Origin of the sequence: Psychrobacter immobilis, from assembly GCF_003148585.1 — a bacterium.
GTDB classification, from domain to species: Bacteria; Pseudomonadota; Gammaproteobacteria; order Pseudomonadales; family Moraxellaceae; genus Psychrobacter; species Psychrobacter immobilis.
The window spans coordinates 1-115,343 of the sequence record NZ_QGGM01000004.1 but is presented as its reverse complement, the minus strand read 5'-3'; the positions used below and the strand labels follow the sequence as shown (position 1 = coordinate 115,343).

Sequence of the window (115,343 nt, the reverse complement as noted above, 5' to 3'; positions counted from 1 at the left end):
ATGGCCCTATATGCTCGATAAACCATGGCTGAATGTGATCACCGAAGAAAGGTGCAAAGACAAACAAACCCCACATACCGTAAATGATAGAAGGGATACCAGCCAATAGCTCAATGGCGATACCAAGTGGTTTTTTGAGGAAGGTTGGGCACATCTCGGTCAAAAATATGGCAATGCCAAAACTGATTGGTACTGCAATGAGAATAGCTATAAATGACGTTACTAGCGTGCCATAAATAGGGGCAAGAGCACCGTATTCATTGGCGACCGTATCCCAATTATTACTGGTATAAAATCCAAGACCAAATGTTTGAATGCTCGGCCACGCTCCGATGATCAAGGAGACTAAAATGCCGCCCAACGATAAGAGTACCAGTATGGCAAAAGCCTTAGTAGCATTCACAAACAATAAGTCATAGCGCTTTTGTTTAGCCAGTTGGGACCTTAAATCATTCATAAGTGTCTCAGCATTAAATAGAATCAAGTCAAAATAGTAGAAGCATTCATTCGGTTTTATCACAACAAACTTGTCATCAAATTTGCTGTGATAAAACCTCTCAAATCACTACCGGAGAATAGTTATTCGAGAGGATAATTAGAAAATTATTGACTCATGATTAGCATGGATAGGTTACTGAGCAGGCTTATAAACAGGCTGTCCATCACTGCCTTTTACCTCATTCCATTTTTCCTTGAATAAGGCAACGGCCGTATCAGAGAATGGTACGTAATCGAGTGCCATGGCATCATCGTCGCCTTGGGTATAAGCCCAATCAAAGAAGTTCAACACGCCAGCCACTTGCTGAGGATTCTCTGGTTGCTTATGTACCAAGATAAAAGTCGCAGCAGCGATCGGCCATGCTTGCTCAGTCTCAGAGTTGGTGATGACTTTATAAAAGCCTGCTTGCTGTGACCAGTCGATATCACCTGCCGCAGCAAATGTCTCAGCAGATGGCTGAACGACGTTGCCAGCAGCGTTTTTCAATGCAGTATGTGACATGTTGTTTTGCTTAGCGTAAGCATATTCCACATAACCGATAGAGTTTTTCATACGGTTTACGTAGCTTGAAACCCCCTCGTTACCTTTACCACCTGCACCAGTCGCAGACGTTGGCCATTTGACTGTTTTATCAACACCAACTGTGTCTTTCCAGTCTGACGAGACTTTGGCTAGATAATCCGTAAAGTTAAACGTTGTCCCTGAACCGTCTGAGCGGAATACCGTCGTAATAGCGGCATCAGGCAAAGTCAAATCTGGGTTCATGGCTTTGATGGCAGGGTCATTCCAATTACTGATTTTACCCAAATAGATGTCTGCCAACATTGCACCGTCTAATTTCAACGCGCCTGGCTCAATACCATCGATGTTGACGATTGGCACGACGCCACCGATAACCGTCGGAAACTGAATCAAGCCTGCTGCGTCTAGCTCTTCAGGCGTCATCGGCGCGTCAGACGCCCCAAAATCGACTGTTTTTGATTCGATTTGTTTGATACCACCAGAAGAGCCAATCGACTGGTAATTGACTTGACCACCGGTAGCAGCGTTGTAGTCGTAAGACCATTTAGCATAGATAGGCTGCGGAAACGATGCCCCTGCACCCGTGATATTCATAGCGATATTCTCAGCAGATTTAAAACCTGTTGTAGAAGCAGATGTTGTCTGAGTGGTTGCTTCAGTGGTGGTGACAGCGCTACTGCTATCCGCAGCTGGCTCTGTCGTTTCAGTCGATTTATTACATGCCGTAAGCACTAATGTACAACTAACGGCCACTGCTAATAACGAATAACGCATGTAGGACTCCTAAAGTTTAACAACGATACAAAAAAGCATTGTTTGTGACATGCGTGCTATCTTGCCAAATCTTTATGACAGTTTAATGACAACCTCCAGAATCTTCCATTCGCTTTACATAATATTTAGATAAGCTATCTACAGCTCAGTAATATCAAGTGATTTCAATCACTGGTACTCTAGAGTCGTTCTCATAAAAACATCGAACCTCAAACTCAAAGCCTGATATTTTCATCTAAATATCATTAGCCCTCATTGCAGAACTTTGTTAGTATTGAGGTGATTTACAACACTGACAGACTCGGGGTGCGGTGTATTATCGGCTTACTTTTAAGCTTGCTTTATTAAAGTAGTCGCCTTTATACATTCGCTGAGAGATCACCCGCCGAACCTGATGCGGTTAGTACCGACGCAGGGAAGTCTTAAGCACTTTGTTATTTATGGCAAAGGACGCGTAGAAATGCCTTTTTTATCCTCATTACTCCCTTAATGTGCGTGATGTACTGTTAAGTAGTGAAGACTGATATAAAGCTGCGTCCAACGTTTGATGAGCATCATCCGTGACTATATTGTTTGGTCGTAGGCTGATGCTCATAAGCTGAATTTGTCTGGATTACAAATGCTACCCCCGCAGCTACTGGCGGTGTTGCTTTTGTTCAAAAACCAACACGCTAGGACAGCATATGACAAATTTATTAGCCACTTCTCCTTCTCAAAAACCTTCTAAGACAGACGCGTTAAAGACCCCTGCTCACCGCAGTGCCAGTGATGCTCGTTTCGAAGAAGACGCTCGCGATTTACACCGCATACTCCCCGCCTCCCGTAAAGTCTATATCGAAGGCTCTAGATCCGATATTCAAGTACCCATGCGTGAAATCACCCTTGACCCCACTCCTATACAAGGCGTTTCTGAGAACGAATGGGAACAGAACCCACCATTCTATGTGTATGACACATCAGGCGTTTATACCGATCCCAACGTCGAGATTGATTTGACCAAAGGCTTACCAAAGCTGCGTGAAGGTTGGATTTCTGAGCGCGGTGATACCGAGCAATTAAGTGGACTGTCTAGTTCATACGGAGTGGCACGCGCCCGCGATATCAGTACTGCCAATCTACGATTTGCTCATATCGACAAACCTCGCCGCGCCAAAGATGTCGATGGCAAAGCTGGCAACGTCACGCAGATGTACTATGCACGCCGCGGCATCATCACCCCTGAGATGGAATACATCGCCATTCGCGAAACGCAAAAGCAGCATGAGTTGACCGATATGCGTCAACATGACGGTGAAAGCTTTGGTGCCAATACGCCGACCGTTATTACCCCTGAGTTTGTGCGGAGTGAAGTGGCTGCAGGTCGCGCAATTATCCCAAACAACATCAACCACCCAGAATCTGAACCGATGATTATTGGGCGTAATTTCCTAGTGAAAATTAATGCCAATATCGGTAATTCAGCACTAGGTTCTTCTATCGATGAAGAGGTGTCTAAAATGACGTGGGCAACACGTTGGGGTGCAGACAACATTATGGATTTATCCACTGGTAACCATATTCATGAAACGCGTGAATGGCTGATTCGTAACTCGCCAGTGCCGATTGGTACCGTCCCTATTTATCAAGCACTCGAAAAAGTCAATGGCGTGGCAGAAGATTTAACGTGGGAGATATTCCGCGATACGCTCATTGAGCAAGCAGAGCAAGGTGTTGATTACTTCACCATTCACGCAGGTGTGCTATTAGAGTACGTGCCACTGACTGCAGGACGCCTAACGGGCATCGTCTCGCGTGGCGGATCTATCATGGCGCAGTGGTGCATGTTTCATAATAAAGAGAGTTTTTTATACACTCATTTTGAAGATATATGTGAAATCATGAAGCAGTATGATGTGGCGTTTAGTCTAGGCGATGGCTTGCGTCCAGGCTGTTTGCAAGATGCTAATGATGAAGCACAATTTGGTGAACTGCGTACCCTTGGCGAGTTGACCCAAGTGGCGTGGAAGCATGATGTACAGGTGATGATAGAAGGTCCGGGACACGTGGCAATGAACCGTATTAAAGAGAATATGGACTTGCAATTAGAAGTTTGTGCCGACGCACCTTTTTATACCTTAGGGCCACTAACCACTGATATTGCACCTGGTTATGACCATATTACCAGTGCGATTGGTGCGGCAATGATCGGCTGGTTTGGCACCGCAATGCTGTGCTATGTGACGCCAAAAGAGCATTTAGGTCTGCCTAATAAAAAAGATGTTAAAGACGGTATCATCACCTATAAAATCGCAGCCCACGCGGCTGATTTGGCTAAAGGTCATCCCGGTGCGCAGGCACGTGATAATGCGTTATCTAAAGCCCGATTTGAATTCCGCTGGGACGACCAGTTCAATCTGGCGCTCGACCCAGATACCGCCCGTGAGTTCCATGATGAAACCTTACCAAAAGACGCGCATAAGACGGCACACTTTTGCTCGATGTGTGGCCCTAAGTTTTGCTCAATGAAAATCACTCAGAACGTGCGAGATTATGCGACAGGACTAGATAAAGATGCCGCTAATAAAAAAGTTATTTCATAAATAGAGGACCTAACGGATATTAATTATTTAATTGAAGTGATCAACATAACAGCGAAGGACATCAGTTATATAGAGAGATGCAGGCAACCTATAGTCAGAGCACTTTTAAACCGCTACGGTGTTACCCGCCCTAGATGTACTCAGTGTACTATCTGCGGTCTGTCGCCTTGTAGCGATTCTAAAATTCCTTGACTATATATAGCAGCACATCAAAAAAGCTCAAACCTGATAATCAGGTTCGAGCTTTTTTTAAAACAACTCTTAACATCTTTAAAAACTAAATACTCAATTCAGTGGATATTTTTTCTCGATTTTTCGGATTTCATCAATACCTTCAGATTCTAGCTTGGAAACAATGTAAAACTCTTTGTCACTGCCAAAATTATCTAGGGCATTATTGAGTCCTTTTATGTACTCATAAAACTCTGCGTAAGAATAAACTTCCTCATTATAGCGAATATCAGGTTTATCTATATAGAGGTATGCAGAACCTTCGCACTGTGTTACTTCACCTTTGATATTTGTCTCAGCCTCATAGGAGCTTGATGTCAATATTTTGTTGCTGTTGTAACTCATACATACTTTCTGTCCGCCTCTATTCATTGTTTCAAACTTATAACTATCCAGTTTTTGATTTAAGTTGGACTTCAGTTCTGAAAAATCTGTCTCATTTGCTGAAGCATCCAAATTACCCAAAACAACATCTACTTCTGTCAGAGAACTCAGCATAACTTTGTCGTTAGTGCCTCCCATCGCACTGAGTAAACCAATATGGTGAATACCTTTGCGAGATAGCTCATCAATAATTTGCTGTACTGAGCTCGTAGTGCCAAGTACGTCATCACTATAAGCCACGCCAATCCATGCCATTGTCTTCCCCCACGCTATTTCTTGAGTGAGATAGGGTTCAATAGTTACACCCAGAGCTTTTAGAGCTTTACTTTTATCCTCAGATAAGTTGGCTGCCAGCACTGCTGTATCTTCTTTACACAAAGGATTGTTGTTCAAATGATTGATAAAGTTTAATAAATCCTCAGACTGCATTGATAGCTCTTGCTCACCAAGCGTTAACGCTCGAGAACACGTATAGCGAAGAAACTCAGCTTCACGTTTACCTTTATAGAGCTTATAACTAGTACTACTGGTGTCTACAAGATTTCCAGATAGCATGTTGAAAATATCAGGTAGACTTGGGTTTTTATCTTGTAGCAAATCTTCAAAAGAGGCCATGGTAGCAAGATTGCCTTTGTTGACCGTCACATAGCTATCGCTTTCAGGATAAAAAACCCTAGTGGTTTCAATACTGTCAGCGTTATATAAATTTCCAAGATGTGTACCAGAAATTGGCAAAACCTTATACATTTTCCCAGTTTCGTTATCGAATCTAGCAGGTGCGCGAATGTACTGATCGACGTCTTCGTCCTCTTCAGCTGCCATTTCATTAGAAAAAGTGACATCTGGTACTTGTGGTTCAATCTTATCTGGTTTAGTCGTTGGTATGACTGGCGTCTCTGGCGTACTACCACTATTTTTATTACCGCCATCACTACCACCACCGCAGCCATAAAGTGCCAACATAGAAGCCAAAGCCAAACTTAGATAGCGTTTATTCATCAATACATATCCATTTAGGTTAACGGTCAATCAATATAAAAGTGAACTTAATTTCGCTAATAATAAATTGAAATTGATACTAAATCAATACAAATAAACAGAAAAATCCCAACAGATATTTTGTCTGTTGGGATTCCGGTGAGCACTAAATTATAGCTTTTAAACTCTATTTGCTAAAATATAGTTGTTAAACTTTAGACGCCTCATAGATTTCTTCGATAGATGTGTTGATAGTATTAGCAAACTCATCATCACTTTGCTGCTTACTCAGCCCTTCAGTAAAGGCCCGTGAAAAACTAGCAATCATACTCGGGTTTTGCTTGAGCTTAGCACAAGCATCGCCACGGCTGTAGCCGCCCGATAACGCCACAACTTTTAGCACTTTTGGATGATCGATTAGCTCTTGGTAAAAACCCGCTTCTTCTGGCAAGGTCAGTTTTAGCATCACTTGCTGGTCATCAGTCAAACGATCCAGATTGTGCAAAATGCTGGTCTTTAATATGATTTCACATTCATGTTTTTTGCTACTGTTGATATCGACTTCAGGCTCTACGATTGGCATCAGACCTTTTGAGAGTATCTGTTTTGCCACATCGAATTGCTGTTGCACGACCAGCTCAATGCCATCGACATTCGGCTCATAAATTACTGAGCGCATTTTGGTACCAAATACTGGATAGTTTTTGGCTTTATCGAGTAGCAAATCTAAATTTGGCATCGGACGCATCACTTGGACGCCATTCATTTGCTCAGCCAAACCCTTATCCACTTTTAAAAACGGTACGATATTTTTATCTTCCCATAGATAATTGGCCGTCGGTTTGCCATTGACCTCACGTTCCATAGTATCTTCGAACAAAATCGCCCCAAGTACACGCTCATGATCAAAAGCCTCGCAAGTCATGATACGCGCTCGCATCTCATGCACTTGGTCGAACATGGCTTCATCGTTGTCATAATCATCGCCTGTGACACCATAATTCTCTAACGCTTTTGGCGTGCTGCCGCCACTCTGGTCGAGGGCAGCGATAAATCCCGAACTATTTTTAATACGTTGTAGCTGTTTGTTATATTGGTTTTGATATTCCATTGAGAGTGCGTCCTATTGTTATTGGTTGAGTTCAAGTGTCACAAAGTAAATCGCTTTTTATTGGCTTATATCAGCCTTACTGTTTGTAGACAACCTTATCATAGGACGCTCTTTGTGCCTATATCTGATAAGTTAACGCTTTTATAAAATAATAAATATAGTCATAAATGCAGACGAAATCCTATGCCAAAAATAGCACTGCCACACAGCAAATGGCTAATAATAAACCCAATACATTAATACGGTTAAGCGACTCTTTAAACACACCGACCCCTATCAAGGTTGCCACTGCAATGACACCGACATTCATACCGGTAAAGACGATGCTAGGCGACTCGGACAATAATTGATGCGCACGTACATAAGCATAAATATTGCCCATATTGAGCGCACCTAATAACAATCCTGCTGCGAGCGCATTCCCCTGCCAGCGCACCCGCGTAATCAGCAAATAAATAAACAGCAATAATCCTGCTAAACCAAAACTGACAAATAATGTCAGAGGGAAAGCAGTGCCCTGCTTGGCAACTTGCTTAAACAAGATATCAATAATGCCATAGCCTGCCCATACGCCAAACAGCCATAGCGGTGTATGCTTCGCTTGTCTGCTAATCTGACCCTGCTGCGGACGATAAATCAACGCTCCGAGTGCTAGAAAGCCTAATAACAGTCCAAATATTCGCGTGCCGGTCAGTACTTCACCAAACAATAAAAAAGCCGCGACGATAGGAATAATCAACGATAGCCGCTGAGCCGCATCGGTTGCTACTATTCCTACAGATTCAATCGCCCTTCCAAGGATAATAAATACCGCAGGTAGCAATATGCCAAGCGCGATAATAATGCCCCATGCACTGCCAAGCGTACCGAGTACACTGACGTCTGGCGTCAATAAAAACCACGTCAGCAGAAAAGCCACCGGATAGCCTGCGACGATGGTCTGGCGTATGTCTATATTCTTCTGTCGTAACACTTTTAGCAATACTGAAACGGCGACACTACAAAGCACCGCTATCGTCAAATATATCATGAGCTCTTACCTTGTTAAACTGCCATTTTACGGGGGTATTATTCGCTCATCATTCATATACTGAAGACAAAGCGCGAACTGCCAATTGGGATAAATCCATAGAATGTAACAAAGTATTTCTTGCACAGCAATCTATTTATTGGCTTTTATTCGACTGCTGACAAGTAGCTCTTTAGCAGTCAATTTACAATTAGCATGCAGGTCTGATTGGGAAGTTTGCTAAAATAGCACTCAATCCTAATAACAAAAGTAAAGATTCAAAATAACGAGTAATGTCGTTGATTTTGGCGTACTGCTATTGATGTTTTATGACTGCCTATGAATGCTCTATTTCGATTTTTTGAAACTCGCCTCCCTGCCTTTCCTGAAACCCCTATGCCGCTACCTTCACCCCGTGATGGCATGCTAAAGTTCTTGTGGGCGTGTACCAACGGTTTACGTGGCTGGCTATTGATATTTATGATTTTGTCTGCGGGCATTGGCATCTATGAAGCGATGCTATTTGCTTGGATTGGGAATATTGTTGACTGGCTAGGCGTCTATACACCGCAGAATCTGTGGTTAGAAAAAGGCGATATGCTACTGCTCATGCTAGCCGTCATGATCATGAGTCCGCTATGGATTGCATTGTCATCATTCATCCATTTTCAGACCTTGCAAGGCGTCTTTCCCATGCAAATGCGCTGGCGCTTTCACCAGCGGATGCTTGGGCAATCGATGCAGTTTTATCAAGATGAATTCTCTGGACGTGTCTCAGCCAAAGTAATGCAAACCGCACTGGCCGTACGTGATACAGTCATGACCGTCACCGACATGTTTATGTATGTCACCGTTTATTTTATTACGTCAGGTGTCATTTTATTTAATCTGGACAGCCTATTATTAATCCCGTTCATTGTTTGGTTGGTCTTGGTTGCGCTGACCATTTGGTACTATATACCTAAGCTCAAACAAACTGCCATTGTGCAAGCAGATGCCCGTGCTTTGATGACTGGCCGCATTACCGATGCTTATGCCAATATCATGACCGTCAAGCTGTTTAGCCATTCACGCCGTGAGCTGAGTTATGCCAAAAATGCCATGGGGCAATTTTTAGGTACCGTCCATGCACAGATGCGCTGGGTCAGTTATTTAGAAGTATCAACCCATCTAATCAGTGTGATTTTGGTTAGTGGCACTGCGGCTATTGGCTTATATTTATGGCAACAAGGCGCGGTCGGTGTCGGTGCGATTGCTGCCGCGACAGCCATGGCACTACGTTTAAACGGTTTGACTCGTTGGATCATGTGGCAGACTGCCAGTCTGTTTGAAAGTATCGGAACCGTACAAGATGGCATGCGTACCTTATCAGCACCGCAAAAAATCGTTGATAAGCCCAATGCACCCGCTTTGAAAGTCACCGAAGGTCGTATCGTTTTCGATCATGTTGATTTCAGTTATGAGAATGATAGCGACGCTGTTGAAGGCGATAGCTTAGATACAGTGAAAACATCAGCAACGCCTACTACGAAGACTAAACTGCTCGATAACTTTTATTTGGACATTAAACCTGGCGAAAAAATAGGCTTGGTTGGACGCTCAGGTGCCGGTAAATCTACCTTGGTTAATTTATTGTTACGCTTCTTTGATGTTGATAGCGGTAAAATCCTAATCGATGGACAAGCAATTGATGAAGTCACCCAAGAGTCTTTGCGCCAGCAGATAGGTATGGTGACGCAAGATACGTCTTTGCTACATCGCACAGTACGTGAAAATATCGCTTACGGTCGTCCTGATGCAACCGATGAAGAAATTATTACGGCTGCCAAGCAAGCACAAGCATGGGACTTTATCAAAGACTTATATGATGATAAAGGCAATACAGGACTTGATACCCAAGTCGGTGAGCGCGGCGTCAAGCTCTCTGGCGGTCAACGTCAGCGTATCGCCATCTCACGTGTTATGCTAAAAAATGCGCCCATCTTACTATTGGACGAAGCGACCAGCGCCCTTGACTCTGAGATTGAATTTGCCATTACCGAAAGCCTGAATGACATTATGACAGGTAAAACGGTTATTGCGATTGCCCATCGTCTCTCTACCATTGCCGCACTTGATCGATTGGTGGTCATGGATAAAGGTCAAATTATCGAACAAGGCAGCCATAATGAATTATTAAATCTACACGGTGTTTATGCTCGCTTGTGGCACCGTCAAAGTGGCGGATTTTTAGGTGAAGACAGCTAAGTACAACCCTTAATTTTCATTAAAAATCAGACACAAGGAGGTGTGTACATTATGAAAGCATTTGCAAAAAATATTAATATTAGTGGAAAACAAGCGCGCTACTATAACCTTAGCCAGCTTACGCCATCGATACAGTCAAGTACTGCCTCTCGCGTGCCAGCACACTTTTATGGTGGCAATAGTTTTACCGTTGGTACTTATAGTCCCTTATTAAATGCGCTGGCAACTGACTTCAAAATCAGCTCGCTTGCACTTCGTGGCTATTGGTATGACAAGCCGCAGCGCCGTCGTCTTACACGCGAGCAGGATGCTGAGATACTTATTGAATTTTTAGAAAAAACGCAAGACAAACCCATCGTTGGTATTGGTCATTCGCAAGGAGCCACTGCCACTGCCATCGCTGCAGCCCAGCGCCCAGATCTGTTTTCACAGCTATATTTAATAGAGCCTGTGACGTTTACCAAACCACAAGCCCGACTCTATAATCTATTGCCGCGTAAGCTTCTGCTTAGTCGCGAACCGTTTAAAAGCACTCTCACCAAACAATCTACTTGGGCAAGCATCGATGATTATTATGAGAACTTACGCGCTCAACGTGCTTATAGGCGAATGAGTGATGCGCATTTGCGGGTATTTGCAGAGCAAAGTTTATCCAAAGATACCAATGGCAGTTACACGCTGATATTTGCGCCTGAGCAGGAGCTCGCCAACTATTTCGGCGCGCCGCATATTGATACCGCCCTCAAGCAATTAAGCTGTCCTTATACACTTATCACTGGTAAGCCGACGTTGTTTATCAACCATAAAGTGCGACAACAATGGCAAAAATTCGTCCCTGATGACAGCATCATATCTTTGTTAGATTATGGTCATCTACTGCCGATGGAAGCACCTGAATTATGTGCTCAAGTTATCAATGAGCATTATCATAGTCATGAATAAGCTGAGCCATCTAAGTCATGACTGACCTCTTTGCCTCTACACCGACTGATAACCTATTGCCTTATGATGGTCAGGTCAATGACTTAGGAATAGTTATTCTTGAGGCTAACGCTCTGTATGAGAATTTACTAAATGAGCTACCTTGGCAGTCTGACATCGTGACGTTGTTTGGTAAAACACATGTTACCACTCGCCAAATCGTCTGGATGGGTGACAACGATGTCAGTTATTATTACTCTGGACAGACGCGTCGAGCCATTCCATGGACAAAGCAGATGTTGCACGTAAAACGACATATTGAGCAGCAGTTATCAAGTATTGGTATCAACGTTGATTTTAATTCTTGCTTACTTAACCACTATCCCTCTGGTGCTGATGGCATGGGTTATCATGCCGATGATGAAAAAGAGCTGGGCGCGCAGCCGATTATTGCTTCTTTATCGCTCGGTGCTAGGCGAAAATTTGTTTTTAAGCATAAAACTATTAGACAAAAGAACAAGCCCGTCAAAGTTGAGCTATATCTTGAGTCCGGTCAGCTTATCGTTATGCATGGCGATACGCAGGATTTTTGGATGCATACCATTACAAAAACTAAAACTGTCACATCAGGGCGAATCAGCCTCACGTTTCGAAAAGTGCTACCGCATTAAATTAATGTAACTTAATATAGGGTGTGTCTTCAATTGGATAAGCTATAAATAATAGCTACAATAACGCATCTATTGAAAGATGCGAGACATACCAATTATGGCGAGAAAAGCATTAACAGATAGGCTTTGGGAGCAATTGCAAGCGACTATGATAGAGCACGGTTGCTATCAGACTCAAAATAGTCGAGAGGTCATGGAAGCCATACTTTGGAAACTACGCACAGGAGCGCCTTGGCGTGATATTCCTAAAGAGTTATGTTCATGGCAAACCGCTTATAGTCGCTTTAATCGTTGGTCTAAAACGGGTTTAAGGGAGAGTTTTTTTTAGCTTACGCAAAGAAATTGATACGGAATGGATATTCACAGACGGAAGCTATGTACGGTGTCACCAGCATGCAAGTGGAGCTAGGTATGGTGAAGATAGAGCAATTGGACGAAGCTGTGGCGGCGCAACTACAAAGATACATTTATCCTGTGATGCCGATGGATATCCGCTCAATTTTGAAATCACTGGGGGTGAAGTTCACGACAGTCAAGTTGCAGGGGCATTAATTGAAATGATAGGTCAAGCTGATTTTTTTATTGCCGATAAAGCATATGATTCACAAGCTATTAGAGATAAAGCCTGCATGCATGGCATGACTCCTATCATTCCTAAAAGAAGTAATGCTAAACAACCTAACCCAAAGTTTGATAGCTATTTGTACAAATTACGCCATCTTGTCGAGAATATGTTTGCAAGGCTTAAGCACTTCCGTAGCATCGCTACTAGATATGAAAAGTTAGCTCGTAATTTTAAGTCAATGCTCTACCTGGCATGCACTATCGTTCATTGTAAAATGAATTGCAGACACGCCCTAAGCTAGAGCGCGTCCTCGTTTTGAAAATGGTGATAAAAATGAGCTAAACGGTAGCCAAACAAGGAAAATAGCACCGTTAATATCGGAATATTAACAGTGCTATTTGATGCAGTCTAGAAAGATTTAACCATTTTTAGCCCACTTAGTCGCATGCCTTCAGATTGAAGACATGTCCTAGCTCACTTTTAAAACGATCTTGCCAAAAGCAGCACCTTTTTGTAGCTCATGATGAGCCGCGACCACTTCAGACAATGGATAGGTTTGCTGAATACGTAGCGTTAGCTTACCATCTGCAACGAGCTGTAAAACTCGCACCATATCTTCACCACTACGCTGCGCCTTATAACCTGCTACCTTTAACTGTTTCTGGCTACCCGCTTCTTTGAGTTTATCCACCCAAATGGTTGGTAATACATTCACGCGTCCGCCTGATTTGAGAACGCTAAGCGCGCGCACGCCTGCCTCATTACCGACCAAATCCAGTAGCACATCTGCCTTTAATTCAGGGAATTCACCATCTTTGGTATAATCAATCCAACCTGTAAGCTGATTGGTATCTATTATTTCATCAAGCTTGGCATATTTTTCTGGTGAGCAAATAACAGTCACCTTGATATTGTTTTTAGCCACTTTATCCATGAGCAGCTGAATCAACAAGTGACCCACGCCGCCTGCTGGCGCGTTTATCACCACATGCTCACCATTTTGAATATCTGCAAACTCTACAAACTGTATCGCCGTCTGTCCAATACAAGGCAGCGCACCTGCTTGCTGTAACGTGACAGAATCCGGTACTTTTGCCAGCATGTCAGCATCGACTGCTACATACTCTGCATAACAGCCACCATGAAAAGTCAGGGCAGCGACCTGTGTACCGATAGTAAACTGCTCACTACGACTATCGACCACAGTGCCTGACATATCAAAGCCCAAAATTGCAGGCTCATTTTTATCAAACTTGTTTTTTTGAATGGCATCAGCGCCCCAGCCTTTGCCTTGACGCGTTTTGTAATCGACAGGATTGATACCCACGTAAGCAACTTTGACCAATACCTGATTGTCTGTTAACACAGGAATGGCCACATCCTCTTGATAGCTCATCACTTCAGGTTCGCCAAACTCACGTATGAGTACGGCATGTTGGGTCGTTGGTAGCGGGTTATGAGAAAGAGTAGACATCGTTATATATCCTTATAGGTATCTATTGCTTTATTTTTGCATTCAATTTTATTTTTAGTGAATAACTTAAGCTTATCTAATAATCATTTATAAATGTGCCAATTCCGCACTGAGCGGCAGATGATCAGACAGTGTCGACCATGGTTTGCCCGTATGCACCCATGCATTTTTCACTCTTAGATTACGCACATAAATACGATCTAAGCTCAGCACAGGAAGCTTGGCTGGGAAAGTTGGCAGCAGTTTGCCATGACAATGCTTGAAAGCTTCGGTCATACCCAAGCTAGTAGCCAGCTTATCACAAGACATTTTTTTCCAATCATTAAAATCTCCTGCCAAAATCAGTGGTTGATCAGGTGCAATCTCATTGCGGACATAGTTGGCAATGGCTTCATATTGCTTGATGCGATCACGCTCAAACAAATTTAGGTGCGCACACAATACGACGACTGGTACATCCCATCCTACTGGTTGTACTTCGCAGTGCAAAACGCCGCGCTGCTCAAGCTTATTGACAGTAATATTGACATTATGCTTGGGATCAAGCGGAAAGCGGCTTAATACTGCATTACCGTGATGACCATTGTCATATTCTGAGTTTTTACCATAGCTATTTTGCAGCTGTAAATACTCACCAAACCATTCATGTTGCGATTGATCAGGATATTCGTTGTACTGCATATTGCGCTTAAGATTCTGACCTTGCACTTCTTGGAGACACAGTACATCGGAGCCAATAATATCGAGCGCTTGGGCGATACCTTGTATTTTAACTTGGCGATTCATCGGCGACATGCCTTTATGAATGTTATAGCTGGTTAGCACAAAAGAGGTTGTGGTAGTCATAAAATTAGTCATCATACTTAAAATAAATGGAACATTGATTATCTCGCCACACTGATTGCAAGTGACGCCTAAATACTGATTTTTGAGGAGCTGATAGCGCTGATTGCTGTAGTAATTTTTCATCAATCTTGTAGTCACCACCGTAATAACCAGTAGCATCAACTGGCTGGTCTGTCTTGGCGTTACAAATTGCAGAGTTACCACGTACAGCAAATTTTTGCTGCCCTTCGTACATGATTACTTTCATCTCATCATAACTTACGTCACCACGACAACCGAGATAATAAGGCACACTCACTTCGACAACACCGTTATTATTAATATCAGTCACTACGGCGGTGTTTTTAGCGAATTCTGCGATTACATCTAACCCATCGCAGGGTACATAATCATATATTTGCCATACTCGTAAAGCCTCTTGTTCATCTATAACATATAAATGCGTGAAGACCTCTCCTGCTGGCTCGTCAGGGCTATTGGTTGAGTTGAAACGCTGTAATTGAACCAAATACTGTTCTCCTACTGTGCCAATCCAAGAACGAATAGCAACAATATCTTTGGTCTTTAGCCTCATTTTATTTTTTTTAGAGTCTATTTGATAATAGTTTTGAATAGAAGGCGGCAATTGACCCCATGATAGATGGCTCACAGATATATTATTCATATCTGTCTCTGCCATACTGAGACTGGAGCTAAAGGCTATCATTGCTGTGACGCTAAATAGCATGAGAGTATTTGGTATGTTATTTAGCATCATTTAACAACCTAAAGCAATCAAGTATAAGTTTTAGATAAAGGCTTAATATATCATCAATGTAAAAAGAGCATTGATTCTTATCGAACCAATGCTCCCATATTATACCTATCTTCTATCAATGGCGAATTCGCAAAGGATTGTCATCAATAGGCACTATCTAGCTAGCAATTAATAGCCACTATCTATCAACTAATAGCGTGTCACCAAAGCAATTGGCTGATCTTCGCCCATAATATCTTGTGGCATAAATACTGCTTCGCCACCATTATGAATGACATGCTCAATGATTTCGCCAATGGCATCATCAGTAACGCCTTCTGAAGCCGCATCATCTGCAAGACTCAAAGTCTGTGCCTTTTCATCAATTTTGGCCGATTTTATATAACCACGACGGACATAAAGCGTCTCGCCTGCACCTTGGAAGGCACTGCGGTAGACTTCTTGTAGATCTGTTTGCAACATATTGGCACCGCGTGCTTTATCAATCTCACCCATGGCAGCTTGATGCAGTGATGTACGATAGCCTTCCACCGCCTCTTGCACACTATTGATAATATGCTGAGCACTACCATCTTCTAGATTGGTCGCATTTGACACTGTGGCAATGATGTTGTCTGGACGATCACAAACTTCTTTATAGTAGCCGATATTTTTAGCATCGCCAACGACGACCAAAGGCATTTTGTGCTCACCCCACAGCTCTTGTACGCTTTTATCCACCTGATTAAAAAACTCTTTTAGATAGCTGCTTTCATTATTAGATGAGCGATCTGAGCCACTGTCGCCTGTCGTATACAAACCATTGTTTTCAATAGGAAATGGAATATTATCCATATTTTTTTGCAGGTCATCGTCCTTATCGAACTCTCTCACCACGCGATCATTAGACGCTTCAATCAAGCGGGCATTATCACGAGTGAGCACCAAGGTGTAATAATGCACCGCGCTTGCCATATCACGAACCAAATCTCGAGTCGCAAAACGATGTGAAATCACCACACGCTCCGTGGTGTCAATCGGCATACGGATGACTTGCACATCCTCGGTACTAGCAAAAATAGCTAAGGTATCAAGATTTAAGTTGTGATTGAGCCCTTTGGTTTTATCATGAATCTTATCGAGTATGGTCGTCGCTGTGCGCTTATCGTATTCGTTGGTTAAACGTTCTTCAGCCACTTTTAATTGGTTCTTCAGGGCAATGGGATCTTGATCATTAGCAGGATGCTCGCGATGAGTCTTAACAAAGATACTAACCGCAGGATTGGCTTTGGTTTCACGTAAACTTTTGAGAGTCGCTTTCATTTATTGCTCCTTGTTTTATTATCATTTACTTTTAACATTGTGATTTTTGCTATGAGTCAACTGATTAATAGTTTTTGCTATCAGTAGTACTTAATCTTTTTATTCCGTTGCCTTGATGCTAGCAGTCAAGCCTCACTCGCTGTAGGGTTAATTTGCAAGCAAATGATAGCGCTTTGTAAGTAGAACACTCTGTATTGTTCTAAAAGCCTGACTGATCGACTTTAAACCTGTTTAATATTCACTATCTACTCGCTTCACTTTTTATATAGTCAATAATTAGGTTGTATTTTCGTCAAACGAACCCATCTTTTATATAGCTTATCGATAAGACAGCAAAAAAAGAAAAATAACACAACGCTAATGATGTTCTAGATGTCACGGCAAGCCAATCTCTTATATAAAGCGACGTTTACTCAATAATAATTCATTCACTACGATCAGATATCGGATACTTTTATGAAAACCCTTCCTGCAGATTTACGCCTTGTCGATTTTGACAACGTTTCGCCAAGTACCTTACAAAGCCATGTCATCAGTTCCATCGATGCAGCCAATACATTTTTAGATGAGATGAGCGCAGATACTGACAGCCATAACAGCGCTGCTAATATCAGTGCTGAGCAAGCGCTAGCCGATGTGATGACTTTTGATCATATTAATCTGGCATTGGATCGCAGTTGGGGCATCTTATCGCACCTGAATAGTGTCATGAGCAATGACGACATTCGTCATGTCCATCATGAACTGTTACCCACACTATCGGCTTATGGCACACGTGTGGGACAGCATCAGCCGCTATTTAATCGTTATCAAACTATCGTCAATGACACAGCATTTTTTGCTGCGCTTGAGCCTGCACGAGCGCGGGCTATTGAGCTTGCGCTACGCAGTTTTGAGCTGTCAGGTGTCGCATTACCAAAAGATGAACAAGAAAAGTTTGCAGCTATTCAAAGTCAGCTATCTACCTTATCAGCGACCTTTTCAGATAACGTATTGGATGCCACCCAAGCTTATGCCTTACCGCTGCAGCAAGAGCAATTGGCAGGTCTAACCGAAAGTGGTTTGGCATTATTGGCAGATGTAGGTGAGCAATATAAAGCCAATCAGCTTGCCAGCGGTGCACTCACGCAAGATGATATTGAAGCGCTACCAACACCTTATTATGTGGCAAGTTTAAACATTCCTGTCTATCTCTCTATCATGACGCATGCGGATGATCGCAGTTTGCGTGAGACTATGTACCGTGCTTATGTCACCCGTGCTTCTGAGTTTGATGCGCATACCAATGCCAAAGGTGAGTCGCTAAACAACGCCGATATCATGAGTCAAATTCTGCAATTACGTGAGCAAAAAGCCAAGCTATTAGGTTTTGACAATTATGCAGAAGTCTCACTATCGACTAAAATGGCAGATAACGTGGCAGAAGTAGAAACCTTTTTACGGAGTTTGGCCACGCAAGCAACTCCAGCGGCTAAGCAAGACTTAGCTCAGTTGCAAAAGTATGCGCAGGATTATGATATTGAGGAGTTACAGGCGTGGGACAGTGCGTATGTCGCCGAAAAAGTCAAACAAAGCGAGTTCAGCTTATCGCAAGAAGAAATCCGCCCGTACTTTCCCTTACCAAAAGTAATTAGCGGATTATTTGCCATCGTTGAGCGTCTGTACGGTATCAAAGTCCAAGAGCAAAGTGAATCCGTATCACGCTGGCACGACGATGTCAGCTTTTATCAGTTGTTTGATGCTGATGATAACTTGCTTGGTGGCTTTTACTTTGACTTATTTGCACGCAGTGGTAAACGCGGCGGCGCTTGGATGAGTGGTTTTCAGTCACGTTATACTTACAGTGAAAAAAATCATCAGCAGCTGCCCGTTTGCTTTATGGTCGGCAACTTTACCCCTGCCCTCGATGGCAAACCAAGCTTATTGACGCATGATGAAGTATTGACTCTATTCCATGAGTTTGGTCACGGCCTACATCACCTGTTAACCCAAGTGACGGTCGGTGATGTCGCTGGTGTCAATGGCGTTGAGTGGGACGCAGTCGAGTTACCTAGCCAATTTATGGAAAACTGGGCATGGGATGCCGAAGGTATAGCGCTGATTAGCAGTCATGTCGAAACAGGTGCGCCATTACCAACAGACAAACTTGCAGCGTTATTGGCGGTGAAGAATTTCCAAAGCGGCATGCAAACCCTGCGTCAAATCGAATTTGCACTGTTTGACTTATTGATTCATGCGCATACGCCAGCGCTAGATTATGACGGTATATTAGCCACGCTAAATACCGTTCGAAACGACATTGCTATCATGCAGACACCTGACTACAACCGTTTTGCCAACGGCTTTAGTCATATCTTTGCAGGCGGCTATGCGGCAGGTTATTACTCGTATAAATGGGCAGAGTTGCTATCGGCAGATGCCTTTAGCAAGTTTGAAGAAGAAGGTATTTTTAACCCTGTCACTGGTAAAGCCTTCCGTGAGACAATTTTATCCGTTGGTGGTAGTTTCCCTGCCAAGACCAACTTTGAAAACTTCCGTGGTCGTAGCGCCAGCATTGATGCGTTATTACGTCATAGCGGTTTTGATAACGCTAAAAATGACGATGCTGCCAACATTGAAAGCAATGCCCAAACGACGCACGAGGTTATCTAAATGCGCTATCAATCAACGCGACCAAAGCGGCAGTTTTTATCTGGTGTTCGCTGCCCTAAGTGTCAAGCGATGGATGCGGTGGTACAAATAAACGTCATCACCCCAGAACCTGATGAGTATATTGAATGCACATTATGTGGACATAGCGAACATCGCCCTGACCCTGATGCCATCAGTGCCAAAAACCATGCTGAAGACCAAATTGCACGTGATGCTATGGCTACTGGTACCAGCGGCACAGTAAAATTCAAGCCTTAAATATTAAACGTCAAGTCTTAATAGCTACCAGCCTATCTAGCAATAGATAGGCTTTTTATTTTGAGTTTGCTATAGTATGGCTACTTATATTTCTAACATAAATCGACTATAGTATGAAAAGCCAAAAAATGCGTCGTCTGTCAACCAGGTCACTGAAAAAAAAGCCCAGTAAGTCACGCCAGAAATGGTTGTCAATTATTATATTAGCGGCATTACTGATTGGCTACTTGGTCTGGAAAAACAATTCGATAGACACTAATACTGCGCCTATCGAAAGTACACCACCGACGACTGAACCAGATAGCGCTACTCAATTAGATGCTACGCCTTTAGGTAATAATGACAATAGTTCAAACAATAGTGACTTAACGTTAAATACTGATGAGACAAACACAGTCAATCAAATACCTAATGCTGATGCGATCTTAAATGCGGCTTTGCCAGAAACAGATAGTCTTGCTAAAGAAGAAATAGATCGCTTAGCAGATGAAAAACAGCGCTTCGCTGAACAAAAAAAACTCGCTGCTGAACAGCTGGTCATGAATAAGCAATTGACGACAATGAAGGCTGAGCAAATCGCCCTACTTGAACAACAAATAGCGCAATTAGAAGCCGAGACAAACGGCGACAAACAGTAGCTCATTATTTATACTTTTATCAAGGGGCTGACAATGGCGACTTTGCAACTTACCCACGCCCCTATCTTAAATAGTAGCGCGCAGCTGCTTATTCTACCAGTCAATACTGCAGGGATTCTTTTAGATCCTGTTCTCACAAAAGCTAAGATTTTATTTGCTGATAATTATCAACGTTACTATCGTGCATGCCGTGATGGCAGTTTACGTGTAGGTAGTTGCTTACTGCAGAAACGCATGCTTGAGCAAGCTGGTTTAAGTATCAGCAGTAATGGTAATCAGCCCAGTTATATCGCTAATCTTGTGGTATCAAATCATCCTTACCACCCCACACGGTCACAATGGTTAATTGCCGCGTTGAATGATTTATCTGAGCAGCTTATCCCGCTTATACGTTATCAAGGTATTCGTAGAATTGCCCTACTGGCACGTCCCCTTATTCATAACCACTTACGAAATGAGACAGCCAACGTTTCTAACGCAGCCAATTTAGCAAACACAGGCTCACTTGCGTTAGACTGGCACGCTGATATCTTACCGTTACTCTTACAGCACCTACAAGACTTGCCTAAAGTTCGAATCGATATTCATCTTCCTAAAGACTTTAATATAGACTAACCACTTTGATATAGACCAGTTACTTTAATAAGATACTCTACTGCAAATAAGATTTTACACCCATAAAAAAACCGCCTTAAGCACTCATGACGAGAGACTTAAAGCGGTTTTTATATGTTGACTACATTAGATATCGATTAGCTTTGCTCGATACCTTTCATAGTCAATTTAATACGACCACGGTTATCGACGTCTTGGACGAAGACTTTAACGATCTGACCTTCTTTTAGATAGTCAGAAACATTCTCAACGCGCTCTTCAGCAATTTGTGAGATGTGTACCAAGCCATCAGTGTTTGGCAAGACATTAATAAACGCGCCAAAATCAACGATACGAGCAACCGTACCTTCATAAGTTTTGCCCACTTCAACTTCTGCCGTCAACGCTTCGATTCTACCGATAGCTGCTTTAGTTGCCGCTTTGTTCTCACCAAAGATACGAATCGTGCCACCATCATCGATATCGATAACGGCGCCAGTCTCTTCAGTTAGCTGACGGATCATCGCGCCACCTTTACCGATGACATCACGGATTTTATCAGGATTGATTTCGATAACCGCATAGTTAGGTGCATGAGCATTGATTTCAGTACGGCTCTCAGGCAATACTTTATTCATCGCGTCTAGGATGTGGATACGACCCGCATGGGCTTGCTTAAGCGCTTGCTCCATGATATCAGGGGTAATACCTTCGATTTTGATGTCCATCTGCAGCGCAGTAATACCGTTTTTAGAACCGGCTACTTTAAAGTCCATATCGCCTAGATGATCTTCATCACCTAAGATGTCAGACAATACGGCAAAGCGCTCGCCTTCTTTTACTAGACCCATCGCGATACCAGCAACCGGTGCTTTGATTGGTACGCCAGCATCCATCAATGCCAAGCTTGCACCGCAAACAGACGCCATAGAAGATGAACCGTTTGACTCGGTAATCTCTGATACCACACGGATGACATACGGGAAGCGTTCGCTATCTGGTAGCATCGCTTGTACACCGCGACGTGCTAAACGGCCATGACCGATTTCACGACGTTTTGGAATACCTTCACGACCTGTTTCACCAACTGAGAAATGCGGGAAGTTGTAATGCAGCATGAAATGGTCACGAATCGTGCCACCTAGTGAGTCAATCATGTTGACATCACGGCTGTTACCAAGCGTGGTCGTAACCAATGCTTGCGTTTCACCGCGTGTGAACAATGCTGAACCATGCGTGTATGGCAATACACCAACTTGTACGTCAAGGGCACGAACAGTCTCAAGATCACGACCATCAATACGCGGCTTGCCTGACAAGATGTTGTCACGAACCGTACGATATTTAAGATCGTTATAAATTTCTTTAAGCTCAGATACTGTATCAGCGTAAGTTTCTGACTCAGCATCACCAGCAAGTGCATCGATAATTGATTGCTTGATTTCATCAAGCTTAGTATAACGAGCTTGCTTATCAGTAATCGTATAAGCGTCAGCAACTTGCTCACCAAACTGCTCTTTCATGCTGCTAGTAAGCGCTTGATCACGCTCAGGGGCAGTATACTGCTGCTTAGCAGTACCAATTTCTTCTGCCATTGAAGCAATGTTATCAATAACGATTTGCTGTTGCTGATGACCATATAGTACCGCGCCTAGCATCTGATCTTCTGACAGCTCTGCTGCTTCAGATTCAACCATTAGTACCGCAGACTTCGTACCAGCCACAACCAAGTCAAGATCGCTCTCTTTAAGCTGCTCAATCGTTGGGTTCAGGATGTACTCGCCGTTGATAAAGCCAACACGAGCAGCTGCGACTGGACCATTGAATGGCGCATCAGAGATGGCCAATGCTGCTGAGGCACCGATTAAGGCTGCGATATCTGCAGACTGAGTCTTATCTGATGAAACAACCGTTGCCGTAATTTGAATTTCGTTAACATAACCTTCAGGGAATAGCGGACGAATCGGGCGGTCAATCAAGCGTGAGGTTAGGGTTTCGAACTCGCTTGCACGACCTTCACGTTTGCCATAGGCACCTGGGATTTTGCCCGCTGCATACATTTTTTCTTGATAGTTGACCGTTAGCGGAAAGAAGTTTTGACCTTCTTTAGCCTCTGACTTTACCACTGCTGCGACAAGTACCGTAACGCCGCCCATATGTACTAAGATAGAGTTTGCTTGACGAGCAATACGACCTGTCTCGATCACAACCTGTTGGTTGCCATACTGAAATTCACGCTTAATGGTGTTAAACATTGTCATATAATCTTCCTAATGTTGACTGACGAAAGTAATATCAGCATTATAAAAAGCTGATATTTTTCATTAAAATTCTGTGTATGTGACTACTAGTGTATATGACTAATAATTGACAGTCTTTCTCTCAGAAATCATCTCAACCAGTGCCAATAACATTACCTAGTTATTCCATATGCCTATCGGTGCTAGACATCGTACTATTGTGTATATTTGGTCATTCAATTTTGGCTTTACTATAAATACTATCAAAAAGACCTTAAGTCAAAAGACTTCGGTGCTAAAAACCCTATAGGCTATTTTTCTGCGCTTTTGAGAGTCAGGTATTAGCGCAGCTAGCTATTCTATAAGCTAAGAAACGGGTATTTTATAAATAGTCACCATATATGTAGTAGATATACTATCAAACTCACAAGGCATTATTTTACAGTGATTTATAGCCATTGACCAATGAATTGCGGAACACAGCAATTATCGATAGAAAACACTTAGCTCTAGGCTCTAGTATTACTATTTTTACGAAAACTTCTATTACCTACTTTGAATTGGTCTTTGTAACCAATGCTATCCAAAGTCAATCTTGAAAATGAATAAGCATAAAAAAACGGCGTGAAACTATTCCACACCGTTTTTAGAAAAATCTATTTTATCGATAGCAACAAGCAAGTTCCAAGCGAATCAGAAAAAATTCTAAAATAGCACCATATGATGGCTTCTTTTATCTTAGCATCCACTCGTACTATTGTCGTTAGATTAACGACGTAGACCTAACTGGCTGATAAGCGTGGTGTAACGACCAAGATCTTTACCTTTTAGGTAATCAAGCAATTTACGACGCGTGTTAACCATACGGATAAGACCGCGACGGCTATGATGGTCAGCTTTATGTGCTTTAAAATGGTTCTGCAAATCGTTGATACGAGCACTCAATAGAGCTACTTGAACTTCTGGAGAACCAGTGTCATTTTCGCCACGTTGGTATTGAGCAATGATTTGTTCGCGATCGGTATTAGTTAGCATAAATATCTCCGGCAATGCTAAAAGCTTTAAGACATTCTCGAATTTGAGTAAAATCTAAAGCAGTAGAATAGTAAATAAAATAGCCTGCACGTCATTCAGGACAACCCTGCATTACTAGAGTTGACCTAGTGTACGACAAGCTAATGAGTCATAACGACCATTTAGAATAAGCTGCGATGAGAGACCACTTAATATAACTATCCGTTTTGGACAGCCTATGAAGCACGATGTCTTATCTCAACCTAATGTAAATGTGACGGTGATTATAACAAAAAACTGCTGAACTAGCAGCAGTTTTTCATAATACTTGTAAAGTCAGATTTATTTTTTATAGTTAAATCATCCGTCAATAGGCAATAGAATTTGCTTATTTCTTGACGTCATCTTCCGTCGCGTTACCGCCTAGTTCATCATCTTCAAGCGGTGCAGCTGTGGTAACTTCTGCTAAACTATCAGGAGTAGCATGCTCGCTAGGATTGATGTCTTCTGCAAGCCTTTCAATCTCTTTTTCTTGCTCATCCATGTTATTCAATGAATTACTCATATTAGCTCCTGAATTATTATTTTTTGAAGTAGCTGCTTTATACTTTTTACATTGAGATGCAAATGTCATCAGTGATATTGAGATGATAAGCAAATATATCAGTGTCACCTTATTATGGATGACACTTTACGTACTCTACTTGTCTTCTTTAGCATTTCCTAGGTTTTCCGCAATACGATCTGCTGCGGCTTCACTATCTTCAGTATGATTGTTCTCAGTTTGGTTTTTAAGCGCTGCAGTTGCTGACTCAGAACGTTGTTGCTCAAGCTTGGTATCGTTTGGATTAGAATTTGACATAATGTTTTCCTCAGTTACGGTTGTGAACGTTTAAGAAATATAAATAATTAATTATTCAGTAAATGGGTAGAAAAATTAAGATAATGCCTTATCAATAGCATCAACGAAATTGCTGATATCATCTGGATTACGTGAGGTAATCAAATTACCGTCTACCTGTACTGTTTGATCTACAAATTTTGCACCAGCGTTTTCTAAATCTATCTGCAGCGTATGATAAGCAGTGAGCGTTTTACCTTTGGCAATACCTGTATTGATAAGTGCCCAAGGAGCATGGCAAATGACAGCTAATGGCTTGCCTGCATCATTGATAGCATTGATAATACTATGAGCCTCTTCATTGCCACGAATCGTATCCGCATTGACAGTACCACCTGGTAATACCAACGCATCATAATCAGAAATGTTTGCGTCTTTTGCAAAAATATCAGCAATAAAGGTGTCGCCTTTGTCTACATCTTGCTGCATGGCTTGCACTTCTTTTTCTTTATTTGTGGTTATAAGAAGTGTCTTGTAACCTTTACCTTTGAGTTGATTATTAACCTCTTCGTATTCTGCTTGCTCGAAGTTATTGTGTAGTAAAAAAGCGATGGTTTTCATGATATTCCTTTTTTCGTTATGAGTGATTTTCTTTTAGTTGTTTTATTATTCATACTTTATTTTTATGAGTCGTTATTATTATTGGCTATATAGTCTTCCTCTGACCCATCTTGTTCCTATTAAATATTCTCTTTCGAACCTAGTTTTTATTTTTGATATATGACTTTTTATCTTATTATTTTTTATGTTCTTATTGTTAGAGTCTTAGTTCGATTTATTTTTCTATCCAGACTTCCTATCCGGTAGATCTAAAGTACAAAAAAAACAGGTTCCACCATAGGTGAAACCTGCAATAAAATGTGAGGATATGTGATTAGTGTAAACTATTAGTAAGCTAAATCGTGTTTAAACGAGGGTTATATAAGAACCGTAACATTAACGCTGGATTAATTTTTTAGGCTGCAATCTACCGTTGAGACTTACGGCACCCAATCCAAGAAAATGCCCTTGCTGATTTATCAAACGAATATCAGCTGGAATCTCATGGATCAAGGGTTGTTGGTCATCGTCACTACTAACCATATCACTATCTAGTTGAATATCGTTGTTTTCTGACACAGACGACTGATGGCTAATACTAGTTGAAATATAGTCGCGCAGACTGTCTGTCAGCTGCTCAAATACATTCAAACGTTGACCCATGTGTATACGCTCACACTGCTCAACCGTCAACACCATCTCAGCTTCAATATTAATGCAAGCATCTACCGGCATCAATTGCTCTTGCCTGTTATCGAACACTAATGCTTCTAAGTCTGGCAAAGTAATCGCATCATTGATTTTAAAATCACCAACCTGCGTACGGCGTAATGCAGTCAAATGCCCTAATGTACCCATCGCTTTGGCGATGTCTTCACCGAGTACACGCACATAAGTACCTTTAGTACAGGTCACTGTCAATTGAATTTTCTCATGATCAAGCGCTTTTAAATCAATGGCCTTGATTACAATATCTCTAGGCGCTCGTTCTACCTCGATTCCCGCACGAGCATACTCATAGAGTTTTTTGCCATCTTTTTTTAGTGCAGAATACATCGGTGGTATCTGCTGCTGAGCACCTAAAAACTGCTGGGCGACTTTGTCTAAAAGGACATGATCAAATTTTGGAATGGGTGCTTGTGCAACGATTTGACCATCGGCATCACCCGTATCAGTTTGACCACCAAGTAGAATAGTTGCTTGATAAGATTTATCTGCATCTAGCTGATAATGACTAAATTTCGTCGCTTCACCCATACAAATCGGCAATAGACCGGTTGCCATTGGATCAAGTGTCCCTGTGTGCCCCGCTTTTTTACTGTCATGATTTGGCGACTTAAAAAGATACTTCACCTTTGACACCACTTGCTGTGAAGTCATACCTTTAGGTTTATCAACTAAAATAACACCCGAGACTTTAATCTTGTTAGAGTGATTACTAGACTTTTTATCCGCTTGCGTAGATGCGATAGACATAACGACTTTTACCCTTCTACTCTTCGTTTTCTTGCTCGTCAGACTCATTTTCTTCAGTCTTAATCACTGCTTTACTGATTAAATCCATCATGTAATTACCACGAGCAGTCACTTCGTCATAATGAAAACGCAAGCGTGGTGTGGTACGTGTTTTTAGGCTGTGGCTTAATTCGGTGCGCAAAAAGCCCGCCGCTTTATTAAGTACTTTGATACTCTCTTCATGATTGGTCTTATTCATGGAATCGTTAAGCTCAGGCTCCATGATGGTGACATAGACATCAGCATATCCTAAATCAGGACTAACTTTGACACTAGAAATAGTGACAAAACCAGTTAAACGAGGGTCATTGACTGCATCACGGATGAGAACAGCAAGCTCACGCTGAATTTGGTCGGCTAAGCGTTGTAGACGTTGGTTCATATTTTTACCTTACTTTAATATGGCTTATTTTCGCTGATTGATATATTGGCTTATTAACAAATTTTAGGACTAATAGTTGGTAAAAAAGGCCTAGCAGGATGTACCTGTTAGGCCTAAGTACAGCTAGATATTAAGAAGATACTAATCTGCTCAGCTGATTAAGCATATTGCATGATTAGATATCCTGCTATCGAACTGTAACGTTAGATAGTACGTGCAAACTCTTGGATTTCAAAGACTTCGATCTTATCGCCAGCTTCGACATCATAGCCACGAACAGCCATACCGCATTCCATGCCAGTACGTACTTCATTAACGTCTTCTTTATAGCGACGCAATGATTGCAATTGACCGGTAAAGATAACTTGGTCATCACGCAATACGCGGATCGGTTTGTTGCGATAAATTGTACCTTCAACCACCATACAACCAGCAGCAGCACCGAACTTACTAGAACGGAATACTTCACGAACGTCTGCAACACCAAGGATTTTCTCACGATGTTCTGGCGCAAGCATACCACTCATAGCTGCTTTCACATCATCAATCAAACCATAGATAACGCTGTAATAACGGATATCCATGTTGGCGGCATCCGCTTTGCGACGTGCGGTCGCATCAGCACGAACATTGAAACCTAACAATACCGCTTCGCTAGATTCTGCAAGTGTCACATCAGATTCAGAGATAGGACCGACGCCTGAGCTGATTACTCTGACTTTAACTTCATCAGTTGATAGCTCATTCAATGCAGAAAGCAGTGCTTCAAGCGAACCACGAACATCGGTTTTCAATACGATATTCAAGAATGACACATCGCCTTGTTCCATCTGATCAAACATGCTTTCTAAACGCATGGCATTCTGACGTTCAAGTTGACGCTCACGCTCACGGTTACTTCTAAACTCTGCCACTTCGCGAGCTTTTTTCTCGTCGGTTAAGACTAAGAACTCGCTGCCAGCTGCTGGCGTTTCAGGTAGGCCTAAAATTTCTACAGGGATAGAAGGACCTGCTGATTGAATACGCTTACCATGTTCATCAGTCATCGCACGAACTTTACCATAATGCTCGCCAGCCAAGACCAAGTCACCTTGCTTCAATGTGCCTTTTTTGACTAAGACACTAACAACCGGACCGCGCCCTTTTTCAAGTCTTGATTCAATGACCACACCTTGAGCAGCGCCATCTAACGGTGCTTCTAGCTCCATTAGTTCAGCTTGTAGGCTAATAAGTTCTAACAGCTCATCAATACCATCGCCGGTTTTGGCTGAGATGCGAGCCATTGGGGTATCGCCGCCCCACTCTTCTGAAACGACTTCTTTAGCAGTCAATTCATTAAGGACGCGATCTGGATCAGCGCTTGGCTTATCCATTTTATTGATTGCAACGATAATTGGCGTACCAGCAGCACGAGCATGATCAATAGCTTCTGCTGTTTGCGGCATCATACCATCATCAGCGGCAACAACTAACACAACAATATCAGTCGCCTGTGCACCGCGTGAACGCATAGCACTAAAGGCCGCGTGACCTGGAGTATCAAGGAAGGTAATCACACCACGATCGGTCTTAACGTGATAAGCACCGATATGCTGAGTAATACCACCTGCTTCACCAGTTGCCACTTTTGTTTCACGAATTTTATCAAGTAATGATGTCTTACCGTGATCGACGTGACCCATGATCGTGACTACTGGCGGACGAGTTTGAACGTTACTGCTACGCTCATCAACGGCGTCTTGTAGATCGTCTTCAACCTTAGTATCACTAACTAGTACTGGATTGTGACCCATCTCTTCAACGAGCAAACTTGCTGTCGCTTGATCAATCGTATCTGACTCACGAGCCATCTCACCCATTTTCATAAGCAATTTGGTGACTTCGCGCGCTTTAACTGCCATACGTTGAGCAAGATCTGCGACTGTAATTTGTTCACTAATCTCAACATCGTAAACAATTTTTTCAACAGGTTTTTCGAACTTATGCTGTGATGCTTGCGTTGAACGCAAACCGTTTTTACGGTTTTTGATTTCACGCTCATCTTGATTCTTACGACGACCACGGCCACGAGCACTAGTACTACTGGTGCCACGCTTGATTTCACGACGTTCTTTTTCAAACGATTCTTCTAAGGCATCACCAACCAAACCTTCAGCTAGTGGCTCGTCTTTACGAACTTCAGAAGCAGGCTGATCTGTATATTTTCCAGCCATTTTACGCATTTGTTCAAGCGTACGTTTCTGTGCTTCTTCAGCTTGAGCGCGGCGTGTTTCTGTTTCGATTTCACGTAAACGAGCTTCTTCTTTCTCACGCATTTCGCGCGCTTTACGCTCAACTGCCGTTTCAACTTTCGGTTTCGTCGCTGCAACTTTTTTCTTCGGTTGGTCTTTAGGTTTTACTTCGACAGTGGTTTTGCCACCTTTTTTCACAACCACTGAGGTTGAGATATCGTCGTTTTTATCATCTGACTTTTTGCTAGAGCCTAAGCTTGCACGCATTGCAGCCAAGGTTGCAGCTTGACGTTCTTCAGATTTTTTCTTGGTAGCAGCACGCTCTTCAGCATCTTTAGCAGCACGTTCTTGCGACTCAATCATCGCTTGCTCACGCGCAGCCAACTCTTCAGCCATTTTTTCTGGATCAGGCTTTTCAAATACTTTCTTTTTACGCACTTCCACATTGACGCTCTTAGATTTACCTGAAGAGCCGGTCACGCGCGCAGTACTAGTTGTCTTAGATTTAAGACTAATACGACGCTTTTCTTGCTGACCATGACTTTGCTTTAAATACGTCACCAACTTCTCTTGCTCAAGCTCAGTGACTAGGTCACCTTCTGCACGAGCAGGCAGTCCAGCATCTACCAATTGCTGTTGTACAGCACTTGCGGTTTTGCCTACCATATCTGCCAGTTCTTTGACGGTCTTATCTGCCATTTATTATCACCTACTGTCTATTATTTGCTATATGTTCAATTCAGTTGTTGGCTACAAATGATTGGGGTAAGGCTGGTATTGGTACTGCGTTCATACCAGCACTTTATTATCGATAGCATATCACTAAAAGACAGCGATATGCAGTTACCGCTTATTCATTGAACCAAGATTCCCGAGCTTTCATGATGAGTTTTCCTGCGGTTTCAGAGTCTAAACCTTCGATATCTTCGAGATCGAAGACTGCTTGTTCTGCCAAATCATCAACGGTAATAATGTCTTTTTGTGCCATTTTATAAGCCCAATTGACTGTCATACCTTCAAGCTCTTGTAGCTCTTGACTTGGCTCTTTCATGTTCTGTTGTTTGACCAGCTCATCAGCGATGACGACTTCTTTTGCACGCTCTTGAATCATCTCAATTGCTTCATCGTCTAGACCTTCAATATCATAAAAGGTTTCAACTGGTACGTAAGCCACTTCTTCAATACTGGTAAAACCAATATCGACAAGTGCTTGCGCTAAGTCTTTATCTACTTCTAAACGTTCATAGAATAATTCGATAAAGGCTTTCGATTCGTTTTGTTGACGCTGCTGATATTCTTCTTCTAGCATCATATTAAGCTTATAGCCCGTTAGCTCAGACGCCAAACGTACGTTTTGACCTTGTGAACCGATCGCACGCGCCAACTGATCATTGGTGCTAAAGATAATATCAGCCGTTTGCGTATCTTCATCCAAGATGATGCTACTGACGTCAGCTGGCTCTAAAGCACTGATAATGAACTGTGCTGGATCATCTGACCATACCACCACATCAATGCGTTCGCCATCAAGCTCCTGCTGTACGGCTTGGATACGTGTACCACGCATACCAATACAAGCACCAACTGGATCGATACGATGATCGTTGGTTTTCACAGCTATTTTAGCACGAGTACCCGGCAAGCGCGCGACGTTGCGGATTTCAATAATTTGTTCGGCAATTTCAGGCACTTCTTTTTGCATCAATGCTGAAAGCATTTCAGGATGAGTACGAGACAGTAGCAACTGAGCGCCGCGGTTTTCACGGTTTACATGATACAAAATGGCATTGATACGTGATTTTGCACGTAATTGCTCACGCGGCAGCATCTGATCACGTGACAAATAGCCTTCGGCATTGTCACCTAGATCAATGATATAGCCATCACGAGTCTGCTTCTTGACTTCGCCATACATCATCTCGCCAACACGTGGCTCAAAAGCATCTGCTACTAAATTACGCTCAGCTTCACGAATCTTTTGGATGATGACTTGTTTGGCTTGAGTCGCAGCAATACGACCAAACTCAATCGATTCAATCTGTTCTTCTTTGACATCACCGATTGACCATTCTTCTGGATCAAGATCGCTGATGGCTAGCTGACAAGCCGGCATTTCATGGTCTTCATCTGCAACCACTGTCCAGTAACGATAAGTATCATAATCGCCGGTTGTACGGTCGATAGCAACCCGTACTGCCACTTCTGGCTGTTCGGTGTATACTTTTTTCTTGGTAGATACCACCAAAGCATCTTCTATCGCTTCAAAGATATCTTCAGGATTTAAGCCCTTTTCATTACTGACAGTTTCTACTACCGTTAAGATTTCACGACTCATGCTATACCTGTCCTATCATTTTTAATTGACTTAAATTTTATAATTTATGTATTGCTATTATATTTTCACCGTAAGCTATATAAGCTGTTTGGATATTAAAATGCTGATGGATGATTTGTTACTTCAAGTTTTCAAATCAAACCAAGCTGTACAAAAGCTTAGGCATCTTCATAAATCAAATTGGCTTTATCAATATTACTCAGCGCAATCTCAAACTGCTGACCATCGCTTGATGTCAGATTTAAGACATTTGCATCGATACTATCTAAAGTACCTGTCGCTTTGCGACGTTTTTGATCACCTTCACCAATCGCTTGTATTAAACGCAAGCTGACGGTTTGACCAACATAGGCATGCATCTGCTCATCGGAAAAGAATGCACGGTCGAAACCTGGTGAAGAGACTTCTAAGATAAACTCACCAGCAATCGGATCATGAACCTCAAGAATACCGCTCACTTGATGGTTCACTGCTGCACAGTTTTCAATGGTTACTTGTTTATTTTGAGCCTGCTCTTCTGGCAATGCCTCAATATAGATGCGTAATAAAGAGCGATTGCCTTGCGGTGCAAACTCGATACCCCATAATGCCACATCGCAAGCCGCGACGGCAGGAGCAATAATATTGGTCAGTTCTGTAACTTTGGTTGAAAGCTTCATAATCTATTTATCTTTTCCTATTCACGTATCTATCGTACTTAGTAAACTGCGTAATTGTCGCTCACTCATGGAATTTATTTATTAGTAAGAGACACAGTCATTATATTATCTTAAATCACAAACATATTATTTTATATGATATGCGCTTATATAGGGATGAGCACAAAAAACATCAAGCTCAGCCAGACAATGCTTTTATTATTCACAAAGCAGTACTACCGATAAAGGAGTGAGGAATAAAGGATAGTGTGCTTAAGAAGCAGCGCGCCGATAGCGGCAGGTGACAACCAATAACGAATAACGAATAATATCGCACTCTATAGAACTAGAGCTTAGCATAAGTAGGATAGATACCGCGATACCACTGACCGTCAGATACAAAAAAACCCACAAACATAATGGTGGGCTAATCGTTACTGACAAATTTAGTGTACAAAACATCAGTATAAAAAGTGGTAGCGGGGGCTGGATTTGAACCAACGACCTTCGGGTTATGAGCCCGACGAGCTACCAGACTGCTCCACCCCGCATCAATCTATGGTGCGTATTATAGCGGGGGTTTATATAAGTGTCAATCTTTATTTTAAATAAATTAAACTAAATTTCTTACCTATATTACTAACGCCGTACTTAATACGTTACAACTTTAAAAACTTGGTGCGATTGGGGGGACTTGAACCCCCACAGCTTGCGCCACCACCCCCTCAAGATGGCGTGTCTACCATTCCACCACAATCGCATTTTTCACTGCTCTACTATTACTATCTAATCTATCATAATAGATGCTTAAGGTAGGCATCGATAGAATCAGACTGCTAAAACAGAAAAGTATTGTAAATCTAACGCCTCAAAATAGCAAGAGCTGCCTCAATTAAAAGGCAATGACTAAAGACAGCTATTAAAGGCAAATGTCTTTAAAATACAGTTATTGAGGATTCTGTGTCAATGGACGCGGCGTTTGTGGTGCTGACACAGGTGCATCTAAACGGAACTGATCTTCAGCCTGTTTGCGCGCGTGAACGGCTAGCGTCATACTGGTGATAAAAAATATCACTGTTAATACTGCTGTCGCACGCGTTAAAAAGTTCGCTGTTCCTGCCGCACCAAAGACCGTACCTGACGAGCCAGCGCCAAAAGAAGCTCCAGCGTCTGCCCCTTTACCATGCTGTATCAAAATCAAGCCGATCATGGCAATCGCCACGATAATATGCAGGGCTAATATAAACGTAAACATGGTGGCCTCTTTTGCCGCGTAATGACGACTGATAACGGAAAATAAATCTTACGGTTAATAGGAATAGCAATTGACGGGTAATGCTGCCAAATCGATTATATAAATAAGGCGCATTGTACACGATTGCAAGGGCACTGTTAAACCTACTTTTGCCAACTGATAAAGACATTTTATAATCGAGACCGCCATGAAATGCACGTTTTATCTCTATTAACTAGTCTTTAGCTCGACTAAAGGCATTGGCAATTGCCAAAAAACTCTCTACCTTTAATGATGCGCCGCCAACCAATGCCCCATCAATCATAGGATCTGCGGCAAAGCTATCGGCATTATCCGCATTGACACTACCACCATATAGCACACTCATTACCTTTAGTGATTCTGCAAAGCCTGTGATGGTTTGCTTAATATGCTGATGCGTTTGACTGACTTCGCTCACGGTTGGGACTTTGCCAGTACCAATCGCCCACACTGGCTCATAAGCAATGATCAGTCGATCAGATAGTGATGACATGATATCTGGTTGGGTAGTAATCACTTCTTTTATGACTGATAACTGAGTGTCAATTACGTCAAGGGTTTGCTTATCATCATATTGAGCCTGAGTTTCACCAATACAAAATACCACGCCCAAACCTTGGGTAAGTGCGTGAGTCACTTTCTGAAATAACGTATCGTGAGACTCGCTATGATACTGGCGACGCTCAGAATGACCTAGTATTGTCCAAGTTGCCCCAGCGTCTGCTATTTGCTGTGCTGAGCATTCACCCGTATAAGCGCCAACACTGGCACTATGCGCACTGACGTCTTGCGCTGCACTCAATATCGAACTACCAGCTAAACGCGCACTGACAGCTGCCAGATGAATACAGCTTGGTGCCACCATCAACTGACAGCGACTATTTGACCGTTCTATGGCGGCTTGCTCTTTAGCATCAATTGTAGTCAACAAATTATTCAACAATAAATCGACGTCGTGACTCGTTGCTGGATTCTGTTTCCAATTACCAATTACCCAAGCTTGCATACTCATCTACCTTGTTTCATCTATTCTTGCCAATTTGGCTAATATGCGCGCCAGTATAACAAATAATTCCCAAGTGCTATAGTATGCTGCCGCCAGCAGAAAAACAGACAGTCAATGCAAATATTTACTAGGGCGTGTCCTCACTCTAAAAAATAATGATAAAAATGAGATAAATTACTGTCAAACAAGGAAAGTAGCGCAAATATTATCGAGATATTGATAAGCTATTTGACGATGTTTGGCAAAATTTAGCTTATTTAGAAAATAGTCTATTGAATTGAAGACACGCCCTAGACATTGTCTCAAGCTATGATTTTTTGGGTCAAGCACTCAATCGTCCATATAAAATCTTTAAACTAAAGTAATGTTTTATAGTATTGTGTCTATATATAACAGACTATTATCAAGAATCTAACAACTAAGCTACTGATGAACTACACTATTAAAACGGTTTCTCTGCTAAATCTCATAAGAGCATCTCTGCATTGACTGTTATTCATGATGGCCTAAAGGCTAACAATGACTTATAGCAGGTATTTGTTAAAAATTATAATAGTAAGTGGCTCTCAGAAGTATATGGATTTCAGACAAATATATAGCATATTGGATATTAAGGAGAAGTCGTAATGTCTATCACCACGAGCAAGTATGGTGGTTTAGCGCACCAGCTAATCAGCGAAGGTATCGTCAGCGAAGCGAATATGAAAATCGCGCAGACCGAATCGCAACAGCAACAAGTAGGACTAGTGCCCTACCTAGTCGACAATAAATTAGCAGATGCTTATCATCTTGCGCAGATGTTGTCACAAGCGTTTGGCGATCCTCTTTTCGATCTTGATGCTTTACATGTTGATGTCATTCCAAAAGACTTAGTAGATGAAAAAATCATTCGTAAATTTAATGCGTTGCCATTATTCAAACGAGGACAGCGTTTATTCGTCGCATTAAGTGATCCAACTCGTGTGGATGCAATTGACGCTATTGCTTTTAATTCACGGCTGTCTATTGAAACTATTGTCGTCGAAGAAGACAAGTTAAAAAAGCGTATTGAGAGTCTTTACGCTGATGCCATGCAAAATTTTGATAGCTTCTCTGATAGCGATTTAAATGTTGGCTTTGATGAAGGTGAAGAAGAGGAAGGCGAGACCAAGCTTAGTGATGGTGTCGAGGAAGCACCCGTTGTAAAATTTGTTAATAAAATGCTGGTTGATGCCATTCGTATGGGTGCCTCTGACTTGCACTTTGAACCCTATGAAAAAACCTATCGCGTTCGCTTTCGTGTCGATGGTGTGATGCAAAAAATGGCCAATCCACCCGTACAACTGGCTGGGAAAATTGCAGCCCGTTTAAAAGTCATGTCGCAGATGGATATTTCAGAGCGCCGTGTGCCACAAGATGGACGTATCAAGCTCAAGATATCTAAAGATAAAGCCATCGACTTTCGAGTAAGCTGTCTGCCTACCCTATTTGGCGAAAAACTTGTACTTCGTATTTTGGATCCTTCTTCAGCGATGTTGGGTATTGAAGCGCTCGGCTATGAACCTGATCAGAAAGATATGTTTTTAGAGGCACTGCATAAACCACAAGGTATGTTGCTTATCACGGGACCAACTGGTTCTGGTAAGACCGTGTCGCTTTATACTGGTATTAATATTTTAAATACTGGCGCGACCAACATATCCACTGCTGAAGATCCAGTGGAGATTAACTTGGAGGGGATCAATCAAGTCAACGTCAATCCAAAAGTGGGTCTAACTTTCGCAAATGCCCTCAAATCTTTTTTACGACAAGATCCTGATATTGTCATGGTCGGTGAGATTCGTGACCTTGAGACTGCTGAAATTGCAATTAAAGCAGCGCAAACAGGGCACATGGTGCTCTCAACCCTACATACCAACTCAGCACCTGAAACACTGACGCGGCTGCGGAACATGGGTGTGGCCTCCTTTAATATCGCGACTTCAGTAAACTTGGTTATCGCCCAGCGCTTAGCACGACGTTTGTGTAAAAACTGCAAAAAACCTATTAACATCCCTAAGCAAAGTCTGCTTGAGCTCGGCTTTACAGACGCTGATTTGGACAATCCAGACAATATCATTCACGAGCCAGTAGGTTGTAATGAATGCCGTGAAGGTTATAAAGGACGAGTCGGTATCTACGAAGTTATGAAAGTCAGCCCTGATATCTCACGCATCATTATGGAAGACGGTAACGCGATAGATATAAAAGACGCTGCACTTAAAAATGGCTTCCGAGACCTGCGTCGCTCTGGGATTTTAAAAGTCTTACAAGGCGTAACCAGTATTCAAGAAATGATGCGCGTCACTTCTGAATAAGAATACTGGCTATGCGTATGTTGCATACGCACAAAAATACAGACACTGCTGATCACTAAAGAGGAACGTTTGAAGTGACTAAACCAACTACTTTTTAATCTTGAATTGTCGAAAAAATAGCTTTTAGTAATGCACTGATAAAAGGGTATTTGGACATTCAAAACTGTCCTTATATGAGTAATGCCATTATTTATATGAGGACTTATATGATGGGTGGTAATCGTACGGACTTTTATAAATCAGCAATAATCTCTACCAGATATACTTAAATATAAAACAGAGTTATACTGGTTTTTTACGTTAAAATAAAGTATGCCTCTTTTATGTAATGAGTCAGGCATCGTTGCACATCTTTGCAAGATCTATATTAGACAATATTTTGAGGGTAGTAACATGGCAAAAGCGAAGACCGACGTGCTGTTAGACTTTGTCTATGATGGGGTGAATCGACGCGGACAAAAAGTGAAGGGAGAGACCACCAGCCGTAGTTTAGAGTTAGCAAAAGCAACTTTACGCAAACAAGGTATCAGCGTTAAAGGTATCAAGAAAAAACCAAAGCCACTTTACACTTTCAAAAAATCCATCAAACCTATCGATATTGCCATTTTTGCCCGTCAATTAGCGACTATGATGAAAGCGGGTGTGCCATTGACTCAATCCTTTGAGATTGTTGCTGACTCACTTGACAATCCAAGTATGAAAGACTTGGTATTACAAATAAAATATGACATTGAAGCGGGTGGGACTTTTGCTTCAGCATTGCGTAAGCATCCCCGTTATTTTGACGACCTGTTTTGTTCACTTGTCGATTCTGGTGAGCAGTCTGGTGCACTGGAAACCATGCTTGAACGTGTTGCTACCTATAAAGAAAAAAGTGAATTACTTAAAGCCAAAATTAAAAAAGCAATGAAGTACCCTATCGCGGTTGTCGTTGTCGCTATTATTGTGACTATGATTTTGCTAATAAAGGTCGTGCCGGTATTTTCAGAATTATTTGGCTCATTTGGTGCAGATTTACCTGCATTTACCCAAATGGTTGTTAATATGTCTGAGTGGATGCAGGTATGGTGGTTCATTCTAGTTGTTATTATTGGTGGTGCCATTATTGGTTTTTCGGAGGCCAAAAAACGGTCTAAAAAATTCCGTGATTTTTTAGACCGTGCAGTATTAAAAGCACCAATATTTGGAAATATCGCTTATCAAGCGGTTATTGCCCGTTTTTCCCGCACACTATCGACTACCTTTGCTGCGGGCGTGCCGCTTATTGACGCTCTTGAATCTACTGCTGGTGCGGCAAATAATGTCGTATTTTATAACGCTATTCAGCAAATCAAAAATGATGTTTCTACTGGTCAACAGCTACAGTTTTCGATACGCTCAACCAACCTTTTCCCAAGTTTAGCCATTCAAATGGTCGGTATCGGTGAAGAATCCGGTAGTTTGGAAGAGATGTTAGATAAAGTTGCTGTCTATTATGAAAATGAAGTAGACAACGCCGTTGATGGATTGACCAGCTTAATGGAACCTTTAATCATGGCGGTGCTCGGTGTATTAGTTGGCGGCTTGGTGATTGCCATGTATTTACCAATATTCCAAATGGGCTCAGTAGTAGGCTAAAAGCTATTTAAAGGACAGCTTGTTCATGCAATTTATAGAGTTATTACAAGACAATATGCCTATCGCTTTAGGCATATTCGGCCTACTAGGTCTTTGCGTTGGCAGTTTTTTAAATGTGGTGATTCACCGTATTCCGCTGATGATGGTTTATAGCTGGCGACAAGAGTGCAGCCAGTTTATGTCAGAACAAGCAGATATGCCTCGCGGACACACTCTGCCCCTAACAAATATCGTAGCGGCTGACCAGCCGATTACTTTGAGTCGACCAGCCTCACGCTGCCCTCATTGCGCCCACAAAATAAAGTGGTACGAAAACATACCGTTAATTAGCTGGTTAATACTACGTGGCCGTTGCTCAGAATGTAAAGCAGCGATTGGACTGCGTTATCCACTGGTTGAGCTAGCAACAGCCCTACTATCAATGTTAGTGATTTATCAGTTTGACGTAACTGCAGCTGGCTTGTCAGCCCTGATTTTGGTATGGACGCTGGTTGCATTAACCGGTATTGATTTTGATACCCAATTACTGCCTGATCGCTTGACCTTTCCATTAGCGGGTTTAGGATTAGCAGTGAATTCACAAGGCTGGTTTGTCTCACCTACCCAGTCAATTTGGGGCTTATTGCTAGGGTTTTTGTCATTGTGGATAGTGGTTAAGATATTTTATCTAATCACTAAAAAGCATGGTATGGGGCAGGGAGATTTCAAATTATTGGCAGTATTAGGTGCTTGGCTTGGGCCCATGATGTTGCCATTGATTATTTTATTGTCTTCTCTATTAGGCTCAATTGTTGGGATTATTTTGATGAAGAAGCAGGGTGAAAGCAAGCCGTTTGCCTTTGGTCCTTATATCGCTATCGCTGGTATTGTTGCTTTATTATATGGCTCAGATATCGTCAACTGGTATCTCGGCATGTATACTTACTAAATTGTCCTAGAAAGTATTTCGGTCACTCCTTTTTAAACAGACACCAAATCTTAAAATAGGCACCAAAATACTTTCTTAGCTTATAACCATCACTGTCATTATATCGAGCAGATAAGTCATTATTATGTCAAAACAATCATTTTCACCTTATTCTCATAAGCCCCAGACCCCGCAAAAGAAAAGCAAAACTTTAGTAGTTGGCTTAACGGGTGGTATCGGTAGTGGTAAGTCCGCTGCGAGTGCTTGGTTCGCTGAGCAAGGCATTGATATTATCGATGCGGATGTGATTGCCCATGAAGTCGTCGCTAAAGGTAGCAACACTCTGCACAAAATCCAGAAAAAATTTGGTGATTGGGTGTTGAATAGTGATGGATCAATGGATCGAGTGGCAGTAAGAACGCACGTCTTTTCACATCCTGAGGCATTGATTGAGTTAGAAGCAATCACTCACCCAGCGATACGCGAAGCAGCAAAAGCACAGTTGGCAACCAGTACTTCGCCTTACGTGATATTGTCAGCGCCTTTACTTATTGAAGCAGCAGAAGCAGGGCTTGCCAATTTATGCCAACGTATCTTAGTAATGGATGCCACCGAAGATACGCAGATTGCGCGTGCCAGTCAGCGCGACGAACAAAGCATACAAAAAATCAAAGCCATCATGGTGAATCAGCTGAGCCGCGAAGAGCGTAATCGTCATGCAGATGATGTGGTGCTCAACGAAAGTGATCTTGCGGCTCTGTATGTGCAATTAGCGCCATTACACCAAGAATATCTTAAGCTTGCCCAGCAGCTAAAGTACGCTGTCGATTGACTTCATATAGCGCCATACCAGTGGCAACACTCACATTTAGACTTTGAAGGTTGCCATGCTCATTTCCTGACATCGGAATATACACCAGCTCATCACAGCTCTCCATAGTCAGGCGACGCATCCCCTCACCTTCTGAACCCATGATAATGGCTGTTTTGCCAGTCAGATCAGCAGCATGAATGGGTTTGGCATCCGCATTAAGCGCTGTACCAAACACAAATACCCCAGCATTTTTGATTTGCGTGAGCGTACGTGCCAGATTGGTAACACTAATAATCGGCATCATCTCTGCTGCACCGACTGATACTTTAGCCACTGTTGGTGTCAGACTTGCCGCATGATGTTTCGGACAAACCACGGCATCCACACCCATCGCCACTGCGGTACGCAAGCAAGCACCAAAGTTATGTGCATCCGTAATTTGATCTAAGACCAATAATAAGCATTGGTCACGCCCAGCAAGGGTAGCAAGCAAGCCTTCATCAGCAAATCCTAAAGGACGCGCATTCAGCACCACACCTTGGTGCTGCGGGCTGCCACACAATTGCGCGAGTTTGTCTTTTTGCGTGGGTTGGATACTGATACCATTGTCACGTGCTTGCGCCATAATCGCTTGTACATGGCTATCAGTCTCACGACCTTGCTGCACAAACAAGCTTAGCCCATCTAAAGGACGATATTCGAGTAAGGCATCAATCGCATGAATGCCATAAAAATAGGTAGGTTTTGCCATAATAGGCCTATTGATTATAAAGTGGGTATCGCGCTATATGATAAAAACTAGGCGATAAAAAGAGATGACAGTAATTGTATCAATAAATGGATATCTGCATATAAATAATATCAGCAGAAAAAGAAAAACCTTACCAATCCGATAAGGTTTTTCTTTTTTTGAGTAAAAGGCTTTTTGCTGTCATCAATCACTTAATAACAGCTTTAGCAAACTTACCCTTCTAAGTGGCAGATATATTGAACAATTTCTTCTGTCCGCAGATTAAAACCACTATTGCCTTCAACCACGAATGATTGACCAGCGCGGTAATAGCTGAATTCTTCATCACCATTAATTTTGACCTCACACTCACCGCCCGTGATTTCGATACGCTCGGAGGTATTGGTGCTAAAATGGTAATGCTCAACCAAATTATCACAAGGCAAGATAACGCCCAATGTTTTATGTCGACCATCTTCGAACATAATAGTGTGGCTTGAACAACGACCATCATAAGATACCGTCGCTTGAGCATTGACTGTTACATTAGTAAATTGCGCCGCTGTCATAGTGGCTTCCTTATCAAATAATCATTACGAAACTAAAAAATAAGTAATTGGTTAGAGTACCGCCAGAGTTGCGTCGTTAACCGACACCTCTGTACTACGTACTGTATCCTTCTATACTAGATATCTGTGCGCTAAAGCTAGCCACAGGTTCTATGAAAATACTTTAGAATAATGACCGAGTGGCATACTCTTCCAACTATACGCCTATCATTTTACAAAATTATGACTCGTTATCGTGTATTACACCGTACTAATCTAATCAGAAGAGTTTATCATTATGTGAGATTATGCTACCACATTATATCTATAAAGTTTGTTAAAGCGACTAGGAAAATGCTGTTTGATGCGAATCTTAAACTTACTTACTCATCTTTTTTTGAGTCAGCACCTTATCACTATAATGGGGCTTTTTTTATACATTTGATCCGCAACCATTCTTAGTCTAACGCCATCATTTTGACAGGCTTAGTCATCTTAATGATTGATATTGTGAATATTATGATGACGACTCATTGCCAGTTTTTGATAGCTTTATGGTAATCTTCCAAGAATAAATTCTATTATACAGTGCCTGAAAGTTTGTATTTAAGCGCGTTTAACATCATACTATTTGCCTATAACATTTATCTCATTAACACGGTTAAATGAATAATTTCACTCCCTTATCTACCCTATTTTATATATGGCTTCTTGAGATGTATATGAAGTCTATTGTCTGTCATGAGAGGCGTTGATGCTAGTATCATTAACTTTACATCAGTTTGCGTTGATCGCTCAGCATGAGCTGAGTGTGGCTGAAGGCTTCAATGTCATCACGGGTGAGACCGGTGCTGGCAAATCGCTATTACTCGATGCACTGTCTTTATGTGTTGGTGAGCGCGCAGACAGTGCAATGGTCAGACACGGGGCGGCGCAAGCCGATATTTATGCGCAGTTTGATGTGGAGCATAACAATGTCATCGCTGAGTGGTTCGCTAAAAATGATCGACCATTAGAAGAACCTGAAGTCCTAATTCGTCGTCAGCTCAGCAATACCGGACGCTCAAAAGCTTGGTTAAATGGCACGCCTGTCAGCTTGGCGGAGCTCAAAAGCTTAGGTGCATTGCTGGTCAATATCCATAGTCAGCACGCTCAGCAAGCGCTCCTCAAGCCGCAGTTTGTGGTGCAATGGCTCGACGAGATGGCACAAATCACGCCATTAGCTATACAAACTGCCAGTAGCTATCAAGCTTACCAGCAGCTCAAACGCCGTGCTGACGATATTGCGAGCCGTGAGGCTCAGCGCCAAGACCGTATTCAACTATTGCAAAGCCAACTTGCTGATATTGCGCCATTATTGGCGGTTGATTATGCAGAAGTTGAAGCAGAGCACGAAGAGCTGTCTAATATAGAAGCACTGATGCAAGAGGCCAGCCATGGCTTACATCTGCTCGACAATGACACGGATGAGCCAGATGTTATGACCTTGCTTGGACAAGCGATTAAGCTTTGTGATAACCAAATGAGTGTCAGTCAAACCTTTGAGCAAGCCTCCGAGCAACTACATTTAGCACAACAACAAATTACTGAGGTAACAGGCTTACTGTCAGATTATGCTGAGCAACAGTTGCCTGATCCTGAGCGTTTGCAGACATTAGACAGTCTTATCAGCTTAGGACATCGTTTATCACGAAAGCACAGCTTGCCAGCCAGTGATTTAATTGAGGAAGCAAAAGGCTGGGAGATACAATTAGAACAATTAGAGAACGAGCCCAGTAGCGATGCGATGGCTGCTCAAATTGAACAGGCTTGGCAAGAATATCTAACATTAGCCACTCAGTTAAACAAAGAACGCACTAAAGCTGCACCAATTGTCAGTAAACAACTGATTAAGCAATTACAACCGCTTGCGCTACCCAATGCCCGCTGCGAGTTTGTCTTTACCAAGAAGATCGAGCCGAGCCACTATAATGCACAAGGTTGCTATGATATTGATTTATTATTTAGCGCCAATGTCGGTATGCCGATGCAGCCGCTACATAAGATTGCCTCAGGCGGTGAGCTGTCACGAATGGCACTGGTGATGCAAGTACTGCAAGCGACCAATGCCGATAATAATGCCGCCAAGCCGATGCTAGTATTTGATGAAGTCGATGTCGGTATCAGTGGCGGCACGGCGCAAGTGGTCGGTGAGCTACTACGCGCGCTTGGGCAGACGCAGCAACTGCTTGCCATTACTCACCAAGCACAAGTCGCAGCGCAAGCGCATCAGCATATTTTGGTACAAAAGCATCATGACGAGCAGACCGAAAGCGCGCTATTAATACTGACTGATAGCGCGCAAGTCGACGAGCTGGCACGCATGTCTGGCGGTGTGATCATCACTGACGTCACTCGCGACCATGCGCGTAGTTTATTAACCGATGTGAAATAAAGGCTTGGTCATTCATCAACCAGTTGTGCAGCGCTGTGTCTCATCACTGCTAAATATTTGCTTTGGTTGATTTTTACCTCAGTATCGCCATATAGTGGTGTGTCATTTCTGTTATTTTACCTTCAATATTAGGGTGCGTTTGTCTCTATGTCTAAAGCCAATTTGACCCATCATTTCTTAATCGCGGCACCAGAACTGTCAGACCCACGGTTTGAGCAGGCGCTGATTTATATCTGTCGTCATGATAAACACGGCGCACTTGGTCTGATGGTCAATCGTCCATTAGAGCAGGCACGCGTGGGCAAACTGCTAGAAGATTTAGACATTGAAGTGACGGATGCGCAAGTGATGGAAGATGTAGCATTAGAGGGTGGCCCGATGTATCCAGAGGTTGGCTTTGTGCTGCATACGGGTCAACCAGAATGGGCATCGTCTTTTGCAATCTCAGAAAACGTCTGTATTACCACCAGTCAAGATATCCTTAAGCGTATCGCCGCAGGTCAAGGCGTTGGTCACTATCAGCTGTGCTTGGGTCATGCCAGCTGGGGTAAAAAACAGCTCGATCAAGAGCTAAATAATGGCGATTGGCTGGTCTGTCCTGCTGATCTAAATTTATTGTTTGATACACCATTCGAAGAACGCTGGCAAATTGCCGCGGATAAGATTGGGGTGAACTTTGATTACCTTAGTAGTGATATTGGTCATGCTTAATAATTGGTTATGATTGTTAAATTATCCATTTAAATTAAAGCCGTTAAGCTAAATGAATCACGCCCAATAGAAATAGGAAGTATGCATAATGATGGTAGAGTCTGATACGAGCATTAAAATCGAAACTGCTGACACTACTGTGGCGGAACCCGCTATTAAGCCTCATCTTATTTTGGCGCTCGATTACGGGGTAAAAAAGATGGGCATGGCGCTGGGTAATACCATTACCGAGACTGCGCGTGCCTTTGATATTTTAGCGATGAATAATGGTCAGCCTGATTGGGACAATCTGCTCGGTATTATCAAAGTCTGGGGCGTGGCAAAAGTGGTGGTTGGGTTGCCACTTAATATGGATGGCAGCAGCTCAATGCTGTCTAAGCGTGCGCATAAATTCGCTCGTCGTCTAGCGCATCGAGTCATGGAACAGCATCTACCAGTGGTTGTGAGCCTTTGTGATGAGCGTCTAACCTCAGTGGCAGCGCGTGAGATCGCGTGGGATAATGGTTGGATTAAGCATGAACGCGACCCAATTGACGACATCTCTGCCTGCATTCTGATGTCGACTTATTTCGCTGATCCCAGTAGCAGTATCGCCATCGACGCTATCAAAGCCGATTAAATCAGCGATAAACCTGCTGTTAAAGCACTCTTAATTAAAACACTGCCAATTCTGACATATCGTCACTCTACACGGATAAATACCTGATTATTATGACCACTGTCTCAGACCACTCCCTGCAAAACAAATCGCAACATGGTTTTGCGCCGCTTGCCATCGCCCGTATCAAAGGCGCACAGCGAGCGAATCAAATAGCGATTTATCTCATTTATGCCGCTATTCTCGCCTTTATGGTCTTTGGCACCATTGCCAGTATCAAAGCCTTTCATGACAATCAACTGCTTTATCAACTTTTCTATAACTTACCTTATGCCTTGGTTGCGCTTACGATTCCTATTACTATTTATGATGCGCTGGTGATTTATCGTTATCGATTAAACCAAGCGTCGATGATTGCCATGAGCATTGGCGTATCGACCATCATATTGATTGGTGGCTTATTATTCGCTGATACCGCCTGGTTAGGCTTATCTTGTTGGCTAGGTGTGGCGTTTTTATTTAAAGTGAGCTTTAAGCGCTTTTTTAATTTTCTAGAAGCAGAAAAAGACACTGAAACCGCTGAAGAAGCGTAAAGCATACTTATAAATGACGCAAAAAACTTTTACCTTATACTATCGATTTAAATGACTATTATGAGCACTTCTACCATACAAACGACGATCAATCATCATTTAGACACTCAAGGGCTGATTTGCCCTGAGCCAGTCATGATGCTGCATCGAACCATCCGTAACGCTGATGCTGGCGAGGTGATTGAAATACTCGCCACCGACCCAGCCACCACTCGTGACATTCCTAATTTTTGTCGTCATTTGGGACATGAGCTTGTGCAGCAAGAAACGCTTGCTGAAAATGTAAACCTAAACGTCGATCCCGATGAAATAATGGTCGCTGGCGATGAGGATGCACCAATCAGCGCCACTCTTTATCGTTATCTGGTTAAGAAAAAAAGCGCTTAAATGCACTCAAGTTACCGCAGCAAAGCATTGGTCACAGAAAGGCATTGATCACAGCACAACATTGACAGCGCAATAAACAATATAAAGGTATCTTTGCATTTTAAGCGAAGTATCTTTCACAAAAGGTAGACTATTACGTGTTACAAACAGAAAAGCAGTATGTACAATGGCAAGAAAACGAAACGCTACATAATGCTCTTTGGTTGTCTGAAAGCAATCATATGCCATCTGCGCGCATTGTATTGGTCGATGATACAACGACCGCTGATGACGCTTATCGCTTGGCGTGCGAAGGCAGCTCACTATTGTGGCGCGGTGATTTTCATAATGCACGCCAGTTGCTACAAGCGCTTGGTCGTCGCATAGATCGTACCAATGAACGCTCCGAGCTGCGTAAAGCAAAAAAAGCGGCTAAATTTACAACAGAATCTGGTTCAAGCAACTCTAAAGAAATTCCCAACCTCTTTCATCAGCAGCGCCAACTACAAGCGCAGCGTTCGCGCATATTGAGCCGTTTGCTATTAGAGCTTGATGCCAGTTATGTCAGCCAACTACGCCGTGCGCCCGATGTCAGTGCAGCCTGCATAGCCGCTTTTGGCCCGTTAGATAAGGCGATGGATGAGTCTTGCGTGCTGTCGTTTCGTGACTTGCAAGGCGCACTTGGCGCAGCAGGATGGCGCGAAAAAGGCGTCCCAATAGACAGCTTAGGGCTATCCATTTTCCCGCATTATGGCGTCTTTGCACCAACCCGTCATGAGTATGTGCAGCTATTGCTCGATGCACCGCTACCAGCGACCTATGATGTCGCCTATGACATCGGTACCGGCACAGGATTGCTGGCTATTATCTTAGCGCAGCGCGGTGTTCCGCAAGTGATAGCAACGGATTTGAATCCACGTGCTTTGGCTTGTGCCAACGAGAACTTTACACGCTTAGAGTTACCTGCCGTACAACTGCAGCAAGCCGATTTGTATCCGACTGATGCACCACTCGCCAATCTGATTGTCTGTAATCCGCCTTGGTTACCTGCTAAGCCAAGCTCGTCTCTTGAGTACGCCGTCTATGATGCCAAAAGTGCGATGCTGCGTGGGGTTTTGCAAGGTGCCAAACAGCACTTAGCTGAGCAAGGAGAGCTTTGGTTAATAATGTCAGACTTAGCTGAGCACCTGCAACTGCGCACCCGTGATGAGTTATTAGGCTTGTTTGCTGATGCTGGATTGGCGGTAAAATATCGTCTGGATACCCAACCTAAACATGGTCGCAGCCAAGATGGTACAGACCCTCTACATGTCGCTCGCAGTGCTGAAGTCACTTCATTATGGTGTCTAACGCTTATCTAACATTCACCCATCGGGTACCAAGTTATGAGCCGTGATCGTGCCGTGCAACAGCGCCAACCTAAAGCGCTGGCAGTAGATGACGAACCCAGTTATATCACTGAGTTTCGTCAAGCCATGCTGGCACGTGGTCTAGCGACGCGTACTCGTAATGCTTATGTCCGCGACCTGCGCTCTTGCGAGCTGACTAATCCTATTGCCCTAACCAAATGGCTGCCTGATGACGTGCTGCACTGCTTATCAACGCTTACTCAAGAAGGCAAAACCCCACGTACCCAAGCACGCATGCTCTCAAGCTTGCGTCAGTTTTATCTGTGGATGATTGCCAGTAATCTGCGTGAAGACAATCCTTGCGAGCGTATCAAAAGCCCAAAGCTTGGTCGTCCATTGCCCAAAGACTTAGCAGAAGCAGATGTCGATAACCTCCTTGCCGCGCCTGATACCAGCACCGCGCTAGGACTGCGTGATAAAGCCATGTTAGAGGTGTTATATGCCTGCGGTCTGCGGGTGAGCGAGTTGATTAATCTGTCATTAGAGCAAGTGAATCTAAACGCTGGCTGGTTACAAATCACGGGCAAAGGGAATAAAACGCGACTGGTGCCATTGGGTGAATATGCAAGCGATGCACTAGAAGATTATCTAACGCATGCTCGTGGTGATTTAATTGCACATTTTAAATCAGGAAATTGCCAAGCGGTTTTTTTGACGGCGCAAGGTGGCTATATGACGCGTCAGAACTTTTGGTATTTGCTTAAGAAATATGCCAAAGTCGCTATTATCGATAAAGAGCTATCACCGCATACCCTGCGTCACGCTTTTGCCACGCATCTACTGAATCATGGCGCGGACTTGCGTAGCGTGCAGTTATTACTAGGGCACAGTGATTTATCAACGACGCAAATCTATACCCATGTGGCGACGGCGAGATTGCAGAAATTGCATGCGGAGCATCATCCGCGAGGTTAGAATTGAGACTAAGAGATAAAATTTATGACCAATAATAACAATCAAAGTTTTGTCAGAAAGATTACTGAACACTTTAAAAACTTGGATTTTGAAACTGCTTACAATATGTTGAAAAATTCAAATTTGCCAGCTATCGCTATTTTAGAATGCCAAGGAAATGCTGAGTTTTATAAGAAGAACTATCAAGACGCTTTTGCACTCTACGGTCAGGCGAATGCAATAGACAGTAGCTATCGCATAGCCAGAGATTGTTATCTGTAGGCTTCGAATTTCTTCGCTCAAGGTGATTTGGTTCAAGCTTTTGAATACTATCAAGAATCAATTGATATAGAGCCTGATTTTGTGGACGCCTATATCGATTTAGGGGCTTTAATGGCGGACATAGGAGAGTTTTCGTCTGCGAGAAAATGTTATGAAGATGCTCTGACTATAGATCCAAATGACACTAATATAAGAAAGAGCTTAGACTCCTTAAAAAACATGTGAAGCTAAAAGAGAGGTTGAGATTATAAAATGACTCACTATCGAGAAGTAATTATCGAGACTTACGAAAATATCAAAAGTGGTTCGTCTAAAAGAATTAGAGCTCGCCCAATCGAAGGACAGGGACTTGATACGAATATGAACGTCGAGTGTTCGTCAAAAATGAGAAAGTCTTACCCTGTAGGTACTAAGTTCTTATTACAGGCAAAAGTAACAGAAAAAGAAGGCGGTAAACCTTTTCTATACGCTCACTATGATGCCGAATACAAAGTAATTAAAGGTGATTAATTACTCCATAGTAGTAAGAATATAAGCATCAGTAGCAAAATCCACGCTCATAAACCAAAACTACTATATGGCTTATTACACACACTAATTTTTTTTCGATTAAAGTATAACTAGCACTATTAATAGTCATCTTGCTAGCATCAAGGTAGATACAAGTAAGAAACGTGATTAGCGTTATAAAACGTCAGTAATCCCTAGCTGCAATCTCTTTTAATTCTCGTTACAATACCCATCATAATGTGTACGCTGTTTTATTCCATCGCGTACCACCTTTTACTTATCTATTATCCGAGAATCTCATGAGCCATAGACCACCTGCTGACCTATTAAAAAACGCCCAACATTGGCGCGAAGACATTAATTTTCGCCAAGACGTACTGGGTAAGCCATTTGATTTTTCGACCACGTGGGGCATTTTTTCACCGCAAAAGCTCGATGACGGTAGCTTGATGCTGCTTGATTACATTGATTTTGAAGCGGACGATGACTCGATCGATTTGGGCTGTGGTTACGGCGTACTCGGTATGACGGCAGCGCGTGAATGTCCGAATGGTCTGCATACGCTTATTGATAAAGATTTTATGGCAGTCGAATATGCGCGCCGTAACTGTGAGAAAAACGGTCTAAAAAATGTCGATGTGCATTTATCAAATGGCTTCAATCACGTGGCAAAAGACAAAGACTTTAGCTTGGTGATGTCAAACTTGCCAGCCAAAGTCGGTAAAGAGCAGCATTATTTATATTTCCTCGATGCCTATGCCCGTATGCGTAAAGGTGGGCGTTTTTACGTGGTCACCATCAATGGCTTGCGTCAGTTTATGAAGCGCTCGTTTACCGAAGTGTTTGGCAACAGCGAAAAGATCAAACAAGGCAAAACCTATACGATTACCATGGCGACGAAAGACTAAGCTTTAAAAGCTTATGTCTTAAAAGCTGCGTAAACAAAAAGCCCGCTAAATCGTCATGATCTAGCGGGCTTTTTTATGGCAAATGATATCTGGCTACATCTGCCGTTTCAGCAAATAGCCACCCAATATCGCACTGGCGATAATCGGTAATATCACCATCAATAATGGCGAAAATCCAGTCGCCAATGAGACAAAGCCAACCAAGTCTTGCACGTAACTAAATAGCAAGCCAAACAATAATGCCACAACGATACGCAAGCCTAAGCTATGCGTGCGTAGTGAGCCAAAAACGAATGAGCAGGCAACTATCACTAGCGATAGAATCGATAACGGTGAGAGCAGTTTTTGCCAAAAAGCCAGCTCATGACTTAACGAGCGCGTACCTTGTTGGCGCATAAATTGACGATGCTCATACAGCTGAGTCAATGACAAATCTTCGGCCTTACGGGTAAGCAAATATACCGATTCAGGGGCAAAGGGCAGGCTTAAAGTATCTGACGGTGAGATGGCTTGGCTACTCTCAAAGCCTTGGTTAATCATTAGCTTGGTCATATTATTCAGCTGCCACTCATAGCGATATTGCTCGCTCGGTTTGCTGCTGGCAGGATTAACAGGCTCACGACCAATATATTTACCACCCTCAGCGTGAATGGCCGTTTGCAAATTGCCATTATTGTCTAAATGCCAGCGTTTAACTTCGCCGATATTACCTTGCACATCAGCATAATCGATATACAAAATATCGCTACCATCTGGCTTGGCACTGCCGTCTTTTGTACTCTCAAAGCGTGGCTGCAACGTCCAATAACCGCGTACCGAGGTAACCAATGAACTGCTGTCTTCATCGTTGATTTCTTTTGCCAATTGATTAGAGTGCGGCAGCACGAACTGATTGATAATCAATGCGAGCAACACAAAAATCAAAGCAGGCTGCAACACCCAACCGACGATACGATAAACGCTGACGCCAGCGGCACGCATCACGACCAGCTCACTTTTATTAGCAAGCAAGCCCAAGCCGACCACTGCACCTAGCAATGCGCCAGTGGGAATAAATTGCTCTAAAAAATAAGGCGAGCGATAAAAAATATACTTAATCGCCTCGCCCATCGTATAGCTATCATCTAACGAATCCAGCTCAGACAAATAAGAGAATACCAGCTGTAATGCCCACAAGCCTATGACAGCTCCGACGATTGCGAGCAAAGCGTTCAGCTTCACGTAACGGCTAAGCACTTTTAGTTTGGCAGGTTTGCGAGCGTGCTTAGCATGAGCGTTTTGCGAGTCATGATTGGATGGTTTAGAGAATAAGGCACTCATTAGGACTGCCCTCCTTGTGAGCCACTGCTCTGATGATCGGCAACCGTTAAAGGCGTGTTCTTCGGTTTGCGAAAGCGTAATCGATGCTGCACACGGCTACCCCAATTCATATAAAGCGCCAATGCCATAAACCCTAAAATGAGCCACGCATATGCCCAGACGCTCACGCTGCCTTTGCTAACAGCATTTTTGAGTGAAATAATACCCAGTGCACAGCTGACAAACAATAAAATAGAAGGAAATAGGCGCAACCAGCGACCTTGGCGCGGACGTACTTGCGCCAGTGGTACAGCGAGCATTGGTGCAATGATCATCAACCACGGCAATGCCAAACGATAGCCAAGCTCACTTTGTGCCACACGCAGCGAGTTGCCACTACTTGCCGTACCACCCGTCGCGGCTTGCCATAATGGTCCAATCGCTTGCGTTTCGATATTATCTTCAGTGATGACTTCTTTTGAGGATTCTGTCAAAGTAATGCGGTAATGATCAAAGCCCACTTGATTGTATTTCAGACTGCCAGCACCGACTTCATAACGACGCCCTTGGAACAAGTCCAATTGGGTCACACCGCTATTACCCGTGTCTACTTGCTCGGCACGCTTAGCCAACGTAATAGTATCTTTGCTGATGTTGGTATTATTAGTAATCGCCGTTGGCATATTTGGCATGTCTGAAATATTTAATTGCTCAGCTGTTTCGGGATCGATGGTATTTTTAACATCGATAGCAGCCTCTTTAGCAGTGTTGTTTTTAGCGGCACTGCCCTTTTTTTCAGGCTCAGATTGAATCAATATCACATCTTGCAATTGCTTTTTATCATCGCTCAAGCTGCCCACATAGAGATGATAATTGCCACTACTAATAAATTCATTGGGACGAATTAAATCAAAAGCACTGGTCAATGCCTGCTGTTGCCAGACACTTTCCGATGAGCGTACGCCCCACGGTTTACCAACGATAGATAAAGCTGCTTCCCCAAAGAACAACGCCAGGATTAAAGGCGTCATCAAACGGGCAAGTTTACCACGCGACACCCCACTGGCATTAATCACCGCCATTTCTTGATCGACATACAGCCGCCCGAATACCAGCATGAGAGCGATAAAAAATGCTAATGGCAGGATAAGCTCTAAAAAGTACGGCAAATTATAACCAATGATGGTAAATAACAAGCTGATATCTAAATTGCCTTCTGCGGCAATCCCAAAGTAACGGATCAAACGACCGCCCAGCATCATCACCACTAAAAACCCCAAAACCAATGCGGTCGTTGAGGCAACTTGTTGAGTCATATAGCGGCGTAATATCACAATGGGCACTCTTTTAAAAAGGTTGATAGTCGCACGATTTATCGCAGCTTTATTGGCAAACACTGACAATTATGGACCGCTCTAAATACAATAGCGGATACCGATAACTGGACAATAGAAATACAAGACCGTGCTGCTCAATCAGATACTTAAACAGCCCTAAAAGCAACGGCAAAAGATATGAAAATATCTGCGAGACGGGTTAGCGACATGCTGTAAAAATTAGCGATAAAGATAACCGCTAATCCTAGCATATTTTGCTCAAAAATGGCTGTGAAATGTGTTTGCAAACATTGCGTCCATCTTGCTATAACGCTGTATGGCTCACCAATAATAGATAAGATATGAGAAGAATAACTAGCATTTAACTCATTAGTTTGTCTTATCTAAGAAGCCTTTTTATTAAGTCTTTGCACGATATTTTTACTTGATGTCATTTGGAAACCTTTGTGTGTCATTCGTATCACTGCCCTCGCACCGTTAGGATTACTTGTTAAACTGAGAAAACTAAAAATTCCTAATTATCTCGCCCAATGGAGAATATTAATGACAAATAAACTTGCTTCTACCCCTTCTACTTTACTTGAAATCGCTGGTGGTCAATTTGATACGCTCGATTGGTCAAATTGCGCCGTGGTTTTTATTGACTATCAAAACGAATATGTCGATGGGGCGATGCCATTGGGGCAAGCTGGTACGAACGCCATTGAAAATGCGCGACTATTGCTAGACAAAGCTCGTAAACAGAACGTTCCTATCTTCCATATTGCGCATCATGGCGCAGATAATGGCAACGTTTTTGATCCTTTGTCATCTAACGTCGAGATTATCGCTGAATTACAACCAAAGGATAGCGAAACCGTCATCGTCAAAAAAAATCCCAATGCGTTCCATGATACCCAGCTTCAAGCACTTATTTCAGCTGCGCAAAAACAGCAAATTATTTTTGCAGGCTTTATGAGTCATATGTGTGTTAGCTCAAGCGTGAGAGCCGCCTTTGATTTAGGCTTTGACAGTTTCGTTTGCCATGATGCTTGTGCCACTCGCGACCTGCCTGACTATAAAAAAGAGAAAATCAGCGCTGATACCATACATGCTACCGCGATGGCAGCACTACAAGATAGATTTGCCGCTTTAGTAGCAACCGATGAGTTAGTTAATAGCTAATAAGCAGTTCGAACCCATGACCTAAACCTTGCTCACTGCGCACTCACCTCGCAATATGCTACACTATTGCGATTGCTTGATTGGCCAAACAATCTGATAATTTAACAGGTATCAGCAATTAGAAAAATCTGCCATTTTCATAGCGCTAACGTCATAACTATAATGTCATAACCCCAATAAGGATAAATATATGAATATTAAATTAACCCAAACACTGCCAAAAACTCATACGCAAAAAATTCTCAAAAAAGAAGCCAAAAGTAAAGACGCGGCCTGCCTTGTCGTCTTAATCGATGATAAGAAAAACATCTTAGCTGAGTCAGTATTGAGCGATTATCAAACCCGTATTGAACAATTGATTGAAGTATCACACTTTAACGGCAAAGCTTGTGAAACCGTAGCTGACTATGCGCTAGCGGGTGATAAGAAAACCACCAAAGAAAATCCAGTACAGCTATTATTGGTCGGTGTGGGTAATGTTGATAAATTGCGTCATAGCGTTCTAGAAAAAATTGCCAAGACCATTTATAAGAGCACGCAAAAGCGTGTTGACTCTATCACTGTGGCGTTAGGTGATAGCTTAGAAGAGAACCAGTTTAGTCAATTTGCGCTGAGCCTACTGGCAGCAAGCTATCGTTTTGACAAGTACAAATCTGAGCAGCAAACGCCTGTTTTAACTAACATCTACTTATTGGCAGAGTCGTCTTTAGAAGATTCATTAGACTTTGCACAAGCGGTCTTTACTGGTCAAAGCTTGACCCGTGATGTTGCCAATGAGCCGGGTAATATCTGTTTCCCAGCGTATATGGCTGAGCAAGCACAAGAATTGGCAGCCACTTATCCTGACCTCTTAAAAGTCACGGTACTTGGCGAAGACGAGATGTCAGCACTGGGTATGAACTGCTTCTTATCGGTCGCGCAAGGCTCTACCAAAGAAGGCAAACTGGTACTCATGGAATATCGTGGCAAGTCTAACTTTAGCGCCAATACTGATGGCAATACTAGCAAAGCCACTACCAACAGCGCAAAAGTAGCTGGCGGTCTAAAAGCATTGGCCGATAAATTACCAACCAAAGCTGCTAGTAAGAAAGCCGCTAAAAAATCTGACCAAAATAGCGAAGACAATGCCAATGCTGCAAATAATGACGCGCCTATCGTGCTTGTTGGTAAGGGTGTCACCTTTGATTCAGGTGGTATCTCAATCAAACCGGGTGCGGCGATGGATGAGATGAAATTTGATATGGGCGGTTCTGCTGCGGTACTTGGTACCCTAAAAGCACTATGTGAAGCGCGTCTACCTATCAATGTTGTCGGTGCACTAGCTTGTGCTGAAAATATGCCATCAGGAGAGGCGACGCGCCCTGGCGATATCATCATAGCTATGAACGGTAAGTCCGTTGAAATCCTGAATACCGATGCTGAAGGTCGTTTAGTATTGTGCGATACCTTATGCTACGTACAGAAGTATTATAAGCCAAAAGCCATCATTGATGTCGCAACCTTGACTGGTGCTTGTGTGGTTGCGTTGGGTCATGTACGCTCGGCAGTCTTTAGTAATGACGAAGATGTGTTGTTTGACTTAGAAAACGCCAGTAACCTATCAGGCGACCTTATCTGGCACATGCCGATGGATGACGAATATCAAGCGCAGATTGACTCACCTATCGCTGATATTCAAAATATCGGTGGTAAAGGTGCTGGTGCTGTGACTGCTGCCTGTTTCTTATCGCGCTTCATCGAAGAAGGTCAAGCATGGGCGCATTTAGACATCGCTGGCACCGCATGGATTTCGGGTCAAGACAAAGCCGCGACTGGTCGTCCTGTGCCATTATTCATGCAATACCTAAAAAATAGCGCAAATATGGCATAATCTATTGATGAATCATCACTCAATGAAAACCACTCTATGAAAGTTAGCTTTTATGTATTAACTGAGAATAAAGCCCAAGATTTCTTGGGCTTTATTTGTCAGCTGACCCAGACGGCGCTCAATAAAAGCAGCCAGTCGTTATTGATTCTTATCGAAAAAGACGATGCATTGCTGTCGACGCTTGATGAAGCCCTTTGGGCACAAGACGATACGAGCTTTATACCGCATCAACGCCTTTTAGATTCTAATCTTGAAAGCGCTGATATTGACGGTGTTCATACTGATATTAATAATCAATTATTAGCACCAGTGTTGCTTGCCAGCTATATGCCAGCCGATTTTAAAGGGATCGTACTCAATACTACGATACGTCCCGTTAATAACTTTATAAATGCTACCAGCAATACATTGCCCACTCGTATTTTAGAGCTTATCAAACCTGATACGGTCAGCACTGAGGCAGGACGCGCTAAATATAAGCATTACCAGCAATTAGGGTATGAGCTTACCCATTTCAAAGTTTAGTCTTCTATTAAAAAATCAAACGCCAGTCATGGCGTTTTTTTATGCTTAAATTTTGACTTTTAAAATTCTTAGAGGCTTATAAGTACGTTATTGCCTACTGCTTCATAAAATCTGTCAGTAGGCGCTTATCACAAAAAATGCTAACATCCTTCGGTCGTTAAGCTAACGATTGTTAAGCTAATATTTATTTCCAAATGGACTAAAGGGGTAAAAATGCATTCATTAATAGCGATGTACCAACGAATCGGATTGGTAACGCTGATTGTTATCGGCTTAGTACTAGGTACTTTGATAGGATGGCTGGCGCCAAGTGTGGGTATTGCCTTAGGTATTTTGGGGACTCTGTTCGTAGGTGCCCTAAAAGCTGTTGCCCCTATACTGGTATTTTTTTTAGTGATGGCTGCTATCTGTCAACATCGTAGCGGGAATAAGGTCTATGTAAAACCGGTGCTGTTTTTATATCTGATAGGCACTTTTATAGCCGCTTTGGTCGCTGTTGGTGCCAGCTTTTTATTCCCAACCGAATTGACGTTAGTGAATGCGACCATCGAGCAAGTACCGCCAGCAAACTTAAAAGAAGTATTGAACAATTTATTACTCAGTCTCGTCGCCAATCCAGTTGCTGCCCTAGCCAATGCTAATTATATCGGTATATTAGCTTGGGCCGTTATTATGGGTATTGCGCTACGACAAGCTGGCGAGACGACTCGCAGCACTGTCAATGACATTGCAGATGCCATCTCAAAAGTAGTCAAATGGGTCATCGCACTAGCACCTTTTGGTATTTTGGGATTAGTCGCCAATACCGTTGCTGATACTGGCTTTACTGCGTTATTGGGCTATGCACGAATTTTGCTAGTATTGATAGGCTGTATGTTGTTTATTGCTTTGGTGACTAACCCTCTCCTCGTATACTTAAAAACGGGTAAAAACCCTTATCCACTGGTATTCACCTGCTTACGCGAATCTGGTATTACTGCGTTTTTTACCCGTAGCTCTGCTGCCAATATTCCTATCAATATGAACCTTGCTAGCAAATTAGGGTTACATGAAAATACTTATTCAGTCACCCTGCCATTAGGCGCCACTATTAATATGGCAGGTGCCGCTATTACTATTAATGTGTTAACCCTTGCAGCCGCGAATACACTCGGTATTGAAGTGACCTTTGGCTCAGCATTACTGCTAAGTATAGTCGCTACAATCAGTGCTGGCGGTACCTCTGGCGTCGCTGGTGGCTCATTACTACTCATTCCTTTGGCGGCCAGTTTATTCAATATTCCTGATGATATTGCGCTACAAGTGGTGGCTATTGGCTTTATTATTAGTGTGCTGCAAGACTCCGCAGAGACCGCATTGAACTCATCAACAGACGTCTTGTTTACTGCCGCTGCTGATCCAAAATATGCACGCTAATGTCACTTGAGCTAACAATAACGAACCAATCACCTTGATTGATAGGTATAAAAATAAAAAAGGGCTTAACTGCCCTTTTTTTGGTTATACTTTACCCATTTTTATTCTGTTTTACGAATCTTAGCTTTATATGAGTATGAGACTAGTAAAGCAAAAAACATAAAATGGCTTGATCTCTTTTATTATTCATTAGATTGTCGGGGTAAGGATGTATTCATTTTTTGCGATGTATAAGCGCATTGGTCTAGTACCACTTATTATTATCGGTTTGATAGCGGGAGTATTGATAGGTTGGTTGGCACCAGATATCGGTATTGCCTTAGGATTGTTGGGTACCTTATTTGTAGGAGCACTAAAAGCCGTTGCACCCATACTGGTATTTGTGTTGGTCATGGCGGCCATTAGCCAACATCGCAGCGGTAATGAAGTCTACGTCAAGCCTGTGCTTATCATGTATATGTTTGGCACTTTTTTAGCCGCACTAACGGCAGTTGGCGCGAGCTTTTTATTTCCGACAGAACTGGTATTGGTCAACGCCACAATTGAGCAAGTCCCACCAGCCAACCTCAAAGAAGTACTGACCAATCTACTGCTAAATCTGGTCGCAAACCCAGTTAATGCCATCGCTGAAGCCAACTATATTGGTATATTAGCGTGGGCAATTATCATCGGTTTCGCCCTGCGTCAAGCCAGTGATACCACACGCACTGTGGTCGGTGATTTTTCTGACGCCATCTCCCAAGTGGTGAAGTGGGTCATTGCCCTAGCACCTTTTGGTATATTGGGTTTGGTTGCCAACACCGTCGCTGAGACAGGCTTTGCGGCTTTGGCAGGTTATGCGCGTATTTTGATGGTACTGGTCGGTTGTATGTTATTTATCGCTTTGATTGCTAATCCTATTATTGTACTGATCAAAACGGGCAAAAACCCTTATCCGCTAGTATTCAAATGCTTGCGTGAGTCAGGGATTACCGCATTCTTTACGCGTAGCTCGGCTGCCAATATTCCCGTCAATATGAACCTTGCCCGCAAACTGGGTCTACACGAAGATACTTATTCGGTAACAATTCCACTGGGTGCGACCATTAATATGGCAGGCGCGGCGATTACAATTAACGTCTTAACGCTTGCAGCCGCGCATACACTCGGTATTGAAGTGACCTTTGCCTCAGCACTGCTACTCAGTTTGGTTGCAACCATTAGTGCTTGCGGTGCCTCTGGTGTCGCTGGTGGTTCATTATTGCTTATACCATTGGCAGCGAGCTTATTTAGTATTCCAAACGATATCGCTATGCAAGTGGTTGCGATTGGCTTTATTATTGGTGTGATACAGGATTCGGCAGAAACGGCGTTGAACTCTTCAACGGATGTACTGTTTACCGCAGCAGCTGATCCAAAATATGCGCGTTAAACGCTAAATATATTATTTGTAAAAAAAGGGTCTCATTTTAGAGACCCTTTTTTTGTGCTGATTTTTTATATACTGAATAAAAGGGATATAAGTTATTTTAAAGGATCGATTTCAATTTCAATCACTGGTGTCTGCATATCTAATTGGCGTTTAAATTGGCGTAATTGTTCGAGCTCATCCAATAACTCAAGTATCAAGCCAATCGCAGGAACACTGGCTTCAAAGTCGCGGCTAAGGCGCGAGGCACGGCGCACTGTCGTCAGCTGATAACCAGTGAACTGCTCACGTTCCGGCACATCATATTCGATGATGTCCTCTTCAATCAATTCGATGACCCATTGGCGCTCTTGGCCACAGGCAGATACCAGCTCATCCAAGCTCATGATAATGTCGGTAAATTCAGGCGAGTGTTTCATAGCTATTATCCTCGTTTGCTCTTTATTTCATCGTTATCGTATGGTCTTCATCTCTATTACAGTGTTTCAATGTGAGTAATTTTTGGTGGCCATTAACGACTAATATTGATATCGGCAAAGGCTTGTTTTAGTTGCTCATAAGCTTGGGTCGCAGCCTCAGTGCTAATATCAGGGTTCACGATGTTTAAGGTTAGATACAAATCACCCGCTTGCTTAGCAGGGATACCTTTACCTTTTAGACGTAAATTGCTACCAGACTTGCTGTTCTTAGGCACAGTCACAGCAAGCGTACCAGCTGGCGTACTGACGTTGATTTTTTCACCCAACGCCGCTTCCCATGGCGCTATATTGACGGTTTGATAAACATCAGCGCCTTCGATACGGATATTGTCTGCATGACGGATTTTTACTTTTAAAAATAAATCGCCGTTTTTACCGCCACCAATACCAGCGGCACCTTGCCCTGCTAGGCGAATTTGCTTGCCATCAGTAATGCCTTTAGGGATTTTAATTTTCAGCGTTTTGTTGTCATACTCGACACTGCCATTCGGTTGACGAATAGGGACATTCAACTTAATGCTGTAGTCGTCGCCATTATAAACGGACGCCAAATCAACCGTAATCTCTGCATGTTGATCTTGACCTTTGCTATCTTGCGAGCCAAAACCACCACGCTGCGATTGTCCACCAGCTGAACCACGTGCACCACGACCAAATGCCGAAAAGATGTCATCGAAGCGGAAGCCACCATCGCCATAAGCTTCGCCTTCACCAAACTGATCTTTGATATCTTCCCAGCGATAGCCGCCTTGCCCGCCACTTGCAGATTGACCACCAAAACCACCACTTTGACCAGCAAAGGGATTGTCTAGCATGGCGTCATATTCGGCACGCTTTTCTTTATCTCTAATGGTTTCGTAAGCATTATTAATCTCAGCAATCTTATTGTCTGCATCTGGATCATCGCTCACATCAGGGTGATATTGACGCACAAGCTTACGGTATCTTTTTTTAATATCTGCAGCTGACGCGTCTTTTTTGACCCCTAAAATGTCATAGTAATTTTTCTCTGCCATGTTTTTGTCCTCAACATAAAAGCATGTTAATGATACTGGTATGCCCATTTTAAACGATATGGTACGGAAATTTATTCAACTGCGACATAACAGGTGGTAACGATAGTCTATCTAATAATGATAGTAATACAAAAATTCAATACCGTTATACAAATATTACCAGTAATAGTGCCGAACAACAGCAGTGTTTAAGTTGTTTGAAGCACTTAATACATTATGATTCGCCTTTGTCACTGCATTGGCATATTTCTCTATGATTCTGACATTATTATTCTTTGATAACCACAGACGTCATATCAATTTAACACTCGCCCTAATGAAAAAATAGAGAGTCAAGCCAAAAATACCATTAACAATGTAAATCATTATTTAAAACAATTACATACAGATCACTGGTATTCACTAGCTAGCGTGCCTAAATGAGCATTTTGACCTTGGTAGTTCTTTTACAGAACCGTAAGAATATGACAAAGTATGTGTTGTAAAATGAATATATTATTTATACTCATAGGGAGTATGAATAACATAGGCAAGTGTATCTGTCTATTTTATAAATTGCTTAAAGGTATTAAATGTCTTATTTAATCAAGTCTTTGGTTATCACATTATCACTATTGCTGAGTACCACCGTTTTTGCTGGAAACACCAGTTATTACGGTAGTCAGTTCCACGGTAAACGCACTGCTAGTGGTAGTATCTTCAACATGAACTCTTTGACCGCTGCGCATCGCACGTTGCCGTTTGGTACGAAGGTACAAGTGACCAACAAGAAGACAAAGCAGAGTGTAATCGTAAAAATTACCGATAGAGGCCCTTTCATTCGGGGTCGTATTTTGGATTTATCGAAAGCCGCTGCTGGTCAAATAAACTGTCAGTTATGTACGACCACAATGGAAATACTGTCTTATGGTGATGGTAAATACCGTAAGGAATAACGTAATAAAAAAGGGAGAGCCAGCGCTCTCCCTTTTTTGTGACTGTCTCAATCAAGTAAAAATAGCTTAAAAAACAATCAAAACCTACTATTTACTATAGCGAACAGCTCTCTACTCAAAACCCGCTTCCATTTCTTCTAATGTCGTCATCAAAAGCAATAGTTTTTCTTCATTGTCACTGTGCTGCTGCTGCAATGCCGTTTGCTCGTTAAGTAATAAAAGCAAATCAGACTTGCGACCTTCTTCGTACAAATCCGTATCAGCCAGTTTTTCTTCAAGAGTCACGAGCTGTCCATCAATTTTAGCCAATGCCTTTTCTATTTCTTCTATCTCACGGCGAATAGGCGCGGTGAGTTTGCGTTGTTCAGCCGCCAATTTGCGCTGCGCATCTTTACTAAGCGCAGGCGTCGTCGCTTTACTTTTTGATGAATTATCAGGTGCTTTATTACTCACTTGACCATTATCTGTTTCACGTGAAACGAATTTCTTACTCTCTTTTTTACTTTTCTTCTTACTGGTACTTTTATCTGATGAGTTCTCTTGCTTACGCTTTTCTGCCAGCCACTTACCGTAGTCGCTGATGTCACCATCGAACTCCTCGATTTGACCATCATGTACCAAAAACAGCTCATCACAGACGTTGGCAATCAACTCACGATCATGCGAAACCAGTACCACTGCCCCCTCAAATCCTTGCAAAGCGATGGTCAGCGCTTGGCGCATTTGTAAGTCCAAATGGTTGGTTGGCTCATCGAGTACCAGAACGTTCGGACGTTGCCAAACGATCAAAGCTAACGTTAAGCGCGCACGCTCGCCACCAGAGAATAGCTCACTCGGCGTATCGATACGCTCACCGCGGAAGTCAAAGCTGCCTAAAAACGAGCGTAACATCGCATCAGAGGTTTTACCGGCTAGACGACGCAACATCTCTATAGGCGTGGCCTTGGCATCCAAGATATCCATTTGATGCTGGTTAAAATAGCCTAATTTTAAGGTATCCGAAACACGATACGTCCCTGTTAATACGCCAAGCTCGCCGACCAGTGCTTTAATCAGTGTCGACTTACCTGCGCCATTCATACCTAGCAAGCCAAGACGCGTATCCGGCGTTACTTGCACATTGGCATTATATAGAAGTGGCGTATCGCTATAGCCAATATCCGCTTTGGTCAGCTCAATCAGTGGTGAGCTCATATTTGCTGGCTCATAAAAGCGGAAAGAGAATGGGTTATCCGCCATCATCGGTGACAGCTCAGCCATGCGCTCAAGCTGCTTGATACGGCTTTGTGCTTGCTTAGCCTTACTGGCTTTGGCACGGAAACGACGAATAAAGTCATCCAAATGTGCCTTAGTCGCTTCTTGTTTTTCAAAGGCTTGCTGCTGCTGCGCCATACGCTCGTGACGGGTGCGAATAAACTGCTGATAATTACCGGTATAAAGGGTGATTTTTTGTTGTTCGACATGTAAGATATGACCGACCGTGGCATCCAAAAAAGCTTGGTCATGCGAGATGACGATAACCAGACCAGTATAGGCATTGATCCAAGTCTCAAGCCACAAAATTGCATCCAAATCCAAATGATTGGTCGGCTCATCGAGTAACATTAAGTCCGCACGGCTCATCAAGGTTTTGGCGAGATTCAAACGCATGCGCCAACCACCCGAAAACCCTTCTACTGGCAATTCATGCTGGCTGGTATTAAAACCAAGACCTGCCATGATTTGTGCCGCTTTAGTCGGTGTGCGATAGCCATCAATTTCATCGAACTGCTGATGCAATACCCCGATCTGCTCATCACTGACGCTACTCAAATCATTCAAAAAAGCATTAATCTCATACCACTGCTCATCACCGCTTAATACATAATCAATCGCAGACTGCGTCGTAGCGCCGACTTCCTGAGCCATGTGTGCCACATGCCAGCTATCAGGAATACTGACTTCACCTCTATCAAGCGTGACCTCGGTATCTCCTCTGCCCATTCGCGTCAACAATAAGGCAAATAAGGTAGATTTGCCGGTGCCGTTGTTGCCCGTCAAGCCAACTTTGTGGCCCGGATGTAGCTGGAAGCTTGCCCCTGCAAACAACTCACGACCATCACGGCGAACACCAACGTCTTTAAATTCGATCATATAATCTCTTCAACTCAACAGTAATATAAAATATAAGGCAATAAAAAACACACATCTGGCATGTTAACTGGCGGCTATTATTTCAAACGCTTGCCCCATAGGCAAACGATTAAATAACTATTTCAAAACCAAGTGTTTATTCGCACAAAAAGTCTTTCTCTTAGCATGAGTTTATGGGGATAATAACCGCTAGTATCAATCAGCCACCTTCAGCCAGTAGCGTCACTCTTGACAAACGAATCAATACCCCCATTATGATATACTGCGATGAGATAAGTGCCCGTTATCAACCAAATCGTTGTAATGACACAGATATCATATTTATAATGCGCCATTAGTCATACCAATAGCAGCGCCATAATAACAGCACCCAATTGAATCAAACGCCGTGCGTATCTTTATTTGCAACTATTTCATTGCAAACCCTAACTGGACGACCGCATTTGATCCTAGCAACTGAGGTAGATATGAACGAATCAGCCAACCAATTTAATCCAAGCGCCAGCCAGCCAGTAGATCCAACTGTTTTAAGCTTAACCGATAGCGCCGCACAAAAGGTGCGACGTCTACGTGAAGAAGAAGGCGACAGCGATCTGATGTTACGTGTCTATGTGACGGGCGGCGGCTGCTCAGGTTTTTCTTACGGCTTTAACTTCGCCAATGAGCTGAATGAAGACGATGCCAATTTTGATAATGACGATGTGACCTTGGTCGTCGATTCACTAAGCTATCAGTATTTACAAGGCTCTACCGTTGACTATACTGAGGGGTTAGAGGGCGCACGCTTTATCGTCACCAATCCAAATGCCACCACCACGTGTGGCTGTGGCTCATCCTTCTCTATTTAAGTTGGCGAGACGCATGACTTTTGATCAAGATACCTTCCTCGTTAGTCAACGCTATCATAAACAGCTTAACGTCGTACTTTTGAAGCATCTATCTCGTAGGTAGATGCTTCTTGTTTTATGCGTTTTTTAGAAAACAGTAACGCGCTGTCCATAAAATTTTTTATTGAAATACCTATTAAAATCAAGATGAATGAGCGCCTGTAAAGCTTATCGTATTTGTAATTGTCCGTGGTTTTCAGGGCAGCTTTGAGCTAAACTGACGGCATTCTTAATCCAATATTTACCTTCATTATGGTCAAACGCCAGTCGTGTTTTGAGCCGCCATAATAAATAACAATAGATGACTATTATGAGTAATTTTGCGAGTAGCTTTGTGAATTTTGACATTCCTAATTGGTTTGATAGCAAGCATTTAACGGGCATGCTTCGCGGTATCGAAAAAGAAGGGCTGCGCGTAAGACCCGATGGCTACTTGGCTCAGACACCTCATCCAGCCAAACTTGGCTCAAAGCTCACCCATCCGTTTATCACAACTGATTATTCAGAAAGCCTACTTGAGCTAATTACTGATCCCAAAACCTCACCAAAAGAGACGCTAAACATGCTGCGTCAGTTGCATGTATTGGTCTATCAAGCCATGCCTGAAGGTGAGCTGATGTGGCCGCTGTCTATGCCTTGTATGCTGTCATCGAATGATGAAGACATCCCACTGGCTGATTATGGCAGCTCTAATACAGGTAAGCTCAAGACGCTATACCGTAGCGGGCTTGGTATCCGCTATGGTCGCCGCATGCAAACGATTGCAGGTTTGCATTATAACTTGTCTTTTGGTGACGGATTATTTGAAGTCTGGCAAGCTGAAATGCCTGCTGCACAAGCGCAAACGCTGACAGAATTTAAAAACGAAAAGTACTTAGGGCTTATCCGTAACTTTAAGCGGCTGACCAGTTTGGTACTGTATTTACTGGGTGCTAGCCCTAGCGTTTGCCCTTGTTTCTTAGCTGGTCGTGAGCATGATTTAGAGCTGCTGAACGACTCAACCTATTATAAGCCTGCTGCCACCAGCCTACGTATGGGCAAGCTTGGTTATACCAATAGTGTGCAAGAACAGCTCGATATTCGTTATAACTATCTGCCAGAGTATGTCGATGGACTGCGCCGTGCGATTCAGACTCCGCACGAAAGCTTTGCCAAGCTTGGCTTAGATGATGCCGATGGCAACCCTATCCAAATCAACAATCATATTTTACAAATAGAAAATGAATACTATAGCCCTATTCGTCCCAAACAAATCGCGATGAGTGGCGAGACACCGACCGAAGCATTAGAGCGCCGCGGTATCGCCTATGTTGAGTTCCGTGCAATCGATCTAGATCCTTATAGCGATGTCGGTATTCGTCTGTCTAGCGCCTGTTTCTTAGAGGTTATGGCGCTGTACTGTCTGCTGAGCGCCTCACCTGATCTATTACCTGAGGAAGAAGAGACCCTAGCCATCAATCTTGAACGCGTGGTAAACGAAGGTCGACGCGAAGGCTTACACATTATAAACAACGGCGAAGAGCAACTGCTTGAGAGCTGGATGCTGGTGCATTTAGAACGTATGCAACCACTTGCCGCGCTACTTGATGCGCATTATGGCGGCAACGATTACCGGGCAGCAGTCGCGTTAATGCAAGGCAAAGCAGGGCACTCTGAATCAACCATTTCAGCACAAGTAAACTCTGATAGTCAGCGTTTAGGCAGCTTATGGCAGCTTGGCTTTACCTTGGCGCAGCAGCATCGTGAGTCTTTATTACAGCAAACGCTTAGCCCAAACACCCAAGCCAAATACGAAGTGTTGGCAGAAAAATCGATATTACAGCAAGCTGAGATTGAAAAAGCCGAAACGGAAGATTTTATGGAATTTTTACAGCAGTATCGCTAAGTTTTGATTGCTGAGCTTTGATTACTGAGTTTTGAGTACTAAATTCTGACCGCCACTTAACGTGTATAGATGACTACTTTATAAGAGTAACTGCCCGATGCTAAAGCTGACCACTTACCGCAATTTGCAAATATTTTTGGTGATAATAGCCGTAATAGGTATGAGTTTTGCGCTGTTTTTTCTACAGCGCTATATGGGATTTTCGCCTTGCCCATTGTGTATTTTTCAGCGTATTGGCCTCATAATCATGGGCAGTTTTGCTTTGATAGCGGCATTATTCAATCCTAAATCTAAGGCCGTTAGACTGGTATTGTGGCTTGGTAGCTTAGCAGGTATCGGTTGGGCGACCGCCGTGGCTGGACGACATGTTTGGCTACAGCATCTACCTGCCGATCAAGTACCTTCTTGTGGCCCAGGGCTGGATTATTGGTTAGATACGCTACCGATTTTGCAAGTATTTAAAGAAGTTTTTGCAGGTTCTGGCGAATGTGCCTCTGTTGAGTGGACATTTATGGGTCTAAGTATTCCTGAACAATCTTTGATTCTATTTATTCTGCTATTGGTGGTACACGTGTTGATATTATGGCGCATTTTACGACCTGTTGCCCCTAGCCGCCTTGCTTGATAGCGAATTAGCCCATACGTTGCTTTTTGCTATATCCTTCGTTTTTGCTATATCCATTTTTCCAAACGAACAGGCGTGTTTATTACTAAACGTCTGTTCTTTAATGAGCCACTATTAAATATCTCCGATAATTTTGGTTCGTCATATCTATCAATGTTAAACCATTATTCTTAGCTCATGGCTAAACCTATCATAACAAAAAGGCCACAGAGATATCTTTAACCTTTGATATCTTGACACAGTTTATTTGCTTTTTGATGGGTAAAATAGCGTTTTAAATATCCATCACTGTTGACTGATTGGCGATAGGCTACCGATAGCTTCTTCTCGCCGCCTAGCCTCAGATGGCACTTGTAGTCTCGTAGTCTTCTACTCTAATTTAAACATTTATCCTTCCTATTATCTTTCCTTTTTGACAACGTATTGAGTTGTCGATAGTGTCGATAATCATTTGGAATGACTATTAAAAAACTGTTTTTTGGTGTGACCATGATATATTTTTTGCCTACTTGTTCTAACACGCTAACTATCCTCAAACGCGGTGGTCGTTGTTTGCTAGCGCTGCCCCTCTGTGTGCTGCTCATCGGCTGTGATAGTACCTCGTCTAGCGGCGATAAAGGTATGACGACTAAGGTCGCCCCTATCGATCATGTAGAAGAGAACAGCGCACAAGCTAGCGCAGAGAACTTGCCAGAGACCAATCTATTAAATGCGGGTAGTGAGCTAGATAAAGTGTCAGAAGGACAATCGCTGATCGCGGCTGCCCAATCGAGTAACGGTACATATCCCCATCAATCGCTGACACGCTCAGAGCCGGGTAATGGCACGTTACAAGCCACGTTAATGGGCGATTATGGTGGCATGGTACCCTGTAAATCTTGTGATAGCACTGATATTACATTGAATTTGTTCGCTGATGGTTCAGTGCTAAAAACCAGTATAGATAACAATCCCGAAATGCCGAATGTACCCCTGTTTGAGCCTGGTGTTTATCGTCAAGACAATGATATGATTACGATTGTCTATGAAGACAAAAACATTGAAGCGTATCATATTCAAGACAATCATCTTGTCTTAATGGATGAACATAAAAAACCTAACAATGACTACACCCTGTCGCGTAAATAATAAAATAGCCGCATAAACATTTAGAGGCTCTAAATTTTAGGTGCTCTGAATATAGTGATGCTCAATGAGCAAAACCATCCTTTTAATAACGCCTACTTGTTGGGCGTTTTTTATTGGTCATCATGCAGTGTTTACTTTACAATAAGGACTTGTTTTCGACGCTGCTATTTGGCGAACCTATACTGTTTTTGTGACAGAATATAGGGTCGAAGCAATATAAAGTAGAGATAAGGCAAGCGGGCGTCAATAGTACGTTTGGTACATGAAGCACGGTTAACGCTGTCACCATTTATGATATTTTAATTATAGCCAAGACTGATGATCATTAGGTTGAGCGTATCCTAGAATACACCACAGTTAATATCGGTAACTTTTGGGATAATGCTCCATTTTTATTCTTTTAATTTAAGCTCGTACGGAACGTCTATGCATATTCATATTCTTGGTATTTGTGGTACTTTTATGGGCTCACTGGCATTGCTAGCGCGCGAGCTTGGGCATACGGTCACGGGCTCAGATGCCAACGTTTATCCGCCGATGTCCACCCAACTGGAAAACGCGGGCGTGACCATTGAGCAAGGCTATCTGGTAAAGCATTTACAACCAGCACCAGATTTAGTCGTCGTCGGTAATGCCATGAAGCGCGGTATGGATGTCATCGAATATATGCTGGATACAGGTCTACGCTATACCTCAGGACCACAGTTTTTATCTGAGCAGGTATTACAATCGCGTCATGTGATAGCCGTTGCCGGTACTCACGGTAAAACCACGACGACGACTATGCTCGCTTGGATATTGCACTATGCGGGTATCGACACTGGGTTTTTAATCGGCGGTGTGCCACTGGTTGATACCACTGATGAGCATTTACAGCACGTCTTCGCTCACAGCAGTTATTTGGGTGCGGACAAAATTGATAATGACGATTCGGTAAATACTGGCTATTTCGTTATCGAAGCGGATGAATACGATTCTGCATTTTTTGATAAGCGCTCAAAGTTCGTTCATTACCGTCCGCGTACGGCTATTTTAAATAACCTAGAATTTGATCATGCGGATATTTTTGCGGATCTTGAGGCTATTCAGACCCAATTCCATCATATGGTGCGCATGATTCCAAGCATGGGCAAAATCATTATGCCTACAGCGACTACCAGCTTAGAGGAGACGTTAGCGAAAGGGGTTTGGACACCCGTTTGGCGGACAGCCGTACTGGATTCAGCAGCAAACGCTACTAATGTAGAAGATGAGAATTTAGACAATAACAGCGAATGGCAGGCTGAGCTTATCAGCGAAGATGGTGGTCAATTTGCGGTTAGTTTTGCGGCTGATATTGCTGATAAAGAAGCCACGGGAGTCGTCGATTGGTCGATGAGCGGCATTCACAATGTCAATAATGCCTTGGTTGCTGTCGCAGCAGCTTATAACATCGGCGTCAGTGTAAAAACTGCGTGCGCGGCGTTATCAGCATTTGCTGGCATTAAACGTCGGATGGAGCTGCTTGGCGATGTCAATGATATCTTAGTCTTTGATGATTTTGCTCATCACCCTACAGCCATTACTACGACTTTAGATGGTGCCAAGAAGAAACTGGTAGACAGACGCATTTGGGCGATTATTGAACCCCGTAGTAACACCATGAAAATGGGCATTCATCAAGACAGCTTGGCTGAGTCTGCTGCTCTCGCCGATCATACCTTATGGTATGAGCCGACAGGACTGGAGTGGGGTTTAAAAGAAGTCATTGCAAATGCCAATAGCGCAAATCCTAACATGGGCAACCAACAGGTGCTCTCTAGTATCGATGCTATCATCGAGCATATCGACACGCATGCAAAAGCGGGTGACGCCATTGTGATTATGTCGAATGGCGGTTTTGAAGGTATTCATCAACGCTTATTAACTGTGCTACGTAATAAAGCCACTTAATAAAGCTACATAACAAATAATCTAGCTGGTTTATTTCTGGTGTTAAATAAGAGCGTTGCTTATTATAAATGAGCAACGTTTTTTTATGATCAGCTTTTTCCGATTACTTGCAATTACTGTAGAGAGGAGCAACACTAGGGAGCGTTGATATCCAAAAATGCTTTAATATATAGACGGCGTTTTCGACTTCACTACCTTTGTAACCTTTCATTTACCTATTCTACCTGCATATTAGCAAATCTACGATTTTCCTCACATAGCTCATACACTGGTAACATTTCGCGCTTACCTTTACGTCTATACAGTGCTTACAATGAGCTTATCAAAATTGATTAACTATTATAAATGATAATAAATTAGGAGAATAATATGAGCTTTATTTGGATGATTATTGTAGGTCTGGTTGCAGGTTTATTGGCACGAGCTATCAAGCCAGGTAGCGACCCGATGGGCTGGATAATGACCATTGTATTGGGTATCGTCGGTGCTTTATTAGGTGGCTTCTTAGCTAGTCTTATCGGTATCAATGCTGATGGCGGCTTTACTGGTTTGATATTCTCAGTAATCGGTGCGATCATCCTGTTATTTATCTATGAGATGATTATGAGCAAACGTGGCGCATAACTTTGCACTTTTGGTCAGATGTTTTGGTTGCCCCAAGTGACTTTAATGAATCAGAAGTGACTTGATCCACTAAACTCAATTTACTAAAAAGCAACTCTACTTATGCAAGTCAGATTACATCTAATCTAGCTTATATAAATCAAAAAGCCTTGCGAATTGCAGGGCTTTTTTATGCCTATAATAAAAGCGACCTCCTTGATTTTTTACAATGATAAAAAGCAATAATTGTGCGAAAGTATTGATAAGCATTACTTTTGTCCCCATTTATCCTATAATATCAACCCTATTTTATCCCTATCATTGAGGTGAGCGTTATGGCTTTACTCCCTATTTTAAATTACCCAGACCCGCGCCTGCGTACTATTGCTACGCCTGTTAAGGAAGTGACTGCTGAAATCAAAACCTTAATCGCTGATATGATTGAGACGATGTATGAGGCACAAGGTATCGGTTTGGCGGCAAGCCAAGTGGATCGTCATATTCAGCTCATCGTTATGGATCTGTCTGAAGATAAAAATAGCCCTAGAGTTTTTATCAATCCAAAGGTGACACCATTGGTAGAAGAGAAACAGCCCTATGAAGAAGGTTGTTTGTCCGTACCTGAAGTCTATGATAGTGTTGAGCGCCCGAACAAAGTGCGTATTGAAGCCTTAGATGAGAATGGTCAAAAAATCGATGAAGAAGTAGAAGGCTTACTCGCGGTATGTATCCAACATGAAATGGATCATTTAAATGGGGTCATATTCGTCGATTATTTATCACGTCTCAAGCAAACTCGTGCTCGCGATAAAGTGCGTAAAATCGTTAAAATACGCGAAAAACAAGGCGAACAAATGGCGGATAAACAGCCGCAGCCCAGCCATTCTTAGTCCATTCATCATCTAAGCTATTTTTACGTCATTTAATCAGCATGGACGCAAGGTTTTATCACCTGTGAGATGCGTGATGACACTAATGTGAGATGACAATGACGTGATTCGAGCATTTACTCTTTAACACCTACTGTCTTTATTAAAGGTTCCCTACCATGACCATGATCAAAATTGACCAATATTTTGACCCTGCCGGCTGGCAGAAATTCACTCAAGCTGCTGAAGGTCGCGAGACGCCATTTTTGGTCGTGGACCTTAGCCGTATCAAAACCAAATATCATGAAATGGTTGGGTTTTTTCCCCATGCTAAAATCCATTATGCAATGAAAGCCAGTCCTGCTGTTGAAGTGATTAACTTGCTTGCTGATCTTGGTTCGAACTTTGATTGTGCCTCCATCTATGAGCTTGATCGCGTATTAGACTGCGGCGTTGAGCCATCGCGTATCTCTTATGGCAATACCATTAAAAAAGCGGAGCATGTCAAATATGCCTTTGAAAAAGGTATTGACTTGTATGCGACCGACTCAGAAGCGGATCTAAAAAATATTGCCAAGCACGCCCCTGGTTCAAAAATCTTTGTGCGTATCTTAGTACAAGGCTCTGAGACCGCTGAATGGCCATTGTCTCGTAAGTTTGGTTGTCATCCCAATATGGCGATTGAGCTGTTGATTCAAGCTCGTGATTTGGGTCTAGTGCCTTATGGAATCTCATTCCACGTTGGTAGTCAGCAAAAAGACGTTGCCGCTTGGGATGATGCACTAGCCAAGGTCAAATACATGTTTGACTGGATGAAAAACGAAGAAGATATTAAGCTACAAATGATCAATTTGGGTGGCGGCTTTCCAGCCAACTATATCAGTGAAGTGAACCCTATAAAAGTCTACGCTGAAGAGATCACTCGTTATTTGACAGACGACTATAGTGAAGAAGATATGCCTGAGATTATCCTTGAGCCAGGTCGTTCATTGGTTGGTGGATCGGGCGTATTGGTCAGTGATGTGGTGCTTATCTCGCGTAAATCGCACACGGATTTAACGCGTTGGGTGTATACCGATGTGGGCTTATTCCAAGGCTTAATCGAGACCTTGGGAGAGGCCATCAAGTATCCGGTTTATACGCCTAAGATGGAAACATCAACCAGCAAAGGCACTGTGGTACTGGCAGGTCCTACTTGTGATTCGACCGATATCATGTATGAAGAAGCGGGCTATCAATTGCCAGAAGAGCTGGAGATTGGTGATAAAATCTTTTGGTTGACCACGGGTGCGTATACTAACTCGTATTCATCTATTGAGTTCAATGGTTTTCCACCGTTAGAAGTGATCTACGTTGACTAATCTGCAATAGATTATTGTCGATAAAAAGGCGCGATAATGCTCATCACAGTATCGCGCCTTTTTTATGCCAAAAATAATATGAGTGAATGCAAGACTACTGCACCATTATCCAAATTGGTGTGTTTTTAGTACTATCAATGGCACGATTGCTACCATCACTTGCGCGTTGATTTTGGCTACTTTGAGAGATTTGTCCGATAGTTACCCATTGACCACGTGGGATAATAATGGTCGTGTCTAATCGTTGACCTTGAATGGCATGATTACTATTTTTCTGAGAAGTTGAATAGGAGCGTGCGAGTTTTTCTTCAACTTGTGACAATGTTACTTCGACTTGACCAGTCGGTAATAATCTTGGCGTAACCGTGATGCCTTGCGTCGTTGGTAGCAATACCTGCTGTTGAATGACAATCTGTACTGAAGGACTTTTATAATTTGTATAACGATTTACATCGTAGGTTTGATTCAGCGCATAAAGCGTCCCTGTACTGATGCTGGCGGCACTACCTGACAAGGTTTGTACTTGGTATAAATTATTTGTTTGCTGTTGGCTATTGCTTTGATGAATAATCCCTGACCCTTGAATACCACGATTGCTAATAATGACCTGCCCTTGCTCAATATTACCTTGGACGCTGCTATTATTGCCAACACGCACAGCGACCGTCAATGCCTGTGGCTGACCGTCAATCTGAGTCAATAACTGCTGTACCGCCTGATAGTTAGCGGCTGTCGTATGCAACACTAACTTGTCTTGATAGGTAGTAACTGTACCGCCGTCACGATTATTATTCAGTTGCTGACGAACAGCAGGTAATAATGTATCACCACCATAGGTATCAATGACGTAGGTTTGAAAAGTAGCTGCTTGTGCTGAGATATTGAGCGTTGAGAACACAATAACGCTTAGTAGAACTACTTTTATTGCTTTAGTAGGAGTGACCATAATGTATTAAGTCCGAATCAAGTGACCAAATAAATACCTGCACGTGCTTATTTCTATTGGCTTTGTTTTTATCTTGAATGTCTTCGTATTCTTTAATGATAGATAAATCTGTCAGGCTCATACCTTCATTCGGTTTAGTAGCAGTTTTATTTTGGCCAGCTCTGACAATAAACTCATTAATCCAATTACGCCATTCTAACTTTAGGTCAAAATTGCTAATCTCAAATGGCGAGCTACCATCAAACGTTTTTTGCATCATATCAACGAACTGTTTAGCAATTTCTCGGCGTGTATCTCCATTGCCATTTTGGCTGATATGGTTACCGACTTCTACTGCCACTACTAAAGGAATAATAAATCGACAGTTCGATTCAGCATAGGTTTTAAACTCATCTAAAACCTCGACTCTATTCTGATTTTTATTCGGAACATTCAATATATTTAATATTATGCTGGTATCTAATATACAAATATCTGCCATCTAATCAGCCCCCTGTAGCTGATTTAGCCAATCCAATGCTTGTTTTTTACGCTGCTCTGATGTGATTGGATGTTTTACAAAGCGCTCGACAATACCTTGAGTAACTAAGTCGCCAAGCGTTCCTTGAGCGACTAAGCCAAGATAATCATCTAAGTCTCCTAACCGCATCAACTTGCTATCACCTTCTTGCGGGTCTCTATAGCAAAATACAACATCTGCGAGGGCTTCATCTGGTAGGGCATCCATTAGCGCAGGATTATGCGTCGATAGTAACAAATTAAGCTTACGTTCTTCGGCATACTGACGCAGTAAGCTTAAAATAATATGCGCTCGTGTGGGATGAATACTATTATCAATCTCTTCAATGACTACTGTTGAACCTTCTGGCACAGAAAGGAGGGCAGCTGCAATGCCCAATACTTTTAACGTACCGTCTGATAGTAAATCCATTGTACGTTCAACAGAAGTACTCCCAAAGCTTTCAACTAGAGCAAACTCAATACGACCGCGATGATCTTTGTAAAATTTAATATCCGTAATATCTTGTTCTGGTAAGCTTTTAACTAATAACAATAACTTAGATTTGTTCTTTGCTTCTTCGCAGATATTATATAAAACTCCAGCGATATTAGAGCCATCTGGTCTTAAAATGTTATCTGCAATACTATCAATACGCATGTTATTTGGTACAAAATCAAAGAAAAAAGACTGTTTTAAAAACTCTCTAATATTATCAAAATCATCCCAAGCTTTATTTTTTCCCTCTTCAAGATGGTCTAAAATAGCGGTATGTTTATCAACCATGAGAAACTCAGAGATATCGCTATCTTTATTTTTATAAATAGTAATTTGATCATTTAGATTAGAACTGAGGAAGTTATTTAATCCATTATTGCGTTTTGCAATCTCATTTACTGCGTCTACTAAATCTATAGAGTAAAACTTAGAAAACTCAGAAAAGTAAGGATATATTAGCGATTTTAGTATAAATACTTTATCTTCTCTTGAGCGTATCACCTCACTTTTGAGTTCGATACTATTTGAACTTACTTCAAAAACACCTTCATACTCAAAATCTTCTTCGAGTTGAAAAATTAATGAAAATTGATCCATTGAGTTAAAAGCCAAGTCCTTAACACTACCCCGAACGACTTTATCACTATCGTTAACCCTATTTTTGAGCGTAGATAAGCGCTCGCCACCAGCCACCCAACTTAAAAAACGAAACGCTTCAATAGCATTGCTTTTACCTGACGCATTCGCCCCTATCAGTAAAGTCAAAGATGACAGCGGTAAGGTGGCTTCTTTATAGCTCTTAAAGTTTTTAATAGTGATACTAGCGTTATCTGTCATTGCCATCTCGCTTATAAGTAGATTATCTAAATCTTGCCTTACTCATTCAAACCCAATACATCCTGCATATTATATTGCCCGACTTCTTGTTTGATAACCCAAGTCGCGGCACGCACAGCACCCGCGGCAAAAGTCATACGCGCGCGGGCACGATGGGTAATTTCAACCACCTCACCATCGGCAATAAACATCACGGTATGATCGCCAATGATTTCACCGCCGCGAATGGCATGAATACCAATAGTACCTGCTTTGCGTTCGCCCGTTTGTCCTTCGCGGCCATAAACAGCGACGTCTTTTAGATTCTGTCCACGAGCTTCTGCCACGGCTTCTGCCATCATATATGCTGTGCCTGATGGCGCATCGATTTTATGCTTATGATGGGCTTCGATGACTTCTACATCGGCATCCTCGCCAAATGCCTTCGCTGCCATGTTGAGCAATTTCAATGACAGATTAACACCTGTTGAATAGTTACCAGCATAGACAATCGCAATTTTCTCGCTGGCTTTTGCCAATACTTGCTCTTGCTGCTCATTGAACCCTGTCGTCCCAATAACCATCGCGACATTGTTTGCCGCGCAAATCTGCATATTTTGCTCAGTGGCATCAGGCAAGCTAAAGTCAATCAGTACATCGATGTCATTAATGACAACTTTTAAATCATCGACAATTTGCACTTCTAAGCGACCGATAGCGGCGACTTCGCCAGCATCTGCACCAACAAGGCTTGAACCTTGACGTTCTATCGCGGCATTTAATATCGTTTTCGAGTTGTCTTGTACCGCTTCTATTAGCATACGCCCCATACGACCACCAGCACCAATAACCCCGACTTTGATGGCTCGTTTATTTGTATTTTCTTGCGCTGTTATCTGTTGGCTCATATTTTTACCCTAAAAGCTCTATATTAATAAGAAAGGTTTTAAATGTTATGATGCTAAGTTTAGCAAATATCACCACCTGAATGGTTTTTTATAACGTCAATAAAAACCCCCAGTGTTTCATGTGAAACACTGGGGGTTTTGTATCTAGTCATTTAACCAAACGGGTGAGTAAAATAACTCAGTTAATCAAATAAGTCACCAATTTTTTTAAAGAATGACTTCTTATGTGGCGACTGCTGATGCTTTCTATCACCGTCGAGCGTATCTTGGAACTGGCGCAACAGGTCTTTTTGCTCGCGAGTTAAGTTCACTGGGGTTTCGATAACCACACGGCAAATCAAATCACCTTTCATGGTGGTGCGTACTGGCGTCACGCCTTTGCCGCGCACACGTAGCAACTTACCACTTTGCGTGCCTTCTGCAACCTTGATTTTCACTTTACCATCTAGGGTTGGTATTTCGACCTCTTTACCCAGTGCTGCATCGGTGATGCTCACAGGTACATCCATATACAGATCCGCACCTTGACGGGTAAAGACATTATGCGGTTTTACGCGTACTTCAACGTATAAGTCGCCGTTTTGGACACCCGCGCCGCCCGCTTCACCTTCGCCTGCTAGACGGACGCGATCACCATCATCAACACCCGCTGGGATAGACACTTCTAGCGTACGTGATTTGTCTTTAACGCCATTACCGTGACAGTCAGAGCACGGATTTTTGATTTGTTTACCAGTGCCGCCGCAATGTGGGCAAGCCTGCTGCACGGCAAAAAATCCTTGCTGCATACGCACTTGACCTTGTCCATGACAGGTCTGACAAGTCACGATATCAGAGGCATTTTTTGCCCCTTTACCATCGCACGTGTCGCAAGGCGCAGGCGCAGTGAAACTGATTTCTTTTTTACAGCCACGTACCGCTTCTTCTAGCGTCAGCTCAATGACGTAACGCAAATCAGAACCACGGCGCGAACGTCCACCGCCACGCTGCTGACCGAAGATATCGCCGAAGTTGCCGAAGATATCACCGAAAATGTCTTGGAAGTTGCCACCACCTGCACCGCCAAAGCCACCGCCGCCCATGCCATTTTCGAAGGCTGAATGACCCATGCGATCATAAGCAGAGCGCTTCTCTTCGCTGCTTAGTACTTCGTAAGCCATCGATGCTTCTTTGAATTTATCCTCAGCATCTGGATCATCAGAGTTACGGTCAGGGTGATATTTCATAGCCAGCTTGCGGTAAGCTCGCTTAATTTCTTTGCTTTCAGCGGTCTTGCTCACACCTAATACTTCATAAAAATCGCGCTTACTCATGGGCTCTCCTATCGTCTTTACAGTCCACCGGACAGTCGATTCAGTAGTTCTAGTCAACCACCATCTTAATACGACTCACTATGGCACTCAAAGGTTTCACATGAAACATCATAAATAGTGAGAGAAAAGAGGTGATACTGCTATGAATCTTACAAGCGAATACGGCGGGATGCTGCTTAGCCAAATCAATTATTAAAAGTTTGCGCTATTTATGGAGATGCTATGGTGATTTATCAAGCGCTTAGGCAGGGAAAGTATCCACTATAGTGCGCTTGGCCATACAAAAAGGTTTTATTAAGGAATGAACAAAGGTTTTCATACCTTAAAAAGGCTCAGCCATGCTAATATTTATCGCTATATTTTTGGGTTTTTAGATTTATACTCACCAGTATTAAATCTGCCCATCATTACGTTTTTGTTTTGCGATAAGGGTTTGATTTTTATGAAGAAGCTGATTATTTTATTAATCGTCATTGCCGTCGCTGTCTATGCAGGCTCGCCCTATTACAGCGCTTATCAGCTTAAAAATGCCTACGATGCCAAAGACGGCACGACCATCGCAGCAGCGATCGACTATGAGCAGGTGCGACCTAGTATCCAAAACCAACTCACCAGTCAGTTTACGGCGACTATGGCCGATTATCCATTGGTCGCTGAGTTGGGCGGCGAGCCATTGACCCAAGCTGCCAATAGTTTTATCACGCAGGCGGTAGATGGTGCTATAACACCGCAAAACATCGAAAAAGTCATCGATACCCAAGGTCAGGCCAATACCGCAACTAAAGAGTTGGCCGCCGCATGGGCAATTGCCAGTAATCAAGTCGATCTCAAAAATTTGATTCAAAATCTTATCATCCAGCGCGGTGATGTGGATGCAGTGGTCAAAAGCCAAATGCAGCAAATCATGAAAAAACAAGCCGCTGAACTGGAGCAACAGGTAGCGCAAGGGTCGGACAGTGACAAGCCAACATTGGGCTATTGCGGTATTAATTGCTTCACTATTAGCGGTCAGGTAAAAGGTTATCCGCTCACCATCGAGATGCAGCGTAACGGTTTAATTGGTTGGAAAATCGTTGATATCGTGTTGCCACAATAGACTTGCTACCCCTAACGGTTAGAGGCAATAAAAAACCGCCACATAGATTACTTATGTGGCGGTTTTTTATTAATATTAAGGAATGTCATCTCTTAATACATTTTTTATTCATAACTTTATTAAACATCTATGTGAGCTACTGTACGCCCAAAAATTCTAAAAATTCAGGACTCTCAAAGCTCGCTTGAAACAGCACGCCATCTTCACGGTAGATAGCAGGCGTTGCCATCACCGCAAGCCCCGCTGCTTTTTCACGATTGGGCGTCACATGATCGGCTTTACAACTTGCTGGTGCAGGTGTCATCTCACCCTGCAACATTGCTTTATCAAAAGCTTTACGGCGGCTTTCCTCGTCACCTTGGCACCAAATGCCACGCATTTGCTCAGGGGACTGCTCGTATATCGGATAACCAATGGTTTTGACCGTCACACCTTTGGCATTAAGCATTGGAAGCTGTTGATGCAAGCGGCGGCAATAAGGACAGTTGACATCATTGGCCACATAAATAACCGCTCTCTCAGGGCCGGTCGCTGGATAATTAATCAGCTGGCTTTCATCTAAAGTCGCAAACACAGACTGATTTTTACGCTTTTCAAACTGCTCATCGAGTCCGATGAATTGACCATTTTCGATGACAGAAATCTCGCCATCAGTAATATATTGTGCATCATCCGATAGTAGAAAAGGCACGCCTTCTAATGTCGCACCCCAAATCACGCCTGGCACTGCAGTATAAAAGAACGGCGTCTTAGTGCTCATATTTTTCAGCGCATCCATATTCGCCAATATATCAGCTTTGACACTCGCACTGACAGGTTTGCCTGCCTGCGCACTGGTGCTACGCGCTGGTGTCTTGGTAACTACACGCTTGCTTGGATTCTTTTGTAGCTCGCCTTGAATGACATATTTGCCATCTTCAGTGATATGCAAAGGCAACTGCCCCGCCAAATTGACTTGATACATATTGGGTAAGTTGGACGGCACAATAGAGCTAATTTGTGTTTTGATCCCTGCCTGAGTAAGCAATTGGCGCAAGCGACTGTCAACAGACTTGCTAACAGTGCCAGCAGCTTTTGTATTTTGAGTACTCTGGCTAGCTTTTTGGTCAGTAGCGGCAGTATCACTAGACTGGGCACAGGCGGTGGTTGCCAATAACATGGCGCCAATTAAACTGGCGGATTTTAATAGAGATGATTTCACAGAGACAGTCCTATCTGGTTTTAACAAAAACAGCTTTTAATAACAGCGCGTTTCAGTAACAACGATTTTTAATACCCTTTAATTTTAACAACACTCATCTTAAGAATAGCTGTTTCTAATAATACTCGCTTCTAACAATATCGGTTTCTAACAATAACTACCTTTAATAAAAATAACGATATTATGTAAAAAAATAGATTAAAAAAAGATAGGCAGACTTTAGCACAAGGAATACTTTTGCAAAGGTTTAACGGCTCAATTTTGCAAAACTGCTACTGAGCTTTAAGAGATAGGCAACACAGTGTGCACGCGAGACATAACAGGGTAAAAGTGATAGATAAGAACTATAGTTAAAAACTATGGTTAAAACTACGGTCAAAAAAAGCAGCACACGTGAAGTGGCTGCTGATTGTAAAGAAGTGCTTGCGAGTTCATTTCAAGATGAAAAACTTAGAACTTAGCCACTTCTTCAGGTGTTAAAAAGCGACTGTCGCCTTTCTCTAATCCTTCCAAAGTAATATGACCGACACTAGCGCGATGCAGCTCAACCACTCTATTACCAAAGTAACCCATCATCCGTTTTACCTGATGATATTTACCTTGCTCAAGGGTCAAACGTGCATGGGTCTCGTCAATGAATTCGAGAACAGCAGGTTTTGTTTCTTCGTGGTCGCCTTCTAAAAGGATGCCTTCAGCGACTTCTTTGACGGCATTGGCTTGCGCCGCTTCATCCATCGCATCTGCTAAAGTCAGCTCATAAATTTTGGCATGTTCATGCTTAGGGCTGGTGACACGGTGCAACCATTTACCATCATCACTCATCAATAATGCGCCGGTGGTATCAACATCAAGGCGACCTGCAATGCGCAAGCTACCAAGCTCTGGCACCGCAATCAGCTCAGTGACAATTGGATGCTCTTTTACTTTCAGCGTACATTCAAAGCCTTCAGGCTTATGCAATAGAATATAACGACTGCCCGCAGCGACCGATAATGGCTCGCCTGCCCAAATCACATCGTCATTGACCACATCGACGTGGACGCCTGGGTCTTTGATGACCTGATCGTTTACCGTTACTTCACCAGCGTGCAGAATTTTTTTGGATTCTTTACGCGATAGCTCAGTGGCTTTACTCAAAAATTTATCTAGACGCATATATTGCCTACCATTCGTTTGATGATACCTACTTTACCGTAGCAGCTAACGACACCAGCACTCACACTGAGCTTGTCCGCTATCTTCATGGGTCAGAAGTGGTACTATAATAAAAAATTAAATGAACACTGCACCCAATATGGACGACAGTGAAAGTTAGACAAGTTTACCATATCCAACCTAGACCTGATGAAATATGAGCTATCAAACGCTAAAACGTGCTGTCACTGCGCGCTTAGAAATTAAAAAATCCGAGTTTATTGCTTACGCTTATCCTGTAACCTCGCGTGAGCAGGCAATGTTTCACGTGGAACAACTACGCGAGCAATATGCCGATGCGCGCCACCACTGCTGGGCGTATATCATTGGTGACCCTAATAACACTACCAGTGCTGGCTTTGATGATGATGGCGAGCCAAATGGTACGGCAGGTCGCCCGATATTAAATGTGTTGCAGCATAAAGCGATCGGTAACGTCATTATCATCGTCGTGCGTTATTTTGGCGGTATTAAACTGGGCGCAGGCGGTCTAACCCGTGCTTATGCAGGCGCAGCGCAAGCAGTCGTCGATGAGATGGATTTAAGCCCTTATGTGCCGATGGCGCAAGTGCAGATATTGGCAGAGTTTGCGACCGAAGCACAATGCCGCTATGTGGTCGACAGTTTAAACGGTAGCATTGATGATGTCGCTTATAGTAAACAAGTGACATTGACCGTGACGATTGCTGAGGCAGATATCGACCATTTAAAAGAACGTCTGGCGATGGATGGGCGCGTATTAGATGAATCGAAAAAGTGAATGAGTAACCATGCGTTCACTGAGCATTCACTAAATCTTATTGGTTTTGATAACTGGCATGGGTATGATAAGGCACTGATTGTTAAAGATGATTTTAACGCCCATTAAATAAGATACCTTTATGCCAACCTCAAATTCGCCAACTTCAAAACCGAGCCAACCCTTCTCTCCAGCGCCTTTTAAACCACCCTTTTGGCTAACCAATCCACATCTACAAAGCATCTTGCCTAAGTTTTTTGCCCCTAAAGCACCCACTTATCGCCGTGTGGTCGAAAAAGACTCATTGGATGAAAGTGATATTGCTTATGACTTTTATGATGCGCATCCTATCGCCACCGTAGAAAACGGCGGACGTCAGCAAACGCCATTAATCGTGCTATTCCACGGTATGGAAGGCAGCAGCGATAGCCATTATGCACGTGCTTTGGCGCATCAAATACATGCGCAAGGCTGGCACTTTGTGGTGGCGCACTTCCGCAGTTGTGGCGGCATTCCTGCTAATGGTCGGGTTTTTTATAATGCGGGTGATACCGATGAGGTGCATCACGCGCTGCAAAACCTAAGTCAACAGTACGCCAATATTTATGCAGTTGGGGTATCACTGGGCGGCAATGCTTTGGCGAAATACATGGGCGAATATGTTGACAAAGCAATCTGCCAAGGCGCGGCTGTGATTTCTGCGCCAGTTGATATGTCATCAGCGGCGCTTAGTATGCACAGCTTTTTGAGCCATCGAATTTACACCCCTTATTTGCTCAACCCGATTATCAAAAAAGCCTTAGCCAATGACATCAGCAAAGAAGAGATCGACTCGATCAAAGCGGTCAATCGCATCAGTGACTTTGACGATATCTTTACCGCGCCGCGTCACGGCTACCGCTCTAATAACCACTACTATCAAGCCTCATCAGCCCTGCCTTATTTAATAAAAGTAACGAAACCATTGTTACTTATTAGTGCCAAAGACGACCCCTTCCTTGGTTTTACCGCCACGCCAAACGATGTGTCTGACAGTGTCACTATCTTAGACACTGAGCATGGCGGGCATGTGGGCTTTATTCGTTATCGCTCTGATAAAGACAAATCGCCGCATCTTTATAAAAAATCAAGATTTGATATCAACTGGATACCTGAAACTGTGAGCACTTATTTTAATCATATCGGTGTAGCATCTAATAAGCCCTAAAATAAGAATACTCACTTTACCTTTTACTCTTTTGAGATTGCACTATGTATCCATTTATCCGTTATGCCAGCACCATCGCCCACGCCGCGCTACAAGTCAAAAAAGGCAATACCTTAACGTTTAAAGATACGAGTGAGATTAGCTTTCGCTGTCGCCTGACAGATATTGATAATTTCTTAGAGATGAATAATGGTCGCGTACTTACCCTTTTTGATATGGGTCGTACTGACTTCGCGGTGCGTAGCGGGCTTGGACGTCAACTGCTCAAGCAGCGTTGGGGCTTGGTCGTCGCTGGCAGTACCATCCAATATCGAAAGCGGATTCGCGCTTTTGATAAGGTCACCATGAAAACGCATATCGTCGGCTTTGATGAGCGTTGGATATATATCGAGCAGTCGATGTGGGTAAAAGGCAAACCTTGCTCCTCTGCGCTACTGCGGACGGGCGTGACTGAAAAAGGTAAGGTGATAGAAACAGCACGTGTATTAGCCTCATTGGGGCAAGCAGATTGGCAGTTGCCACCGAGTGGCTATGTGGCAGAATGGATCGTCAGTGATGCTGATCGCCCGTGGCCACCGCAAAGTTAGCATTTATTTTTTAACGTGATTCATAAGTCACAAACACCTATTCACAATCAGTTAACCTTATAACTACTATTTCCTAACAATACATTATATAAATACATATATTAAATGTTAGGATAGTAGTGAGCATCATACTCAGCTCAACTAAATACTATCTAATTAAAACAGTCTTATAAGGAGAATAATATGGCTAACACGACGGATTATGTCGGTACGTTATTTGATAATAGTGAATCAAATCCAAGCAAAATCACCTTAGCATTTACTATGGCTGGCGTGGCACTTAAAAAAGGTCATTCTGCCTCAGTGATATTGATGGTGGACGCGGTACATTTGGCACTGCCCAACGCTTTAGATAAGGTCAATATTGGCGCACCATTTGAACCTGCGGGCGAATTGCTAGAAGTCTTTATCGAAAAAGGCGGTCAAGTACTGGTCTGCGGCGCATGTATGAAGCACAACGGCGTGGAAGAATCTGCCATCGACAAACGCTTTGAAGTGATCAGTGGTGATGATGTGGTTGAGCTGTTGATGAATGCAAAAGGGTCATTGCAGTTGAATTAAGTTTTTTTCAGAGTTCTAACACTGAGTTAGTTCTCTTAGCTGTCTTTTTCACGGCTTTAGGGACTGACTCTTTTTTTTGAAAATTTAATAATATTTCATAAGATTCACTAATTCATAAGCTTCACTAATTAGGTATATACAAGTTGCCGACCTTAGCTAGAACCTATGCTTATGGATGGGTAGAAAGTAGTAAAGTGATATGAGCTATAGTATATTTAGATTCCATTTTCTTAGGTTTTGGCCATATCTATAATGAAGATTAAATCAGCTAACGTTTTCCTTAGTTTTCTTTTACCCGCTATGCTTTTAACAGGGTGTTCAGAGCTTTCTACAAATACCAATGGATATATTACTAATGAAAATAACAAGCCTTTCTATTTGGAGTTTGATAGTAGTAAAGCAGATAGCCTTAATGTAATAAAATATAGTCAACTGACTACTGATACATTCAAACTATTTTGTGGGAGTGATGCTTTTACTACTTTACCTAATTGGTCAATATATGATGGCGAGCCTATGGAGTCGATTGCAAGTATCGATATCTCACATATATATTTAACCTTCGACGATAGAGAACGCTTACAAAGGCTACTTCTTGTGGAAACTGTCGATACTAAGGACGAACAAAAACAAGTATATGATAAAGCCAAAAAATATCTCGACCAAAACTATAATCAAACTAAATCACATCCATTACGCACACTAAACATGACTACTAATGAAGTGGTTAGAAGTGATAAAGATAACTCTTATACTGGTTGGGTCAGCTACGATGTTGTTTCTTATAAGACTAAAAATGGTTATATTAGTATAAATAAAGGTTCGGTAGGAGCTGTGGTACCTCCTTCAAATATACAACCAAGTACAAATGGACTATACAAAGAATATATTAGTCTTGGAAATAAGCTACCTAAGTGGGAAAACGATGATTCAGAGCTTTTAGATGTAAAAGTTAGATATTTTTCAAATTCGTTTTCAGATATGTATGACAAAAAATGTAGTTGATTCACTTAACTACAAAGCCGTAGTCAAAACTCACCCTTCCTATTCAGCAACTAAATAAACACTATCCAACATACTCTTTGTCCTGTTCTGTTAAAGTAAGTGAGATAAAAATTCTAATAACAGACAAAGGAAGCCCGTTATGACCTTACTGAATACCCTTAATTTGACCCACGCTATCGTTCAAGCACCTATGGCAGGCGCAACCACCCCTGAGCTGGCAGCGACGGTGAGTAACTTTGGTGGACTGGGTTCATTGGGATCGGGCATGACGCCGCCAGAGGTTTTGCATAGCCATATTGACACCATTAAATCGCTCACCGATCGCCCTTTTATGATTAATTTAATGGTATTGTCTGAGCATGAGTCGAGCACCTTTGATACCGAAATCCCTGCTTGGCTAAGTCATTACTATCAAGAAAACAATATAGAGTTTGCGCTACCTGAGCGCCCAGCGCTAAGCTTCGCGGATCAGCTACAAGTGCTCTATGACAATCCTGTTCCTGTCGCTAGCTTTACCTTTGGTATTATTAGTGCCGAGCAAGTTCAACATCTGCAAGGTCTAGGCACGCGCGTCATCGGTACTGCCAATCATCCATTAGAAGCGAAAGCATGGAGCGATATTGGTGCTGATGCGGTATGTGTACAAGGGGTCGAAGCGGGTGGACATCGCGGTGGCTGGCTCGCGCAAAGTGAAAACGATCCATTGGGATTATTGACGCTAATTAGTCAAACGCGCGCGTGTACCGATATTCCGTTAATTGCAGCAGGTGGCATCATGACTGGGCAAGATATCAAAGCGGTACAAACGGCTGGCGCTGAGCTGGCGCAAATCGGAACGGCGTTTTTGACCACAGATAAATGCGGCATTAATGACATTTATAAGCAAGCGCTACTCGACGCTAGTGAAGATAAGCGCAGTACTGAGACACGCTTAACGAGACTGTTTTCAGGTAAACAAGCTCGTGGTTTATTAAATGATTATTTGCGTGATTTTGCTCGCTTTGAAAGCGCGCATGAGCTACCGCCCTATCCACAATTGAATGCGATGACCAAATTTTTGCGTGGTCATGCAACCAATAATCTTCACCCGGAGTATCAGTCTTTATGGGCAGGACAAGGCGTCGCTTTGGTCAGACAAGAGCGCACGATTGAGCTGTTAGAGCGCTTGGTCAAAACGTTATAGGCTTAAATATTTTTATCAGTCCGTGCTACTCTAATAAAAAATCCACCGCTGCCGCTGCATGAATCAAAGTGGTATCAAATACGGGAATTGGGCTGTCTGCTTGTTTAATAAGCAGTCCAATTTCTGTACAGCCTAAGATGACGCCCTCTGCGCCTTGATCTGCTAAATCTTTAATTACCTGCTGATAATACTGGCGCGAGCTGTCTTTAAATTGACCGACGCACAGCTCTTTTTTGATAATTCGATGTACCTCTGCTCGTGCATCACTCTCTGGTATCAACACTTGAAGCCCTGCATCCACCAAACGCTGCCTATAAAAATCTTCCGTCATCGTAAACTGAGTGCCCAGTAAAGCAATTTTAGACAGATTCTGTTTTTTGATGGCGGCAATAGTGGCATCAGCGATATGAATAACGGGTAAATGCGTCGCGGCTTGCACATCATCGAGTAATTTATGCATTGTATTAGAGGCAATCAAGAGCCCTTGTACGCCAGCGGCTTGCAAACGCTGAGCACTGCTGGCCATGATTACACCCAGCGCTGCCCATTCATCTTGCTCTTGGTGCTTATTAATCAACGCAAAGTCTACGCTATGTATGAATAAATCTGCTGAATGTAATCCACCCAGCTTATCCTTGACACCCTCATTTATCAGCCGATAATAGCTCTCGGTACTCTCCCAACTCATACCACCGATGATGCCCAATGTTCGCTGCTTGTGCACGGTCATTTTATTGCCTTATTTGTGAGTCGTAATCGATTTTATCGTAGCAAAATTAATCATCTTTAGTTTTTTATTTTTCAGGAATTTTTATTTTGATGCATGAGACAACAGTCATTAAAATATAACGAATGCCACCATTGATAATAACGATTTTATCCACTCAACAACATACGATATCATGGTTAGTAATGACGACACATGACGCTACGCAACATCGTTCATCGTTCATCAAATGCCACCATCACCATGTAGGACACCTCCACACTATGGCAAAATTCCCTACCATTAGAATACGCACACGGCGCAAGTACTACCGGCTTATTTTCACCTTTTTAATGGCATTGCTAATGTCCACGATTATCTCAACTGCATTGCTGCTGATCAATGTAGGATTCGTCGATGGGTTCTTTATCACGCTGTTTCACTCATGGAAATATGCCTTTATAGTCGCGTGGCCGAGCGCTTATATTTGCGCCTATCTCATCCAAGAGCATTTGCTCAGTCGTATTGAGTTTTATTGAACCAGCTAGAAGTTAAAGTATGAGAAAGCCATGAGAAAGCATTGCTGTGAGCTGATGGTAAATCATCATGCCGCTATGAATTAAGAAATCTGTGGCTGTATACACAGCCTTGCTGAAGGTATTTTATGCGAAGATAAAAGGGTGTTTTTTGATTGGGTATTAAGGATGTTGAGTCATCTTATGATAAGTGACTGGATCTGGATAAAAGGCTTTCATGACCTTCCTAATTACTCCCGTAATAAGTCAATCTCCAAGCCCACCATCGTGGTCAGCTAACAATATTACTTAATGAAATGGCTATTGATATCGGTGAAACTGATTGATTGATACTAACTGCTGACGTTTAAAACCAATGAGCAAAAACATTAGACTGTATTAAGAGCATTTGAATAAGTCCGCCTGCTTTTAATACCGTCAATATTCATAAACCAAAAACCACTTTTAAGCCACCTCGACCTTATTCTTTAAACAAGCCACTCGGTGATTTATGGTGCCTTCTAACACGGGTTTAATCTGTGCGCATTCTTCATCAGCTAGTGGACAACGGGTACGAAAAACGCAACCTGACGGCGGATTGATTGGACTGGGTAAATCACCCTCTAATAACTGAATGACCTTTTTACGTTCAGCAATAGGGTCAGGTAGCGGTACAGCAGACATCAGTGCTTTGGTATAGGGATGAGTCGGATTGCCGTATACGGCTTTGTTCAAACCCAGCTCGGCGGCGTTGCCTAAATACATGACCAAGACTCGATCAGCAATGTGCTTAATCACAGAAAGATCATGGGCAATGAAGATAAGCGCTAACCCCATCTCTTCTTGCACATCTTGCAATAAATTAATGACCTGCGCCTGAATCGAGACATCAAGGGCGGATACTGGTTCATCACAGATAATAATTTTGGGCTTTAATATCAGTGCTCGAGCAATGCCTATTCGCTGGCACTGACCACCTGAAAACTCATGCGGATATCGGTTAATTTGATTGGACAGTAACCCCACCTTTTTCATGATGGCGCGTACCTCGTTTTGCACCTCAGGCTTCTTCATTTCAGGATAATAAGTACGAAGAGGCTCGGCGATAATATCCCCTACAGTCATGCGCGGGTTAAGTGATGCCAGCGGATCTTGAAAGATCATTTGAATGTCTTTTCGCTTTAATCTCATGGTCTTTTTGGACGCACCCACCATCTCTTCATCACAAAACTTGATACTGCCAGAATCAGCTTGTATCAATCCGATGATAGTACGAGCGAGTGTTGATTTGCCGCAGCCTGATTCGCCTACCACCCCTAAAGTCTCACCAGCAAATAGCTCAAACGATACCCCATTAACTGCTTTTAGAGTGACAGGCTTCTGCCAAAAGTAAGTACCTTTTTGTTTGATATTAAAAGTGGTATGAATGTCCTTTACTTGCAATAACGGTGCTGGATTATTGCTTTTGGCGCTATCTAAATTCTGTATCATCATGAGCTAGCCCTCCATCCCTGATTGATTATTGGCATCGATATCTGCTGAGCTATCTAGTGAGTGATCAACGGGTGTTTCAGGGTGCCAGTGACAAGCGCGTTGACGCTCGTTCGGTAGAAATTCCAGCGGTGGCGGTGTATCACAGCAGATCTCCATCGCATGAGAACAACGCTCATAAAAAGGGCAGCCTGCTGGCAAATCTAATAAATTTGGTGGACTACCTGGAATGGTTTCAAGCTTGCCCATATCGTTATTTAAACGCGGAATCGCTTTTAGTAATCCAATAGTATATGGATGACTTGGGGCATAAAAAATCTCTTCAGTCTCTCCATACGCCATGGTACGCCCAGCATACATCACTAGTACTCGATCACAGATACCCGCCACAACCCCCAAATCATGGGTAATCATAATAATGGTTGTGCCAAAGTCGCGTTTTAGCTCGTTTAATAGAACCATAATCTGTGCCTGAACAGTAACGTCGAGCGCGGTGGTCGGCTCATCAGCAATCAACAGCTTAGGGCGACATAATAATGCCATCGCAATCATGACCCGCTGACGCATACCACCAGAGAACTCATGCGGATACATGCCAATACGGTTTTTGGCTTCTGGAATCTTAACCGCGTCTAGCATTCGTATGGATTCGGCCCAAGCGTCTTTTTTACTCATGCCTTTATGTAAAATCAATACTTCAGCGAGCTGGTCGCCTATCTTCATATAAGGATTTAATGAGGTCATCGGATCTTGAAAGATCATCGCGATCTGCTCGGCGCGAATTTTATTTAGTGCTTTTTGTGACAATCCTAGTAGCTCATTACTCTCAAAGCGTACCGAACCTTTGGCATAACCGTTATTTGCCAGTAGCCCCATAATAGCAAACGCTGTCTGCGACTTACCTGAACCGGACTCACCAACAATACCTAAGGTTTCGCCTTCATGTAGGTTAAAATTTAAGCCATTAACTGCCGTTACCAGACCCTCTTCGGTCGTGAACTGTACCGATAAATCTTTGACTGCTAACAAGGTGTTTTCTGCGTTAGGTGGCTTATCGAGCGCTGAACCAGTACCCATCTTAAAGGTAGTAGACTCTATTTTCTCAGGAGCACTAGGCGCGTTGGCGGCGTTATGAATCTTTTGAGTGGCTATGTTTCTATCTTCCATACTTTTACCCTCCATGCTTTTATCCTTCATGCTTTGGTTTTTCATGATGTCACCCTCTTAGCGGTCTTTAGGGTCAAACGCATCACGCAGACCGTCGCCAATAAAGTTAAAGCAAAATAAAGTAATGACCAAAAAAGCTGAAGGAATCAGAATCTGCCAAGGTGCTACCTGCATGGTTTTTGAGCCTTCTTGCAACAGCGCCCCCCAACTGGTCATCGGCTCTTGAACACCAAGTCCCAAAAAGCTTAAAAATGACTCAAACAAAATCATCGTTGGCACTAATAAAGAGGCATAAACCACCACCACCCCGAGTACATTGGGCACGATGTGGCGTAAGATAATATTAAAGCCTGATACGCCGCCTACGTGCGCAGCTTCGATAAACTCTTTACTCTTCAGGCTTAGCGTTTGCCCGCGAACGATACGCGCAACATCCAGCCACGATACCAGTCCAATCGCCACAAAGATTAAGATAAGGTTACGACCAAAGATAGTGACTAATAAAATCACAAAAAACATAAAGGGGAAGGCGCTTAAAATCTCTAATACACGCATCATCACGGTATCGACTTTGCCACCAAGATAGCCTGACGTTGCACCGTATATCGTACCGAAAATCACTGCAACCGTAGCGCCGGCGACGCCTACCATCAAGGAGATACGACCACCTACTGCGGTTCGCACTAACAAATCACGACCGAGTGAATCAGTACCGAAGTAGTGCTTATTATCGATGGCTGGCGCGGACTGCATAAAGTTCCAGTCGGTTTCGGCATAACCAAAAGGTGCTAACATCGGTACAAAGATGACGAAAGCAGCCACGAGTAGCAAGATAAAAAGACTGGCTACGGCGGCCTTGTTGCGATAAAAACGGCGCTTAGCATCTTGCAAAAGGCTGCGGCCTTTGATTTCCTGAGCCCCTATTTCTGCTAGGTCAGTTGTCTGGTCTGCGGTAAGGCTCATAGTCGTCCTTTTAATAATCTATTTAGCATAATAATAATGAATGATACCTATCAAACCGTATTGGAATGATAATGCGCTTAAATGGTCGCCTTAATACTGAATCTTTGGATCAATTACCGCGTATAAAATATCGACGATAGCATTAAAGGCAATGGTCAATACCCCGACTAAAATGGTCAAACTAAGCACTACCCCATAATCACGATTGAGTGCGCCGTTAATGAATAACTGTCCGATACCAGGTAAACCAAAGATAGTCTCAATCACAATAGAGCCTGTAATAATACCGACAAAGGCTGGGCCCAAATAAGAGATAACGGGTAGTAGTGCGGGTCTCAGCGCATGCCTCATCACTATTTGGTGCATCGGCAAACCTTTCGCCTTAGCCGTTCGGATATACTGGCTATTCATCACCTCGATCATCGAGCCGCGCATGATACGAGCAATACTCGCAACATAAGCGAGCGCTAAAGCGGCGACTGGTAATACAAGGTTTTTGAGTGCCCCGTCATTCCAGCCACCAGCTGGTAGCCATTGCAAAATAATGGCAAAAATCAGCACTAATAATGGCGCTTTAACGAAGCTTGGAATCACAACGCCTGTCATAGCAAAGGCCATCAGTACGTAGTCTATCCATGAGTTTTGCTTAAGGGCTGCGATAACACCGAAGATAAGTCCTAAGACCAATGCCAATATAAAAGCGTACAGACCCAACTCCATAGAGACAGGAAACGACTGCGACAATAGCTCGTTAACCGTATAATCTTTATACTTAAAAGACGGTCCAAAGTCGCCTACCGCTAGCTGCTTTAGATAATTAACATACTGTAGCCACATAGGATCGTTAAGATTGTATTTGGCCTCGATATTTGCCAGTACCGCAGGTGGCAAGCTACGCTCACCCGTAAACGGACTGCCTGGCGCCAAACGCATCATAAAAAAGGAGACCGTGATCAATACAAATAAGGTCGGAATGGCCTCTAAGATACGCCGAAAAATCAGTTTTAGCATAATGCCTCTTTTATAATGATGCTTATTTTTCAGCTAAATTAAAATGAGATAACTAGCACAAACCTAACGCCCAGTTATCACTCAACTAGCAATATTCAATGACTTGGTTTTAAATAAACGATCGATAATCGTCGTTTATAAATAACAAAAGTTTCATTTAACACGCCTAATAAGAGTGGCTGTGAAAAATGAAACTAATGACGCTATCAGCGTTACTTGATAAGAGCGATAAATGAAACCAGCTGCTTTTACCGCCCTCAGACATTCAATCGATAGAATTATTCAGCGATCAGTCAAACGATTAGTGCTTAGCAATTGAGAGATTTTTTACCTGCCAATTGTCTAATATATCCTTAGTTGGAAACCCAATGACATAAGGTTTTACTAGACGCGGGCTGACGTAATGATAAATGTTAAGTAAACCCATATCTTGATCGAGCTGAGCTTCAGCTTGCTTGTATAGATTGGCACGCTGCTCAGGGCTAACGCCAGCTTTCAGCGTTTGCGCCATTAAACTGTCAAAATTAGCGTTATTGTATTTACCGTAGTTGCCACTATTGTCAGATTTAGCAATATTTAAGAAAGCTGACGCTTCGTTATAATCACCACACCAGCCAGCACGCGCGATTTGATAATTACCATTACGGCGGGTATCTAAATAAGTTTTCCATTCTTTATTGGTCAAAGTCACATCGACGAAGCCGAGCGCTTGCTTCCATAATGAAGTAGCTGCGACCGCAGTCTTTTTATGATTGTCATTGGTGTTGTATAGCAGCTCAAAAGTCAGCGGATTGCTATCGCTATAGCCTGCTTCAGTGAGCAGTTTTTTGGCCTCAGTAACCCGCTTTTCTTGATCCCAAGTCGACCATTCTGGACTATTTGCAATATCGCCATTGGTGGCAGGGGGTGTCAACTGATAAGCGGCCGTCTGTCCTTGACCGATAACTTTATCCGCAATGGTGTCGCGGTCCAAAGCTAAGGCTAAAGCGCGGCGTACGTTGGGATCGTTGAACGGTGGCTTGACCGTATTAAACTCGTAATAATAAGTACAAAGATAAGGAGATACGGTTAGCTGATCGCCCACTTGCTCTTTAAGCGAAGCGAACTGCTCGGTTGGAATCTCATTGTAGGTCACATCGATTTCACCCGCCTGATAGCGTGCGACGTCAGTCGTACTAGAAGGAATCGGCAGGAAAGTGACGGTATCGATAGTCGTATTGGCATCGTCATAATAAGAAGCGTTGCGCGTTAAAACGATTTTGTCGTTAATTTGCCACTGGGTAGGCTTGTAAGGACCGTTAACCACGATGTTCTCAGGAGCTGTCCACTTATCACCAAAGGCTTCAACGGTCTTTTTATGAACGGGCTTGACTGAATTATGAATCAACATATCTGGGAAATAAGGCACGGGCTCTGATAACGTAATTTGCAAAGTTTTATCATCGATAGCCTTTACGCCAAGGGTTTCAATGCCAGCCTTACCATCAACGATTTTATCAGCGCCGACTACTTTGGCATCGACCAAATAGCTTGAATACGGCGACGCAGTATTTGGATCGACCAAGCGGCGCATACTGTAGACAAAATCCTCTGCCGTTACTGGATCATCATTTGACCATTTAGCATCGCGCAGCTTAAAGGTCCATACTTTATTGTCTTCGCTTTCCCAACTGGTTGCCATTGCTGGAATGGTCTTACCTTCGGCATCCGTATTGGTCAAACCTTCTAACATCTGGCGGCCAAGGGTAGATTCTGGTACACCCGATACTTTGTGTGGATCAAGTGATTCAGGTTCAGTACCATTATTGACGACGAGCGCTTGAGTATCAGCCAGTACATTAGGATCAACGGCAGCTGCTTGGCTGTCAGTGCCAGACTTATCGCTACTACAGCCAGTCATAGACATGGCGAGCGCAAGAGAGGTAGGCAAAAATATAGAGGACAAAAAGTGATTAGGAGTGCGCATCATATAATAGCTATCCTTGCTGGTCAGTGGCTAGGCGGATCAACTAAATAGTAGTGATTCGAGTTAATATATCCGTATATTGACTATGTTTATTAACAATATTTTAACTAACTATTGGTCATATTGTAGACAACTATTAGTAATTAAAAACGATACAAATGTCAATAAGTTTTAATTCCTCCCCGATACTAACAAGCAAAATAAGGTTGCAGTCAAAGCAGTTTCGACGACCAAAACTTAGATGTAACTACTATTAATTGAGTAACTTTTATAGCTATTTATTACCTTTCATCAGCAATATACTACCGTTCATTCGAAACCTGTCTTATTACTACTAACCTCCGTTTCTAAATCACTAATTATCACTGTCAAGTTAATGAAATCAATGCTATCAAGCAATAAAACCCTAGTAGATATGATGAATTTTATTTATAAGACTATTGTTAATAACTAATCATTTGATAGATTTTTTAAGCCGATGCTGATGAATAATAGTGTTATATTTTCGACACTCAAAATCAGATTTATTCGCTACTTAAAATCGTGCAATTTTTTGATTTTTGCAATTACTTATTTTTGTAAAAGCTGAGTAAGATCATGATAAAAATCACTAAATTTAGAATGAATACCTACCAATATCACTATTAATTCCTTTTTATAAAACTAATAACGCTGATCTCTTGATGAAATTTTGATTTTGTAGTCGCGTGGCCGAGCGCTTATATTTGCGCCTATCTCATCCAAGAGCATTTGCTCAGTCGTATTGAGTTTTATTGAGTAAAAAACTATAAACTTTAGTACACCCACCTCTCACAAAAAAGCTAAGATAAGCAACATCATCTTTTTATTTAGAGGACGCTATGAGCCAACCACGGCGTACTATCGAGCATTTACTCAAGCAAGGCATACTGCCATTGACGCATGCCAACGATGCAGCGATTCATTTGCAAGTCTATCCTAGCAAACGCTCATGGCTGGTCTTTTTTGATAAAGCCATGCTGATTATCGGGGCGATAGCGCTGGTATTATCGCTGGTGTTTTTTATTGCCTATAACTGGATAAATATGGGCAAAATGGGCAAGTTCGCTTTGGTCGAAGGGGCCTTGGTTATCACGGTTGCCCTTTACGTTGCACTGTCTTTTAGACAGAAATTTCAGCTGGTTCGGCAGTTATTATTGCTCATTGCCAGCGTGATTACGGGTAGCTTATTGGCGCTATTTGGGCAGGTTTATCAAACGGGTGCTGATACGTGGCAGCTGTTTTTTGGCTGGGCCGTATTGATTATTCCTTGGGTAATCATCGCCCGCTTCCCTGCGCTATGGTTATTATGGCTTGGGCTCGTCAATACTGGACTCATCTTATATTTCGGCGTTATGGACTTTGCCTTTGTTAGTTATTTTTATGAAGGTGTCTTACAAATAGGCGTGCTTGCCGCTGTTAATTTTGTGGCGCTAAACTTGTGGCTCGTGTTTATCGACCGTCAACCACCATCAGTCACACGCAGCCGATTTAAATCTGAGCTGGATTGGAGCGCTTATGTCGTCGGTTTACTCAACAGCTATTTTATTACCTACCTTGCCATTCTTTATGTCTTTGATGACGCCAATATTGTAATGATGCTAATCACTTTATTGCTATGGATGAGCTGGTGCGGATTTATGGTTTGGCGATTTTATTGGTATCGCATCAATCTATTAATGCTGACCTATTTATGTGGCTCTATCATTGTCGTGGTGATGTTTTGGGCGGGTAAGTTGTTTTTAGACAATTTTGATATGGGTGGTTTTCTCATCTTAGCCCTATTATTGATTGGCATGAGTTCAGCGGCGGTCGTTTGGCTGCGTCATGCGGCACGTTTAAACAGCGAAAACAATATACCCAGTGCTGTCGTCAAAGGAGGCAATCATGAGTAATGATATGAATAATCAATACTCGGACAATGTCCTTTTACAGCTGCAACAGCTTGGATTGATTGATGGAAATGTGATTGATGCCCGTACTGGTGAGACCAGCGCTAAGGCAACGATAGCGAATAATCACTCTCAAAACGATATTCCTTGGTTTATACAAATACTTTTTGGTCTTAGCGGTATTGTAGCGAGTCTGTTTCTAATCGCCTTTCTGTCTTTATTATTGTTCGGCATCGATGGCTTTGACAGCGTGATTGCCTTGTTAATTACAGGTCTAGTACTCAGCGCGGCAGGTTTTGTGCTGTTTAGAAACAAGCAAAGCCGTGATAATACCTTTATCAGTAGCCTAGCATTGGCTATTAGCTCGGCTGGGCAAGCCTACATTGCCTTTGCTTTATTTGATAATAATTTGTCACATCCTATAGATGTTTGGCTTTTTTTAATCGTGCAAGCCGTTATGACGGTCATTATGCCCAACCGTATCTATCGCCTATTGGGCAGCATAATGACGCTAGGTTTGACGGTTTATCTGCTTAACTATTATCATCTACCTGAGGTTAGCTTGGGATTATTGGCGCTGATTACGACTGGCAGCAACTTATCACGTTATTCTCTATTGCAGCGTATACCTAGTAAATGGCGCGCGGATGTTTTCGATATTATTAAAGCCATTGGTTACGCCAGCGCGCTGATGCTGTTGTGCGTTTCTGTGTACTTTATCGCCGCTGAACATAGCCATAGTCTTGCCTCTTATTATGGCGACACTTTTCGCTACAATTACTATTTCGCGCAAGTACTGCTTACACTTACCAGCCTTTATGCCGCTTATCTGATTCTAAAACGTTACGACGTTAAATTACTATCGGCAGCGGGACTCTTCATTGGTGGTGCGATTGCATTGCTTGGGATAATATCGATTTACGTCTCAGGACTGCTCGCGACCAGCCTTATCATCGTCATTGCGATCGCCAATAGCCAACGAGTGCTATTAGGTTTGGGTATCACCGCCTTGGTCAGCTATATATTTTGGTATTACTATCAGCTCGATACTTCGTTGCTAATCAAATCTCTCTCAATGCTAATCGTCGGACTGACCATGCTGATGGGGCGTTGGCTATTGATTAAACGCTATTTCGCTAACTCCCTTATCAACGATACTGATTTGACAATGAGCGCCAACGATCGTCAGGAGCGCCACTCATGAAAAATAAAATTTTGACTAAGCGCTTGATTGATGACACGTCACCATCCACGCATTGGCTAAAAAAACGAGCCGTTACGATTACGATTGCCCTACTTGGGTTAGCCTTGATATTGGTCGTAATGACGATGAATATCATCAAATACGAAACCCATCTCACCACTGGAAAAACGGTATTATTAGCACTTGCACCCGTTGATCCACGTGGTTTTATGCAAGGCGATTATATGACGTTAAGCTATGCGCTAGAGCGCGATATTTTTGATGCCATGCGACCAAAGCACCCTCATTCAACACAAGACGAATTAGGCTCAGAACTAGATGTAGAATTAGACGAGCTTGATACAGATTTTCGTATTTATGAGCCAAGCGACGGTTATGTCATTGTGAAAATCGATGATAATAATGTGGGGCATTTTGTCCGCTTAGCTGATAGTAATAGTCGTGAAGAGTTAACTAAAAGTGAGCTGCCCATTTATTACCGTATTCGTAACGGCAGTGTGCAATTGGCGACCAATGCGTTCTTCTTTCAAGAAGGTCATGCTGAGGCGTTTGAAGAGGCTGAATATGGTCTGTTTCGCGTCAATGACAAAGGCGAGCCATTACTCACGAATATGGTAGACAGTGATTTTACAGTCATCGTCGGCGACATGAGCCAAGAGGATAAAGCCTCTCAGTAGACGTTCACGCTGTGACTTATTATGCATTACTACTTATGCTTTACTATACGCGATACGTGCAACGCATAACATTCCTTAACTAAAGTAACATTGAGGGTACTGAGACAAACTTGTTACTGTTGCTCACAACCTAAAAATAAATAAAGGCAATGATTATGCGTAGCGCAACTTATAGTACCTTCGGTAAACCATCTGACGTCCTCAGTTTAGGTGACACGCCTATTCCTGAACCAAAAGCCAATGAAGTCCGAGTCAAAATGGTACTCGCCTCTATCCACAACCATGATTTATTAACCATTCGAGGTCAATATGGCTTTAAACCTGAGCTGCCAGCGGTTGGTGGTAGCGAAGCGGTCGGCATTATCGATGCCGTCGGTCAGGATGTCAAAGACTTAAAAGTGGGTCAGCGCGTGGCGGCAGCTAGCGTACAAGCGACATGGGCAGAGTATTTTGTCGCCTCAAAAGACATGGTATTCGTCATGCCTGATAGCTTAGAGGACGAAATGGCGGCGCAGCTCATTGCGATGCCACTCAGCGCGCTGATGCTGATTGAGTTTTTAGAACTAACAAGCGGTCAGTGGGTGATCCATAATGCTGCCAATGGCGCGGTAGGGAAATCGCTCGCCATGCTAGCCGCCGCGCGTGGTATTAACACCCTTAATGTCGTGAGAAGTGGCGATGCTATCAAGGAATTAGAAGCACTGGGTATCAAGCATAATATCAACACCTCAGATGACGACTGGAAAGACCAAGTAAAAGACATCCTTGGTGATGAGAAAATCAGTGCCGCGGTTGATTCTATCGGTGGTGACTCAAGTAATGATCTGCTGGCGTTACTGGGTCATGGGGGCACATTGGCATCGTTTGGCATCATGTCAGGCAAACCAATGGTACTAGATCCAACCCATATTATTTTTAAACAAGCGACGATCAAAGGCTTTTGGGGCAGCAAAATTAGTCAAGAAATGAGCGTTGAAAACAAACAGCGATTGATTGATGAGCTAATCGAACGTGCTAACGATGGCAATTTAAAACTGCCCGTTGAAGCGACGTTTGATTTGGCAGATATCGTCAAGGCCGTCGATGGCAAATTGCAGGCAAGTAAGAATGGTAAGGTGTTGTTAAAAGCATAAATTATTGCCTTACATACACCTATGTACTTGCAAATGAAGACACACACCAAACAACCTCACTAGGAATAATATGATGTCTAATAATAAAACCTTTAAAGCCTTAGTCGTCGAAGAAAATACCGACGGCACCTTTAGCAAAAGTATTCAAGAACGCAACGTCAGTGACTTGCCAGAAAATGACTTGTTGATAGAAGTGCATTATTCCTCGTTAAATTTCAAAGATGCCATGTCGGCATCAGGTAATAAAAGAATCACCAGACAATATCCGCATACCCCTGGTATTGATGCAGCAGGCGTTGTTGTCAACGACAAATCAGACACGTTTACCGCAGGGCAAGAAGTATTGGTATTTGGCTATGATCTCGGCATGGATACAGATGGCGGTCTGGGTCAGATGATCTCTATACCTGCCGATTGGGCATTGCCCTGCCCAAAAACGCTGACGTTAAAAGAAGCAATGACTTACGGTACGGGCGGCTTAACCGCAGCACTCAGTATCCAAAAACTAGAAAAAATGGGTGCAAAACCCAGTGATGGTCCAGTCGCGGTAACTGGTGCAACAGGCGGCGTCGGTACGATCAGTATCGCTATTTTGAGTCAGCTGGGTTATGAGGTGATTGCCTTCTCAGGTAAGCCAGAGCAAAGCGAGCATTTGAAAGCATTGGGCGCGAGCGAAGTGCGTCATCGCGATACCATCAATGAAATTGGTAACAAGCCTATCGGTCGTGAGCTGTGGGCAAATGCCATTGATACCATTGGCGGCGACTACTTACCCAATCTGCTAAAGCAAACTAAATCTGGTGGTGCAGTGACCAGTTGTGGTTTAGCCAGCGGCGCTGAGTTTTCGATGTCGGTGATACCTTTTATCACCCGTGCGGTGTCATTATTGGGTATCGATTCGGTGTATATTCCACTGGCAGACAAAGAAGCTATTTGGCAGCGTGTCGCCACCGATATGAAACTGCCTAATCTTGAGAGCTATGGCGAAGAGATTTCGCTAGAGCAAACGCCAGAATACTTGGATCGCTTTATGTCGAGCAAGGTGGTTGGGCGTTATGTGGTGAATGTGCGGGGTTAGTTTTTTAGCTTAGCAGTCAAATATTATAAAAAAGGCAGCATCTCTTTTGAGGTACTGCCTTTTTTAGGTTTCAAAAGATATGTTCAAACGATATAGTAATAAAGTGTATGGTATCTCAAAAGCTGTATCAAAAATAATGTAAATTTAACTTACTAAAAAGCTGGCTTAATAAACTTTCTCTACTCAGTTGAACATATTCTCACAAAAATTAGGTCTGGAGTCATGAAATGATATCAGGAAGAAAATCTATTCCTAAAGCTGTCAAAGAAGTACTTCGATCTGAAGTTGGGTTTGGTTGCCCAATAAAAGGATGTGGCAACCCTTACCTTGAATACCACCACTTTGACCCGCCAGTGAATATAAAACCTCATAATGAGCCAAAAGGTATGATAGCACTGTGCGCTCAGCATCATAAAAAAGCAGATGGTGGTGCATATACAGTTGAACAACTACATACATTGAAAACAGATAAAACCAATGCTGCATTAGTGAAAGGTAACCTAGATTGGTTACGCAAAAATTTATTAGCTGTAGTAGGAGGTAACTTCTACTATGAAACTCTTCGAATTATAACAATTGATGATATTGACTTAGTATCTTTGAAGCGTGATAAAGAAGGCTATCTTCGGTTGAACATAAATATGCTAAGTTTAGAGTCTGAAGAAAGATTAATTATTAAAGATAGTTCATGGGAGAATGTAGGTTCACCTTTAGACTTGCGCAGCCCTCCTCAAGGCAAAGAACTGGAAATTAAATATACTAACGGCGACTTTTTATACTTAAGATTTATTGAGCTTGAATCACTTGAACAAGCTAAGAAGAAATATAAAACAGATATCTTTAAAGATATACTATTTCCAATAACTGCTGTAGAAGTCGAAATGACAATCGCAGGTACAAATATAGAGCTTACATCTTCTAAATCCCAATTAGGTGGTATTCAGATGTCTGGTTCTTTAGTTTCAAACTGTGGTGGCGGTGTTGTTATCGAAAATAGTGGGATTTTATGGAAACAAAATCCTATTTGGAAGCGAAAGGGATTAGTGACAGAGACTGAAGACTCTAATGTTATAAAAGTAAATTTTAAAAGACGATAAATCTTTCTATTAAGATGGCTTTTTTGCCTTTCAGCGTCCCAATAGTAACTATACAATCATTCATCCCTAAACGTATAATTAATATAAAAAAACACCCAACCAAGTTGAGTGTTTTTTTGTTTTCAGCTAAAGACTAAGTAGAGGTTTATTCCCACTCAATCGTCGCAGGCGGCTTGCTGGACACATCATAAATCACTTCTACATTATCAACAGTTAACCACACGCCCAATCAAATTCATTATTCAGCAAATCAATTTGCCCATTACCACCACCCATATTGGCATCGCCAAGCGTTTCTTCAAACTCAATATAAAAAGGACTAAATTCTGGTATCGCTTGAATGGGATTGGCCGTACCACCAAAATGACTTTTTGCATGAAACCTATCAAGCTTTAACATCTCACCTTTTTCAGAGAACATCGGAATATAGGCATTTCCATCATCTTCATCTGGCCACTCATCAAGCATCTTGCCAACGTTAGGATCATCTATTCGGACAACGTGCTTAATAAACTGAGCAGATTCATCTTTAACAAAGCAGGTGCTACCCCATTCTTCAATCTCATAGTCTGGATATATACCATCTTCTTTATTAGGCAGCGGCGTGGACTCACCAGAAAACTCTGCTTCCGTTAGCCAAATCAATGTCCAGCCACCACCAATCATATCTTTCAGATAGATTTCTTGAGGGTGACGATGGTTAGCATAGCGACTCAGTGACGCCCAAAAATTCTCAGCGTCTGTATGATTCACCTCAGTGAGATTAGTAATCATATCTTCAACACCGTCTACCCTATCTTCAACATGATCATCCGCTTGAAAAAGCGATATTGCCACGAGATCTTTCCCTTTTACGCGATACGCTTCAGGCACTAATATCGTCCATAAGTGCGCCATCGGTAGACCGTTAATCCTGCTTCGCGGCCATTGATCCGTGGTGATGCCGACTGGGCGACCAAAAGCCCAACCTTGCCCATGATCTTTATCCGTGAGTTCCAAATCATATGCTTGTTTTAGTGGTTCCATCACTTTTGTCTCGCCTCCTTAGATTAACCTTATTTATTAGACGCACTACACCAACCAATACCACTCAGGCGCAAACAAATAGGACATACCCATAGATAGCAATACTGATAATATGCTACCCACAATGGCGCCAACCCATGACGTACCACCCTTTGCCGCTAACTCCTGTTCGACCGTCGCTGGGTCAGCTGTATTACTCATGACTTTTTTTATATTTTTGACGCTGTGACTAAAGTAAAAATAATTACCTAAAAGTCCTGTCAGTACTGCCCATGCGACAAAAAAGCTGGTTTGACCTATAGAGCTATACGCCTCCATACCGAGCAGATGCATTAAGACTAAATCAACTGCATTAATGCCAAGTACAATAAAAAAAGCGGCTAGATACATTTTACGATAGCACAACCAAGACGTTCCCAGGAGAAGTCCAGCCAAATTAAAACTGTGTATACTAGAGCCATCATTATTAACCTCTAAGCGTGGCTCGCTGTCCTTAAACCATTTATCACGATAAAAATCATCATACTTTTTACCAACGAAAGCTGCCAATAAAGTATCGGTATGTTCAGCGCTGGAAGCTGGATGGTTTTGCGGGATTTGCGCATCTTTAGAAATATTAACTGCCGTTAATGGTGGCGGTATTTGTGCTTGGACGTCAGAGAGCTGATGCCCACATTTTGAACAAAATCCCGCCTCGCTTGAATTTTCTTGATTACAGTTATTACAAAACATCTTATCCCTTAATTTTACTAAATACTGAACGATTGATAGGATTATCTCGACTTTAATAAATAATAGCCAATTAAAGTTGGCTATATTATAGATAATAAAGACAAATGTTCAATGAAAAATTAGAGGATTCTTAGTTGCCTGTTTGTTTTAACCAAAAAAAACACCCAACCAAGTTGAGTGCTTTTTTATCGCTATATTGAACTAATCTAATTATCGATTAGTCGTATATCAATTCAAAAAATTTGAGTTGAAAAGCTATTTAGATAAGTTTACGTAGTCTAAAATGGTAACAAGGCAACCGAGCGCAGATAGTACGTGTTTGTATATCTAGCTAGGTTAACACCGTTACCGTTTAGAATACTTAAACGGTTTATTCCCACTCAATCGTCGCAGGTGGCTTGCTCGACACATCATAAGTCACGCGTGAAACTTCAGCGATTTCATTCATAATGCGATTCGATACCGTCTCAATCAAATCATACGGCAGATGCGCAAAGCGCGCGGTCATAAAGTCTACGGTCTCAACCGCACGTAGCGCAATCACCCACGCATAGCGGCGACCATCACCGACCACGCCAACTGATTTGATCGGTTGGAATACCGCAAATGCTTGCGCGGTCTTCTCATACCAGCCTGAACGCTCAAGCTCTTCCATAAAGATAGCATCAGCAGCACGCAAGATATCAGCGAATTCTTTGGTCACTTCGCCCAAGATACGCACGCCCAAACCCGGTCCTGGGAACGGATGACGGTTAATCATCTTCGCTGGTAGACCAAGGGTAATACCCAATTTACGCACTTCATCTTTAAACAAATCGCGTAATGGCTCAACCAACTCAAATGCCAAATCATCTGGCAAACCGCCTACATTATGGTGACTCTTAATCACGTGGGCTTTACCTTGATGCGACTTCGCTGATTCAATCACGTCTGGATAAATCGTACCTTGCGCCAAGAATTCGATGACTTTACCATCGCTTTGCTCACTGACTTCACGAGCACTATTAGCGAATACATCGATAAAGGTTTTACCGATGATTTTACGTTTGGCTTCCGGATCAGACTCGCCAGCCAATGCCGTCAAGAATAACTCTTCAGCATCAACACGAATCACTTTTACGCCCATGTTTTCAGCGAAGATTTGCATCACTTGGTCGCCTTCGTGCAGACGCAAAAGACCAGTATCAACAAACACACAGGTTAATTGATCGCCAATGGCTTTATGCAATAATGCTGCGACGACTGAACTGTCCACACCACCTGAAAGACCAAGTAATACTTGCTTATCACCGATTTGCTTTTTCAGTTGCTCAATACGCATATCGATGATGTTATCAGGCGTCCAGCTACCCGCGCAGCCACATATTTCATGGACGAAACGTCCTAGCAGTGCAGAACCTTGCGCGGTATGTGTGACTTCAGGGTGGAACTGAAGACCGTAATAGTGACGCGAATCATCTGCCATAATCGCAATCGGGCAGCTTGGCGTACTAGCGACGATATCGAAGCCTTGTGGGGCATCGACCACTTTATCGCCATGACTCATCCACACATTTAGCTTCGCTGCTGCGTCTTCGATACCATCAGTCAGCGTTGATTTGCCATCGATATTGATGGTTGCTGCGCCAAATTCATGGATATCACTGGCATGAACTTGTCCGCCGAAGCGCTCTGCCATCGCTTGCATACCGTAGCAGATACCAAGTACAGGTACGCCTAAGTCGAATACGGCATCATTGATGCGTGGGCTGTTTTCCGCATGGACGCTCTCAGGACCACCAGATAAGATAACGCCTTTTGCACCAAAATCGGTAATGCGCTGGGTGTCGATATCATAAGGGAACATCTCACAAAACACCCCAGAATCACGGACACGGCGGGCGATAAGCTGGCTGTACTGTGAGCCAAAATCGAGAATTAAGATGCGATCTTCTTTAATAGTAGGAACGTTGGCAGCAGTTGTCATAACGTAGTGTCCATCAATAAATAAATTGGTGCGCTATTTTAACAAGTTTGAGCAGTCTATTGGTTATAAAAATACGCTAATCTACCAACTGACATATAACTATCTCATTAGACCAGTATATTCCCGTACTTTATTTCATTTTTATAATGATTTCATTTATATTCCTCCATCCATAAGAAATCATAATAAGGCGTTATAGAATAATGAGCAAAATCAAAAAGCGGTTTATTGGTCTCGTAAAGCAGCTGATATGCTTTTTTACATAGCATACTACAGAGAAGCTTACATCAGTGTCGCCTATGATTAATCTATATTATTCCGCAACACATGGACTTCATCTGAAATTTTCTCTAGCTTAGTCTCACCGCATTGGTACTTTTATATATCAGGGTTTATTGGTGTTATTTAGCATTACTTAGCGCATAGACTGATGGTTTTGGTAGAGAATAAAGAATTAGCAAGTCGGAACAGCACACCAATCGTTGTTGACTAATGTACAGAAAACAGTTACTTATTATAGTCATAGATAATCATAATAAATTGACAGGTATGTCCCTATGAGCAAAATCAAAGCCCTTATCCGAAAACGCCCTAAATCTGACCCGTCTAAAGCTATTTCAGTCAATTCTGATAACCAAAACACCAATAACACCAGTATAGACGCCGCCTCAAAGGGTCATACGGTAAATACTCCAATCGAGCAAACGCGCTGGAATGGTTGGGGCAATATCAATATTAATAAAAAAGTCTCAGCGCATGGGGCGAAACTGATCAAATCACATATTGGTAAAACCAAAAAACTATCATCAGTGAGCTTACAGCAAGTACTTAAAACCGTCCCCAAATCGCGCTTGCCTGTTGCTATGACTGAGCTTGATACTGTATCTGTCGACAACGAAGTAAGACTTAGACATGCTCGTGGGCAAAGTTTTCCAGACTGGATAGCCATGCAGGGTGGCGACTTTGAAGTCTTTCCTGATGGGGTCGCTTTTCCTGAATCGACCGCTGATGTCGAAGCATTATTGAAGCTTGCAAGCGAGCATGATCTTATTGTCATTCCTTTTGGCGGTGGCACTTCAGTCGCGGGTCATATCAATCCGCAAAAGGGTTCACGCCCCATATTGACCATCGCTATGAGCAAGATGGATCAGCTGATTGACTTAGACAGTGAGAGCCAAATTGCTACCTTTGGCGCAGGTACACAAGGGCCAGCAGTCGAGGCGCAACTAGACGCACACGGCTACCGCTTGGGACATTATCCTCAGTCTTGGGAGCTATCGACACTGGGCGGCTGGATTGCAGCGCGCTCTAGTGGTCAGCAATCTTTAGGTTACGGACGCATCGAACAGATGTTTGCTGGTGGAACGCTTGTGACACCGCAAGGGGTACTCAATATAGCTGATTTCCCAGCGTCAGCGGCAGGACCTGATCTGCGTGAGATGATGATGGGCACCGAAGGCCGCGCTGGTATTTTTACGACAGTCAAAATGCGGGTACAACCACAACCCGAAGAAGAGCTATTTAAAGTTGCTTTTTTACCGAACTGGGCAGCGGGTAAAGAAGTGCTTAGACAAGCGGTTCAAAAAAATATTCAATTATCAATGCTACGCCTAAGTAATGCGGTCGAGACTGACGCGCATCTACATTTGGGTACGACGCCCAGCCAGTTTATGGCCATTAGCACTTATCTAAAAGCACGTGGACTGAGCTCAAAAAAAGTCATGCTCACTTATGGCGTCTCAGGGGATAAAGCACAGAATAAATTGGCACTGACGCAATTTAATAAGCTATTAAAACAGCACGGTAGTGTTACGGGTAAAATAACCGATATCATGGGTAGTGTCTGGGCACATGGACGCTTTAAATTCCCTTATTTGCGTGGGACGCTGTGGGAAAAAGGCATCATGGTCGATACCTTTGAGACCGCCACCAACTGGAATCATATCGACGAGCAGATGCAGCAGATGCAAGAAGCGGTGAAAAACGCTCTGGCAGACGAAGACGAAAACGTCATGGCTTTCACTCATATCTCACATGTCTATAAGCAAGGTGCTAGCCTCTATACCACTTACTTCTTTAGAGCAGCCAAAGATCACGCCAGCACGTTAAGCCGCTGGCAAAAAATCAAACATGCTGCCAGTTCAAGTCTAGCCAATGGCACAGCGACGATATCGCATCAACATGGCATCGGCCGCGATCACGCCCCCTATCTTGCTGCCGAAAAAGGCAAGCTCGGTCTACAAGTAACTAGCGATATGCTCAAAAGCTTGGACCCTGAACAGCGTATGAATCCGGGTGTTTTAATCGAAGACTAAAAGGCAGCTACAGCCCGACTAGATGGCTTAGAAACACTGAGTCACTAATTAATTTGAGTATAAATTAAGATGAATCGTTTATGAACCAAGCCAATCAACATCAGCAACGCCAGCAAGCATTAGCGCCTTTATCTCGTCGCTCGTCTCAAGTAGTACCATGGGATATACTCATCATCGGTGGCGGTATCACAGGCGCTGGGATTGCTCGCGAGGCAGCAAGGCGCGGCTTGGCGGTGTTACTCATTGAGCAAAAAGACTTTGCTTGGGGCACGTCCAGCCGCTCTAGCAAAATGGTACATGGCGGGCTGCGCTACATTGCCTCAGGTGACTATAAAACCACTTTGCTGAGCGTCCGTGAACGCGAGCGCATGCTAAGCGAAGCAAGTGGTCTTGTCAACGAGATGCATTACGTCATGCCGCATTATAAAGGTAAGTTTCCACCGCCATGGATATTCAATACCTTGCTACGTATCTACGATGGGTTGGCGGGCAAGCGCTACTCTAAATACGTTAAAAAAGACGCTTTTTTACAGCTTAATCCGCACATCAAGCAAGAAAAATTTTTGGGTGCCAGTCAATTTAGCGATGCAGTGACCGATGACTCACGCCTTGTGATGCGGGTACTTGATGAGGCGATTAATGATGGCGCGCAGGCTATTAATTACCTAAAAGCAGAATCGTTGATTACCAATGAGCAAGGCTTGGTGACGGGTGCTACTCTAAAAGATACTTCTTCTGAAGACAACGGTAAAAGTTACGACGTTTATGCCAAAGTAGTGGTCAGTGCTACGGGTGCTTGGGCGGATACCTTACGGATGCAAGCTAGCAAACAAACTGAGCAAAGCTTTCACAAGCAAATTCGCCCGTCACGTGGTAGCCATCTGGTGGTCAGCCAAGAGCGCCTACCAATCAAACAAGCCTATACTTTTTTGCACCCTATCGACAAAAGAGCCGTCTTTGTCTTTCCATGGGAAAACCGTACCGTCCTTGGTACTACCGATTTGGATCATCCGCCATTAGACGATAACGAAGTCGGTATCACTAATGAAGAGGTGGATTACCTATTGGCAGCGACCAATAATCTCTTTGATAATGTAGACATTAGCCGCAAGGATGTCATCAGCTCATGGGCAGGCGTGCGTCCACTGATTTCTGATGGCGGTGATGGTAAGCGCGTCAGCCCAAGTAAAGAGAAACGCGACCATAGCGTCTGGTTGGATAATAATTTGGTCACTGTTAGTGGCGGCAAGCTAACCACCTTTCGCCTAATCGCCCTTGATGTGCTAAAAACTTGTCAACAAGTACTGGCATTTAATGAAGCAGATAGCAAAGAGCTTGGCTCATTAAATACTGAAGTCTTTAGTAATCAACCGCCAACCAATCCTAAATTTACCACCTTACCAAAACCCCTACAACAACGCTTACAAGGATTTTATGGTCTACAGCTTGATGCCTTATTAGAGTTAGCACATGATGATGATTTGGCTTATGTGACTGACAGCAACACCATTTGGGCAGAGATTCGCTTTGCCGCCCATTATGAGCAAGTCATTCACTTGGATGATTTACTACTGCGACGTACACGCTTAGGTTTGATACTACCTGATGGTGCTATGTCGCCGCTTATCAGTAATCGGATTAAGCAAATATGTCAGCAAGAGCTCGGCTGGGATGAGCAAAAGTGGCAGAAAGAAGTTGAACGTTATCAAGATTTATGGCAACGCTACTACCATTTGCCTGCGGCTTAGCACTTTTTTATTATATTAATAGCAAATGCTACTGGTATAAGTTTTCCTTGCTTGCTGTGCCTACGCAGACAGAGGCTGCGGAAAACTTACCCCAGTAGCACACTATAATCATTGTATTTTTATTGAGCTATATATCTATTTCTACATAGTTAAGGATGACTATGACCAACAACCTTGATGCCCCTATTTATTTCTTAGCTATCGACAATGGCACCCAAAGCGTCAGAGCGCTTATCTTCGATCAATTCGGTAGCGAGATTGCCAAAGCCCGCGTCATTATCGAGCCGTATTTTTCAACGCAGCCAAATTTTGCGGAGCAGCATGCCGACTACTATTGGAAAAAATTAAGCGAAGCCTGTCAGCAATTGTGGCAAAACTGCGATATTACGCCCGAGCAAATTGCCGGCGTCAGCCTCGCCACCCAGCGCTATACCATGATATGTTTGGACAAGGATAAACAACCGTTACGCCCAGCTATCGTCTGGATGGATTTGCGTCGCGGCGAAACCAATGACATAGGCTTTCTAGGTCCACTCACCAAAGTCATCGGTATGGGCGAGCTGGTACAAGAGGCGCAGCAAAAAGCCCGCTGTAACTGGCTTGCTCATCATGAGCCTGAGATTTGGAAAAAGACTGCACACTATGTCAACCTCTCCGCATACCTCACCTACCAGCTCACCGGCGAACTCGCCGATTCGACAGGCCATTCGGTTGGCTATTTGCCTTATGATTATAAAGCGCAAACGTGGATGAAACCGAAAGATATCAAATGGCGCTTATTTAGCTGCCGACCTGAGCAAATGCCTATAATTGTTCCACCGGGACAGCCACTTGGTCATATCAGCGCTCAAGCTGCCGCCGCTACTGGTATTCTGGAAGGCACGCCGATGATCGCTGCTGCTAGTGACAAAGCCTGCGAAGCACTAGGCGCAGCGGGTCTCGCAGCAGACACCGCCTGTTTAAGTTTTGGCACTACTGCGACAATTAATAACACTTCGAGCAATTATGTCGAGATACTTAAACATATGCCCGCCTACACCGCCGCCGCGCCAAATTACTACAATCATGAGTACATGATTTATCGCGGCTTTTGGATGGTCAGTTGGTTTAAAGAGCAATTTGCCCACTATGAAGAGCAGTTAGCAAAGACCCAAGGCATCGATACCGAAAAACTCCTCGATCAAGCGGTGAAAGACATTCCAGCAGGCTGTATGGGATTAATGATGCAGCCATACTGGTCACCTGGTGTTCGTCATCCGGGACTTGAGGGCAAAGGTGCGCTTATTGGATTTGGCGACGTACACACGCGAGCGCATGTTTATCGAGCTATATTAGAAGGGCTGGCTTATGAGCTAAAGCTTGGCTTCGATACTATTGAGAAGCGTATAGGCAAACCCATCAAACACTTGCGTGTCGCTGGTGGCGGCTCTCAAAGTGACTCTGCCATGCAGCTGACGGCAGATATCTTTGGCATGCCCGCTTATCGACCGCATACTTATGAAGCCTCAGGCTTAGGCGCTGCTATCAATTGTGCAGTAGGGCTTGGCGTTTATCCTGACCATTCAACCGCAACTCAGGCGATGACCCATTTGGGCGATGAGTTCTTACCTATTGACGCCAACGTCCAGCTCTACAAACGTCTTTATAATGAGGTTTATCTCAAAATGTATGAGCGTCTAAAACCCTTATATCAAAGTATTCAGGACATTACTGGTTATCCTGCTAAATGATATTACTGTTTAACAGCATCGCTATTTAATGCAGTATGCATACGGTTTAGCCCTTCTATAAGCAGCGCTTTAGGGCACGCTATATTAAGGCGCATTTTTAGATGCCCTTTATTACCGTATTTAATCCCCGCGCTAAGCTCAACTTTGGCCTCTCTAAGCGCGTCATAGAGCATTTGATCGTCTTGCGCATATGCCGAGCAATCTAGCCAAATCAAATACGAAGCTTCTGGACGCATCACCTTAATTTTAGGTAAATGCTCTTCTAAAAAGCTAATGGTTAATTCAATATTGGCTTCAATATAGGTCAGCGCCTGTGCCAACCACTCACCACCTTGCTCATAAGCACTGCGCATCGCCATATAAGCAAATAAGTTCAGCTCATGCTCGTCACTTAAACGCTGCTGCTGGTTAATTTTACTCATTAATGCGCTGTCTTTAGCAAAGATCATAGAGCCTTTGATACCGGCAATATTAAAGGTTTTGGTCATCGAGGTTAGGCTCACCACCTTGTGCTCATAGCCTGTTGCTAGGGTTAAAAAAGGCGTAAATGTCTGCCCACTCAAGGTTAAATCTTGATGAATCTCATCACTCACAATTGCCACATCGTGCTTTTTACAAATCGAAAGCAGCGCTTCAAGTTCATCCGCTGTCCATACACGTCCGCCCGGATTATGCGGATTGCAGAATAAATATAGCTTAACTTTATGCTTGATAATTTTGGCTTCGATATCAGCTAAATCCAGATGATACTTACCTTCAACCTCTTTTAATGCAGAAGTCACAAGCTTACGATTATTGTCCAAAACCTTGCTCATAAAAGGCGTATAGATAGGATCATTGATGAGTACCGCATCCCCTGCCTCGGTAAATACTTTCATCATCAGCACCAAACTTGGCACGACACCCGGAGAAAACAGGATATCCTGCTGCTCCAGCCACAAGTCATAACGACTGCCATGCCAGTCGATAATCGCTTGATACAACGGCTCGGTCGGCACGGTGTAACCCAATATGCCATGCTGCGTTACTTGCTCAATCGCCGCTAAAATAGGCTGGGCAGTCTTAAAGTCCATATCCGCGACCCACAGCGGAATGGTGTCATCGGTATAATGCCATTTAAACGACCCCGTATCACGTCTGTCTATTATTTCATCAAAGTTGTACAGCACCAATGCTCTCCTTTACGGTAGTTTTATATTATAACTGTTCATTCGTCGGCTTAAATGACCTTTGAAAATATAATGCTATCATTATTTGAATAATGGTTAAAAATTAGTGTTACATTAATGTTGTGGACTCTACATATGATCAAGTTATTTAGGCCAGAGTATGTTCATATTGCAAGGATTGTGATCTATCAGCTTTTACCCAAACCCCCTACTAAGCCAAGATGGCTTGTCTAAAAGGACTTAGCATGATGAAAATGGATTCCCTATCAAAATTAGCACTCAAAATCAGTTCCCTTACTCTCGCCATTGCCGCAACTTCTGCATGCACTGCTATGGCAACAGGTGCTGACTCTCAAGTTTCAAATACCCAAACCACTACGAACAGTACTGCTATTACTTTAGGCAATAGTGCTATGTCTAGCGGCACTAACGACACGGTTGCTATCGGTAATATGGCCAATGCAGGTCTGAACTCAGCAACCGCTGTCGGCGGTCAAGCCAACGCTGCAGGTTTAGGCTCAACCTCTATCGGCTGGCAATCAAAAGCTACCGCTGAACGCGCGCAAGCGTTTGGTCATCTAGCCAACGCGAGTGGTGTACGCGCTACGGCTGTTGGTGAAGCCGCGATGGCTGGCGGCAGTAATGACACGGTCGCTGTCGGCAACAAAGCCAATGCGGGCATGAATTCAGCAACGGCTGTTGGCGGGGAAGCCAATGCCGCAGGTTTAGGCTCAACGTCTATCGGTTGGCAATCAAAAGCCACTGCCGAACGCGCGCAAGCCTTTGGTCATATAGCCGATGCTAGTGGTGTACGCTCTACCGCAGTTGGTGAAGCGGCAGCCGCACAAGGTGCAAACTCGGTAGCGCTAGGCAATAAATCTATGGCTGGCGGCATGAATAGCATCGCTATCGGTAACGGAGCAATGGCGGCTAAAAACAACCAAATCGTCTTAGGTAGTGCTGGACAAGTGCAGTCTAGTACTGCGTCTCAGTCAGGTACAGTTAGAATCGTCACTATCGATGACAACGGTACGCTAGGTACGATGATGGTTGATTACTATAAAAAATCAGCTAAATAATAGTAGTCAATTAGTGCCAAACTACTAACGCTGGTGCAGTTATCACCAGTTATACTCGATAAAATAATGAGACCTCGCCATGGCAGGGTTTTTGCTATTTGAGATTACGGTACTAGGTTTAGGGGTTTAGAGTGGGGCTTTAGATGGTTTGGGAATAGTTTAGAATTTGCGGATTAGAAGGTGAAACCGTTGCAGTAATAAGGGGAGCCAATCCTGCCATTCGCTATTATCTGCTTATCTAGGTGTGAGGATGGATCAAGCGAAGTACTGCTTCGCCCTGACCTGACGCAAGAGAAAATCTATGATTTTCTGTGGCTACGGTTTGGGTCATTCCTGTTTGGTCACGATACTGCCCCAAAACCTAGCCTTCGCAACACGCCTATTCCAGCAGGATAGCCTTAAGAAACTCTCATTTAAGAGAGTTTTTCTTGCAAGCATAAAATTGCGGTGCAATTTTTTACGGCTCTCATGTCAGGGCTAAAACGCGCCTTTGTAGCGAAGGTCAAATAGAAATTAGAACTTATATAACTTTCAACTAGTAGGTGGGTCTAGAAGATTAAGCTGTTCACCTTTGATACCAATGGGCATCTGTTCTTTACTGATATCGTCAGATTTAATATTAACACTCTCATTAGGTAAAGGATAAATAAATCCACGATCTCGCCATCTTGCTACAACTAAATCATCGAAAGTAACATTATCTAAAGTTAGTCCATCAGCATGATCAGTGATAATAATTTGCGGTTCTATACCTGTTAAATCTTTAGTATCTTTACAAAACTGTACCAACTGCTCGAAAATATTTTTTACAGATTTCATATCAGCATCAAGACTTTCAGGCTTACCCCTTTTTTCAACAAGATCTTGAGCATCAAACTCGTTTGAGTTGTCCTCTATATTTGTGGGAAAATATACTTGAGTAGGTTGATCAATAAATAAAATAGGAGGTATAACTGATTTATCGCCTATCTTACAAAAGTATCTATGCAATGCTAGAAATAATGAAAGATGGCTATATAGCCAATTCGCGCCACTACCCATAGAGCGTAAGTATATTTTCTTATCATCGTCTGTCTTGTAGTAAAGATCAAAGTTTGATAACGAGAACTTTAAGTTGATAGGTTTATAATCTTCTTCAAAGTCGAATTTTTCGCCTATCTTATTCATTTGCTTATTGATATACGTTTCAGCTGTGACCCCTGCTGTCAAATCCGTACACCTAAACTTGGGAGATTTTAATTACGCAGCCTGACGGTAGAAATCAACCCAAACCTGTCTTGGCGATCTC

Annotated in this window: 101 protein-coding genes, 2 tRNA genes, 1 pseudogene and 1 riboswitch (1 of these 105 running past the window's edge); of the genes and pseudogenes, 56 read left to right on the top strand and 48 right to left on the bottom strand. The window is 42.9% G+C overall.

What is annotated here, in order from left to right; genetic code table 11:
- Positions 1-457: the 5' portion of a phosphate ABC transporter permease subunit PstC gene (pstC, locus tag C8D84_RS05300; protein WP_055123678.1), read on the bottom strand. Its footprint begins 497 nt before the window's first position; 457 of the gene's 954 nt are visible here — the first part of the coding sequence; it begins with the start codon at positions 455-457; its stop codon lies beyond the left edge, outside the window.
- Positions 458-631: 174 nt separating this feature from the next.
- Complete coding sequence (gene pstS / locus C8D84_RS05295; protein ID WP_109590611.1) at positions 632-1,795, bottom strand: phosphate ABC transporter substrate-binding protein PstS; 1,164 nt, start codon at positions 1,793-1,795, stop codon at positions 632-634.
- 292 nt (positions 1,796-2,087) lie between these two features.
- Positions 2,088-2,230, top strand: a riboswitch (TPP riboswitch).
- Positions 2,231-2,478: 248 nt separating this feature from the next.
- Between pstS and thiC the strand changes: the two genes are divergently transcribed.
- A complete protein-coding gene (thiC, locus tag C8D84_RS05290) occupies positions 2,479-4,374 on the top strand; it encodes a phosphomethylpyrimidine synthase ThiC (RefSeq protein WP_109590609.1) in 1,896 nt (631 codons plus the stop codon).
- Positions 4,375-4,659: 285 nt separating this feature from the next.
- Here the strand turns inward: thiC and C8D84_RS05285 are convergent, their stop codons facing one another.
- From C8D84_RS05285 to C8D84_RS05275, 3 genes are all read right to left on the bottom strand, one after another.
- Positions 4,660-5,988 carry a metallophosphoesterase family protein gene (locus C8D84_RS05285; protein WP_109590607.1) on the bottom strand — a complete coding sequence of 443 codons (1,329 nt, stop codon included), beginning with the start codon at positions 5,986-5,988 and terminating at the stop codon, positions 4,660-4,662.
- Between the two features lie 187 nt (positions 5,989-6,175).
- Entirely contained in the window at positions 6,176-7,078 is a 903-nt protein-coding gene (locus C8D84_RS05280) for a fructose bisphosphate aldolase (protein WP_109590605.1), read from the bottom strand.
- 181 nt (positions 7,079-7,259) lie between these two features.
- Entirely contained in the window at positions 7,260-8,108 is an 849-nt protein-coding gene (locus tag C8D84_RS05275; RefSeq protein WP_109590603.1) for a hypothetical protein, read from the bottom strand.
- A 318-nt stretch (positions 8,109-8,426) separates the two neighbouring features.
- Here C8D84_RS05275 and C8D84_RS05270 point away from each other — a divergent pair, with 318 nt between their 5' ends.
- The 4 genes from C8D84_RS05270 (at position 8,427) to C8D84_RS05255 (ending at position 12,792) form a co-directional block, all read left to right on the top strand.
- Positions 8,427-10,334 carry an ABC transporter ATP-binding protein gene (locus C8D84_RS05270; protein WP_109590601.1) on the top strand — a complete coding sequence of 636 codons (1,908 nt, stop codon included), beginning with the start codon at positions 8,427-8,429 and terminating at the stop codon, positions 10,332-10,334.
- Positions 10,335-10,385: 51 nt separating this feature from the next.
- Positions 10,386-11,276, top strand: a complete 891-nt coding sequence (locus C8D84_RS05265) for an alpha/beta fold hydrolase (RefSeq protein WP_109590599.1) — start codon at positions 10,386-10,388, stop codon at positions 11,274-11,276.
- Positions 11,277-11,293: 17 nt separating this feature from the next.
- The gene (locus tag C8D84_RS05260; RefSeq protein ID WP_109590598.1) at positions 11,294-11,926 is read left to right on the top strand and encodes an alpha-ketoglutarate-dependent dioxygenase AlkB family protein; all 633 of its coding nucleotides are present in this window, start codon (positions 11,294-11,296) and stop codon (positions 11,924-11,926) included.
- Positions 11,927-12,023: 97 nt separating this feature from the next.
- A protein-coding gene (locus C8D84_RS05255; protein WP_407691871.1) for an IS5 family transposase occupies positions 12,024-12,792 on the top strand; the annotation gives its coding sequence in 2 pieces (ribosomal slippage) (positions 12,024-12,238 and positions 12,237-12,792; 771 coding nt in all).
- Positions 12,793-12,960: 168 nt separating this feature from the next.
- Here the strand turns inward: C8D84_RS05255 and C8D84_RS05250 are convergent.
- From C8D84_RS05250 to C8D84_RS05235, 4 genes are all read right to left on the bottom strand, one after another.
- Positions 12,961-13,965: an NADP-dependent oxidoreductase gene (locus tag C8D84_RS05250; protein ID WP_109590594.1), complete on the bottom strand. Its 1,005-nt coding sequence runs from the start codon at positions 13,963-13,965 to the stop codon at positions 12,961-12,963.
- Between the two features lie 87 nt (positions 13,966-14,052).
- A complete protein-coding gene (locus tag C8D84_RS05245) occupies positions 14,053-14,811 on the bottom strand; it encodes an endonuclease/exonuclease/phosphatase family protein (protein WP_109590756.1) in 759 nt (252 codons plus the stop codon).
- A gap of 4 nt (positions 14,812-14,815) precedes the next feature.
- Positions 14,816-15,475, bottom strand: a complete 660-nt coding sequence (locus C8D84_RS05240; RefSeq protein WP_146192884.1) for a M949_RS01915 family surface polysaccharide biosynthesis protein — start codon at positions 15,473-15,475, stop codon at positions 14,816-14,818.
- Positions 15,476-15,757: 282 nt separating this feature from the next.
- A complete protein-coding gene (locus tag C8D84_RS05235) occupies positions 15,758-16,870 on the bottom strand; it encodes an AOC03_06830 family ribosome hibernation factor (protein ID WP_109590590.1) in 1,113 nt (370 codons plus the stop codon).
- Positions 16,871-17,326: 456 nt separating this feature from the next.
- Here C8D84_RS05235 and C8D84_RS05230 point away from each other — a divergent pair, with 456 nt between their 5' ends.
- The 4 genes from C8D84_RS05230 to C8D84_RS05215 all read left to right on the top strand — a co-directional run bounded on the left by C8D84_RS05230 (position 17,327) and on the right by C8D84_RS05215 (position 21,033).
- Complete coding sequence (locus C8D84_RS05230; protein ID WP_109590588.1) at positions 17,327-19,522, top strand: M3 family metallopeptidase; 2,196 nt, start codon at positions 17,327-17,329, stop codon at positions 19,520-19,522.
- On the top strand, positions 19,523-19,780 hold the full coding sequence (locus C8D84_RS05225) for a YheV family putative zinc ribbon protein (RefSeq protein WP_109590586.1): 258 nt from the start codon (positions 19,523-19,525) through the stop codon (positions 19,778-19,780).
- Between the two features lie 113 nt (positions 19,781-19,893).
- Positions 19,894-20,418, top strand: coding sequence for a hypothetical protein (locus C8D84_RS05220; RefSeq protein WP_109590584.1), 525 nt, complete (start codon positions 19,894-19,896; stop codon positions 20,416-20,418).
- A 33-nt stretch (positions 20,419-20,451) separates the two neighbouring features.
- Complete coding sequence (locus C8D84_RS05215; protein WP_109590582.1) at positions 20,452-21,033, top strand: hypothetical protein; 582 nt, start codon at positions 20,452-20,454, stop codon at positions 21,031-21,033.
- Between the two features lie 137 nt (positions 21,034-21,170).
- Here C8D84_RS05215 and pnp read toward each other — a convergent pair whose 3' ends face one another.
- From pnp to tpiA, 14 genes are all read right to left on the bottom strand, one after another.
- On the bottom strand, positions 21,171-23,273 hold the full coding sequence (gene pnp, locus C8D84_RS05210) for a polyribonucleotide nucleotidyltransferase (RefSeq protein ID WP_109590580.1): 2,103 nt from the start codon (positions 23,271-23,273) through the stop codon (positions 21,171-21,173).
- 747 nt (positions 23,274-24,020) lie between these two features.
- Positions 24,021-24,287, bottom strand: a complete 267-nt coding sequence (gene rpsO / locus C8D84_RS05205) for a 30S ribosomal protein S15 (protein WP_045443035.1) — start codon at positions 24,285-24,287, stop codon at positions 24,021-24,023.
- Between the two features lie 367 nt (positions 24,288-24,654).
- Complete coding sequence (locus tag C8D84_RS13735; RefSeq protein ID WP_170108275.1) at positions 24,655-24,831, bottom strand: hypothetical protein; 177 nt, start codon at positions 24,829-24,831, stop codon at positions 24,655-24,657.
- A gap of 135 nt (positions 24,832-24,966) precedes the next feature.
- The gene (locus C8D84_RS13730) at positions 24,967-25,128 is read right to left on the bottom strand and encodes a hypothetical protein (RefSeq protein WP_170108274.1); all 162 of its coding nucleotides are present in this window, start codon (positions 25,126-25,128) and stop codon (positions 24,967-24,969) included.
- A gap of 75 nt (positions 25,129-25,203) precedes the next feature.
- Positions 25,204-25,728, bottom strand: coding sequence for a type 1 glutamine amidotransferase domain-containing protein (locus C8D84_RS05200; protein ID WP_109590578.1), 525 nt, complete (start codon positions 25,726-25,728; stop codon positions 25,204-25,206).
- Between the two features lie 375 nt (positions 25,729-26,103).
- Positions 26,104-27,183, bottom strand: a complete 1,080-nt coding sequence (truB, locus tag C8D84_RS05195) for a tRNA pseudouridine(55) synthase TruB (RefSeq protein ID WP_109590576.1) — start codon at positions 27,181-27,183, stop codon at positions 26,104-26,106.
- 16 nt (positions 27,184-27,199) lie between these two features.
- Positions 27,200-27,604 (bottom strand): ribosome-binding factor A, encoded by a 405-nt coding sequence (locus C8D84_RS05190; RefSeq protein WP_045443024.1) that lies wholly within the window; start codon positions 27,602-27,604, stop codon positions 27,200-27,202.
- A 203-nt stretch (positions 27,605-27,807) separates the two neighbouring features.
- A complete protein-coding gene (infB, locus tag C8D84_RS05185; RefSeq protein ID WP_045443021.1) occupies positions 27,808-30,534 on the bottom strand; it encodes a translation initiation factor IF-2 in 2,727 nt (908 codons plus the stop codon).
- 151 nt (positions 30,535-30,685) lie between these two features.
- Positions 30,686-32,170 (bottom strand): transcription termination factor NusA, encoded by a 1,485-nt coding sequence (gene nusA / locus C8D84_RS05180; RefSeq protein ID WP_055123697.1) that lies wholly within the window; start codon positions 32,168-32,170, stop codon positions 30,686-30,688.
- Between the two features lie 158 nt (positions 32,171-32,328).
- Positions 32,329-32,829, bottom strand: a complete 501-nt coding sequence (gene rimP / locus C8D84_RS05175; RefSeq protein WP_045454872.1) for a ribosome maturation factor RimP — start codon at positions 32,827-32,829, stop codon at positions 32,329-32,331.
- A gap of 453 nt (positions 32,830-33,282) precedes the next feature.
- A tRNA-Met gene (locus C8D84_RS05170) sits at positions 33,283-33,359 on the bottom strand.
- A 125-nt stretch (positions 33,360-33,484) separates the two neighbouring features.
- A tRNA-Leu gene (locus tag C8D84_RS05165) sits at positions 33,485-33,568 on the bottom strand.
- A gap of 186 nt (positions 33,569-33,754) precedes the next feature.
- Positions 33,755-34,063 (bottom strand): preprotein translocase subunit SecG, encoded by a 309-nt coding sequence (secG, locus tag C8D84_RS05160; protein ID WP_025652589.1) that lies wholly within the window; start codon positions 34,061-34,063, stop codon positions 33,755-33,757.
- A 214-nt stretch (positions 34,064-34,277) separates the two neighbouring features.
- Entirely contained in the window at positions 34,278-35,090 is an 813-nt protein-coding gene (gene tpiA, locus C8D84_RS05155) for a triose-phosphate isomerase (RefSeq protein ID WP_109590574.1), read from the bottom strand.
- A 626-nt stretch (positions 35,091-35,716) separates the two neighbouring features.
- On the opposite strand from tpiA, the gene pilB reads away from it, so the two are divergent.
- From pilB to coaE, 4 genes are all read left to right on the top strand, one after another.
- A complete protein-coding gene (gene pilB / locus C8D84_RS05150; protein ID WP_109590572.1) occupies positions 35,717-37,426 on the top strand; it encodes a type IV-A pilus assembly ATPase PilB in 1,710 nt (569 codons plus the stop codon).
- A gap of 393 nt (positions 37,427-37,819) precedes the next feature.
- Positions 37,820-39,043, top strand: coding sequence for a type II secretion system F family protein (locus tag C8D84_RS05145; RefSeq protein WP_109590570.1), 1,224 nt, complete (start codon positions 37,820-37,822; stop codon positions 39,041-39,043).
- Between the two features lie 25 nt (positions 39,044-39,068).
- The gene (locus C8D84_RS05140; protein WP_109590568.1) at positions 39,069-39,971 is read left to right on the top strand and encodes a prepilin peptidase; all 903 of its coding nucleotides are present in this window, start codon (positions 39,069-39,071) and stop codon (positions 39,969-39,971) included.
- Between the two features lie 124 nt (positions 39,972-40,095).
- Complete coding sequence (gene coaE / locus C8D84_RS05135; RefSeq protein WP_109590566.1) at positions 40,096-40,782, top strand: dephospho-CoA kinase; 687 nt, start codon at positions 40,096-40,098, stop codon at positions 40,780-40,782.
- Here the strand turns inward: coaE and rlmB are convergent.
- Positions 40,745-41,515, bottom strand: coding sequence for a 23S rRNA (guanosine(2251)-2'-O)-methyltransferase RlmB (gene rlmB, locus C8D84_RS05130; RefSeq protein WP_109590564.1), 771 nt, complete (start codon positions 41,513-41,515; stop codon positions 40,745-40,747). The genes coaE and rlmB overlap by 38 nt on opposite strands.
- A 212-nt stretch (positions 41,516-41,727) precedes the next feature.
- A complete protein-coding gene (ppnP, locus tag C8D84_RS05125) occupies positions 41,728-42,063 on the bottom strand; it encodes a pyrimidine/purine nucleoside phosphorylase (protein WP_045443006.1) in 336 nt (111 codons plus the stop codon).
- Positions 42,064-42,796: 733 nt separating this feature from the next.
- On the opposite strand from ppnP, the gene recN reads away from it, so the two are divergent.
- The 11 genes and pseudogenes from recN (at position 42,797) to C8D84_RS05070 (ending at position 50,747) form a co-directional block, all read left to right on the top strand.
- Entirely contained in the window at positions 42,797-44,476 is a 1,680-nt protein-coding gene (recN, locus tag C8D84_RS05120; protein ID WP_109590562.1) for a DNA repair protein RecN, read from the top strand.
- Between the two features lie 147 nt (positions 44,477-44,623).
- Entirely contained in the window at positions 44,624-45,187 is a 564-nt protein-coding gene (locus C8D84_RS05115; RefSeq protein WP_045443003.1) for a YqgE/AlgH family protein, read from the top strand.
- A 91-nt stretch (positions 45,188-45,278) separates the two neighbouring features.
- Entirely contained in the window at positions 45,279-45,806 is a 528-nt protein-coding gene (ruvX, locus tag C8D84_RS05110; RefSeq protein WP_055123746.1) for a Holliday junction resolvase RuvX, read from the top strand.
- Positions 45,807-45,898: 92 nt separating this feature from the next.
- Positions 45,899-46,378, top strand: a complete 480-nt coding sequence (locus C8D84_RS05105; RefSeq protein ID WP_060490167.1) for a hypothetical protein — start codon at positions 45,899-45,901, stop codon at positions 46,376-46,378.
- A gap of 60 nt (positions 46,379-46,438) precedes the next feature.
- Positions 46,439-46,765, top strand: coding sequence for a sulfurtransferase TusA (gene tusA / locus C8D84_RS05100; protein WP_045454911.1), 327 nt, complete (start codon positions 46,439-46,441; stop codon positions 46,763-46,765).
- Between the two features lie 137 nt (positions 46,766-46,902).
- Entirely contained in the window at positions 46,903-48,105 is a 1,203-nt protein-coding gene (locus tag C8D84_RS05095; RefSeq protein ID WP_109590560.1) for a methyltransferase, read from the top strand.
- Between the two features lie 24 nt (positions 48,106-48,129).
- The gene (xerD, locus tag C8D84_RS05090; RefSeq protein WP_109590558.1) at positions 48,130-49,068 is read left to right on the top strand and encodes a site-specific tyrosine recombinase XerD; all 939 of its coding nucleotides are present in this window, start codon (positions 48,130-48,132) and stop codon (positions 49,066-49,068) included.
- Positions 49,069-49,092: 24 nt separating this feature from the next.
- Positions 49,093-49,329, top strand: coding sequence for a hypothetical protein (locus C8D84_RS05085; protein ID WP_109590556.1), 237 nt, complete (start codon positions 49,093-49,095; stop codon positions 49,327-49,329).
- Between the two features lie 21 nt (positions 49,330-49,350).
- A pseudogene (locus tag C8D84_RS14025) lies at positions 49,351-49,554 on the top strand (tetratricopeptide repeat protein); the annotation flags it as partial.
- A gap of 159 nt (positions 49,555-49,713) precedes the next feature.
- Complete coding sequence (locus tag C8D84_RS13960) at positions 49,714-49,839, top strand: hypothetical protein (RefSeq protein ID WP_265089799.1); 126 nt, start codon at positions 49,714-49,716, stop codon at positions 49,837-49,839.
- Between the two features lie 299 nt (positions 49,840-50,138).
- Positions 50,139-50,747, top strand: coding sequence for a class I SAM-dependent methyltransferase (locus tag C8D84_RS05070; RefSeq protein WP_045454832.1), 609 nt, complete (start codon positions 50,139-50,141; stop codon positions 50,745-50,747).
- 93 nt (positions 50,748-50,840) lie between these two features.
- Here C8D84_RS05070 and lptG read toward each other — a convergent pair whose 3' ends face one another.
- Positions 50,841-52,067 carry an LPS export ABC transporter permease LptG gene (gene lptG / locus C8D84_RS05065; protein WP_109590549.1) on the bottom strand — a complete coding sequence of 409 codons (1,227 nt, stop codon included), beginning with the start codon at positions 52,065-52,067 and terminating at the stop codon, positions 50,841-50,843.
- On the bottom strand, positions 52,067-53,362 hold the full coding sequence (locus C8D84_RS05060) for an LPS export ABC transporter permease LptF (RefSeq protein ID WP_109590754.1): 1,296 nt from the start codon (positions 53,360-53,362) through the stop codon (positions 52,067-52,069). Before C8D84_RS05060 ends, lptG begins: the two co-directional genes overlap by 1 nt.
- 564 nt (positions 53,363-53,926) lie before the next feature.
- Between C8D84_RS05060 and C8D84_RS05055 the strand changes: the two genes are divergently transcribed.
- The 5 genes from C8D84_RS05055 to sstT (C8D84_RS05035) all read left to right on the top strand — a co-directional run bounded on the left by C8D84_RS05055 (position 53,927) and on the right by sstT (C8D84_RS05035) (position 59,769).
- Positions 53,927-54,547 (top strand): cysteine hydrolase family protein, encoded by a 621-nt coding sequence (locus C8D84_RS05055; protein WP_109590547.1) that lies wholly within the window; start codon positions 53,927-53,929, stop codon positions 54,545-54,547.
- 190 nt (positions 54,548-54,737) lie between these two features.
- Positions 54,738-56,417, top strand: a complete 1,680-nt coding sequence (locus tag C8D84_RS05050) for a leucyl aminopeptidase (RefSeq protein ID WP_109590545.1) — start codon at positions 54,738-54,740, stop codon at positions 56,415-56,417.
- 36 nt (positions 56,418-56,453) lie between these two features.
- Positions 56,454-56,942, top strand: a complete 489-nt coding sequence (locus C8D84_RS05045) for a DNA polymerase III subunit chi (protein WP_109590543.1) — start codon at positions 56,454-56,456, stop codon at positions 56,940-56,942.
- A 213-nt stretch (positions 56,943-57,155) separates the two neighbouring features.
- Positions 57,156-58,358: a serine/threonine transporter SstT gene (gene sstT, locus C8D84_RS05040; protein WP_109590541.1), complete on the top strand. Its 1,203-nt coding sequence runs from the start codon at positions 57,156-57,158 to the stop codon at positions 58,356-58,358.
- Between the two features lie 208 nt (positions 58,359-58,566).
- Positions 58,567-59,769: a serine/threonine transporter SstT gene (gene sstT / locus C8D84_RS05035; protein WP_055123716.1), complete on the top strand. Its 1,203-nt coding sequence runs from the start codon at positions 58,567-58,569 to the stop codon at positions 59,767-59,769.
- Positions 59,770-59,861: 92 nt separating this feature from the next.
- Here the strand turns inward: sstT (C8D84_RS05035) and C8D84_RS05030 are convergent, their stop codons facing one another.
- Complete coding sequence (locus C8D84_RS05030) at positions 59,862-60,185, bottom strand: chaperone modulator CbpM (RefSeq protein WP_060490155.1); 324 nt, start codon at positions 60,183-60,185, stop codon at positions 59,862-59,864.
- 92 nt (positions 60,186-60,277) lie between these two features.
- Positions 60,278-61,261 (bottom strand): DnaJ C-terminal domain-containing protein, encoded by a 984-nt coding sequence (locus C8D84_RS05025; RefSeq protein WP_045442971.1) that lies wholly within the window; start codon positions 61,259-61,261, stop codon positions 60,278-60,280.
- A gap of 572 nt (positions 61,262-61,833) precedes the next feature.
- Between C8D84_RS05025 and C8D84_RS05020 the strand changes: the two genes are divergently transcribed.
- The gene (locus C8D84_RS05020) at positions 61,834-62,196 is read left to right on the top strand and encodes a septal ring lytic transglycosylase RlpA family protein (RefSeq protein WP_045442968.1); all 363 of its coding nucleotides are present in this window, start codon (positions 61,834-61,836) and stop codon (positions 62,194-62,196) included.
- A 111-nt stretch (positions 62,197-62,307) separates the two neighbouring features.
- On the opposite strand, the gene C8D84_RS05015 is transcribed toward C8D84_RS05020, so the two are convergent.
- A complete protein-coding gene (locus C8D84_RS05015; RefSeq protein WP_109590539.1) occupies positions 62,308-64,329 on the bottom strand; it encodes an ABC-F family ATP-binding cassette domain-containing protein in 2,022 nt (673 codons plus the stop codon).
- A gap of 467 nt (positions 64,330-64,796) precedes the next feature.
- Here C8D84_RS05015 and erpA point away from each other — a divergent pair, with 467 nt between their 5' ends.
- The 8 genes from erpA (at position 64,797) to C8D84_RS04975 (ending at position 73,619) form a co-directional block, all read left to right on the top strand.
- On the top strand, positions 64,797-65,177 hold the full coding sequence (erpA, locus tag C8D84_RS05010) for an iron-sulfur cluster insertion protein ErpA (RefSeq protein WP_045443732.1): 381 nt from the start codon (positions 64,797-64,799) through the stop codon (positions 65,175-65,177).
- A gap of 349 nt (positions 65,178-65,526) precedes the next feature.
- On the top strand, positions 65,527-67,101 hold the full coding sequence (gene gshA, locus C8D84_RS05005) for a glutamate--cysteine ligase (protein WP_109590537.1): 1,575 nt from the start codon (positions 65,527-65,529) through the stop codon (positions 67,099-67,101).
- A gap of 97 nt (positions 67,102-67,198) precedes the next feature.
- On the top strand, positions 67,199-67,726 hold the full coding sequence (locus C8D84_RS05000) for a disulfide bond formation protein B (protein WP_109590535.1): 528 nt from the start codon (positions 67,199-67,201) through the stop codon (positions 67,724-67,726).
- Positions 67,727-68,215: 489 nt separating this feature from the next.
- On the top strand, positions 68,216-68,854 hold the full coding sequence (locus C8D84_RS04995; protein WP_109590752.1) for a copper resistance protein NlpE N-terminal domain-containing protein: 639 nt from the start codon (positions 68,216-68,218) through the stop codon (positions 68,852-68,854).
- Between the two features lie 426 nt (positions 68,855-69,280).
- Positions 69,281-70,786: a UDP-N-acetylmuramate:L-alanyl-gamma-D-glutamyl-meso-diaminopimelate ligase gene (mpl, locus tag C8D84_RS04990; protein ID WP_109590533.1), complete on the top strand. Its 1,506-nt coding sequence runs from the start codon at positions 69,281-69,283 to the stop codon at positions 70,784-70,786.
- A gap of 369 nt (positions 70,787-71,155) precedes the next feature.
- On the top strand, positions 71,156-71,410 hold the full coding sequence (locus tag C8D84_RS04985; RefSeq protein WP_109590531.1) for a GlsB/YeaQ/YmgE family stress response membrane protein: 255 nt from the start codon (positions 71,156-71,158) through the stop codon (positions 71,408-71,410).
- A gap of 314 nt (positions 71,411-71,724) precedes the next feature.
- Positions 71,725-72,279, top strand: coding sequence for a peptide deformylase (gene def / locus C8D84_RS04980; protein WP_045442956.1), 555 nt, complete (start codon positions 71,725-71,727; stop codon positions 72,277-72,279).
- Between the two features lie 164 nt (positions 72,280-72,443).
- Positions 72,444-73,619: a type III PLP-dependent enzyme gene (locus C8D84_RS04975; protein WP_109590750.1), complete on the top strand. Its 1,176-nt coding sequence runs from the start codon at positions 72,444-72,446 to the stop codon at positions 73,617-73,619.
- Positions 73,620-73,713: 94 nt separating this feature from the next.
- On the opposite strand, the gene C8D84_RS04970 is transcribed toward C8D84_RS04975, so the two are convergent.
- The 5 genes from C8D84_RS04970 to dnaJ all read right to left on the bottom strand — a co-directional run bounded on the left by C8D84_RS04970 (position 73,714) and on the right by dnaJ (position 78,599).
- Positions 73,714-74,565 (bottom strand): hypothetical protein, encoded by an 852-nt coding sequence (locus C8D84_RS04970; RefSeq protein ID WP_109590529.1) that lies wholly within the window; start codon positions 74,563-74,565, stop codon positions 73,714-73,716.
- Positions 74,549-75,046: a PIN domain-containing protein gene (locus C8D84_RS04965; RefSeq protein WP_109590527.1), complete on the bottom strand. Its 498-nt coding sequence runs from the start codon at positions 75,044-75,046 to the stop codon at positions 74,549-74,551. Before C8D84_RS04965 ends, C8D84_RS04970 begins: the two co-directional genes overlap by 17 nt.
- The gene (locus tag C8D84_RS04960; RefSeq protein ID WP_109590748.1) at positions 75,047-76,399 is read right to left on the bottom strand and encodes an AAA family ATPase; all 1,353 of its coding nucleotides are present in this window, start codon (positions 76,397-76,399) and stop codon (positions 75,047-75,049) included. It lies immediately after the preceding gene.
- A gap of 38 nt (positions 76,400-76,437) precedes the next feature.
- The gene (gene dapB / locus C8D84_RS04955; protein WP_109590525.1) at positions 76,438-77,286 is read right to left on the bottom strand and encodes a 4-hydroxy-tetrahydrodipicolinate reductase; all 849 of its coding nucleotides are present in this window, start codon (positions 77,284-77,286) and stop codon (positions 76,438-76,440) included.
- A gap of 182 nt (positions 77,287-77,468) precedes the next feature.
- The gene (gene dnaJ / locus C8D84_RS04950) at positions 77,469-78,599 is read right to left on the bottom strand and encodes a molecular chaperone DnaJ (RefSeq protein WP_109590523.1); all 1,131 of its coding nucleotides are present in this window, start codon (positions 78,597-78,599) and stop codon (positions 77,469-77,471) included.
- Positions 78,600-78,900: 301 nt separating this feature from the next.
- Here dnaJ and C8D84_RS04945 point away from each other — a divergent pair, with 301 nt between their 5' ends.
- Positions 78,901-79,695: a DUF2939 domain-containing protein gene (locus tag C8D84_RS04945; protein ID WP_228244474.1), complete on the top strand. Its 795-nt coding sequence runs from the start codon at positions 78,901-78,903 to the stop codon at positions 79,693-79,695.
- A 136-nt stretch (positions 79,696-79,831) separates the two neighbouring features.
- Here the strand turns inward: C8D84_RS04945 and C8D84_RS04940 are convergent, their stop codons facing one another.
- Both C8D84_RS04940 and C8D84_RS04935 read right to left on the bottom strand, forming a co-directional pair.
- Positions 79,832-80,896 carry a disulfide isomerase DsbC N-terminal domain-containing protein gene (locus tag C8D84_RS04940; protein ID WP_109590521.1) on the bottom strand — a complete coding sequence of 355 codons (1,065 nt, stop codon included), beginning with the start codon at positions 80,894-80,896 and terminating at the stop codon, positions 79,832-79,834.
- Between the two features lie 450 nt (positions 80,897-81,346).
- Positions 81,347-82,051, bottom strand: coding sequence for a pseudouridine synthase (locus tag C8D84_RS04935; RefSeq protein WP_045442943.1), 705 nt, complete (start codon positions 82,049-82,051; stop codon positions 81,347-81,349).
- Between the two features lie 196 nt (positions 82,052-82,247).
- Here C8D84_RS04935 and C8D84_RS04930 point away from each other — a divergent pair, with 196 nt between their 5' ends.
- The 6 genes from C8D84_RS04930 to C8D84_RS04905 all read left to right on the top strand — a co-directional run bounded on the left by C8D84_RS04930 (position 82,248) and on the right by C8D84_RS04905 (position 87,372).
- Positions 82,248-82,850, top strand: coding sequence for a YigZ family protein (locus C8D84_RS04930; RefSeq protein WP_109590519.1), 603 nt, complete (start codon positions 82,248-82,250; stop codon positions 82,848-82,850).
- A 121-nt stretch (positions 82,851-82,971) separates the two neighbouring features.
- Positions 82,972-84,036 carry a YheT family hydrolase gene (locus C8D84_RS04925; protein WP_109590517.1) on the top strand — a complete coding sequence of 355 codons (1,065 nt, stop codon included), beginning with the start codon at positions 82,972-82,974 and terminating at the stop codon, positions 84,034-84,036.
- Positions 84,037-84,080: 44 nt separating this feature from the next.
- On the top strand, positions 84,081-84,623 hold the full coding sequence (locus C8D84_RS04920; RefSeq protein ID WP_060490140.1) for an acyl-CoA thioesterase: 543 nt from the start codon (positions 84,081-84,083) through the stop codon (positions 84,621-84,623).
- A 183-nt stretch (positions 84,624-84,806) separates the two neighbouring features.
- Positions 84,807-85,184, top strand: a complete 378-nt coding sequence (locus tag C8D84_RS04915; RefSeq protein ID WP_109590515.1) for a DsrE family protein — start codon at positions 84,807-84,809, stop codon at positions 85,182-85,184.
- A 252-nt stretch (positions 85,185-85,436) separates the two neighbouring features.
- Positions 85,437-86,189 (top strand): hypothetical protein, encoded by a 753-nt coding sequence (locus tag C8D84_RS04910; protein WP_109590513.1) that lies wholly within the window; start codon positions 85,437-85,439, stop codon positions 86,187-86,189.
- 139 nt (positions 86,190-86,328) lie between these two features.
- A complete protein-coding gene (locus C8D84_RS04905) occupies positions 86,329-87,372 on the top strand; it encodes an NAD(P)H-dependent flavin oxidoreductase (RefSeq protein ID WP_109590511.1) in 1,044 nt (347 codons plus the stop codon).
- Positions 87,373-87,397: 25 nt separating this feature from the next.
- Here the strand turns inward: C8D84_RS04905 and C8D84_RS04900 are convergent, their stop codons facing one another.
- Complete coding sequence (locus C8D84_RS04900; protein WP_109590509.1) at positions 87,398-88,102, bottom strand: aspartate/glutamate racemase family protein; 705 nt, start codon at positions 88,100-88,102, stop codon at positions 87,398-87,400.
- Positions 88,103-88,362: 260 nt separating this feature from the next.
- Between C8D84_RS04900 and C8D84_RS04895 the strand changes: the two genes are divergently transcribed.
- A complete protein-coding gene (locus tag C8D84_RS04895) occupies positions 88,363-88,617 on the top strand; it encodes a DUF2798 domain-containing protein (protein WP_045442930.1) in 255 nt (84 codons plus the stop codon).
- Positions 88,618-89,058: 441 nt separating this feature from the next.
- On the opposite strand, the gene oppF is transcribed toward C8D84_RS04895, so the two are convergent.
- From oppF to C8D84_RS04870, 5 genes are all read right to left on the bottom strand, one after another.
- Positions 89,059-90,087: a murein tripeptide/oligopeptide ABC transporter ATP binding protein OppF gene (oppF, locus tag C8D84_RS04890; RefSeq protein ID WP_109590507.1), complete on the bottom strand. Its 1,029-nt coding sequence runs from the start codon at positions 90,085-90,087 to the stop codon at positions 89,059-89,061.
- A 3-nt stretch (positions 90,088-90,090) separates the two neighbouring features.
- Positions 90,091-91,296, bottom strand: coding sequence for an oligopeptide ABC transporter ATP-binding protein OppD (gene oppD, locus C8D84_RS04885; protein ID WP_280513820.1), 1,206 nt, complete (start codon positions 91,294-91,296; stop codon positions 90,091-90,093).
- Positions 91,297-91,308: 12 nt separating this feature from the next.
- Positions 91,309-92,214: an oligopeptide ABC transporter permease OppC gene (gene oppC, locus C8D84_RS04880; RefSeq protein WP_060490135.1), complete on the bottom strand. Its 906-nt coding sequence runs from the start codon at positions 92,212-92,214 to the stop codon at positions 91,309-91,311.
- Between the two features lie 90 nt (positions 92,215-92,304).
- Positions 92,305-93,225: an oligopeptide ABC transporter permease OppB gene (gene oppB, locus C8D84_RS04875; RefSeq protein WP_109590505.1), complete on the bottom strand. Its 921-nt coding sequence runs from the start codon at positions 93,223-93,225 to the stop codon at positions 92,305-92,307.
- A gap of 301 nt (positions 93,226-93,526) precedes the next feature.
- On the bottom strand, positions 93,527-95,194 hold the full coding sequence (locus C8D84_RS04870) for an ABC transporter substrate-binding protein (protein ID WP_227675998.1): 1,668 nt from the start codon (positions 95,192-95,194) through the stop codon (positions 93,527-93,529).
- Between the two features lie 857 nt (positions 95,195-96,051).
- On the opposite strand from C8D84_RS04870, the gene C8D84_RS04860 reads away from it, so the two are divergent.
- The 6 genes from C8D84_RS04860 (at position 96,052) to C8D84_RS04835 (ending at position 102,290) form a co-directional block, all read left to right on the top strand.
- Positions 96,052-97,104 (top strand): DUF2157 domain-containing protein, encoded by a 1,053-nt coding sequence (locus C8D84_RS04860; protein ID WP_109590503.1) that lies wholly within the window; start codon positions 96,052-96,054, stop codon positions 97,102-97,104.
- Entirely contained in the window at positions 97,097-98,305 is a 1,209-nt protein-coding gene (locus C8D84_RS04855; RefSeq protein WP_109590501.1) for a DUF4401 domain-containing protein, read from the top strand. Before C8D84_RS04860 ends, C8D84_RS04855 begins: the two co-directional genes overlap by 8 nt.
- A complete protein-coding gene (locus C8D84_RS04850; RefSeq protein ID WP_109590499.1) occupies positions 98,302-98,982 on the top strand; it encodes a GDYXXLXY domain-containing protein in 681 nt (226 codons plus the stop codon). The genes C8D84_RS04855 and C8D84_RS04850 overlap by 4 nt, the downstream gene beginning before the upstream one ends.
- Before the next feature lie 155 nt (positions 98,983-99,137).
- Positions 99,138-100,115, top strand: a complete 978-nt coding sequence (locus C8D84_RS04845) for a zinc-binding dehydrogenase (RefSeq protein WP_109590497.1) — start codon at positions 99,138-99,140, stop codon at positions 100,113-100,115.
- 73 nt (positions 100,116-100,188) lie between these two features.
- Positions 100,189-101,193: a YhdH/YhfP family quinone oxidoreductase gene (locus C8D84_RS04840; protein WP_109590495.1), complete on the top strand. Its 1,005-nt coding sequence runs from the start codon at positions 100,189-100,191 to the stop codon at positions 101,191-101,193.
- 227 nt (positions 101,194-101,420) lie between these two features.
- Positions 101,421-102,290 carry an HNH endonuclease gene (locus tag C8D84_RS04835; protein ID WP_201560397.1) on the top strand — a complete coding sequence of 290 codons (870 nt, stop codon included), beginning with the start codon at positions 101,421-101,423 and terminating at the stop codon, positions 102,288-102,290.
- A 213-nt stretch (positions 102,291-102,503) separates the two neighbouring features.
- Here the strand turns inward: C8D84_RS04835 and C8D84_RS13850 are convergent, their stop codons facing one another.
- From C8D84_RS13850 to guaA, 3 genes are all read right to left on the bottom strand, one after another.
- Positions 102,504-103,319, bottom strand: coding sequence for a hypothetical protein (locus C8D84_RS13850; RefSeq protein ID WP_146192883.1), 816 nt, complete (start codon positions 103,317-103,319; stop codon positions 102,504-102,506).
- A 42-nt stretch (positions 103,320-103,361) separates the two neighbouring features.
- A complete protein-coding gene (locus C8D84_RS04820) occupies positions 103,362-104,048 on the bottom strand; it encodes a zinc ribbon domain-containing protein (protein ID WP_109590489.1) in 687 nt (228 codons plus the stop codon).
- A gap of 370 nt (positions 104,049-104,418) precedes the next feature.
- Positions 104,419-106,014 (bottom strand): glutamine-hydrolyzing GMP synthase, encoded by a 1,596-nt coding sequence (gene guaA, locus C8D84_RS04815; RefSeq protein WP_109590487.1) that lies wholly within the window; start codon positions 106,012-106,014, stop codon positions 104,419-104,421.
- A gap of 557 nt (positions 106,015-106,571) precedes the next feature.
- Between guaA and C8D84_RS04810 the strand changes: the two genes are divergently transcribed.
- The 3 genes from C8D84_RS04810 (at position 106,572) to C8D84_RS04800 (ending at position 111,807) form a co-directional block, all read left to right on the top strand.
- A complete protein-coding gene (locus tag C8D84_RS04810; RefSeq protein WP_109590485.1) occupies positions 106,572-108,329 on the top strand; it encodes an FAD-binding oxidoreductase in 1,758 nt (585 codons plus the stop codon).
- 80 nt (positions 108,330-108,409) lie between these two features.
- Positions 108,410-110,077 carry a glycerol-3-phosphate dehydrogenase/oxidase gene (locus tag C8D84_RS04805; protein WP_109590483.1) on the top strand — a complete coding sequence of 556 codons (1,668 nt, stop codon included), beginning with the start codon at positions 108,410-108,412 and terminating at the stop codon, positions 110,075-110,077.
- A 161-nt stretch (positions 110,078-110,238) separates the two neighbouring features.
- Complete coding sequence (locus C8D84_RS04800) at positions 110,239-111,807, top strand: FGGY-family carbohydrate kinase (RefSeq protein ID WP_109590481.1); 1,569 nt, start codon at positions 110,239-110,241, stop codon at positions 111,805-111,807.
- Positions 111,808-111,809: 2 nt separating this feature from the next.
- On the opposite strand, the gene C8D84_RS04795 is transcribed toward C8D84_RS04800, so the two are convergent.
- Entirely contained in the window at positions 111,810-112,976 is a 1,167-nt protein-coding gene (locus C8D84_RS04795; RefSeq protein WP_109590478.1) for a MalY/PatB family protein, read from the bottom strand.
- Between the two features lie 245 nt (positions 112,977-113,221).
- Here C8D84_RS04795 and C8D84_RS04790 point away from each other — a divergent pair, with 245 nt between their 5' ends.
- Complete coding sequence (locus C8D84_RS04790) at positions 113,222-114,055, top strand: hypothetical protein (RefSeq protein WP_109590476.1); 834 nt, start codon at positions 113,222-113,224, stop codon at positions 114,053-114,055.
- Between the two features lie 531 nt (positions 114,056-114,586).
- On the opposite strand, the gene C8D84_RS04785 is transcribed toward C8D84_RS04790, so the two are convergent.
- Complete coding sequence (locus C8D84_RS04785; protein ID WP_109590474.1) at positions 114,587-115,264, bottom strand: DUF3732 domain-containing protein; 678 nt, start codon at positions 115,262-115,264, stop codon at positions 114,587-114,589.
- Between the last annotated feature and the right edge of the window lie 79 nt (positions 115,265-115,343).

Coding starts and splice junctions, on each gene's coding strand:
- pstS (WP_109590611.1), bottom strand. CDS start 1,795: ATGCGTTATTCGTTATTAGCAGTGGCCGTTAGTTGTACATTAGTGCTT.
- thiC (WP_109590609.1), top strand. CDS start 2,479: ATGACAAATTTATTAGCCACTTCTCCTTCTCAAAAACCTTCTAAGACA.
- C8D84_RS05285 (WP_109590607.1), bottom strand. CDS start 5,988: ATGAATAAACGCTATCTAAGTTTGGCTTTGGCTTCTATGTTGGCACTT.
- C8D84_RS05280 (WP_109590605.1), bottom strand. CDS start 7,078: ATGGAATATCAAAACCAATATAACAAACAGCTACAACGTATTAAAAAT.
- C8D84_RS05275 (WP_109590603.1), bottom strand. CDS start 8,108: ATGATATATTTGACGATAGCGGTGCTTTGTAGTGTCGCCGTTTCAGTA.
- C8D84_RS05270 (WP_109590601.1), top strand. CDS start 8,427: ATGAATGCTCTATTTCGATTTTTTGAAACTCGCCTCCCTGCCTTTCCT.
- C8D84_RS05265 (WP_109590599.1), top strand. CDS start 10,386: ATGAAAGCATTTGCAAAAAATATTAATATTAGTGGAAAACAAGCGCGC.
- C8D84_RS05260 (WP_109590598.1), top strand. CDS start 11,294: ATGACTGACCTCTTTGCCTCTACACCGACTGATAACCTATTGCCTTAT.
- C8D84_RS05250 (WP_109590594.1), bottom strand. CDS start 13,965: ATGTCTACTCTTTCTCATAACCCGCTACCAACGACCCAACATGCCGTA.
- C8D84_RS05245 (WP_109590756.1), bottom strand. CDS start 14,811: ATGACTACCACAACCTCTTTTGTGCTAACCAGCTATAACATTCATAAA.
- C8D84_RS05240 (WP_146192884.1), bottom strand. CDS start 15,475: ATGAATAATATATCTGTGAGCCATCTATCATGGGGTCAATTGCCGCCT.
- C8D84_RS05235 (WP_109590590.1), bottom strand. CDS start 16,870: ATGAAAGCGACTCTCAAAAGTTTACGTGAAACCAAAGCCAATCCTGCG.
- C8D84_RS05230 (WP_109590588.1), top strand. CDS start 17,327: ATGAAAACCCTTCCTGCAGATTTACGCCTTGTCGATTTTGACAACGTT.
- C8D84_RS05225 (WP_109590586.1), top strand. CDS start 19,523: ATGCGCTATCAATCAACGCGACCAAAGCGGCAGTTTTTATCTGGTGTT.
- C8D84_RS05220 (WP_109590584.1), top strand. CDS start 19,894: ATGAAAAGCCAAAAAATGCGTCGTCTGTCAACCAGGTCACTGAAAAAA.
- C8D84_RS05215 (WP_109590582.1), top strand. CDS start 20,452: ATGGCGACTTTGCAACTTACCCACGCCCCTATCTTAAATAGTAGCGCG.
- pnp (WP_109590580.1), bottom strand. CDS start 23,273: ATGACAATGTTTAACACCATTAAGCGTGAATTTCAGTATGGCAACCAA.
- rpsO (WP_045443035.1), bottom strand. CDS start 24,287: ATGCTAACTAATACCGATCGCGAACAAATCATTGCTCAATACCAACGT.
- C8D84_RS13735 (WP_170108275.1), bottom strand. CDS start 24,831: ATGAGTAATTCATTGAATAACATGGATGAGCAAGAAAAAGAGATTGAA.
- C8D84_RS13730 (WP_170108274.1), bottom strand. CDS start 25,128: ATGTCAAATTCTAATCCAAACGATACCAAGCTTGAGCAACAACGTTCT.
- C8D84_RS05200 (WP_109590578.1), bottom strand. CDS start 25,728: ATGAAAACCATCGCTTTTTTACTACACAATAACTTCGAGCAAGCAGAA.
- truB (WP_109590576.1), bottom strand. CDS start 27,183: ATGTCTATCGCATCTACGCAAGCGGATAAAAAGTCTAGTAATCACTCT.
- C8D84_RS05190 (WP_045443024.1), bottom strand. CDS start 27,604: ATGAACCAACGTCTACAACGCTTAGCCGACCAAATTCAGCGTGAGCTT.
- infB (WP_045443021.1), bottom strand. CDS start 30,534: ATGGCAGATAAGACCGTCAAAGAACTGGCAGATATGGTAGGCAAAACC.
- nusA (WP_055123697.1), bottom strand. CDS start 32,170: ATGAGTCGTGAAATCTTAACGGTAGTAGAAACTGTCAGTAATGAAAAG.
- rimP (WP_045454872.1), bottom strand. CDS start 32,829: ATGAAGCTTTCAACCAAAGTTACAGAACTGACCAATATTATTGCTCCT.
- secG (WP_025652589.1), bottom strand. CDS start 34,063: ATGTTTACGTTTATATTAGCCCTGCATATTATCGTGGCGATTGCCATG.
- tpiA (WP_109590574.1), bottom strand. CDS start 35,090: ATGCAAGCTTGGGTAATTGGTAATTGGAAACAGAATCCAGCAACGAGT.
- pilB (WP_109590572.1), top strand. CDS start 35,717: ATGTCTATCACCACGAGCAAGTATGGTGGTTTAGCGCACCAGCTAATC.
- C8D84_RS05145 (WP_109590570.1), top strand. CDS start 37,820: ATGGCAAAAGCGAAGACCGACGTGCTGTTAGACTTTGTCTATGATGGG.
- C8D84_RS05140 (WP_109590568.1), top strand. CDS start 39,069: ATGCAATTTATAGAGTTATTACAAGACAATATGCCTATCGCTTTAGGC.
- coaE (WP_109590566.1), top strand. CDS start 40,096: ATGTCAAAACAATCATTTTCACCTTATTCTCATAAGCCCCAGACCCCG.
- rlmB (WP_109590564.1), bottom strand. CDS start 41,515: ATGGCAAAACCTACCTATTTTTATGGCATTCATGCGATTGATGCCTTA.
- ppnP (WP_045443006.1), bottom strand. CDS start 42,063: ATGACAGCGGCGCAATTTACTAATGTAACAGTCAATGCTCAAGCGACG.
- recN (WP_109590562.1), top strand. CDS start 42,797: ATGCTAGTATCATTAACTTTACATCAGTTTGCGTTGATCGCTCAGCAT.
- C8D84_RS05115 (WP_045443003.1), top strand. CDS start 44,624: ATGTCTAAAGCCAATTTGACCCATCATTTCTTAATCGCGGCACCAGAA.
- ruvX (WP_055123746.1), top strand. CDS start 45,279: ATGGTAGAGTCTGATACGAGCATTAAAATCGAAACTGCTGACACTACT.
- C8D84_RS05105 (WP_060490167.1), top strand. CDS start 45,899: ATGACCACTGTCTCAGACCACTCCCTGCAAAACAAATCGCAACATGGT.
- tusA (WP_045454911.1), top strand. CDS start 46,439: ATGAGCACTTCTACCATACAAACGACGATCAATCATCATTTAGACACT.
- xerD (WP_109590558.1), top strand. CDS start 48,130: ATGAGCCGTGATCGTGCCGTGCAACAGCGCCAACCTAAAGCGCTGGCA.
- C8D84_RS05085 (WP_109590556.1), top strand. CDS start 49,093: ATGACCAATAATAACAATCAAAGTTTTGTCAGAAAGATTACTGAACAC.
- C8D84_RS13960 (WP_265089799.1), top strand. CDS start 49,714: ATGAGAAAGTCTTACCCTGTAGGTACTAAGTTCTTATTACAGGCAAAA.
- C8D84_RS05070 (WP_045454832.1), top strand. CDS start 50,139: ATGAGCCATAGACCACCTGCTGACCTATTAAAAAACGCCCAACATTGG.
- lptG (WP_109590549.1), bottom strand. CDS start 52,067: ATGAGTGCCTTATTCTCTAAACCATCCAATCATGACTCGCAAAACGCT.
- C8D84_RS05060 (WP_109590754.1), bottom strand. CDS start 53,362: ATGACTCAACAAGTTGCCTCAACGACCGCATTGGTTTTGGGGTTTTTA.
- C8D84_RS05055 (WP_109590547.1), top strand. CDS start 53,927: ATGACAAATAAACTTGCTTCTACCCCTTCTACTTTACTTGAAATCGCT.
- C8D84_RS05050 (WP_109590545.1), top strand. CDS start 54,738: ATGAATATTAAATTAACCCAAACACTGCCAAAAACTCATACGCAAAAA.
- C8D84_RS05045 (WP_109590543.1), top strand. CDS start 56,454: ATGAAAGTTAGCTTTTATGTATTAACTGAGAATAAAGCCCAAGATTTC.
- sstT (WP_109590541.1), top strand. CDS start 57,156: ATGCATTCATTAATAGCGATGTACCAACGAATCGGATTGGTAACGCTG.
- sstT (WP_055123716.1), top strand. CDS start 58,567: ATGTATTCATTTTTTGCGATGTATAAGCGCATTGGTCTAGTACCACTT.
- C8D84_RS05030 (WP_060490155.1), bottom strand. CDS start 60,185: ATGAAACACTCGCCTGAATTTACCGACATTATCATGAGCTTGGATGAG.
- C8D84_RS05025 (WP_045442971.1), bottom strand. CDS start 61,261: ATGGCAGAGAAAAATTACTATGACATTTTAGGGGTCAAAAAAGACGCG.
- C8D84_RS05020 (WP_045442968.1), top strand. CDS start 61,834: ATGTCTTATTTAATCAAGTCTTTGGTTATCACATTATCACTATTGCTG.
- C8D84_RS05015 (WP_109590539.1), bottom strand. CDS start 64,329: ATGATCGAATTTAAAGACGTTGGTGTTCGCCGTGATGGTCGTGAGTTG.
- erpA (WP_045443732.1), top strand. CDS start 64,797: ATGAACGAATCAGCCAACCAATTTAATCCAAGCGCCAGCCAGCCAGTA.
- gshA (WP_109590537.1), top strand. CDS start 65,527: ATGAGTAATTTTGCGAGTAGCTTTGTGAATTTTGACATTCCTAATTGG.
- C8D84_RS05000 (WP_109590535.1), top strand. CDS start 67,199: ATGCTAAAGCTGACCACTTACCGCAATTTGCAAATATTTTTGGTGATA.
- C8D84_RS04995 (WP_109590752.1), top strand. CDS start 68,216: ATGATATATTTTTTGCCTACTTGTTCTAACACGCTAACTATCCTCAAA.
- mpl (WP_109590533.1), top strand. CDS start 69,281: ATGCATATTCATATTCTTGGTATTTGTGGTACTTTTATGGGCTCACTG.
- C8D84_RS04985 (WP_109590531.1), top strand. CDS start 71,156: ATGAGCTTTATTTGGATGATTATTGTAGGTCTGGTTGCAGGTTTATTG.
- def (WP_045442956.1), top strand. CDS start 71,725: ATGGCTTTACTCCCTATTTTAAATTACCCAGACCCGCGCCTGCGTACT.
- C8D84_RS04975 (WP_109590750.1), top strand. CDS start 72,444: ATGATCAAAATTGACCAATATTTTGACCCTGCCGGCTGGCAGAAATTC.
- C8D84_RS04970 (WP_109590529.1), bottom strand. CDS start 74,565: ATGGTCACTCCTACTAAAGCAATAAAAGTAGTTCTACTAAGCGTTATT.
- C8D84_RS04965 (WP_109590527.1), bottom strand. CDS start 75,046: ATGGCAGATATTTGTATATTAGATACCAGCATAATATTAAATATATTG.
- C8D84_RS04960 (WP_109590748.1), bottom strand. CDS start 76,399: ATGACAGATAACGCTAGTATCACTATTAAAAACTTTAAGAGCTATAAA.
- dapB (WP_109590525.1), bottom strand. CDS start 77,286: ATGAGCCAACAGATAACAGCGCAAGAAAATACAAATAAACGAGCCATC.
- dnaJ (WP_109590523.1), bottom strand. CDS start 78,599: ATGAGTAAGCGCGATTTTTATGAAGTATTAGGTGTGAGCAAGACCGCT.
- C8D84_RS04945 (WP_228244474.1), top strand. CDS start 78,901: ATGAACAAAGGTTTTCATACCTTAAAAAGGCTCAGCCATGCTAATATT.
- C8D84_RS04935 (WP_045442943.1), bottom strand. CDS start 82,051: ATGCGTCTAGATAAATTTTTGAGTAAAGCCACTGAGCTATCGCGTAAA.
- C8D84_RS04930 (WP_109590519.1), top strand. CDS start 82,248: ATGAGCTATCAAACGCTAAAACGTGCTGTCACTGCGCGCTTAGAAATT.
- C8D84_RS04925 (WP_109590517.1), top strand. CDS start 82,972: ATGCCAACCTCAAATTCGCCAACTTCAAAACCGAGCCAACCCTTCTCT.
- C8D84_RS04920 (WP_060490140.1), top strand. CDS start 84,081: ATGTATCCATTTATCCGTTATGCCAGCACCATCGCCCACGCCGCGCTA.
- C8D84_RS04915 (WP_109590515.1), top strand. CDS start 84,807: ATGGCTAACACGACGGATTATGTCGGTACGTTATTTGATAATAGTGAA.
- C8D84_RS04910 (WP_109590513.1), top strand. CDS start 85,437: ATGAAGATTAAATCAGCTAACGTTTTCCTTAGTTTTCTTTTACCCGCT.
- C8D84_RS04905 (WP_109590511.1), top strand. CDS start 86,329: ATGACCTTACTGAATACCCTTAATTTGACCCACGCTATCGTTCAAGCA.
- C8D84_RS04900 (WP_109590509.1), bottom strand. CDS start 88,102: ATGACCGTGCACAAGCAGCGAACATTGGGCATCATCGGTGGTATGAGT.
- C8D84_RS04895 (WP_045442930.1), top strand. CDS start 88,363: ATGGCAAAATTCCCTACCATTAGAATACGCACACGGCGCAAGTACTAC.
- oppF (WP_109590507.1), bottom strand. CDS start 90,087: ATGATGATACAGAATTTAGATAGCGCCAAAAGCAATAATCCAGCACCG.
- oppD (WP_280513820.1), bottom strand. CDS start 91,296: ATGAAAAACCAAAGCATGAAGGATAAAAGCATGGAGGGTAAAAGTATG.
- oppC (WP_060490135.1), bottom strand. CDS start 92,214: ATGAGCCTTACCGCAGACCAGACAACTGACCTAGCAGAAATAGGGGCT.
- oppB (WP_109590505.1), bottom strand. CDS start 93,225: ATGCTAAAACTGATTTTTCGGCGTATCTTAGAGGCCATTCCGACCTTA.
- C8D84_RS04870 (WP_227675998.1), bottom strand. CDS start 95,194: ATGATGCGCACTCCTAATCACTTTTTGTCCTCTATATTTTTGCCTACC.
- C8D84_RS04860 (WP_109590503.1), top strand. CDS start 96,052: ATGAGCCAACCACGGCGTACTATCGAGCATTTACTCAAGCAAGGCATA.
- C8D84_RS04855 (WP_109590501.1), top strand. CDS start 97,097: ATGAGTAATGATATGAATAATCAATACTCGGACAATGTCCTTTTACAG.
- C8D84_RS04850 (WP_109590499.1), top strand. CDS start 98,302: ATGAAAAATAAAATTTTGACTAAGCGCTTGATTGATGACACGTCACCA.
- C8D84_RS04845 (WP_109590497.1), top strand. CDS start 99,138: ATGCGTAGCGCAACTTATAGTACCTTCGGTAAACCATCTGACGTCCTC.
- C8D84_RS04840 (WP_109590495.1), top strand. CDS start 100,189: ATGTCTAATAATAAAACCTTTAAAGCCTTAGTCGTCGAAGAAAATACC.
- C8D84_RS04835 (WP_201560397.1), top strand. CDS start 101,421: ATGATATCAGGAAGAAAATCTATTCCTAAAGCTGTCAAAGAAGTACTT.
- C8D84_RS04820 (WP_109590489.1), bottom strand. CDS start 104,048: ATGTTTTGTAATAACTGTAATCAAGAAAATTCAAGCGAGGCGGGATTT.
- guaA (WP_109590487.1), bottom strand. CDS start 106,014: ATGACAACTGCTGCCAACGTTCCTACTATTAAAGAAGATCGCATCTTA.
- C8D84_RS04810 (WP_109590485.1), top strand. CDS start 106,572: ATGAGCAAAATCAAAGCCCTTATCCGAAAACGCCCTAAATCTGACCCG.
- C8D84_RS04805 (WP_109590483.1), top strand. CDS start 108,410: ATGAACCAAGCCAATCAACATCAGCAACGCCAGCAAGCATTAGCGCCT.
- C8D84_RS04800 (WP_109590481.1), top strand. CDS start 110,239: ATGACCAACAACCTTGATGCCCCTATTTATTTCTTAGCTATCGACAAT.
- C8D84_RS04790 (WP_109590476.1), top strand. CDS start 113,222: ATGATGAAAATGGATTCCCTATCAAAATTAGCACTCAAAATCAGTTCC.